This is a genomic window from Streptomyces sp. NBC_00322 (assembly GCF_036147535.1).
Taxonomy (GTDB): Bacteria; Actinomycetota; Actinomycetes; order Streptomycetales; family Streptomycetaceae; genus Streptomyces.
This window is the reverse complement of sequence record NZ_CP108019.1, coordinates 5,962,372-6,075,392: the sequence shown is the minus strand read 5'-3', so window position 1 is coordinate 6,075,392 and position 113,021 is coordinate 5,962,372. Positions and strand designations below refer to the sequence as shown.

At 69.0% G+C, this 113,021-nt stretch carries 100 protein-coding genes, 3 tRNA genes and 11 pseudogenes (2 of these 114 only partly in view); 57 read left to right on the top strand and 57 right to left on the bottom strand.

Annotated elements, in window-relative coordinates; genetic code table 11:
- Positions 1–246: the 5' portion of an MIP/aquaporin family protein gene (locus tag OG905_RS27795; protein WP_328678100.1), read on the bottom strand. It extends 528 nt beyond the left edge of the window; 246 of the gene's 774 nt are visible here — the first part of the coding sequence; it begins with the start codon at positions 244–246; the stop codon falls past the left edge of the window.
- 379 nt (positions 247–625) lie between these two features.
- The gene (locus OG905_RS27790; protein ID WP_328678098.1) at positions 626–1,402 is read right to left on the bottom strand and encodes an IclR family transcriptional regulator; all 777 of its coding nucleotides are present in this window, start codon (positions 1,400–1,402) and stop codon (positions 626–628) included.
- A gap of 60 nt (positions 1,403–1,462) precedes the next feature.
- On the opposite strand from OG905_RS27790, the gene dhaM reads away from it, so the two are divergent.
- The 3 genes from dhaM (at position 1,463) to OG905_RS27775 (ending at position 2,700) form a co-directional block, all read left to right on the top strand.
- Positions 1,463–1,855, top strand: a complete 393-nt coding sequence (dhaM, locus tag OG905_RS27785; RefSeq protein WP_328678097.1) for a dihydroxyacetone kinase phosphoryl donor subunit DhaM — start codon at positions 1,463–1,465, stop codon at positions 1,853–1,855.
- A complete protein-coding gene (locus tag OG905_RS27780) occupies positions 1,839–2,135 on the top strand; it encodes an HPr family phosphocarrier protein (RefSeq protein WP_328678095.1) in 297 nt (98 codons plus the stop codon). Before dhaM ends, OG905_RS27780 begins: the two co-directional genes overlap by 17 nt.
- 76 nt (positions 2,136–2,211) lie before the next feature.
- Positions 2,212–2,700 (top strand): ATP-binding protein, encoded by a 489-nt coding sequence (locus OG905_RS27775; RefSeq protein ID WP_328678093.1) that lies wholly within the window; start codon positions 2,212–2,214, stop codon positions 2,698–2,700.
- Positions 2,701–2,862: 162 nt separating this feature from the next.
- Here the strand turns inward: OG905_RS27775 and OG905_RS27770 are convergent, their stop codons facing one another.
- Together OG905_RS27770 and OG905_RS27765 are read right to left on the bottom strand one after the other, a co-directional pair.
- Entirely contained in the window at positions 2,863–3,057 is a 195-nt protein-coding gene (locus OG905_RS27770) for a hypothetical protein (protein WP_328678091.1), read from the bottom strand.
- Positions 3,058–3,092: 35 nt separating this feature from the next.
- On the bottom strand, positions 3,093–4,163 hold the full coding sequence (locus OG905_RS27765; protein ID WP_328678089.1) for a cation diffusion facilitator family transporter: 1,071 nt from the start codon (positions 4,161–4,163) through the stop codon (positions 3,093–3,095).
- Between the two features lie 63 nt (positions 4,164–4,226).
- On the opposite strand from OG905_RS27765, the gene OG905_RS27760 reads away from it, so the two are divergent.
- Entirely contained in the window at positions 4,227–4,586 is a 360-nt protein-coding gene (locus OG905_RS27760; RefSeq protein ID WP_328678087.1) for an ArsR/SmtB family transcription factor, read from the top strand.
- A 13-nt stretch (positions 4,587–4,599) separates the two neighbouring features.
- Here the strand turns inward: OG905_RS27760 and OG905_RS27755 are convergent, their stop codons facing one another.
- Positions 4,600–4,770, bottom strand: coding sequence for a hypothetical protein (locus OG905_RS27755; RefSeq protein ID WP_328678085.1), 171 nt, complete (start codon positions 4,768–4,770; stop codon positions 4,600–4,602).
- Between the two features lie 14 nt (positions 4,771–4,784).
- Entirely contained in the window at positions 4,785–5,447 is a 663-nt protein-coding gene (locus OG905_RS27750; RefSeq protein ID WP_328678084.1) for a class I SAM-dependent methyltransferase, read from the bottom strand.
- Positions 5,448–5,534: 87 nt separating this feature from the next.
- On the opposite strand from OG905_RS27750, the gene OG905_RS27745 reads away from it, so the two are divergent.
- Together OG905_RS27745 and OG905_RS27740 are read left to right on the top strand one after the other, a co-directional pair.
- The gene (locus OG905_RS27745; RefSeq protein ID WP_328678083.1) at positions 5,535–6,179 is read left to right on the top strand and encodes a TetR/AcrR family transcriptional regulator; all 645 of its coding nucleotides are present in this window, start codon (positions 5,535–5,537) and stop codon (positions 6,177–6,179) included.
- A 16-nt stretch (positions 6,180–6,195) separates the two neighbouring features.
- Positions 6,196–6,778 (top strand): annotated as a pseudogene (locus OG905_RS27740) (HAD-IC family P-type ATPase); the annotation flags it as partial.
- Positions 6,779–7,169: 391 nt separating this feature from the next.
- Here the strand turns inward: OG905_RS27740 and OG905_RS27735 are convergent.
- Complete coding sequence (locus tag OG905_RS27735) at positions 7,170–7,526, bottom strand: PRC-barrel domain-containing protein (protein WP_328678082.1); 357 nt, start codon at positions 7,524–7,526, stop codon at positions 7,170–7,172.
- 981 nt (positions 7,527–8,507) lie between these two features.
- Here OG905_RS27735 and OG905_RS27730 point away from each other — a divergent pair.
- The 5 genes from OG905_RS27730 (at position 8,508) to OG905_RS27710 (ending at position 11,744) form a co-directional block, all read left to right on the top strand.
- On the top strand, positions 8,508–8,684 hold the full coding sequence (locus OG905_RS27730; RefSeq protein ID WP_328678081.1) for a hydrophobic protein: 177 nt from the start codon (positions 8,508–8,510) through the stop codon (positions 8,682–8,684).
- 110 nt (positions 8,685–8,794) lie between these two features.
- Positions 8,795–8,968 carry a CsbD family protein gene (locus tag OG905_RS27725; RefSeq protein ID WP_175256302.1) on the top strand — a complete coding sequence of 58 codons (174 nt, stop codon included), beginning with the start codon at positions 8,795–8,797 and terminating at the stop codon, positions 8,966–8,968.
- Positions 8,969–9,814: 846 nt separating this feature from the next.
- Complete coding sequence (locus OG905_RS27720; RefSeq protein ID WP_328678076.1) at positions 9,815–9,997, top strand: hypothetical protein; 183 nt, start codon at positions 9,815–9,817, stop codon at positions 9,995–9,997.
- Between the two features lie 546 nt (positions 9,998–10,543).
- Positions 10,544–10,969 (top strand): STAS domain-containing protein, encoded by a 426-nt coding sequence (locus OG905_RS27715; RefSeq protein ID WP_328678074.1) that lies wholly within the window; start codon positions 10,544–10,546, stop codon positions 10,967–10,969.
- Complete coding sequence (locus OG905_RS27710; RefSeq protein ID WP_328678073.1) at positions 10,959–11,744, top strand: phosphatase PAP2 family protein; 786 nt, start codon at positions 10,959–10,961, stop codon at positions 11,742–11,744. Before OG905_RS27715 ends, OG905_RS27710 begins: the two co-directional genes overlap by 11 nt.
- On the opposite strand, the gene OG905_RS27705 is transcribed toward OG905_RS27710, so the two are convergent.
- The gene (locus OG905_RS27705; protein ID WP_328678071.1) at positions 11,678–11,947 is read right to left on the bottom strand and encodes a hypothetical protein; all 270 of its coding nucleotides are present in this window, start codon (positions 11,945–11,947) and stop codon (positions 11,678–11,680) included. The genes OG905_RS27710 and OG905_RS27705 overlap by 67 nt on opposite strands.
- A 946-nt stretch (positions 11,948–12,893) precedes the next feature.
- Between OG905_RS27705 and OG905_RS27700 the strand changes: the two genes are divergently transcribed.
- The 3 genes from OG905_RS27700 to OG905_RS27690 all read left to right on the top strand — a co-directional run bounded on the left by OG905_RS27700 (position 12,894) and on the right by OG905_RS27690 (position 15,353).
- Positions 12,894–13,793 carry a SigB/SigF/SigG family RNA polymerase sigma factor gene (locus tag OG905_RS27700; protein WP_443044000.1) on the top strand — a complete coding sequence of 300 codons (900 nt, stop codon included), beginning with the start codon at positions 12,894–12,896 and terminating at the stop codon, positions 13,791–13,793.
- Positions 13,794–13,914: 121 nt separating this feature from the next.
- Complete coding sequence (locus OG905_RS27695) at positions 13,915–14,619, top strand: GAF and ANTAR domain-containing protein (protein WP_328678069.1); 705 nt, start codon at positions 13,915–13,917, stop codon at positions 14,617–14,619.
- Between the two features lie 5 nt (positions 14,620–14,624).
- Positions 14,625–15,353, top strand: coding sequence for a GAF and ANTAR domain-containing protein (locus OG905_RS27690; RefSeq protein WP_328678067.1), 729 nt, complete (start codon positions 14,625–14,627; stop codon positions 15,351–15,353).
- Positions 15,354–15,690: 337 nt separating this feature from the next.
- On the opposite strand, the gene OG905_RS27685 is transcribed toward OG905_RS27690, so the two are convergent.
- Complete coding sequence (locus OG905_RS27685; protein WP_328678064.1) at positions 15,691–16,098, bottom strand: PIN domain nuclease; 408 nt, start codon at positions 16,096–16,098, stop codon at positions 15,691–15,693.
- Positions 16,095–16,328 (bottom strand): type II toxin-antitoxin system VapB family antitoxin, encoded by a 234-nt coding sequence (locus tag OG905_RS27680; protein ID WP_175331083.1) that lies wholly within the window; start codon positions 16,326–16,328, stop codon positions 16,095–16,097. Before OG905_RS27680 ends, OG905_RS27685 begins: the two co-directional genes overlap by 4 nt.
- 433 nt (positions 16,329–16,761) lie before the next feature.
- On the opposite strand from OG905_RS27680, the gene OG905_RS27675 reads away from it, so the two are divergent.
- Entirely contained in the window at positions 16,762–18,288 is a 1,527-nt protein-coding gene (locus OG905_RS27675; protein WP_328678058.1) for an SDR family oxidoreductase, read from the top strand.
- Positions 18,289–18,929: 641 nt separating this feature from the next.
- Here OG905_RS27675 and OG905_RS27670 read toward each other — a convergent pair.
- On the bottom strand, positions 18,930–21,674 hold the full coding sequence (locus OG905_RS27670) for a heavy metal translocating P-type ATPase (RefSeq protein ID WP_328678056.1): 2,745 nt from the start codon (positions 21,672–21,674) through the stop codon (positions 18,930–18,932).
- A gap of 201 nt (positions 21,675–21,875) precedes the next feature.
- Here OG905_RS27670 and OG905_RS27665 point away from each other — a divergent pair, with 201 nt between their 5' ends.
- The 7 genes and pseudogenes from OG905_RS27665 to pspAB form a co-directional block, all read left to right on the top strand.
- Positions 21,876–22,142, top strand: coding sequence for an SHOCT domain-containing protein (locus OG905_RS27665; protein ID WP_328678054.1), 267 nt, complete (start codon positions 21,876–21,878; stop codon positions 22,140–22,142).
- A 26-nt stretch (positions 22,143–22,168) separates the two neighbouring features.
- Entirely contained in the window at positions 22,169–22,411 is a 243-nt protein-coding gene (locus tag OG905_RS27660) for a DUF2933 domain-containing protein (protein ID WP_328678052.1), read from the top strand.
- A 29-nt stretch (positions 22,412–22,440) separates the two neighbouring features.
- A complete protein-coding gene (locus OG905_RS27655) occupies positions 22,441–22,800 on the top strand; it encodes a hypothetical protein (RefSeq protein ID WP_328678050.1) in 360 nt (119 codons plus the stop codon).
- Positions 22,797–23,573: pseudogene (locus OG905_RS27650) on the top strand (PspA/IM30 family protein). Before OG905_RS27655 ends, OG905_RS27650 begins: the two are co-directional and overlap by 4 nt.
- Positions 23,570–23,848, top strand: a complete 279-nt coding sequence (gene pspAA, locus OG905_RS27645; RefSeq protein WP_328678049.1) for a PspA-associated protein PspAA — start codon at positions 23,570–23,572, stop codon at positions 23,846–23,848. The pseudogene OG905_RS27650 and the gene pspAA overlap by 4 nt, the downstream one beginning before the upstream one ends.
- Before the next feature lie 5 nt (positions 23,849–23,853).
- Positions 23,854–24,777: a zinc metalloprotease HtpX gene (gene htpX, locus OG905_RS27640; RefSeq protein ID WP_328678048.1), complete on the top strand. Its 924-nt coding sequence runs from the start codon at positions 23,854–23,856 to the stop codon at positions 24,775–24,777.
- Positions 24,778–24,785: 8 nt separating this feature from the next.
- Positions 24,786–25,166: pseudogene (pspAB, locus tag OG905_RS27635) on the top strand (PspA-associated protein PspAB); the annotation flags it as partial.
- A gap of 71 nt (positions 25,167–25,237) precedes the next feature.
- On the opposite strand, the gene OG905_RS27630 reads toward pspAB, so the two are convergent.
- Entirely contained in the window at positions 25,238–26,158 is a 921-nt protein-coding gene (locus tag OG905_RS27630; RefSeq protein WP_328678047.1) for a LysR family transcriptional regulator, read from the bottom strand.
- A gap of 103 nt (positions 26,159–26,261) precedes the next feature.
- Between OG905_RS27630 and OG905_RS27625 the strand changes: the two genes are divergently transcribed.
- The 4 genes from OG905_RS27625 to OG905_RS27610 all read left to right on the top strand — a co-directional run bounded on the left by OG905_RS27625 (position 26,262) and on the right by OG905_RS27610 (position 29,148).
- The gene (locus OG905_RS27625; protein WP_328678044.1) at positions 26,262–27,302 is read left to right on the top strand and encodes a DMT family transporter; all 1,041 of its coding nucleotides are present in this window, start codon (positions 26,262–26,264) and stop codon (positions 27,300–27,302) included.
- The gene (locus OG905_RS27620) at positions 27,299–27,523 is read left to right on the top strand and encodes a cyclase family protein (RefSeq protein WP_328678043.1); all 225 of its coding nucleotides are present in this window, start codon (positions 27,299–27,301) and stop codon (positions 27,521–27,523) included. Before OG905_RS27625 ends, OG905_RS27620 begins: the two co-directional genes overlap by 4 nt.
- Positions 27,524–27,550: 27 nt before the next feature.
- Positions 27,551–27,772, top strand: coding sequence for a hypothetical protein (locus OG905_RS27615; protein ID WP_328678042.1), 222 nt, complete (start codon positions 27,551–27,553; stop codon positions 27,770–27,772).
- A 332-nt stretch (positions 27,773–28,104) separates the two neighbouring features.
- Positions 28,105–29,148: a PP2C family protein-serine/threonine phosphatase gene (locus OG905_RS27610; RefSeq protein ID WP_328678040.1), complete on the top strand. Its 1,044-nt coding sequence runs from the start codon at positions 28,105–28,107 to the stop codon at positions 29,146–29,148.
- Between the two features lie 204 nt (positions 29,149–29,352).
- Here OG905_RS27610 and OG905_RS27605 read toward each other — a convergent pair whose 3' ends face one another.
- Positions 29,353–32,877 carry a SpoIIE family protein phosphatase gene (locus OG905_RS27605; RefSeq protein ID WP_328678037.1) on the bottom strand — a complete coding sequence of 1,175 codons (3,525 nt, stop codon included), beginning with the start codon at positions 32,875–32,877 and terminating at the stop codon, positions 29,353–29,355.
- 209 nt (positions 32,878–33,086) lie between these two features.
- Here OG905_RS27605 and OG905_RS27600 point away from each other — a divergent pair.
- A pseudogene (locus OG905_RS27600) lies at positions 33,087–33,215 on the top strand (IS5 family transposase); the annotation flags it as partial.
- A gap of 392 nt (positions 33,216–33,607) precedes the next feature.
- Here OG905_RS27600 and OG905_RS27595 read toward each other — a convergent pair.
- The gene (locus tag OG905_RS27595; RefSeq protein WP_328678034.1) at positions 33,608–34,627 is read right to left on the bottom strand and encodes a hypothetical protein; all 1,020 of its coding nucleotides are present in this window, start codon (positions 34,625–34,627) and stop codon (positions 33,608–33,610) included.
- A 99-nt stretch (positions 34,628–34,726) separates the two neighbouring features.
- Between OG905_RS27595 and OG905_RS27590 the strand changes: the two are divergent.
- Positions 34,727–35,068: pseudogene (locus tag OG905_RS27590) on the top strand (DDE-type integrase/transposase/recombinase); the annotation flags it as partial.
- Between the two features lie 279 nt (positions 35,069–35,347).
- Here OG905_RS27590 and OG905_RS27585 read toward each other — a convergent pair.
- Positions 35,348–35,713: a transposase gene (locus OG905_RS27585; RefSeq protein WP_328678032.1), complete on the bottom strand. Its 366-nt coding sequence runs from the start codon at positions 35,711–35,713 to the stop codon at positions 35,348–35,350.
- 43 nt (positions 35,714–35,756) lie between these two features.
- The gene (locus OG905_RS27580; RefSeq protein ID WP_089014494.1) at positions 35,757–36,341 is read right to left on the bottom strand and encodes a DinB family protein; all 585 of its coding nucleotides are present in this window, start codon (positions 36,339–36,341) and stop codon (positions 35,757–35,759) included.
- Between the two features lie 5 nt (positions 36,342–36,346).
- On the opposite strand from OG905_RS27580, the gene OG905_RS27575 reads away from it, so the two are divergent.
- Positions 36,347–36,475 carry a hypothetical protein gene (locus OG905_RS27575; RefSeq protein ID WP_257548903.1) on the top strand — a complete coding sequence of 43 codons (129 nt, stop codon included), beginning with the start codon at positions 36,347–36,349 and terminating at the stop codon, positions 36,473–36,475.
- A gap of 9 nt (positions 36,476–36,484) precedes the next feature.
- On the opposite strand, the gene OG905_RS27570 is transcribed toward OG905_RS27575, so the two are convergent.
- The 3 genes from OG905_RS27570 to OG905_RS27560 form a co-directional block, all read right to left on the bottom strand.
- Positions 36,485–37,090, bottom strand: a complete 606-nt coding sequence (locus OG905_RS27570) for a dihydrofolate reductase family protein (RefSeq protein ID WP_328678005.1) — start codon at positions 37,088–37,090, stop codon at positions 36,485–36,487.
- Positions 37,091–37,251: 161 nt separating this feature from the next.
- On the bottom strand, positions 37,252–37,929 hold the full coding sequence (locus OG905_RS27565; RefSeq protein ID WP_328678002.1) for a DsbA family protein: 678 nt from the start codon (positions 37,927–37,929) through the stop codon (positions 37,252–37,254).
- Between the two features lie 568 nt (positions 37,930–38,497).
- The gene (locus OG905_RS27560) at positions 38,498–38,692 is read right to left on the bottom strand and encodes a DUF1918 domain-containing protein (protein WP_328678000.1); all 195 of its coding nucleotides are present in this window, start codon (positions 38,690–38,692) and stop codon (positions 38,498–38,500) included.
- Positions 38,693–39,245: 553 nt separating this feature from the next.
- Between OG905_RS27560 and OG905_RS27555 the strand changes: the two genes are divergently transcribed.
- The gene (locus OG905_RS27555; RefSeq protein ID WP_328677998.1) at positions 39,246–39,809 is read left to right on the top strand and encodes a dihydrofolate reductase family protein; all 564 of its coding nucleotides are present in this window, start codon (positions 39,246–39,248) and stop codon (positions 39,807–39,809) included.
- Between the two features lie 134 nt (positions 39,810–39,943).
- Here OG905_RS27555 and OG905_RS39210 read toward each other — a convergent pair whose 3' ends face one another.
- The 3 genes and pseudogenes from OG905_RS39210 to OG905_RS39205 form a co-directional block, all read right to left on the bottom strand.
- On the bottom strand, positions 39,944–40,675 hold the full coding sequence (locus tag OG905_RS39210; RefSeq protein ID WP_443043999.1) for a hypothetical protein: 732 nt from the start codon (positions 40,673–40,675) through the stop codon (positions 39,944–39,946).
- A 20-nt stretch (positions 40,676–40,695) separates the two neighbouring features.
- Positions 40,696–40,917: a hypothetical protein gene (locus OG905_RS27545; RefSeq protein ID WP_328677995.1), complete on the bottom strand. Its 222-nt coding sequence runs from the start codon at positions 40,915–40,917 to the stop codon at positions 40,696–40,698.
- 3 nt (positions 40,918–40,920) lie between these two features.
- Positions 40,921–40,980, bottom strand: a pseudogene (locus tag OG905_RS39205) (hypothetical protein); the annotation flags it as partial.
- A 75-nt stretch (positions 40,981–41,055) separates the two neighbouring features.
- Here OG905_RS39205 and OG905_RS27540 point away from each other — a divergent pair.
- Positions 41,056–41,532 (top strand): annotated as a pseudogene (locus OG905_RS27540) (Tn3 family transposase); the annotation flags it as partial.
- A gap of 189 nt (positions 41,533–41,721) precedes the next feature.
- On the opposite strand, the gene OG905_RS27535 reads toward OG905_RS27540, so the two are convergent.
- The gene (locus tag OG905_RS27535; protein ID WP_328677993.1) at positions 41,722–42,300 is read right to left on the bottom strand and encodes a TetR/AcrR family transcriptional regulator; all 579 of its coding nucleotides are present in this window, start codon (positions 42,298–42,300) and stop codon (positions 41,722–41,724) included.
- A gap of 92 nt (positions 42,301–42,392) precedes the next feature.
- Between OG905_RS27535 and OG905_RS27530 the strand changes: the two genes are divergently transcribed.
- From OG905_RS27530 to OG905_RS39200, 3 genes are all read left to right on the top strand, one after another.
- On the top strand, positions 42,393–42,839 hold the full coding sequence (locus OG905_RS27530) for a DUF1772 domain-containing protein (RefSeq protein WP_328677991.1): 447 nt from the start codon (positions 42,393–42,395) through the stop codon (positions 42,837–42,839).
- Between the two features lie 325 nt (positions 42,840–43,164).
- Complete coding sequence (locus OG905_RS27525) at positions 43,165–43,590, top strand: DUF4267 domain-containing protein (protein ID WP_328677989.1); 426 nt, start codon at positions 43,165–43,167, stop codon at positions 43,588–43,590.
- 280 nt (positions 43,591–43,870) lie between these two features.
- Positions 43,871–44,224, top strand: coding sequence for a zinc finger domain-containing protein (locus OG905_RS39200; RefSeq protein ID WP_443043998.1), 354 nt, complete (start codon positions 43,871–43,873; stop codon positions 44,222–44,224).
- Positions 44,225–44,351: 127 nt separating this feature from the next.
- Here the strand turns inward: OG905_RS39200 and OG905_RS27520 are convergent, their stop codons facing one another.
- The gene (locus OG905_RS27520) at positions 44,352–44,654 is read right to left on the bottom strand and encodes a helix-turn-helix domain-containing protein (protein WP_328677987.1); all 303 of its coding nucleotides are present in this window, start codon (positions 44,652–44,654) and stop codon (positions 44,352–44,354) included.
- A 66-nt stretch (positions 44,655–44,720) separates the two neighbouring features.
- Between OG905_RS27520 and map the strand changes: the two genes are divergently transcribed.
- On the top strand, positions 44,721–45,503 hold the full coding sequence (gene map / locus OG905_RS27515) for a type I methionyl aminopeptidase (protein WP_328677985.1): 783 nt from the start codon (positions 44,721–44,723) through the stop codon (positions 45,501–45,503).
- Positions 45,504–45,653: 150 nt separating this feature from the next.
- Here map and OG905_RS27510 read toward each other — a convergent pair.
- A pseudogene (locus OG905_RS27510) lies at positions 45,654–46,257 on the bottom strand (MFS transporter); the annotation flags it as partial.
- On the opposite strand from OG905_RS27510, the pseudogene OG905_RS27505 reads away from it, so the two are divergent.
- A pseudogene (locus OG905_RS27505) lies at positions 46,258–46,485 on the top strand (hypothetical protein); the annotation flags it as partial. It abuts the pseudogene before it with no gap.
- Positions 46,486–46,964: 479 nt separating this feature from the next.
- Here OG905_RS27505 and OG905_RS27500 read toward each other — a convergent pair.
- From OG905_RS27500 to OG905_RS27485, 4 genes are all read right to left on the bottom strand, one after another.
- Positions 46,965–47,933 carry a hypothetical protein gene (locus OG905_RS27500; RefSeq protein ID WP_328677983.1) on the bottom strand — a complete coding sequence of 323 codons (969 nt, stop codon included), beginning with the start codon at positions 47,931–47,933 and terminating at the stop codon, positions 46,965–46,967.
- Positions 47,930–48,814, bottom strand: coding sequence for an ABC transporter ATP-binding protein (locus tag OG905_RS27495; protein ID WP_328677981.1), 885 nt, complete (start codon positions 48,812–48,814; stop codon positions 47,930–47,932). The genes OG905_RS27500 and OG905_RS27495 overlap by 4 nt, the downstream gene beginning before the upstream one ends.
- Entirely contained in the window at positions 48,811–49,233 is a 423-nt protein-coding gene (locus tag OG905_RS27490) for a GntR family transcriptional regulator (protein WP_328677980.1), read from the bottom strand. The genes OG905_RS27495 and OG905_RS27490 overlap by 4 nt, the downstream gene beginning before the upstream one ends.
- 259 nt (positions 49,234–49,492) lie before the next feature.
- Positions 49,493–49,981 (bottom strand): hypothetical protein, encoded by a 489-nt coding sequence (locus tag OG905_RS27485; protein WP_328677979.1) that lies wholly within the window; start codon positions 49,979–49,981, stop codon positions 49,493–49,495.
- 1,106 nt (positions 49,982–51,087) lie between these two features.
- On the opposite strand from OG905_RS27485, the gene OG905_RS27480 reads away from it, so the two are divergent.
- A complete protein-coding gene (locus tag OG905_RS27480) occupies positions 51,088–52,674 on the top strand; it encodes an oxidoreductase (RefSeq protein ID WP_328677978.1) in 1,587 nt (528 codons plus the stop codon).
- 134 nt (positions 52,675–52,808) lie between these two features.
- Here OG905_RS27480 and OG905_RS27475 read toward each other — a convergent pair whose 3' ends face one another.
- On the bottom strand, positions 52,809–53,729 hold the full coding sequence (locus tag OG905_RS27475; protein ID WP_328677977.1) for an MBL fold metallo-hydrolase: 921 nt from the start codon (positions 53,727–53,729) through the stop codon (positions 52,809–52,811).
- A 201-nt stretch (positions 53,730–53,930) separates the two neighbouring features.
- Between OG905_RS27475 and OG905_RS27470 the strand changes: the two genes are divergently transcribed.
- The gene (locus OG905_RS27470; protein WP_328677976.1) at positions 53,931–54,668 is read left to right on the top strand and encodes a hypothetical protein; all 738 of its coding nucleotides are present in this window, start codon (positions 53,931–53,933) and stop codon (positions 54,666–54,668) included.
- A 180-nt stretch (positions 54,669–54,848) separates the two neighbouring features.
- Here the strand turns inward: OG905_RS27470 and OG905_RS27465 are convergent, their stop codons facing one another.
- From OG905_RS27465 to OG905_RS27455, 3 genes are read right to left on the bottom strand one after another with little or no spacing between them, the layout of a single operon-like run.
- Complete coding sequence (locus OG905_RS27465; RefSeq protein ID WP_328677974.1) at positions 54,849–55,082, bottom strand: helix-turn-helix domain-containing protein; 234 nt, start codon at positions 55,080–55,082, stop codon at positions 54,849–54,851.
- Entirely contained in the window at positions 55,082–55,576 is a 495-nt protein-coding gene (locus tag OG905_RS27460; RefSeq protein WP_328677972.1) for a DUF2975 domain-containing protein, read from the bottom strand. Before OG905_RS27460 ends, OG905_RS27465 begins: the two co-directional genes overlap by 1 nt.
- Before the next feature lie 13 nt (positions 55,577–55,589).
- A complete protein-coding gene (locus tag OG905_RS27455; protein ID WP_328677970.1) occupies positions 55,590–56,927 on the bottom strand; it encodes an MFS transporter in 1,338 nt (445 codons plus the stop codon).
- 122 nt (positions 56,928–57,049) lie between these two features.
- Between OG905_RS27455 and OG905_RS27450 the strand changes: the two are divergent.
- Positions 57,050–57,259, top strand: a pseudogene (locus OG905_RS27450) (FAD-dependent oxidoreductase); the annotation flags it as partial.
- 342 nt (positions 57,260–57,601) lie between these two features.
- Here OG905_RS27450 and OG905_RS27445 read toward each other — a convergent pair.
- Genes OG905_RS27445 through OG905_RS27435 form a run of 3 tightly spaced genes read right to left on the bottom strand, consistent with a single transcriptional unit; the run spans position 57,602 to position 65,981 of the window.
- Positions 57,602–58,114 (bottom strand): hypothetical protein, encoded by a 513-nt coding sequence (locus tag OG905_RS27445; RefSeq protein WP_328677969.1) that lies wholly within the window; start codon positions 58,112–58,114, stop codon positions 57,602–57,604.
- The gene (locus OG905_RS27440) at positions 58,090–58,953 is read right to left on the bottom strand and encodes a hypothetical protein (protein WP_328677967.1); all 864 of its coding nucleotides are present in this window, start codon (positions 58,951–58,953) and stop codon (positions 58,090–58,092) included. Before OG905_RS27440 ends, OG905_RS27445 begins: the two co-directional genes overlap by 25 nt.
- Complete coding sequence (locus OG905_RS27435; RefSeq protein WP_328677965.1) at positions 58,950–65,981, bottom strand: polymorphic toxin-type HINT domain-containing protein; 7,032 nt, start codon at positions 65,979–65,981, stop codon at positions 58,950–58,952. Before OG905_RS27435 ends, OG905_RS27440 begins: the two co-directional genes overlap by 4 nt.
- A gap of 374 nt (positions 65,982–66,355) precedes the next feature.
- Here OG905_RS27435 and OG905_RS27430 point away from each other — a divergent pair, with 374 nt between their 5' ends.
- Both OG905_RS27430 and OG905_RS27425 read left to right on the top strand, forming a co-directional pair.
- On the top strand, positions 66,356–69,613 hold the full coding sequence (locus OG905_RS27430; RefSeq protein ID WP_328677963.1) for a hypothetical protein: 3,258 nt from the start codon (positions 66,356–66,358) through the stop codon (positions 69,611–69,613).
- Between the two features lie 319 nt (positions 69,614–69,932).
- Complete coding sequence (locus OG905_RS27425; RefSeq protein ID WP_328677961.1) at positions 69,933–71,573, top strand: FG-GAP repeat domain-containing protein; 1,641 nt, start codon at positions 69,933–69,935, stop codon at positions 71,571–71,573.
- Between the two features lie 746 nt (positions 71,574–72,319).
- Here the strand turns inward: OG905_RS27425 and OG905_RS27420 are convergent.
- The 3 genes from OG905_RS27420 to OG905_RS27410 all read right to left on the bottom strand — a co-directional run bounded on the left by OG905_RS27420 (position 72,320) and on the right by OG905_RS27410 (position 72,733).
- Positions 72,320–72,393, bottom strand: a tRNA-Ile gene (locus OG905_RS27420).
- Between the two features lie 189 nt (positions 72,394–72,582).
- Positions 72,583–72,655 (bottom strand) — tRNA-Asn (locus OG905_RS27415).
- 5 nt (positions 72,656–72,660) lie between these two features.
- Positions 72,661–72,733, bottom strand: a tRNA-Asn gene (locus OG905_RS27410).
- A 173-nt stretch (positions 72,734–72,906) separates the two neighbouring features.
- Here OG905_RS27410 and OG905_RS27405 point away from each other — a divergent pair.
- The 4 genes from OG905_RS27405 to OG905_RS27390 all read left to right on the top strand — a co-directional run bounded on the left by OG905_RS27405 (position 72,907) and on the right by OG905_RS27390 (position 78,432).
- Positions 72,907–73,206: a YtxH domain-containing protein gene (locus OG905_RS27405; protein WP_328677959.1), complete on the top strand. Its 300-nt coding sequence runs from the start codon at positions 72,907–72,909 to the stop codon at positions 73,204–73,206.
- Positions 73,207–73,242: 36 nt separating this feature from the next.
- On the top strand, positions 73,243–74,688 hold the full coding sequence (locus OG905_RS27400) for an FGGY family carbohydrate kinase (protein WP_328677958.1): 1,446 nt from the start codon (positions 73,243–73,245) through the stop codon (positions 74,686–74,688).
- Between the two features lie 91 nt (positions 74,689–74,779).
- Positions 74,780–76,513, top strand: a complete 1,734-nt coding sequence (locus OG905_RS27395) for an ABC transporter ATP-binding protein (protein ID WP_328677955.1) — start codon at positions 74,780–74,782, stop codon at positions 76,511–76,513.
- Entirely contained in the window at positions 76,510–78,432 is a 1,923-nt protein-coding gene (locus tag OG905_RS27390) for an ABC transporter ATP-binding protein (RefSeq protein WP_328677953.1), read from the top strand. The genes OG905_RS27395 and OG905_RS27390 overlap by 4 nt, the downstream gene beginning before the upstream one ends.
- A gap of 140 nt (positions 78,433–78,572) precedes the next feature.
- On the opposite strand, the pseudogene OG905_RS27385 reads toward OG905_RS27390, so the two are convergent.
- The 5 genes and pseudogenes from OG905_RS27385 to OG905_RS27365 all read right to left on the bottom strand — a co-directional run.
- Positions 78,573–79,754 (bottom strand): annotated as a pseudogene (locus OG905_RS27385) (RNA polymerase sigma factor); the annotation flags it as partial.
- A gap of 178 nt (positions 79,755–79,932) precedes the next feature.
- Entirely contained in the window at positions 79,933–81,837 is a 1,905-nt protein-coding gene (gene dnaG, locus OG905_RS27380) for a DNA primase (protein WP_328677952.1), read from the bottom strand.
- 35 nt (positions 81,838–81,872) lie between these two features.
- Positions 81,873–83,135, bottom strand: coding sequence for an NAD(P)/FAD-dependent oxidoreductase (locus OG905_RS27375; protein WP_328677951.1), 1,263 nt, complete (start codon positions 83,133–83,135; stop codon positions 81,873–81,875).
- 129 nt (positions 83,136–83,264) lie between these two features.
- A complete protein-coding gene (locus OG905_RS27370) occupies positions 83,265–84,596 on the bottom strand; it encodes a deoxyguanosinetriphosphate triphosphohydrolase (RefSeq protein WP_328677949.1) in 1,332 nt (443 codons plus the stop codon).
- A gap of 46 nt (positions 84,597–84,642) precedes the next feature.
- On the bottom strand, positions 84,643–85,542 hold the full coding sequence (locus tag OG905_RS27365) for a sirohydrochlorin chelatase (protein ID WP_328682644.1): 900 nt from the start codon (positions 85,540–85,542) through the stop codon (positions 84,643–84,645).
- Positions 85,543–85,889: 347 nt separating this feature from the next.
- On the opposite strand from OG905_RS27365, the gene OG905_RS27360 reads away from it, so the two are divergent.
- The 3 genes from OG905_RS27360 (at position 85,890) to OG905_RS27350 (ending at position 89,471) form a co-directional block, all read left to right on the top strand.
- Positions 85,890–86,504: a SanA/YdcF family protein gene (locus OG905_RS27360; RefSeq protein ID WP_443044088.1), complete on the top strand. Its 615-nt coding sequence runs from the start codon at positions 85,890–85,892 to the stop codon at positions 86,502–86,504.
- Between the two features lie 112 nt (positions 86,505–86,616).
- Complete coding sequence (locus OG905_RS27355; protein ID WP_328677947.1) at positions 86,617–87,198, top strand: TIGR03086 family metal-binding protein; 582 nt, start codon at positions 86,617–86,619, stop codon at positions 87,196–87,198.
- 110 nt (positions 87,199–87,308) lie between these two features.
- Positions 87,309–89,471, top strand: coding sequence for a molybdopterin oxidoreductase family protein (locus OG905_RS27350; RefSeq protein ID WP_328677946.1), 2,163 nt, complete (start codon positions 87,309–87,311; stop codon positions 89,469–89,471).
- 66 nt (positions 89,472–89,537) lie between these two features.
- On the opposite strand, the gene OG905_RS27345 is transcribed toward OG905_RS27350, so the two are convergent.
- From OG905_RS27345 to OG905_RS27335, 3 genes are all read right to left on the bottom strand, one after another.
- Positions 89,538–89,993, bottom strand: a complete 456-nt coding sequence (locus OG905_RS27345; protein WP_328677945.1) for a gamma-glutamylcyclotransferase family protein — start codon at positions 89,991–89,993, stop codon at positions 89,538–89,540.
- Complete coding sequence (gene cutA / locus OG905_RS27340; RefSeq protein ID WP_324984809.1) at positions 89,990–90,322, bottom strand: divalent-cation tolerance protein CutA; 333 nt, start codon at positions 90,320–90,322, stop codon at positions 89,990–89,992. Before cutA ends, OG905_RS27345 begins: the two co-directional genes overlap by 4 nt.
- 81 nt (positions 90,323–90,403) lie before the next feature.
- Complete coding sequence (locus OG905_RS27335) at positions 90,404–91,009, bottom strand: NADPH-dependent FMN reductase (RefSeq protein ID WP_328677944.1); 606 nt, start codon at positions 91,007–91,009, stop codon at positions 90,404–90,406.
- A gap of 174 nt (positions 91,010–91,183) precedes the next feature.
- On the opposite strand from OG905_RS27335, the gene OG905_RS27330 reads away from it, so the two are divergent.
- From OG905_RS27330 to OG905_RS27320, 3 genes are all read left to right on the top strand, one after another.
- Positions 91,184–91,783, top strand: coding sequence for a Uma2 family endonuclease (locus tag OG905_RS27330; RefSeq protein WP_328677943.1), 600 nt, complete (start codon positions 91,184–91,186; stop codon positions 91,781–91,783).
- Between the two features lie 225 nt (positions 91,784–92,008).
- Positions 92,009–92,515 carry a hypothetical protein gene (locus tag OG905_RS27325; protein ID WP_328677942.1) on the top strand — a complete coding sequence of 169 codons (507 nt, stop codon included), beginning with the start codon at positions 92,009–92,011 and terminating at the stop codon, positions 92,513–92,515.
- Positions 92,516–92,607: 92 nt separating this feature from the next.
- A complete protein-coding gene (locus OG905_RS27320) occupies positions 92,608–93,249 on the top strand; it encodes a class F sortase (protein WP_328677941.1) in 642 nt (213 codons plus the stop codon).
- Between the two features lie 24 nt (positions 93,250–93,273).
- Here the strand turns inward: OG905_RS27320 and OG905_RS27315 are convergent, their stop codons facing one another.
- Together OG905_RS27315 and OG905_RS27310 are read right to left on the bottom strand one after the other, a co-directional pair.
- Complete coding sequence (locus tag OG905_RS27315; protein WP_328677940.1) at positions 93,274–94,059, bottom strand: sulfite exporter TauE/SafE family protein; 786 nt, start codon at positions 94,057–94,059, stop codon at positions 93,274–93,276.
- Positions 94,060–94,143: 84 nt separating this feature from the next.
- Positions 94,144–94,947: a putative protein N(5)-glutamine methyltransferase gene (locus tag OG905_RS27310; RefSeq protein ID WP_328677939.1), complete on the bottom strand. Its 804-nt coding sequence runs from the start codon at positions 94,945–94,947 to the stop codon at positions 94,144–94,146.
- A 462-nt stretch (positions 94,948–95,409) separates the two neighbouring features.
- Here OG905_RS27310 and OG905_RS27305 point away from each other — a divergent pair, with 462 nt between their 5' ends.
- The 5 genes from OG905_RS27305 to OG905_RS27285 all read left to right on the top strand — a co-directional run bounded on the left by OG905_RS27305 (position 95,410) and on the right by OG905_RS27285 (position 101,943).
- Entirely contained in the window at positions 95,410–96,588 is a 1,179-nt protein-coding gene (locus OG905_RS27305; protein WP_328677938.1) for an NAD(P)/FAD-dependent oxidoreductase, read from the top strand.
- A 10-nt stretch (positions 96,589–96,598) separates the two neighbouring features.
- Positions 96,599–99,187 (top strand): nitrite reductase large subunit NirB, encoded by a 2,589-nt coding sequence (nirB, locus tag OG905_RS27300; RefSeq protein ID WP_328677937.1) that lies wholly within the window; start codon positions 96,599–96,601, stop codon positions 99,185–99,187.
- Complete coding sequence (nirD, locus tag OG905_RS27295) at positions 99,184–99,534, top strand: nitrite reductase small subunit NirD (RefSeq protein ID WP_328677936.1); 351 nt, start codon at positions 99,184–99,186, stop codon at positions 99,532–99,534. The genes nirB and nirD overlap by 4 nt, the downstream gene beginning before the upstream one ends.
- Before the next feature lie 137 nt (positions 99,535–99,671).
- Positions 99,672–100,607, top strand: coding sequence for an oxidoreductase (locus OG905_RS27290; protein ID WP_328677935.1), 936 nt, complete (start codon positions 99,672–99,674; stop codon positions 100,605–100,607).
- Between the two features lie 175 nt (positions 100,608–100,782).
- Positions 100,783–101,943, top strand: a complete 1,161-nt coding sequence (locus OG905_RS27285; protein WP_328682643.1) for an alkaline phosphatase PhoX — start codon at positions 100,783–100,785, stop codon at positions 101,941–101,943.
- A 25-nt stretch (positions 101,944–101,968) separates the two neighbouring features.
- Here OG905_RS27285 and OG905_RS27280 read toward each other — a convergent pair whose 3' ends face one another.
- The 7 genes from OG905_RS27280 to OG905_RS27250 form a co-directional block, all read right to left on the bottom strand.
- Positions 101,969–102,961, bottom strand: coding sequence for an ArsR/SmtB family transcription factor (locus OG905_RS27280; protein ID WP_328677934.1), 993 nt, complete (start codon positions 102,959–102,961; stop codon positions 101,969–101,971).
- 513 nt (positions 102,962–103,474) lie between these two features.
- Entirely contained in the window at positions 103,475–106,183 is a 2,709-nt protein-coding gene (ppdK, locus tag OG905_RS27275) for a pyruvate, phosphate dikinase (protein ID WP_328677933.1), read from the bottom strand.
- A gap of 395 nt (positions 106,184–106,578) precedes the next feature.
- Positions 106,579–107,253: an HAD family hydrolase gene (locus tag OG905_RS27270; protein WP_328677932.1), complete on the bottom strand. Its 675-nt coding sequence runs from the start codon at positions 107,251–107,253 to the stop codon at positions 106,579–106,581.
- On the bottom strand, positions 107,250–108,347 hold the full coding sequence (locus OG905_RS27265; protein ID WP_328677931.1) for an ABC transporter ATP-binding protein: 1,098 nt from the start codon (positions 108,345–108,347) through the stop codon (positions 107,250–107,252). The genes OG905_RS27270 and OG905_RS27265 overlap by 4 nt, the downstream gene beginning before the upstream one ends.
- A gap of 2 nt (positions 108,348–108,349) precedes the next feature.
- Positions 108,350–109,246, bottom strand: a complete 897-nt coding sequence (locus OG905_RS27260) for an ABC transporter permease (protein ID WP_328677930.1) — start codon at positions 109,244–109,246, stop codon at positions 108,350–108,352.
- A complete protein-coding gene (locus OG905_RS27255; protein WP_328677929.1) occupies positions 109,234–110,130 on the bottom strand; it encodes an ABC transporter permease in 897 nt (298 codons plus the stop codon). Before OG905_RS27255 ends, OG905_RS27260 begins: the two co-directional genes overlap by 13 nt.
- Entirely contained in the window at positions 110,130–111,275 is a 1,146-nt protein-coding gene (locus tag OG905_RS27250; RefSeq protein ID WP_328677928.1) for an ABC transporter substrate-binding protein, read from the bottom strand. The genes OG905_RS27255 and OG905_RS27250 overlap by 1 nt, the downstream gene beginning before the upstream one ends.
- Positions 111,276–111,530: 255 nt before the next feature.
- Between OG905_RS27250 and OG905_RS27245 the strand changes: the two genes are divergently transcribed.
- A complete protein-coding gene (locus tag OG905_RS27245; RefSeq protein WP_328677927.1) occupies positions 111,531–112,295 on the top strand; it encodes a GntR family transcriptional regulator in 765 nt (254 codons plus the stop codon).
- Between the two features lie 54 nt (positions 112,296–112,349).
- Here OG905_RS27245 and dusB read toward each other — a convergent pair whose 3' ends face one another.
- Positions 112,350–113,021, bottom strand: partial view of a tRNA dihydrouridine synthase DusB gene (gene dusB, locus OG905_RS27240; RefSeq protein ID WP_328677926.1) — the 3' portion only. The gene runs 501 nt beyond the window's last position; the window shows 672 of its 1,173 coding nt (coding positions 502–1,173); the start codon falls outside the window, past its right edge; it ends in the stop codon at positions 112,350–112,352.

Genomic DNA, 113,021 nt, shown 5'->3' with positions numbered 1-113,021 from the left:
CGTGACGGCCAGCGCCAGGGTGATGGCCGGGTTGATCTGGCAGCCGGAGACATGGCCGATCGCATAGACCATCGCGATCACGGCGGTGGCGAAGGCCAGCGAGATCATTCCCAGCTGCGCCATGGTGAACGGGGCGTCGCCGCCGACGATGAGTGTTGCGGGGACCGAACCGACGCCGATGAACACCAGCACCGCGGTGCCCAGCATCTCGGCAACAAGCTTCTGTGAGTAAGAGTTTTCTTCCATTGATGGCGCCCAGTGCCGAGCGGCAGCGTGGGCGTCTCACCTCCTCCGCGTGAGCGGGCTGTGAAGGGAGGGGGCCGCCAGGTGGTCAGGGTCGGGCAACCTGGCGGCCGGCTCAGGGGAACCGGATAACCAGCGGAATCCGGTCACGCGTTCACTATTGATGAACGTTGTTCCGGAAGTTAAGCCCACGTTTCACGCCTGTCAAGAGGTTCGGCAACCATCGGGCACCGCAGACACGGAGAAGGCCCCACGGCGACGCGCCGAGGGGCCTGGGCGGAGGGGCAGGTGGCGGAACAGCGGACGTCGCCGCCGAGCCGCAGGTGGATGCGGAGTGTGCAGGTCAGGTGCCCGCGAGGCTGATGGGTGTGGATCGTGCCAGTCAGGCGCCTGCGAGGCGGGCGGCGCCCCTCGGGGCGCCGAGGTCGCGCGAAAGATTGCGGGCGGTCTCCCGGACCGCGACCGCGAGCTCCTGACGTGCCGGTTCGGCCAGCAGCCGCTCGACGGGGCCGACAATGCCAATGGCACCCACCACCTCGCCCGAGCGGTCGAAGACAGGCGACGCGATCCCCGCGTCCCCGATGGCGGACTCCTGATCCTCGATCGCGTACCCCGTCCGGAGAACCTCCTTCAGCTGGCCGGCCAGCTCCTCCGGATCGGTGACGCTGGCGCCGGTGAGCACCGCCGGCTCACCCGCGAGCAGCCGCTCCCGCTCGGACGCCGGGGCGAACGCCACGATGGCCTTGCCAAGGGCGCAGGTGCTCCACGGGATGCTGGCACCCACCTCGAGGATCTGCACGGCACCCTCCGGCCGGAAGGCGTGGTGCACCACCAGCACGTGGTCACCGGTGAGCACGGCCACCCACACCGCCTCGTTCGCCCGGGTGGCCAGCTGGTCCGCCCAGGTCAGCGAGCGGGTCCGCAGCTCCTGGGTGTCCAGATAGGCGTTGCCCAACTGCACCAGGTCCGGGCCCAGCTGGTACTTCGAGCTGTCCCGGTCCTGCACCACCAGCCCCTCGCCCTCCAGCGTGCGCAGCAACGCATGGACGGTCGGCTTGGCCACGCCCAGCCGGTCGGCCAGCTCGGTCACACCCAGCCGGGGCCCGGTGGACGCGAGCTCCCGCAAGATCTGCACCGCACGCTGCACCGCTTGCACCATCGAAAAATCCCCATCGTTCAGTATTGATGAACAGCGTTCTGAGATATAGCGTGGTTGTTCATGAGCAACCCTGTCGGCATCGTACTCGTGTCCCACAGCTCCGAGCTCGCCTCAGGCCTTCGCCTGCTGGTGGAGCAGATCGGCTCCGACACAGTCCCCCTCGCCACCGCCGGAGGAACCGACGACGGCCGGATCGGCACCAGCTACGACCTCGTTCTCGCCGCGATCCGGAAAGCCGATCGCGGGGGTGGCGTCGTCGTCATCCCCGACCTCGGCAGTTCCGTCCTGACCGCCCGCACCGTTCTGGAAGACCATCCCCGCTCCGACGTCACGATCGTCGACGCGCCCTTCGTCGAGGGAGCCGTCGCAGCCGTGGTCACCGCCGCATCCGGCGCCGACCTGAAGACCGTCGCCAACGCCGCCAAGGAGGCTCGCAATGTCCCCAAGCTCTGAGTCCAACGCCACGACCACGACCACGGTGAACCACGAAATCGCCGTCGTCCTGCCGGCCAACCTGCACGCCCGCCCCGCAGGCCAACTCGCCCGCGCCGCAGCCGAGTACACCAGCGCAATGCAGCTGGAGCACGGCGGCCGCACCGTCAACCCGACCGGAGTCCTCGCCGTCATGGGCCTGGGTGCCACCGCCGGAAGCACCGTGACCGTCCGCGCCGAAGGCCCCGACGCAGACCAGGCCGTCACGGCGCTGGCCGACATCCTCGCCGCCGCCGAATAACCCGGCCACGCGCCACCGCACCGAACGAGCCGCCGCTTCCGAGATGAGAAGCCGAGACAAGTGGAGGTGGTCGAAGATGACCACTCCGGCCACGACCACGTTTGACACCAGCGTGGCGCCGCACCCGCGGACCGAGCACATCCTCCCGCTGCCGCACATCCCGGAGACCGTCTCCGCCGTGCGCCACCGCGCACGCACGGTCCTGGCCCGCTGGGCCCTCCCCACGGAGACAGCAGACGACGCCATCCTGGTGATCTCGGAGCTGATCACCAACGCGATTGCCCACGCACTGCCCCCAGCAGTACTGCGGCTGTCGATGCCCGAGGTCGGCGGCCGTCACGCCCTCCGTATCGAGGTCACAGACGCTGGGCCGCCACCCCGACCGCGCCGATCGCCCGAGAGCCCGCCCCCTGCGGACCATGACGAACACGGACGCGGTACCGGCATCGTGGCGGCCCTTTCCATGCGACACGGCATTTCCCGCCACCTCCAAAGGATGACCCGATGGGCGGAGCTCCGCGTGGCGTCCGGCCACACTGGCAGTGCTGCCACTGCAAGCCTTTGAGGAACGTCCCTGCGGGGCACAGGAACGGCCGGACCTGCGAAGAAGCACCTGGCGATGACCATGATCACGGTGGCCACGATCCACGACGACGGGCCGGCTTCCTGGGAGTAACCCGAGTTACGCAGGCCGGGCTGCGATCCGTTGGCGGGCGGAGTCCCAGACTCACTCGAACTCGTCGGAGGTCAGCTGTTCGGGATCGTGCATGGCTGCCCCAGCATGGAGCACCGCCGCACAGCGTGGCTCAGGGGTGCCGGATTCCAGCCGGCCCTCCCCGCCAGCCAGTGCCGCCGGATTGCTCGTCGCCACGGTCGACGGAACACTCACCGCCCTGATGAACCGCGCGGCGAGGTGGCCCACGACGAGTCCTCATACTTTTGCGCCGCTGCGACCGCTCAGGCCGCGTGATGTTCCAGGACCAGATGCGGATCGGGGGCACCCGGCACTGGTGCCGGATCGGCGTGGACCAGAGCTGCAGTCAGTTTCGGTACGGCGTGCAGCAGGGCGTGCTCGGCGCCGACGGCCACCTGGTGCGCCTCGCGTACGTTCAACTCACCGTCCACGACCACGGCGACCTCGGCACGCAGCCGGTGCCCGATCCAGCGCAGCCGCAGTTCGCTCACCTCTCGTACGCCCGGCACACCTTCCAGCGCATGCTCGGCGGCATCGACGAGGGCCGGGTCGACCGCGTCCATGATCCGGCAGAAGACCTCCCGGCACGCGTCACGCAGCACCAGCAGGATCGCGGCAGTGATGGCCAGGCCCACGATCGGGTCGGCGAGCTGCCAGCCGATCGCCGCGCCGCCCGCCCCCAACAGGACGGCGAGGGAGGTGAATCCGTCGGTCCGAGCGTGCAGTCCGTCGGCCACCAGAGCGGCCGAGCCGATCTCACGGCCGACGCGGATGCGGTAGCGGGCCACCCATTCATTTCCGATGAAGCCGATCACCGCGGCTGCGGCGACGGCGGGCAGGTAGCTGATCTCCTGCGGGTTCAGCAGCCGGTCGATCGCGGTCCAGGCGGCAAAGGCGGCGGAGGCTGCGACGGTCAGCACGATGACGATGCCGGCCAGGTCCTCGGCACGGCCGTAGCCGTAGGTGAAACGCCGGTTGGCAGCGCGGCGTCCCAGCACGAAGGCGACGCCGAGCGGCAACGCGGTCAGGGCGTCGGCGGCGTTGTGGACGGTGTCGCCCAGCAGCGCCACCGAACCGGACAGCACCACGACGACCGCCTGCACCACCGCCGTCACGCCCAGCACGGCCAGCGATGTCCAGAGGGCTCGCATGCCCTTGGCCGAGGACTCCAAGGCGCTGTCGACCTTGTCTGCGGACTCGTGCGAGTGCGGCTTCACCAGATGGCCGGCCTGGTGCCGCCACCGCGCCAGGCGACTGTCGCCATGGCCATGGGCATGCTGATGTCCGTGGTCGTGGTGCTCGTGCGGGTGGGTGTGTCCGTGCTGGTCGCTCACCAAACGGCCTTCCGACGAGGGGCAGAGGTGGACACGGGCGTGCCTCAACCTCATTATGTACGTATGAGCGCACGCATGCACCTATCACCTGCGCACGGTTCGCACCCGCAAGATCCTGGCGCCGAGCAATTCGCCCGCGCTGCCGAGGTCCTGGGCCTTCTCGCCGACCGCACGCGCCTCGCGCTGCTGCACACCCTCGGCAAAGGCGAGGCGGACGTCACCACACTCACGGCCGCCTGCGACGCCGCCCGCCCGGCGGTCAGCCAGCACCTGGCCAAGCTCCGCCTCGCAGGCCTGGTCGATGCCCGCAAGGACGGCCGCCGTGTCGTTTACGCCCTGACCGACAACCACCTGGCCCGCCTGGTCGGCGAGGCACTCGGCCACGCCGACCACGACGTGTCCGGCAGCCGGCGCCACGACTGACGGGGAGCGCGCCCTACCGAGACCTGCTCCGCGCCAGCCACCGCCGTCCCGCCAGAGCAGCGGCGAGATGCACCACAAGACCAACGGCGACCATCGCCAGCCCAACCCGCGAGCTGATCCACAGGTGCACCGCGACACCCGCCACCAGCAGCAGCGCGAAGGCGATCCGCAGAGTGCGGTTCATGTGCAGCATCCGGTTCACCGCACAATTTCCGGCCGGGTGGCCTGTACGTAGCGCAGGTGCGGCCTCACATCGCCGCGCGCCCGCACCTCGAAGCCGGCGCCGGCGGCGAGTCCGTCGAGGAGATCCACCGGGTTGTGCTCCATCGCCGGGCCGGTCAGCACGCCGATCAGGTGGCGGCCCAGCCGACTGCGCGGCGGCCGGAAGTCGGCGAGCAGCAGTCGCCCGCCGGGGCGCAGTACCCGGAACATCTCGCGCAGCGCGGCGGGCCGCACGTCGGCCGGGATGTGATGGATCGCCAGGCTGGTGACCACCACGTCGAAGGAGGCGTCCGGCACCTCGAGCGCCTCGGCGACCCCGGTCTCGTACGAGCAGGCACTGCCGCCGGCTTTGCTCCGCGCGTAGCCGACGACGGTGGGCGAGGGATCGATGCCCACCGTGCTGCCGCCGGGTGCCACCGCCGCGGCGACCAGCCGGGTCAGGTAGCCGGTGCCGCAGCCCACGTCGAGCACCTTGTCCCCCGGGCGGGCACCGCTGAGTTCGACCAGGCGAGAGAACGCGCGGTGCCGCCGCCCGCCGAAGAAGACCGCCGTGAACACCTCGTAGGCGCGGGCCGGGCCGATTGTCTCTCCCCGTGTGATGGTCTGCGGATCGCCGTGCAGGAGTCGTCCGAGGGCCATCGCCCCTCCTTAACTTAGTCGCGACTAAGAACGCCGCTAGCTTAGTCGTGACTAAGTTAAGTACGCAAGGGGGGTTACGATTCCCCCGTGACCGATTCAAGATCCACCACCCGGAAAGGTGCGCCGCGCGTCCGACTCCCCTCCGCACAGCGCAGGGAGTCGATCCTGACCGCAGCCACCGAGGTGTTCGCCGAATCCGGGTACCGGCGCGGCAAGGTCTCCGAGGTCGCCGCCCGGCTCGGGGTGAGCGAACCGGTGGTCTTTCAGAACTTCGGCTCGAAGGCGGCGCTGTTCGCCGCCGTCCTGGACGGGGCCGTCACCCAGGTCCGCGATGCCCTCAACAACGCGGTCGGCCACGGCACACGTGTGTCCGAACTCCTGGCAGCATTCCTGGCCCCGGACCACATGGACCGCTTCCACACGCCAGGATCGCTCGGCTTCCTCTTCGCCGACGCCTCCTCGCTCACCGCCGAGCCTGGCGTCGATGACACGGCCCGCCACGCACTCCAGGAGCTGGCGGAGGCTTTCGCGAACCTGCTCCGCATCGGACAGCGCGACGGCGACATCCGCCCCGACCTGGACCCGACGGCCGGCGCATGGTGGCTCATGTCCATGCTGTCCGCACGCACCTTCCGCGCCGCCGTCATCCCCGACCAGGTCGCGCTGGAAGCCCGGCTCACCGCCATGACACTCAACGCGCTGACCACACGGGAGCGGTCCGCCGAACCGTAGGCCGCCGCGCGGCCCGGCCCGCGACGCGGCCGAAGCCGAGGGCCGCACGGTGGTCTTCGTCGCCTGGGATGGACAGGTCCGCGGTGCGCTGGTGGTCTCCGACACCCGTCAAGGCGACCAGTGCCGAGGCGGTCGCCGACCTCAATCAGCTCGGGCTCACCCCCGTCCTGCTGACCGGCGACAGCACGGCGGCGGCCCGCGCGGTCGCTGCTCAGGTCGGTATCGATCAGGTCATCGCCGAAGTCCACCCCGAGGACAAGGTCGCCGAAGTCCAGCGGCTGCAGCAGGAGGGCCGAGTGGAGGCGATGGTCGGCGACGGCGTCAACGACCCAGCCGCCCTAGCCCAAGCCGACCTCGGTCTGGCGATGGGCACCGGCACCGACGCGGCGATCGCCACCTCCGACCTCACCCTGGTACAGGGCGACTTGCGAGCCGCGGCCGACGCGATCCAGCTGGCACGCCGCACCCTTCGTACGATCAAGGCCACCGCGCTGCCGCTGGCCACCCTCGGAATGCCCAAACCGATGATCACCGGAGCCGCCATGGCTTCCTCGTCCGTCTTCGTCGTCTCCAACAGCCTGCGGCTGCGCCGCTTCCAGCCCCTACACCGCTGGCAGGGGGCGGAGCTTCTGACACGGGTCCGCGCGCGCGACGTAGATGGCCTCGAGCACGCCGATTGCCGCACGTCGGCACGACCACCCTCCCGCTGCCGGCGCAGGAGGCGTGCGGCCACCCGGCGGCACTCGGCGAGGTCGGCGCTCGGCGGACAGCGTGGTGAGCCTGCGCGTCAGCGGGCCGGGCGTCGGCGTGAACGCAATGCCGAGCGAATAGCGAGGTACGCCATACCGGCCACGAGGAGCAGTACGCCGATGGAAAGCAGATAGAGCATGCCCTCGACGGCCACACCGATGATGCCCAGCACTATGGCCACGACGAGCACGACAAGGAACAGCACCATGACGCGGATGCCTCCTTCTTAGGAGCGGGCGCTCAGCGCCGGGCGAGTTGGCGCTCGCCGCCGGTGCCCGGCTGGTAGGTCAGGCCGTAGTGCTTGAAGATCGCTTCCTCTTCCTCGGCCGGCAGGACGTCGTCCGTGCCGATCGAGGGGCACGCCTTCACCAGCGCCTTGTCATGGGCGACCTTGACGTAGCCGGGTCCGATAGTCGCGTCGTCCAGCGGTACGAAGACGAGGCGGTGCCGGGTGGGCAGACCGGTCTGAACGGTCGCCATGGCCGGCTCGTCGGTGCTGGTGTCCACATAGATCGCTTCCAGCATGCCGATCTTGTGTCCGTCGCGGTCAATGACGTCGTAACCGCGCCACTCGCGGATATCGCCCACGTGGATCATCTTGGATCCCTCCCGGAGGCCCGACCGCTCGGGGCTGGCTCGCCGACCGTTGGTCGCGCCTCGCCCCGGGCCTGTGGCCTCAGCACTTCTCAGTGTGCCCCCATCCGCTACCCGAAACCAGCGCGCACCCCGTGACTGCTCCTGGGCGGCGCACCGGTCCAGCCGGTGCACCCGGCGCCGGGCAGACCGGGATGGGCTTCCCTGCGCTCCCGACCGTCGGATTGACCTCTGCGCGGCCTCCCCAGCCAAGTGGAAAGCCCAAGGACGACGGGGAAGAAACCGACCCTCTGTGCACGAGCTCCTCGGAGCGGAACAGGTCATGGCATCCGGGGGCTGGGGACTCTCCGGCCAGACTAGTCCTGCGTGTATGACGCAAGTCAGCCCTGCCGGGCGTCAGATGGCCGCCTGACGCCTGTTCAGGGAGAGCCTCGGCGACTAGCTTTTGTGGTGCGGCCCGGGCCCCCGGCAGCGTCGAGAAGTTACCGCGCTCCCTCGTGGGCGCACCTTGCGCATCGATGCCGGAACCTGCCTCGTCACGAGCGTGGCCGTCCCGCAGTCGCCGTCGCTACGCGATCCTGGCGCAGCCTCGATGCGCCACCGTGCGGGCCGCTTCCGCTGCCCGCCGCGCCGCACGTATCCGACAACTGGCGGTACACATGTACGCGCTGATCGTTCCGGCTTCGGTCCCCTTCGTCCTGCTCGGCACCGTGATGGGCCTGTCCTGGTGGGAGGACCACGTCCTGCCACCGGCCGAGGAGCCGGCGGAAGCCCCGAGGCTCCCTTCACACCCGAGGCCCCAAACCCCACTTCGCAACTCCGCAGTAACACTGGTCCGTTGACAGGGCTCGCCGACCGGCGTTGACTGACACCGACGGCGTAGGGCTGTGGTGCTCCGGATTCCCCGGGCAAAGCCTTCACCTTCGCTTCGCCCAGCCCCCGCGAACGCAGGACATGTCCCTGTGACCGCGTGGAGGCGCAGCCATGCTGCTCTGGATTCTTCTCCTTCTGCTGATCCTGGCTCTGTTCGGGTTCGGCTTCACCATGCAGATCCTCTGGTACGTCGCGGTAGTACTGCTGGTCGTCTGGATCGCCGGGTTCGCCATGCGCGGCCGCGGTCGCAGTCGCGGCAGGCGCCGATACGGCCGAAGCCGCGGGTAATCCGTACCAGGCCGCCGCCCACCCGCGGAATGGCGAGTACGTCAGTCACACGCGGGAGCCCCCAGACGGGTACGCGGCAGCCTCACCCCATAGACGAGTAGAGGACAGTCATGAGCTTCGAACAGAAGATCAGGAACAAGGCACAGGAACTCAAGGGCTGGATCACGGAAGGCATTGGCCGAGCCACCCGCAACACGCGGCTGAAGAGGCAAGGGAAGACCGACCGAGTCGTCGGCAACCTGAAGCAGTCCGGCGCCAAGGCCAAGGACGCCTTCAGGCGCTGACCACCACCGCCCCGGGTGGTGGTCACGTCGCTCCCCATCCGGCAGGCACCGATGCGGGGCACGAACGACCAGCAGAGCGACGCGAGCGGCGTCGGCGGACCGACAGCGCCTTCGACGAAATCGCCACCCACCTCACCCAGGCACCGCCGAACGGTGGCGCGTCCTGCGAGCGAGCTGGCAGGGCCAGGACACCAAAGCGGACAGAGGAACTGCGACTCGCACTACGGCAAATACCGGGAGATCACCGAGCGGCTGCTGCGCATGTGAGTGGTCGACGCGACGCAGAACTCCCTGGTCCTACTGGTCCGTTGATAGCAGACGTTGCCCAGCCTTGAATGACGACGATGCAGGCTACGACGCTTCGGACTCTCCGGGCGAAGTCCTCGTCGTCCCGTTCGCCGGGACCCCGCGGAACACTGGAAATTTCCCGCACCTGGAGGCCCAGCCATGCTGTTATGGATTCTTCTTCTCCTGCTGATTCTGCTCGGGTTCGGCATCCCGCTGCTGATCCTGTGGTACGCCGCGGTCCTGCTCCTGGCCATCTGGATCCTCAGCTTCGCCGTCCGAGGCGGTAGCCGATCCGCCCACGGCCACCAGTGGAAGCCGACGTCAGGAGGCTCGTCCGGGCCAGGTCAGCGGACCGGCAGCGGGAAGCGCAGGATGCGCCCGCACATCGAGTCGGCACGGTCGTTTAGGCCTCCAGCGTTGCCGAGCCAGGCTCGGACTCGTCTGCACCACCGGTCCAGGATTCGCACGACTGCTTGACCCTTAGCAGGGAAGACGACCAATCGCGGCGCAGCCACCGGAATCACGTGTGGTTCGCCGTCCAATGGCAGGAGAAGTCAGATGCTGGCATTCGCGGCGGCCGTGCTCTTCGTCATCGCCTTCATCATTCACGTCACCGAGACGTCGACCGAGGTGATCTTCAGCCCGACGAGCCTCATGCTTGTCGGGCTTGCCCTCCTCGCTGTGCACTCGGGCGGCGTGGGGTCTGGATGGTCCCCCAGGGGCCGCGGACGTCGACGCTGAGCGAGGTTACGACTTCAAGACTCGCTATCCCTTCCACCCCCGCGATCACATTCCCGCGGACCTCTGCGCGATGTCGGTGACGCTCCCGTCATGCGAAGCCACCTCCTCGGATGTTCCGCAGTCTGCCGTGCCCGGGCGACCGTCGTCGGCCGCACTTCGTGCCGGGTGTCCAAGTACCGTGCAGTGCAACGGATATGCACACCCGCACCTCGTCTTGGCACCGTCCAGGCTCTGAGAATGGGCGGCTTCAGGCCGCTCTCTTGGACCGGCTGAGGACTATGCTGCTGTGTGGACGTCCTAGCCCCCGGCGGCCCGTGGTTGCTCAACACAGATGGCTGCGGGGAGCGGATCTTCCGTCCGCTCACCCGGCGCATCCTTTGGAGGGAACTGGGTGGGTCCCCTGTCCTGGTGCACAGGCTGTTGGACCGGCCCTCGCTCTGCCTCCGCCGAAAGCATGTCCCCACCGGGAGCGCGTCACGAGGAGCCGGGAGTCCGGCTCCGCCGCAGCCGCTGTCGGGCCCGGATGGTCTTCTGAACCGAGGCGTTATGCCCATTCCGCAGCTGAACGTCTACCGGCACGACAGAGGGAGCCGGGCGCTGCTCACCCTGGCCGGTGAGATCGACATCGACACTGCCCCACTGGTGCGCGCATCGCTGGAGGAGTGCCTGCGCGACGGCATCGGCACCATCGACGTCGACCTCACGACTGTCACCTTCTGCGACTGCAGCGGCCTTAACGCTTTCCTCCACGCGTCGCATCAGACCGCCACAGCCGGTGGGTCCCTCCAACTGCACTACCCTCTGCCACCGGTGGCTCGGCTCTTGGATCTCACCGACTGCGGGTTCCTGCTCCTCGGCCACCCGACCGGATGCCTGCCGGCTTCTCTCCGGGGCGGACTCGGCCCGACTGCTCCAGCCCCGCCGCAGCTGCTTGCTCCCCTCGCGCCGGCCCTCTCGGGCGGTGTGCTGTGATGGCCTGGTCCCGGCAGAGGCCACACTTCCACGCGCGGCTCCTCGAACGCGTCGCCTCGGCCCACCCCATGCTGCTGTGGCCGGCCGGGGCGGCCGCCATGGGCCTGTCCGGCAATCGCAGCGCACGTCGCGCCGCCCTGCGCGGCACCGGCTCAGCGGTCCTCGCCTCCACCGGTTTCTCCGACAGCCCATCACCAGGGCGTTCCCGTCGAGGCATGCGGCCTCCGCCGCGGCGTTCGCTACCGCCGTCACCCTGGAGTCGCCCTGGTTGGGAGCTGCCCTCGTTCCCATCGCCGCAGGAGTCGCCGCCTCCCGCGCTCACACCGATGGGCACTCCCCCGGTGAAGTACTCGCCGGTGTAGCGGTCGGCGTCGGCATCGCGGCAGCTACCTGCCGCTGGTGGCCATTACACCTGGACGAGCCCGCCGAGACTGCCAGGCCAGACGTCTGCAGCGCACGTTGCACCGCCACGGGAACGGCTCGCCGTCCGAGACGACAACCATGGCCGCGGCTACGTTCCCTGAGCTTGAGGTTGCAGTGCTGCGATACGTCCACCAGCAGGCCCCAGGCCCTCGCACCGGAACACGGAGCCAGGACTATCACTACGCCGGACGCCTATTCGATCGCCCTGCGACTGGCCATGCCCGACGCAACGCAGTTCCTCGACCCCATCGGGCGCGGGCCCACTCCCCCACGCGGTCTCGGCCGTCAGGGACCATGTTCGCCGTCCCGGCGGTCCTGGCGATTCCAGCGGCCCCGGCGCTGTCGGCTGTAGCGGCGGTCCCAGCGGTCCTGACGATCCCGGAAGTCCCGGTACTCGCCGTAGTCAGAATCGCCGCCACGGCCCCCGCGTCCGTACCCACCGCGGCCGTAGTGAACGACCCCGAAGATCAGCACAGCAGCCGCCACCCACCAGAGGGGATTGAGGAAGCCGAGGCCGACCAGGGCCAGAAAGAGAATGAGAAACAAGGCAGACACTGCGGCCTCCCGCGGCGGAACACGTCATCACTGCCGGGGACCGGGGCCTCACTGAACAGGGTAGTCCTGTCGAAGGGTTGCGGATAGCGCCCCCATCGATTTGTACTGCCTTGCGTAGACGCCTACTTGAGGCCCGCTCAGGCGATGCGGTCAGGTCTGGCGGTGCCCCTTTTGCGGCCCCCGCACGACACGGCTGCACCGATCTTGCTGCGACGAGAGAACAGTCGCGAACGTCAACACGCACAACGCTCACTCAGCGTTGAGGACCTGGCTGGTTGAACCAGGCCGGGAGGATGGGTGTATGCATGGAGGGCTGGGCGGAGATCCGTCGGCTCTAGCGGGCCGAGGAACTGCCGATCCAGGCGATCACGAGGAAGTTGGGGATCTCGCGGCGGGCGGTGTCCCCCGACGGGCCGGAGTGACAGGGGACGCTCACGCCGCGTTCCGTACGCATCATCCGTCTCCACGGGGTTCGACGGGCTTGGTATGAGCGCCAGAACGGCAGCATGTACATCCGGTTCGGGCAGTACCCGGCCCTCTTGTCGCCCGCGGTGGCCCCTTTGATCGCCCAGCAGGCCATGCCCCGCGGCTTCTGCCTCTGCCGTTGATCTTTGAGCGCCTAGCCATCCTGTGCGTCGAGGGTCTAGCTTGGAATTCAAGCCCGAGCCCCCGGCGATCCTGACCATCTAGCCGCATCGGGGTGCAGACATGGCGCACGGCACGCGGGATCACGCCACCGCGAATGTTGCCCGGTCTGGTGTCCGCGGACTCCCCAACGGCCGCTCCAAAAGGCCCATTTGCCCACTGGCACTCTCGCATTGCGGACTGCGGCTCGCAGGCATCCGCGACAACCATGGAGGCGAGGCTGAGCAACTGCTGCGCCACGCGTCGCGCGCCCCTCGTTTGACGGAGGCCCCCTGCAGTACCCAACGGCAAAGGCAGTGACGTGACCAGCTTCACGCAGTCGACAGGAACGTCCGTACCGCTGACCGCAACAAGTTCCTCGACTCAGGCTCCTTCGTTCACCAGGTCGCTGCCACGGATCGAGGACGTGGCAAAGATCGCACCGCGTGATGCACGGGCGCTGTCGAAGCTGTTCTTCGATCAGCTTCAGTTTCTGGAAGAAGGCACACCCGACTACCAGTACGCCCGCAACACACTCATCGAGATGAACCAGACCCTGGTCCGGTTCGCCGCCAGCCGGTTCCGTAACCGCGGCAGTGGCGAGATGGACGACATCGTCCAGGTGGGCACCATCGGACTGATCAAAGCGATCGACCGGTTCGACCTGTCACGCGGCGTCGAATTCGCCTCCTTTGCCATCCCTTGCATCGTGGGGGAGATCAAGCGGTACTTCCGTGACACCACTTGGGCCGTACATGTTCCGCGTCGACTGCAGGAACTGCGTATCGATCTGGCCAGGGCCAAGGAGGAACTCGAGAGCGACCTCGGCCGCGAGCCCACCGTCAGGGAACTCGCCGCGCAGTTACAGCTAAGCGTGGGAGAGATCATCGACGGGCTGGTCGCCGCCAATGGCTACACCGCCGACTCCCTCGACCCGCCCCGCGATACAAGCAACGGTCTCGTCCACCAGCGCAGTCGCACGTACGTGGACACCGTCGGGGGCTGCGACCCTGCCATCGAACTGGTGGAAGACTTCCACGCCCTCGCCTCCCTGCTGGCCCACCTCGGCGAACGCGATCGCCGCATCATCCAACTGCGCTTCGGCCAGGAAATGACCCAGTCCGAGATCGGCCACGAACTCGGCTGCTCACAAATGCACATCTCGCGCCTGCTCACCCGCATTCTGGCTCAGCTCCGCACTGGCATGCTCACCGACCACTAGGCGATGGGGGCGTCGGCCACTCGGGGGAAGGGGGCAAGCCCCTGACCGCTTCAGCAAGGACATCGGTACGGCGCTGGCCCCAAGGAGCAGAGGAGGGTGGCCACCAGTGATCAGTTCCGCAATGACGGAGATCCTGCGGCTCCTGTATGCAGAGGCCAGGCCTCAGCTCTCCGATGATTGCGTCGGCGTCCTTGGGATGGATCATCTGGCGCTATCTCTGTCCGTCGCGGGTCACGCCACGGAGCAGTTGTGGTCTTCCGGAAAGACAAGCTCGCTCTTCGAAGACCTGCAGTTCACACTGGGCGAAGGACCGGGCCCGGACGCCGTCCGCACGGGCCTGCTCGTTCTGGCTCACGACGTTCACGCGGTGTGGGCCGGCAGATGGCCCAGTTTGCTCCCCGCCATGGCGCACCTGCCGATCGAGGCCATGTTCTGCCTTCCCTTGTCCCTCGGCGGCATCACCGTCGGGGTCCTGACCGCTCTGCGCTCCACCCCGGGGCCCATGACCGGACAGGAGATGGATGACGCCCTGGGCCTGACGGCGGCACTCACACTTCAGTTCCTCGGGGGTGACGGCGTACAGCTCGATTCCTGGGTCGATGAGCAGCCCAACGGCGAACTGCACCGCGCAGTCGTTCACCAAGCGACCGGCATGCTCAGTGTCCAGCTCAACACTTCACTCGGCCAGGCGCTGCTGCGGCTTCGCGCCTATGCCTACAGCCACGACAGGTCCATCATCGACATTGCCGAGGACATCGTGTCTCGACGCCTTCGTCTGGACGCCGACAGACCAGAATCCGATGCATCAGACGAGACGAGGGGATGACTTCCATGTCCCGCGAACAGCAAGTGTCAGCGGTCTTCGTGCAAGTTGCGGACTCACTGATCGATGACTTCGACCTCATCGAGTTCCTTGAGCAGCTGTGCGCACACTGCGTCACCCTGCTCGATGTCTCGGCCGCCGGCATCCTTCTGGCCAACGAGAAGGACACCATGCAGACCATCGCGGCCTCCGACGAGGCAACACACCTGCTGGAACTCTTCGCTCTCCAGCACAACCAAGGCCCCTGCCTGGAGTGCTACCGAAGCGGCACGGCACGCACCAATATGGATCTGAACAGCCCCACCGCCACCAGCGCCTGGCCCGCCTTCGCCGCTCGCGCACGCCGGAGCGGCCTCCGCACCAGCCACGTCTTCCCGCTCCGCCTGCGCAACCGCGCAGTAGGGGCGTTGAACGTGTTCCACACCAGCTTGCAACCACTGAGCCCGCAAGACGCCTCCCTCGCCCAGGCTCTCGCCGACGTCGCCACCATCGCCATCCTGCAACAACGCGACCTTGACCAAGAACAAGCAGAAAAGGCCCAGCTACAACGCGCCCTGACCACACGCATTCTCATCGAACAAGCAAAAGGCATCCTCGCCGAACGCTGGAACACCAACCCAGACACCGCCTTCACCACCCTGCGCACCTACGCCCGCGCCCACCAGCTACGCATCTCGGACTGCGCACGCCAAATCATCGACCAAACCCTCAACACCAACGACATCCCACACCCGTAAAAACCGAGAAGCCGCTCGGCATGGCCGGCCACTTTGGCCAAGCCTCCCTCGCCCCGCACAGCAACGGGGCATCGGAGACCGCCCCGCCGTCCGTGGCGGCGGTCCTGACGCCGACGCGAGGATGCGGACGAGTCGGTTTCTCGCAGGACGGCACCCTGGCGAGGGACGCAGGCCGCGTTACGGGCCTGTTCCTGTGTGCTTTCGCGCGTTCGGGCAGCGAATTGGTCGTGACTGAACAAGAGTCGGTGGTGGCAAGCACACGGGGGCCACCACCACTGGCCAACAGCGCAGTGCGCCTCTGCGACAACTTGCAACTGTCGGCTGAAACGTATCGCGGTCAGGCGCGGACGTCCCTCTGCTGTACTTCCTTGAGGACCACCGCCACAGTGACGAAGTCATTGTCCACGTGGAGCACGGTGTGACCGTGGTGGACCGCTGTCGCGCAGACCAGGAGGTCGATGGCTCCCGCGGCCCGGTGTTGTCCGCGTTGCGTGAGCTTGTACTGGGCGGTGTCGACCCAGCGCCACGCGTTCTTCGGGACCGGCGAGAGCTGGCAAAGAGCATCCAACTCCCCGGCCAACTCGTCGCGATGAGCCGGGCTGGTGGCCGAGTACAGGAACTCGGTGCGCGTGGGCTCGCAGATACGGAACACCCCGGCGGCGACGTGCCCCTCCCAGGAACGCAGCGCCCCAGGGGTACGGAACAGGTGCCACAACGCAGAGGTATCAACGAGATAGGTGATCACTCAAAGGCCGCCCGCCGCGCGCGCTTAGCAGCGTCGTAAGCGGCTGCGGCCTCCTCGAACTCGCCGCGCTCGCCCCGCTCAGCCAACTTCTCCGCGGCCTCAAGCCTCCTGATACGGGCCACATAGTCCCGCAGAGCCGCGTTGACGGTCTCCTTCTTCGTGGTCACACCCATCAGGCGCATCGCCTCAGCCAGCGCCTCGTCATCAAGGTCGATCTGGGTAACGGACATATCACCACCCCACCCGAGAGTCCACGATGTACATACCCATGATACATCACCAACATTCACCGCGAGAGCCCGCGCGACGAGATGCGGCACGAAGCCGGATCAGCGAGCCCACCCAGGGCCTCAAGCCCCCGATTTCCCACCGCGCGCGACGGCGCCCACCCTGATCACTTTCCGGGTCGCCCGCGACTCATCGACCATAAGCATCATTTCGGACACGTCGCGTCCACTGCGTGCCCACTGGATCTTGGTCCGGGGGAAAGCGAGGGCGCCTCGCGGGCGCAGGGCCGCATTCCGGAGACCCTCCGCTCAGCCGACACGTCCCGGTCCCGAGCGCCTACGGAGGGCGGCAGCACATCCGCTGCTGCCTCATGAGCGAAATCCGTCGACAGGGGCGAGAGTGGCATTGACGTACCCCTGCGGATCGGAGGCTTCCATGAGCAGCCGGGACACGCGAAGCCTGCACTGTCTGGTGACAGGCGCGACGGGGTATATCGGAGGCCGGCTGGTTCCCGAATTGCTGGACGCCGGTTACCGCGTACGGTGCATGGCCCGGTCTCCGGACAAGCTGCGCGACCATCCGTGGGCAGGGCACGCCGAGGCGGTTCGCGGGGATGTGACCGATCCTGATTCGGTCGGGTCCGCTCTGCGCGGTATCGATGTCGCCTACTACCTCGTGCATGCCCTGCGGGCCGGAGACGATTTTGAGGAGACCGACCGCAAGGCAGCCCAGGTGTTTGCCGAGCGGGCTCGCGCTGCGGGCGTACGGCGCATCGTCTACCTGGGCGGGCTGACCCCGGCCGATGTGCCGGAAAGTGAACTGTCGCCCCATCTGCGGTCCCGCGCCGAGGTCGGCGAGATCTTCCTTCGCTCGGCTGTGCCGGCGACCGTGCTCCGCGCCGCTGTCATCATCGGCTCCGGTTCGGCGTCCTTCGAGATGCTGCGCTACCTCACCGAGCGGCTGCCGGTCATGGTCACCCCGAGCTGGGTCAGCACCCGCATCCAGCCGATCGGTGTCCGGGACGTGCTGCGGTATCTGGTGGGTAGTGCACGGATGCCCGACGAGGTGAACCGCGCGTTCGACCTCGGCGGGCCCGACATCATGACATACGAGCAGATGATGCAGCGGTACGCGGTAGTGGCCCGCCTGCCCCACCGCTTCATCCTGCGTGTACCGATGCTGACGCCCCGTCTCTCCGGCCTATGGGTCGGCCTGATTACTCCCGTTCCCCCCTCCCTCGCCCGGCCGCTGGTCGAGTCGCTGCGGCACGAGGTCATCTGCCGCGAGCACGAGATCGCCCGGTACGTACCCGATCCGCCTGGTGCACCGATCGGCTTCGACCAGGCGCTCACCCTGGCCCTTCAGCGCGTACGCGACGCTCAGGTCGCCACCCGCTGGTCCTCCGCCTCGCTGCCCGGCGCTCCGAGCGATCCACTGCCCTCGGACCCGGACTGGGCCGGAGGCAGTCTCTACGTCGACCGACGCGCGCTCGCTGTCGACGCCTCACCGAACGCACTGTGGCAGGTCATCGAGGGGATCGGCGGTGACAACGGCTGGTACTCCTTCCCGCTCGCCTGGGCCGTACGAGGCTGGCTCGACCGGCTGGTCGGAGGCACCGGACTCCGCCGTGGCCGCCGGGACGCGGCACGGCTCCGGGTCGGGGACTCGCTGGACTTCTGGCGCGTGGAGGAGATCGAACCGGGCGCACTGCTGCGGTTGCGTGCAGAGATGCGCCTGCCGGGGCTCGCCTGGCTGGAGATGAACTGCGACCAGGACGAACAAGGCCGGGCACGCTACCGGCAGCGGGCGCTGTTCCACCCGCACGGTCTGCTCGGGCATGTCTACTGGTGGAGCGTGTCGCCGTTCCATGCGGTCGTGTTCGGCGGTATGGCCCGCAACATCGCGCAGGCCGCAATCCAAGCGGACGCCGCTCATGACGGCCACGGCGCGAATCCGGGCTGAGGCCGTGCGTCCGAGCCCAGCACGTGCGGGTGGACGAAGGGGATCACGCCGCCATCCCGGCCAAGGATGAGAGGGGCGAGCTGTGCCGGGACCTGCGACATGACGACTCCGGCGAATGCCGGCTGCTGCCCCTGCCAACCGTGAGTGATGTTTCCCCAGTTCATGACACTTGGGCATGGCCTTCCGCTGATGCTGTGCTTCGTGGTGAGTTGTACGCGTGCCTGACGTGCCTGACCATGCGCACCCCTCCGACGCTGCTGAGGATGCGCAATTCGGCCTTCCATGAGTCCTGATTGCCTTGATCACCGCCGGTCACTGCGGGCATCCGCGCGGCACCTGGTCCAACTGCGACTCCAGCGTGGCGGAAGGCCGATCCGTACTCGAGGACGTCAGCTACAACATCCTGCTCAAGAAGAGGGAGCGAATCTCGGGCTGTGGATGACGTACTCCTCGAAGCCCGGAGCGTTGCTCGCCATAACAGGCGATCCGCGTGTAGCGGGCAGGGTCGAGCGGATGGTGGACCACGCCTCCGCTGATCAGGCCGACGCCGACGAAGTAGCCGAGGTAGGGGACACAGTGACGCATGGGACGTCGAGCGGGCGGAACGGTGGCGCTCCGCTGGGCGCGGTGGTCAGTGGGGTTCAATCTCCGTGCGCTCCGCCGGGTGCCGGTGCACGGTAGTGGTCGGGGTTGCTGTCGTAGGCGGCTGCGCATTGCGGAGAGCAGAAGTAGAGGCTGCCGGTGGCAGTGTCGCGCCGCTCGGCGGCGGCTGCCGGGTCAAGGCGCATGCCGCACACCGGGTCGACCACCGCGGTGTGGTCGCTGCGCTCGTCATTGCCTGCGGCTTCGGGCTCGGGCTCGGTCCGGTCGGCGGCGGATTCGGCCCGGGGCTCTACGGGGACCGCTTCGGCCGTCGGCAGCGGGGCGGTGTGCCAGCGGCGCAGGCGGCCGGAGTTGGTGACCACGGACAGGGAGGACAGCGCCATCGCGGCCGCGGCGATGATCGGGCTGAGCCGCAGACCGAGCCACGGGTACAGGGCGCCGGCTGCGAGGGGGATGCCCACGGCGTTGTAGACCAGGGCGAAGAAGAGGTTCTGCCGGATGTTGCGCATGGTGGCGCGGGAGAGCCGGATGGCGGTGACCGCACCGGTCAGGGAGCCGGAGATGAGGGTGATGTCGGCGGCTTCGATGGCGACGTCGGTGCCGGTCCCGATGGCCAGCCCGACATCGGCGGCGGCGAGGGCGGGGGCGTCGTTGATGCCGTCGCCGACCATGCCCACGGTGCGGCCCTCACCCTGCAGGCGGCGGATCTCGTCGGCCTTGTGCTGGGGAAGCACTTCGGCCAGCACCCGGCCCACGCCGACCTGTTGGGCGATGGCGGCGGCCGTGCGGGTGTTGTCGCCGGTGAGGATGACCACGTCGATGCCGAGCCGGCGCAGGGCGGCAATGGCCTGGGCGGAGTCGTCCTTGACGGTGTCGGCCACGGCCAGCACCCCGGCCGCCCGGCCGTCGACGGCGGCGAGTACGGGCGTCTTGCCCTGCGCGGACAGCTCGGCCGCGACCGGTGCGAGGGCGCTGGTGTCGATGCCCACGTCCGAGAGCAGGCGGGCGGTGCCGACCAGCACGGCGTGGCCGTCGACGGTGGCCTGTACGCCCTTGCCGGTGACCGAGTCGAAACTGCTCGCAGCGGGCACGGTGAGCTTCCGCTCCCGGGCGCCGGTGCCGATTGCTCCTGCCAGTGGGTGCTCACTGTCGGCCTCGGCAGCCGCCACCAGTGTCAGCAGTTGGGACTCCTCGAAGCCGTCAGCCGCGTGAACATCGGTCAGGACAGGCTTTCCCGCGGTGACGGTGCCGGTCTTGTCCAGGACGACGGTGTCGAGTTTGTGGGCGGTCTCCAGGGCTTCGGCGGAGCGGATGAGGATGCCCGCCTGGGCGCCCTTGCCGGTGCCGACCATGATGGACAGCGGGGTGGCCAGGCCCAGTGCGCAGGGGCAGGCGATGATCAGCACGGCGACCGCGGATACCAGGGCGAGTGTGAGCGCCGGGGCCGGACCGACCGTGTACCAGAGCGCGAAGGTGGCGATGGCGATGGCGATGACGGCGGGCACGAAATAGGCGGAGACCGCGTCGGCCAGCCGCTGGATCGGCGCCTTGGACGCCTGGGCCTGCTGCACCAGCCGGATGATCTGGGCCAGCATCGTGTCGGTGCCGACCTTGCTCGCGCGTACCCGCAAGGAACCGGTGGTGTTGACGGTGGCGCCGATGATCGTGTCGCCCGCCCGTTTGGTGGCGGGCATCGGTTCGCCGGTGACCATGGACTCGTCCACCGCCGAGGACCCGGACAGCACCCGGGAGTCGACGGGGATCTTTTCCCCGGGCCGGATCACGATCTCGTCGCCCACGACGACGTCTTCCACGGGGACTTCGGCCTCGGTTCCGTCGCGTATGACCCGGGCGGTACGGGCCTGAAGGCCCAGCAGCGCGCGGATGGCCTCGCCGGTTCCGGCCTTGGCGCGCGCCTCGAGGAGACGTCCGAGCAGGATCAGGGTGAGGATCACCCCGACCGCCTCGAAGTACACCTCGCGCACGTCCTCGGGCAGTAGGGAGGGCGTGAGGGTGACCAGCAGGCTGTAGCCGTATGCAGCCGAAGTGCCCAGCGTGATCAGGGAGTTCATTTCCGCGCCGCGGTGGCGCAGGGTCAGCCAGCCGATGCGGTGGATCGGCCACCCCGTGTAGAACATCACCGGAGTGACCAGAGCCAGCTGGAACCAGTGGTTGAGCATCCAGCCTGGGACCCAGTCGGCGCCGAAGAGTTCATGCGCCATCACGGCGAAGAGCACTGGCGCGGTCAGCACCGCGCCGAGGGCCACCCGGCGGGTCAGGTCATTGATCTCCGCGCGCCGCTCGGCGGCCTCTGCTGCCTCGGCCTCGGCCGATGCGGCATCACTGCCCGGCGCCCCGGACGCAGCAGCAACCCGGACCTCGCGGCCGTTCGAAGGGCCTTCCTCACTGCCCGGTTCGACGAGCAGCGTGCCGTGGATCATGTTCATCCCGCAGGCGAAACCGAACGAGCCGGCCTCCGCCGGATGCACCCGCACGGTGGTACGCGCATACGCCGGCAGCCCGGCACTCACCCGCAGATCAGGGAAGACCACCCGGTTGGTGCACTCACCGCTCTCCTGCCGGTCGAAGACCAGCTCCACCGGAATCCCCTGCCGGACCTTGATGACATCGGGGCTGTAGCCGCCGCGCACCGTCACCTCGACCCGCTGCACCCCGCCCTCCAGCCGCGCGGTACGGGCACGGCGCGGCCCGAAGAAGAACCACCCCAGACCGGCGATCAGCACGACGGCGGAGATCACCACGACCACATCGGTGACGCCCATGGAGGACCGTCCTCTCTGCACAGTGACACTCTCAGCGTCGCTCTCGGCCGCCCCTATCAGGCAGAGGCCGAACGGCCCGGTGCCCAGGACCGGGCGGCCCTGTGCATGCGACCCGGGCGGGGGCGACTGTGGCAATGACAGAGAACGGTTGGACGGCGGGTCCCGTGCCCGCAGCCCCCGAGCCCGAGGAAGTGACTCGCGATGATGTTCTGGTACGACCACGACGTCAGCGGCTGGGGCTGGTTCGCCATGTCTGCCAGCATGATCCTTTTCTGGGCTCTGATCATCACCGCCGCCGTCCTGCTCTTCCGCGCGGTGAACCGTGCCCCCGAGCACACCCACATGCACGCCGGGCCCTCGCCCGAGCAGCTGCTTGCCGAGCGGTTCGCCCGCGGCGACATCGACGAAGAGGAGTACCAGCGGCGTCTTGCGGCCCTGCGCTCCTCCGGTCCGCTCACCAACCACTGACGCCTGCCCACGGAGGAGGACCGGCCATGCGGAACAACCGGAATTACGGCCTGTACGCGATTGCGGCCGCCATCGCACTCGTGGGCGCACTGGCGCTCGGTGTGCCCCTGGGCACCCTCGCCTTACTTCTCATCGCGCTCGCCTGCCCGCTGATGATGTTCTTCATGATGCGCGGCATGCACGGCAGCGATGACATGCAAGGGCGCAGACGTGGCCACGACGACGTACCCAAGGACCGCAACCCACTCGACCACAAGCCCTTCCGCTGAGACAGACGGCGACGGCAGGGGACGTAGGCATGGACATGGAAGTGCTGGCCTGGACCCTGATCGCCCTGGGAGCCCTGACCACCGCCGCCTGCGCCGTCCATCTCACCCGGAGCCGTCGGCGCGACGCATCCGGACTGGCCAGCTCGATCCACCGCACCGCCCCCGTCCTTCTCGCGGCGGGGCTGCTTCCTTCTCCCGCGCTCATCGCCGGCGACCTGCCCGCCGCAGCCTGGGGCCTGTGGGGCGCCGTCACCATTGCTGCTGCCCTGGTCTACTCCGCCGCTGACACCTTGCGCGACGGCCTCGGCCCGCAGGCGGCCTCCCGAGCCCGACCGTCCACGGGTCGCGCACCACGATCAAGCCGACTGAAAGGAAGGCGGTCGCCATGACCAGCATTACTCACCGCATCGCCGCCCTGTTCCGGATCAAGGCGAACAGGGCACTGGACAAGGCTGAGGACCCGCGCGAGGTCCTGGACTACTCCTACGAGCAGCAGCTCCAGATGCTGCAGAAGGTGCGGCGCGGCGTCGCCGATGTGGCGACCAGCCGCAAGCGCGTCGAGCTGCAGGTGACCCAGTTGCAGCAGTCCACGGGGAAGCTGCAGGGCCAAGCCGAGCAGGCGCTCGCCGTGGGGCGGGAGGACCTGGCCCGTGAGGCGCTCACCCGCCGCACGGCCGTGGCCTCCCAGATCAGCGACATGCAGACCCAGCAGGCGTCGCTGAAGGACCAGGAGGAGAAGCTCACCCTGGCCGCCCAGCGCCTTCAGGCGAAGGTGGATGCGTTCCGCACCCGTAAGGAGACGATCAAGGCCACGTACACCGCGGCCGAGGCACAGACCCGTATCACCGAGGCCGTCACCGGCATCGGTGAGGAGATGGGCGATGTCGGCCTGGCTATGCAGCGTGCCCAGGACAAGACCGAGCAGATGCAGGCACGCGCGGGTGCGCTGGACGAGCTGATCGCCTCTGGCGCGCTGGAGGACGCCACCCTTCCGGCCGGGCGTGACGACATCCAGGCCGAGCTGGAGGCCGTCACCGCGGGCTAGGACGTGGAGGCGGAGCTGGCCCGGATGAAGGCCCAGCTTCCGGCAGCTTCCGCCCCGCCGGCGGTGGAGGGCGCAGAACTCCCGAAGGACCGGCCGGACCAGAAGGAGACGTCATGATCATGCGGATTCTCGGCGAGGGCCAGTACGAGATCGCCGACAAGCACCTGACCCGGCTCAACGAGCTGGACTCTGCCCTCCAGGCAGCCGCGGACGCGGGCGACGAGGCGGCGTTCACCGCCGCCCTGTCGGCCCTGCTGGACGCGGTGCGCAGCCGCGGCACGCCGCTGCCGGACGACAGGATCACGCCCTCCGACCTGGTGCTGCCCGACGGGGACACCAGTCTGCGGCAGGTGCGCGAACTGCTCTCCGGCGAAGGCCTGATCCCGGGGTGATGGAGATGCGCAGCCGTTTCGAGCCCGACCGGCAGCTGAACGCCCGCATGGTGGTCACTATGTTCCTGCTCGGGCTGGTGTACGTGGCGTTCGTCGCCGCACTGATCGTGCTGCTCAAGTCCGTCGTCCTGGTGGTCGTCATCGCCGGGGGGCTGCTGGTTGCGCAGTTCTGGTTCTCGGACCGGATCGCTCTTTACGCGATGCACGGCCGCCTCGTCACCGCCGAGGAACAGCCCCGGCTGCACGGGGTCATCGACCGGCTGTGCGCCACCGCGGACATGCCCAAACCCCGGGTGGCCATCTCCGAGATGGACCTGCCCAACGCGTTCGCCACCGGCCGCAACGCCGACCACGCCGTCGTCTGCGTCACCACCGGACTGCTGCGCCGCCTGGAGACCGAGGAACTCGAGGGCGTCCTCGCCCACGAGCTCTCCCACGTCGCACACCGCGACGTCGCGGTGATCACCATCGCCTCGTTCCTGGGCGTGATCGCCGGACTCATCGTCCGCTTCGCCTTCTACTCCCAGCTGTTCGGCGGACGCAACCGCGACCAGAACACCGCCGCCCTGCTCGCGATCGTCATGGCGGTCTCCGCCCTCGTCTACGCCATCAGCTTCCTGCTCATCCGGGCGCTGTCCCGCTACCGCGAACTGGCCGCCGACCGCGCCGCGGCCATGCTCACCGGGAAACCCTCCGTCCTGGCCTCGGCGCTGACCAAAGTCAGCGGCGACATCGCCCGCATCCCCACCCAGGACTTGCGCACCGCCCAGGCGTTCAACGCGTTCTTCTTCACCCCCGCCCTCGGACCCGGCACCGCGGTGGCCAACATGTTCTCCACCCACCCCAGCCTGGAACGCCGCATCGAGGCGCTCGCGGAGATCTCCGCGCAGCTGGGCGAGGCAGGCGGGAAACCGCTCGACGAGGCATGACGAGACCCGTGGCATTCCTGGACGTCCTGCTCGGCCGGACCAAGCCGGTCAAGCCTGACCTGGACCAGCTCTTCGGCCTGCCATCGGCAGCGATCACCCTCCAGGCCGCGATCGGCTTCACCCCGACCGGCCAGGGGGCGGTGTGCTTCGCCGCCATCGAAGGCGGGGCATTCGCCCAAGTCCAGCAGGAGGTACGAGCCCTCCTGGACGCGGACTCCGAACGGGCCAGCGTACCGGTGGAGTTCAGCCGCGACGCGTACGGATACTCGTGGCTGCTCTCCCGCCGCGACCCCCGCGACCTGCCCGCCCTGGTCAACGACCTGCACGCGGTGAACACCGCCCTGCAGGACAGCGGCTTCGGCTCGCAGCTCCTGTGCTCCCTGGCCGCCGTACCCACCGCGCACGGCGCGCACGGCGCCTGACCCCCTTACGCCCCCGCCCGCCGACCCGCAGTCCGCGGTCATTCCGACCGGGGCTCATCGGGCGGGTCGGCGGTGGCGGCCGCGTCCCGCAGCGCGTCCAACAGGCCGAGCAGGGCCGGCTGTTCGAGGGCGGTCTCCCGGGCGGCGGCCGAGATCACCCGGACCGGCTCGGGGTTGCGGACCGGGCGCACGACGACCCCGGGGTGCTGGTTGCGCAGCCCGAGCCGCGGCATCAGACCGACGCCGAGACCGGCCGCGACGAAGCCCTGCGCGGTGGCGTAGTCCTCACTCTGGATGACGAAGTCGGGGCTGAAGCCGGCCGCCGCGCAGGAGTCGATGACGGGTTCGAGGCACGGGCCGGGGGGCTCGCTGCCGACCCACTGCTCACCGGACAACTCGTGCAGGTCGATCACCTCCTTGCCGGCGAGCGGATGGCCGAGGGGCAGTACGGCCGCGTACGGGTCGTCGAGGAGGTGGACGAGCCGGAAGCCGTCGCCTGTGCGGTCCTGCGCCTGGACCACCACGGCCAGATCGGCCCGGCCCCGCGCCACCTCCTGGAACGGGTCCTCCGGGTCGGTGAGTTCGAGGTCGACGCGGACGCCGGGGTGCTCGGCGCGCAGTCTGGCCATGGCGGGCGCCACCAGCGTGGAGCCGGCCGTCGCGAAGTAGCGGACCGACAGCCGGCCGGTGCGTCCGGCGCGGAGGTCGGCGAGCGCGGTCTCCGCCTGGGCGACCGCCGAGCCGATCAGCGCCGCGTGCTCGGTGAGCAGCAGCCCGGCCGCCGTGGGGCGCACCCCGCGGCCGACCCGCTCGAGCAGCGCCGTACCGGCCTGTTTCTCCAGCGCCGCCACCTGCTGGCTGACGGCGGACGGGGTGTAGCCCAAGTGGGCCGCGGCGGCGGTGACCGTGCCGCTGGTGACCACCGCGCGCAGGACCTGCAGTCGCCTCACATCAAGCATGTAGCTCAGCTTAACAGTATGAGTAGAACCATTTGCTTGTCCTCAAAACGTAACTGAGGCACCTTCAGGACAGGGACGAGAAAACGAGAATGAGGGAAACGCCATGAGCGACAACAGCGGTACTCGGGGTCTGTGGGGTGGATTGCGGGTGGCCGTGCTCGCCCTGCTGTGGGGCTCGACCTTCCTCTGGACCGAGCTGGCGCTGCGCGGGCTCTCCCCGCTCCAGGTCACGCTCGCGCGCTGTGTCCTCGGTGCGCTCGTCCTCGTCGTCGCCTGCTGTACGACGGGGCACCGGCTGCCGAGGGGCGTCGCCGCCTGGCGGCACATCGTCGTAGCGGCCTTCTTCTGCAACGCCCTGCCGTTCGCCCTGTTCAGCATCGGCCAGCAGACCGTCGACTCCGGCCTCGCGGGCGTCCTGAACGCCACGACCCCGCTCTGGTCGATCGCCCTCGCTCTCGCCCTCGGCTCGGAGCGCGGGCTGCGGCCCGTACGGCTGGCGGGTCTTCTGCTCGGCTTCACCGGCACGATCGTCATCTTCGCCCCCTGGCAGACGACCGGGGCCACCGGCTGGGGCGCCCTCGCGATCCTGGGCGCCGCCGCCAGCTACGCCGTCGCGTTCACGTACATGGGCCGCACCCTGGTCCGCAGGGGCACGCCCACGATCTCGCTCTCCGCCGCCCAGCTCGTCGCCGCGAGCGGACTGACCGCCCTCGCCGTGCCGATCGGCGGCCTGGAGTCGATCGACCCCGGCCCGACGGTCCTGGTCGCGGCCGTCGTCCTCAGCGTCTTCTGCACCGCGATCACCTTCCACCTCACCTACCGGATCATCAACGACGAGGGCGCGACCAACGCCGCCGTGGTCGGCTATCTGCTGCCGGTGGTGTCCGTGCTGCTGGGGGCGGTCGTCCTGGGCGAGGACCTGAGCGTTCGGGTGGTGCTGGGGATGGCCGTGGTGCTGGTGGGTGTGGGGATGACCCGGAGGCAGGGGGCGGCTGCGGAAGCTGTGGCTGCTGCCGGAGAACCGGCCGTCGAGGAGTCGGCCGCCCTCGGGCTCGCCCCGGACCTCCGCCCGGTCGACGCCGAGCCCACCCCGGAAGACCGCCCGGCCGAGGCCCCGCGCCTCCTTCTGGAGAAGACCCGGTGACCTTGGGCGCGCCCGAGCCCCGGCTGTGGTCGGCGTACCGCGAGCTGACCGAGAAGGCGGTCTTCACGGACCTCACCCATGCCTTCCGGCCGGGGCAGCCGCTCGCCGCCCGGGTCGAGCGCGACCCTGACAGCACGCCCACCCTGGACGACGTGGCGTCGTGGGAGCAGCGCAACGGCCCTGTCCCGTCCGGTTCGTTCGTCGCCCTGCGTACCGGCTAGAGCTGACGCTGGCCGGACCCGGTGGCGATGGCCAACCGCGACGAGGCGGGGGTCAGCCGCACACCGGGGTGGTCGGCCGAAGTCCTGCGGTATCTGTTCGAGGAGGCGGGGTGTCACCGCGTCGGCAACGAGCGGTCCTACACCGACCCGGGGCTCGCCGCCTCCGCCGGCGACTACGGCCTCGATGCGTACGTCATGCTCGTTGGAGCGGTCTGCAACCCGCTCACGTTCTGTTTTTGCCGAGCGTAGAAAGCCTCTTCGTCACGTGGCGTTGAGCGGCGCGGATGCGGCGGGGGGTGATCCTTGAGGAGCTTCGGGTTCATCTCTATAAAGAGGACCGGCGGAGGGTGGTCGCACACGACTCTGTGGCCTGACGGGACCGTGGGTGAGGAGTCGGGCGGCTTCCTGCGGACCGATTCGCCAAGAAGCGCATCGGTCCGCAGGAAGCCCAGCCGCTCGGACCTCGGAGTGCATAAGGCCTACTTCGCCCCGATATGATGCATTTTGTGATCACGCCCGGGCGGCTGCGGCGCCGTCGTCCTCCCTACGGCGGCCGGTGGGAAGCTGCCCAGCTGTCACCGGTGATCCTTACCATCCTCATCGCCGGCCTGGCGTTCTCCACACCGAGGGGGATCGCCATCAGCCGCCTCCTGCCCGCCGCACCCGCCCTCGCCGCCGCGATGTGGCCTGTGCTCCCCACGATCCTGCTGGGGACGTTCTGCCTGCTGGTCATGATCGGCCTCAGCTTCGTCTACACCGACCTGGGGACGCCATACACGGTGGCTGCGATCGTCGCGGTCACCTTGGCGGCCGCATACGCAAGCCACGTCCGACTCCAGCGGGAGGAGACACTCTTCCACGTCCGACTCGTCGCCGACACAGCCCAGAAGGTGCTGCTACGCCCCCTGCCGCACCTCGTCGCGGACATCGAGATCGAGTCGCTGTATCTGGCGGCCCAAGAGCAGGCCCGGATCGGCGGGGACTTCTATGAGGCGGCCGACACACCGTACGGGGTCCGGCTGCTCATCGGCGACGTACGCGGCAAGGGCCTGCCCGCGGTCGGAGCGGCCGCGGCGGTGATCGGCAGCTTCAGGGAGGCCGCGTACGACGAGCCAGACCTGAGGGGCATCATCCATCGCCTGGAGACCAGCATCACCCGCCACAGCGCCGCGTTCCCCGCCCAAGACCTGCCGGAGCACTTTGCCACCGCTCTTCTCGCCGAGATCCCGCACGGCAACGGCCGCGTCAGACTCCTCAACTGCGGGCACCCCCCGCCGCTGCTCGTGCACGGCGGGGAGATCCGCGTCCTGGAGCCCACCGCCCCCTCGCCGCCCCTCAACCTCGCGACGCTCATCGGAGACCGCTACTGCGTCGACACCGTCGCCTTCGCCCCGGGCGACCAGCTGCTGCTCTACACCGACGGCGTAACGGAGACCCGGGACCGCACCGGCGAGTTCTTCCCCCTGCCGGACTGGATGCGGCGGGAAGGCTCGGCGCCGCCCCGCGAACTGCTCGACCGGCTTCACCGGGACCTGCTCCACTACAGCGGCGGAATGCTCGACGACGACATCGCGGCCCTCGCCGTGCGGTGCCCGAACACCCGGGCCCAGGAGCACCCCGCATAGGTGGCTGGAAGTTCCACCACCGCAGCAGATCCTTCACCCGACCGAGAGAGAAGGAAGCCATCTGCTCGGCGTAGCGCAGGCGGGACCGTAGAGCCTCCACCTGCCCGGTGATCTCCTGATCGGCGGCCTTGAATACATCGAGACGGATCTCGCCCCGGGCGTACGGGCCGGCGGGATCCGTCCGCCGCCTCTCCAACACCTTGATCAATGCGGGTCGCCGGTTCGACGTGATGGTTCGGCGGTGGCGGCGAGCAGGGCGGTGTCGTCGTCGACCCGATCGGGGGTGTTCAGCAGCTCCAGAGCCCGTTCGGTGATCTGCTGGGGGTCGGTGCGGGCGGCGGCGGGCAGCGCGCCGCAGGTCTGGCGCAGGGCCGCCAGGCGTTCGTCCAGGGACAGCGCCCGGTTTTCCACCAGGCCGTCGGTGTACAGCAGCAGGCTGGTGCCGGGCGGGAACGCCACCTCGCGGTCGACTGGGGTGCTGCCCAGTCCCAGCGGCAGCGCCGGGGGCAGCTCCAGGTAGGCGGTGTCGGCGGCTACCAGCAGGGGCGGCAGGTGCCCGCTGGCGGCGTAGCGCAGGCGGTGGCGGTGTGGGTTGTAGACCGCGTACAGGCAGGTGGCGAAGCGTTCGGTGGCGAGCGACTGCAGGTAGGTGTCCAGCCTGGCCAGCACCTGGGCCGGGCCGGCGCCCTCCATCGCGAGGCTGTGCAGGGCGGAGCGGAGTTGGCCCATCACGATGGCGGCTTCCACGTCGTGGCCCATGACGTCGCCGATGGCCAGCCCCACGGCACCGTCGGGCAGTGCGAGCACGTCGTACCAGTCGCCGCCGACCTCGGCGCCGCGGTTGCTGGCCCGGTAGTGGGTGGCCAGGCGTACCCCGGGCACCTGGGGCACGCGGTGGGGCAGCAGGGCGCGCTGCAGGGTCAGGGCGAGGCGGCGCTCGTTGTGGTATCGGGTGGAGTTGTCGTAGGCCAGGGCCAGGCGGTGGGCGAGGTTCTCCAGATACTTGTGTTCGACCGCGGAGTAGTCGGTGTGCCGGACCAGTACCAGGGCCCCCAGTGTCTGGTCGTGGGCGTGCAGCGGCAGGGCCAGCACGGCGGCGGGCGCCGGGTGCGGGCTGGCTGGGGCTGGGGCGGTGCCGTTGATCGCGTGGGTGGCGGCGGCGGCCAGGGCCTCGCGGGCAAGAAGGGGGGTGCCGGCGATGTATGCCGGGGGCGACTGCGTCGGGGCGGGTGCCGCGGCGGTGAGGTGGATGCTGATCTGGTCGGCGAAGTCGGGCAACAGGATCTGGCCGGCAGTCTGCAGTACCTGGTCCGGGTCGAGGGTGGCGGACAGCCGCAGGCCCGCGTCGGCCAGGGAGGCCAGCACGGCCAGCTGGGCGCGGGTCTCGGTCAGGACCTGTTCGCGCAGCCGGGACAGTTCCAACCCAGTGCGGACGCGCGCCAGCAGCTGGCGCGCGGAGAAGGGTTTGGCCAGGTAGTCGTCGGCGCCGGCGTCCCGGCCCTGCACGGATTCCTCCTCGCCGGCACGGGCGGTGAGCAAGACGATGGGCAGGCGGGCGGTGCGCGGGTCGGCGCGCAGCGCCCGGACCAGCTCGAAGCCGTCCATGCGGGGCATCATCACGTCGCTGAGCACCAGCTCCACCGGCTGCACCAGGGCCATCTCCAGGGCGGCCCGGCCGTCGGCGGCGAGCAGCACGTCGTAGTCGGGCTGCAGGAGCTGGGTGAGGTAGGCGCGCATGTCGGCGTTGTCGTCGACGACCAGCAGGCGGGCCCGGTGGGGGCGGTCGGTTTCGTGCGGGCCGGGGCCGTGGGAGGCATCGTGGGTCGAGGGAGCGTGCGGGGTGCGTGCCGCGGGGGTGGCCGCGGCGGGGACGGGGTCGGCCGCCAGCCAGCCCAGCGCCTCGTCCACGTAGGCCGCGGCGCGGCCGGGCCGGCCGCCTCCGCCTTCCCTGGGGGTTTCCCCGAGGGATTCGGCACCGGCCGCGGGCGGGTCCGGGCGGAGCCGGTGGGCGGCGGCGAAGGGGAGGTCCATGGTGACGGTGGTGCCCTGGCCGAGCCGACTGTCCACGCCGACGGTGCCGCCGTGCGCTTCCACCAGGTCCTTCACCAGGACCAGGCCAAGGCCGCTGCCCTCGTGGGAGCGGGAGCGGGCGCCGCGGACCCGGTGGAAGCGCTCGAACAGGCGCGGCAACTCGTCCGCGGGGATGCCGATGCCGGTGTCGGTCACGGTCAGCCGGGCCCGGTCGCCGGCCGCGGCCACCTGCACCCGGGCGCCGCCGGTGAAGGTGAACTTCAGGGCGTTGCTGAGCAGGTTGAGGATGATCTTCTCCCACATCTCCCGGTCCAGGGACACCGGCTTGGGCAGCGGCGGGCAGTCCACCTCCAGCGTCAGCCCGGCCGCCTCGAAGGCGGAGCGGAACACCCCGGCCAGCTCGGCCGTGGCACCGGCGAGGTCGACCGGCTCGAGGGCCGGGCGCATCTGCCCGGCCTCGGCCCTGGCGACGTCCAGGAGGGTGTTGACCTGCTTCAGCAGGCGCAGGGCGCCGCGCTCGGCCAGCTCCAGCTGCTCGCGCCGCTCGGGCCGGTCCTCGTCGGCCAGGGCCTGCTGAAGCGGGCCGAGGAGCAGGGTGAGCGGGGTGCGGAACTCGTGGCTGACGTTGGCGAAGAAGGTGGTCTTGGCCCGGTCCAGCTCGGCCAGCGCCTCCGCCCGTCGGCGCTGCTCGTCGTGGGCGAGCGCGGCCGTCAGCGCCCCGGCCACGGCGGCGGCGAGCACCTCCAAAAAGTCCCGGTACGCCCCGGCCGGCGGGAAGCAGGGGTTGACGCCCACCACCAGGACGCCCCCCACCTGGCCCGCGCAGTCCAGCGGCAGGGCCAGCGCCTGCTCGACTGGGAGCCGGGGGGCCGCGGCGTGCTGCCCGGCCGTGTTGCCGCCGGTGAGCGCGGCGGCCGGCAGCGTGGCAGGGGCACCGTCGGCGAACACCTGCGCCAGCCGGGCCGCGACCTCCGACCCGTCGGCCGCACTCAGCGAGACGGCCTCGGGCGTCGGCCGGACCCCGGCGGAGGCCGCCGACCGCAGCATCCCCGGCTCGGAGGCCAGGTACAGGCTCAGGAACGGGATCTCCTCGGGATAGGAGCCCAGCACCTCCGCGACGACGCGGGCGACCTCGCCCGGGGTGAGCAGCCCGGCGGTGCGGGCGCCGGTCTCACTCAGCAGGCGCAGCCGACGCTCGCCCAGTACCCGGCCGGTGGTCTCGGTGATGATCTGCAGCACGCCGCCGACGGTGCCGTCGTCCAGCAGTACGGGCTGGAAGGCGGAGTCGAAGTAGCACTGTTCTGGGTAGCCGTGGCGCTCCATGATGAGCGGCTCATCGGGGATCAGCAGGGACTTGCGGGTGTCGGTCACATAGTGAAAGTGGGAGCTCACGGGGTGGACCCAGACCTCGGGGAACACCTCCTTATAGGGCCTGCCGAGCGCCCAGGGGTGTTTGGCGCCGACAATGGGTGAGGAGCCCAGGTTGTACAGCGTGGCGAATTCGGCGCCCCAGTACAGAGCCATGCCGTGCTCAGAGGTGAGCATGAGGCGCAGGGTGTCCACCAGGGGCCCCGGCCAGGACTCGGGGGGCCCGAGCGGCGTCGCCGCCCACTCGATCCGGGCCAGAAGCTCGCCGAACGCGCCGGCCTCGGCGAACATCCGGGCCGCCGCGGTGCGCGGGTCATCGGGCCGGGTCATCGAGAAATCTTCCTCCTGGCGCCTATGTGATCCGCCCGCGCCCTCCCAAGGCTGCCGACGGCCACTCGCTGCGAACCTTCCGGGCAGATCGGACGCCGGATCCGACGGTTCTGGCTACGCTCCTGCCAGAATTGCAAGGTTAAAATAATAAAAACTGTGATTTGCCCAGCAGTCTACGCTGGCAGTCCCTGTGGGCGGCCGACACTGTGGGCTCCGACAGTGTCGGCCGGGACGGCGGGAAGAAGGTGGCGGGCCGCAAAGGGCAGGTCGTGGACTGCCTGGGCTTGCTGCTGGCGGCGCTGGTCACGGCCGCGAGCGTCCAGGACCGGGATGCCGCGATGCTGCTGTTGCAGCGACTGCGTGAACTCCCGCGCAGGATCGCCCTGGTGTGGGCCCGACGGCGGATACTCCGACTCGTCGACTGGGGTCCGCACCCGGCTCCGCCTCGCGCTCATGGGCCGCTTGCCAGAGCCAACCTTGAAGTCGAACCCAAGGCCGTCGTCTCCGGGCGGCCCGGGGAATGCCTTCCGGCGATTGCTGGATACCCAGCTGGTCTCGTCCACGTCGGCGGAGTAGCGCCCGCGGAGCCATTGGTACGCATACCACTCCCCCATGTACCCGATGGCTTCGCGCTGGGCTGGCGACAGCCCAGCGTCGGCGGCGCCTCTCCGCCTTGCGATGCACGGCACCAGACGCCGCTCCCTGATCCAGCCAGATCCAAAGGAAACGCCTAGCAGTAACCCGCGTGCAGAAAGCCGCGCCGGCCTGGTGTCCCCAGGTCCAGCGGGATGGCGAGATGGCTCGGCAGGGCAGTGAAGGGGGCGTTCGGCAGGATGAACTCGCGGCCGGTGTACCGCTCCCGCACGCTCTGCCGGTCGGCAGGCCGACACACGAACGGATTGGCGTACGTGTTGTACCCCAGCCCCACACCGGTGTTGAGGAATCCGGCGTCCTGGCACTGGAACAGCGCGCCCCGCAGCGCCGAGGCGTCCCGGTGGCCCCGGTAGCGCGTCTGGAAGTTCGCGAAGCACGTCCGGGAGTCGCCGCCGTCGTACGGGGACGGGCCGGCAGCCGCCAGCGCGCCGAGGAAGGAGCGGTCGCAGCCGATCTCCGCCGAGGGAGCCTGACCCGCGAGCAGTGCGTCGCGGCGGCAGCCGGTGACCTCCTCGAACGTCCCGACGACATCCTCGCCCCGGTCCAGCCGGGAGTACGCGACGACCAGGTCGCGCTGGGCCGCGAGCGGGTACGCCCCCGTCGTACCGAACTCCTCGTCGAGCAGCCGGAACCAGGTCTCGAAGGCCGGCACCAGCGCACGGACGCCGGACGGCAGCGTGTAGACCTCCAGATCGGTCGGCGTCGACCAGTCGTCCAGTCCCGGGTAGCCGACGTAGGACAGGACCCCGATGCCGACCTTGGCCGGCTGGTCGCCGTACCGCGCGCGCAGCTTCAGGTACTGCTCCAGGTTGGTGCTGGAGCCGGCCCATGCATAGCGGAAGCCGCTCGGGTAGAGGGAGGTCTGGCCCCGGTCGTGCGTGGTCCCGAAGAGGGACGGCGCCACGCACCGGACCTCGCGCGCTTCCCACGCGGCCCGGTACGCGGCCGGTGTGGAGACGCAGTCGGCGGCGGGGACGCTCGCACCGTCGCGGGAGAGCGGGAACGCGCTCGGTACGCCCGCCAGCAGGAGCAGTCCCGCCACGAGGACGGCCAGCAACCGGGCGCGCGACCCGACGGATTGTTGTCGGTGATTCATGGGGCTCAGTCTCGAAACGGGCTCGCGGCCCCGCCAGCCCACTGCTCCACCCGGCCCAGCGGGGCCGTTTCCCACGGTCCGTCGCACGGGCGGAAGAACAACATCCCCGACGGCGGCGGCCACCGGGTCATGGACCGCCGCAGCGCGACGGACAACAAACTCGCCACCACCGACCAGCGCAGGAGCTGCCATCCGGTCATCGGCTACAGCTACATCCACTCCGCTGTCGACGACCACTCCCGCCTGGCCTACAGCGAGATCCTGGCCGTCGAACGCCAGCACACCGCCATCGCCTTCTGGCAGCGCGCTCAGGCGTTCTTCACCTCATGCGGGATCACCGTCGAACGGGTCCTGACCGACAACAGCTCCTGCCACAAGTCCGGCCTCTGGCACGAAACGCTCGCGGCGGCCGGGATCACCCACAAGCGAACCCGGCCCTACCACCTTGCTCGACGAATAGGCGAGTTCGGCCGGAATGATGCGTTTGTTGGGCAGGGCTGGGTCCCGTCGCGCCTGCGGCGGGCTTGGCCCGGATCGGCCAGCTCCAGGCCCAGGCAGTACTTCCAGTCCAGACGGCAGGCTCGGCCTCAGTGGCCTGCCGGTCGGTGAGATTCCCGTCAACGCCGCACCAGCGCCAGCTGAGCGGGCAACAGACCCCGCCGTCCCGAGCAACAGGAGCTGCACTACGCTCCAAAGCCGTGAGCAGCGGATTCAGCGGCGTTATTGCTTGCGGCTCTCAATCACGCTTTGCAACTGGCTGCGTCGAGGGGCCGTTGGGTGGCCACCGAGCGGCCGAGGAAGGCGCTGTGTGTCCAGCACCGCCCGGTGCAGCCGACGCCACGGGCCGGCCTCGGTCCATACGGTGAAGCGGCGATGCGCGGTGGCGGGCGACGTGCCGAACGTCGGCGGCAGGTGCCGCCAGGCACAGCCGCCGGTCAGCGCGTACACCACTGCCGTGAACACGGCCCGCTCGTCACACGGAGCGGTCCCACCACCTTGCGGACGAGCAGCGAAGGACGGCAGCAACGGGGCGGCCAGCTCCCAGAGTTCATCAGGAACCAGACGCTTCGATAGATCAGCACCCACGACCGGCATCATGGTGAACGAACATCAAGTCACGTGAGAACCTCTAAGCCTTGATTGGTGCGGCCGACCTGGCGGCCTGCTCGATCTTCGCGCAGTAGGCTGCACGGGCTTCCTCGTCGATCTGCTTCTCGTGTTCGGCGCGCAACCCGGTCCGGCCGTCGAGGCCCTCGCGCAGGATATCGGCATGCCCGGCATGCCGGATGGACTCGCCGAGGACATGGACCATGATGGCGAACAGGTTCGTGTCGGCATAAGGCTCCGGCCACCACGGCACGTGGCCGGGGGCGTCGAGGGGAAGCTCGTTGATCGTCGCGTCCGAGTGTTCCCACGTGCGCCGGTAGAACCCGATGATCTGATCGCGGGTCTCGTCCTCGGTCGCCCACAGATCGCTGCCGTTGGAGTCCTGCCACCGGGGCAGCGGTTCCGGGGAAGGGCGGTCGAAGACCTCGCCGAAGTACCTGGCCTCGACGGTGGCCACGTGTTTGACCAGGCCGAGGAGGTTGGTCCCGGTCGCTGTCAAAGGTCGGCGGGCGTCGTATTCGGACAAGCCGTCGAGTTTCCAGAGCAGCGCCTTGCGGTCCCGCCGCAGTCTCCCGTGCAGGTTGTCTTTCGCGAATTCATCGATCATGCGGCATGAGCCTGCCATGGGCTGCTCGTGGTCTCAAGATCCCGTACGTGGTCCGCAACGACTGGCAGAGCCGAGGACTGGCCATGGCCGCCGCCCTGACCTGCTACAAGAAGCTCGCGAAACTTGCCACGTGAGACACCCTCTTAGTAGCTGTCGTAGCTGGGCTTACCGTTCGGCTGGTAGACGCCGACGATGGTGCCGCCCTTCGTCGTCGAGACGCTGACCGGCTCCAGCGCAGTGGGGATCGCTCCGTCGGCGAACAGCCGCTTGCCGGTACCGATGATCACCGGATGGATGGTCAGCCGGTACTCGTCGACGAGGCCGTGCTGCATGAGGGTCTGGGCGAGGTCGCCGCTGCCGACGACGTTGATGTTGCCGCCGTCGGACGCCTTCAGCTTGCGTACGGCATCGACGATGTCGCCCTCCAGCAGCGTGGAGTTCTGCCACTCGACGGACGTCAGGGTCCGAGACGCCACGTACTTGTGCATGCTGTTCATCCGATTGGTGAACGGGTTGTCGGGATCGGCGGTCGGCCAGTACGACGCGAAGATCTCGTACGTCTTGCGGCCGAGCAGCATCGCGTCGGAGTGCTCGTACCAACCGGCGATGGCCGTGCCGACCTCGTCGTCGGCCACCGGTTTCTGCCAGCCGCCGTGCTCGAAGCCGCTCTCAGCGTCCTCGTCCGGACCGCCCGGCGCCTGCATGACGCCGTCCAGCGTCAGGAACGTGCAAACGATGATCTTGCGCATGGTGCGCTCCCTTCGTCGACGGGTAGACGGCACAACCGCCGGAAACTCATCGGCGGAACTCCCGCGGCGCAGCACTAGGGCCGTCGTTTGGAGCAGCCCGGCTGTGAGGTGCGGTACCTCTTGGCCACCCCGCGCCGCCGGGATGATCCAAACGACAGGCCCTAGCCCGCGGACTCCTTGATGTAGCGGGTGAGGTAGCCCTCGCCGAACAGGATCATGCCTGCCTGCAACTCCGGCAGCGGTACGCCGTCGATCACCATGGTCGGCGTACCGTCGGCTATGGAGTTCTGGAAGACGCGCTCGGAGGCGTCGACGAACGCCTGGTATTTCATCGTCCTGACCGCAGAGTCGAAGTCAGTGCCGCGCAGGCCTTCAACACGGGACGCCAGTTTGAGGAGGACTTCGTCTGTGAAGCCGTCGACCGCCTCTTCGGGCTGATTCGCGTAGAGAACCTGGTGGTACTCGACGAACTTGCCCTCTTCCAGCGCGGCGCGCAGCGCGTTCACGGCCTTCTTCGAGCCGTTGCCGCCCAGCTTGCCGTCGAGGAAGGAGGCGAGCGTGTAGCGGACTTGCACCGTCCCCGACAGGGTCAGCTTTTGCAGTTCGGGCCCGGCGCCCGTCGTCTCGAACTCCTCGCAGGCGGGACAGCGAGGATCCTCGTAGAGCCGGACGGTGCGGTGCGCGGCCGCATCGCCGACGACGATACTCGTCCCGTCCGCGGCCAGCGACTCCGGCATGTCAGCGACATCCGCATGGCCCGTACGTGTCCCACACGCTGCGACGGACAGCCCGAGGGCAACTGCGACCACCGCGCCCCCAAAGCGCCGCTTGACCAGCATGTATGACCCTCCCCAGTAGTGAACGGCCGGGACTCTACGCTGCGGCCTGCTGGGACGGACCACCCGCCCTCGGCAGCGGGCGGGACCGGTCGCAGTGGAGTCCGTACCGAGGCGGTCCTGACACACGGTGGCCCTCAGGGTCAACGGCCGGGTTCTGTCACACAGCGTGTGCGATCCACAGAAGAGAGCCAGAATCCGCTTTTCGTGAACCGAGCCAACTGATCTTGTGCCGCGCTTTGCTGAGGTGGGCAGCCGACGGAAACCAAGGAGTATCCGGAGCAGACGCGGCGCTGGTAGCCAGCTCACGGGCGTATAGCGCCACGACCGAACACGATGCTTCACTCGCCGCGCTCGGCTCGCGCCGCTCGTACGCTCGCCTCCAGAGCGGCCATGAGATCCACTGCCGGCACCTTCTGCGCTGGCGACTCGGCCAACTCTCCGCCGCTCGCCTTTGCCGCTGCGCCTAGCGGAACTGCAGGTCGTGGTCCTGCGCTCAATCACAGTTCGCCACTCTGCTCAGTTGAGTGACTATGTAGCGCGCCTTATGGAACCTTCCTGCTGTCTCAGGTCAGGTCCCGGCCTTGCGGTGGTCGACCACAGAGTCTGGACCGGGGCTCATGATCGACTCGTGTCCGTTCTCTGCGCGCACACGGTAGGGCGGCGTTCCGTCGGGCCCCAGCACCTCGATGATCTCCACGACATGGTCCTCCTTGCCGACGACACGGCCGTGCATCACGAGGCGGTCACCCTTGCTTGCATGCATAGCCAACTCCTCTTCGCGTGCAGGCCCCGCCTCCACAGGCGCGCCAAGTCCGGCGTTGGGGCCAGCAGTGCATTACCCAGTCAGTGAACGCCAGTACCGCTCGCACTGGCCGCCTACGACCGAATGGTCGATGAGGCGCCGGACAGCGGGTCTCGGCACCAACTACGCCACGCAGATCGGCGTCGGCAGGTCAGAAGATCGATAGGGACGTGAGGCCAACTAAAGCTGACCGTCACAACTCCCAGCGTGTCTCCCCATGCGTGTCATGCGTCGAGGAGTTGGCAGGGTTTGATCTTGGTATTGCTGGGCTCAGTACGTGGATGTTTAGCCTCCGGTTAGTGAGATTTTCTCCGTACGGGGTATCTGCAACAGCGCAGATCACAGCGGTGGCGGCGGGCTCGTCTCGTCCCCGCCGGTACGTCGGAGGTTTCCTTTCCGTACGGAGCATCTGCTTGGCGTGGTGGTCAACTGGCCCTCGGTGTGGCCTGACTGATGAGTTTTGCGCGCCGTGCTGGTCTGTACGCCGAATACCGACTCACGGGAGGCTGACGCCATGCGGAAACTGACCTTCGGCATGAACATGAGCCTGGACGGCTACATCGCCGCGCCCGGCGACGACCTCGGCTGGAGCGTGCCGAGCGACGAGCTGTTCCAGTGGTGGTCCGACCGGGTGGACGCGACGGGCCTGGCGCTGTACGGGCGCAAGCTGTGGGAGACGATGAGCTCCCACTGGCCGACCGCCGACAAGCAGCCGGGTGCCACACCGGCGGCGATCGAATTCGCCGGCCGCTGGCGGGACATGCCGAAGGTGGTGTTCTCCTCTACGACCAGCACGGTCGACTGGAACACCCGTCTGGCCACCGGCGACGCGGTCACCGAGATCACCAGGCTCAAGGCCGACGACGGCGGCCCCATGGACATCGGCGGTGCCACACTCGCCGCGGCGGCCATGCGGGCCGGGCTGATCGACGAGTACGCGATCGTCACCCATCCGGTCCTGGTGGGCGGCGGCACGCCGTTCTTCACAGCCCTGGACAACTGGGTGAACCTGAGCCTGGTGGAGACCCGGACGTTTCCCGACGGCGTGATGCTGATCAGGTACGAGACCAGGCGCTGAGTGCCCGACGGCGGATCAGCGCGGGCTTCGGGCCACCCAAGGATCTCGTGGCGCTGTGTTCCGAGGCGATCGTGACGTCCCTGCCGGATCGATCCTGTTCTTCACCGCAGACGATCCGTCCGGATAGGGATCCCCTAACGGACGACCGGACCGGTGGTTACTGGCTCTCCCGGCTGGTGAGGTACGCCTGTCGCGGCGTCCGGTCGTCGAGTGCCTGGTGGGGGCGGAGGGTGTTGTAGGTGTGGCGGAACTGGTTGATCTCGACGGCGAGGGCATTGCCGTCGCCGATGATCGCGCGGTTCGTAGTTCAGGGTGTCGAAGAACCGTTCGACTACGCCGTTGGTCTGCGGGCTCCTCACCCTGGTACGGACGTGTCGGAGCAGCGGGTCGTCGCCGGTGAACGCGTCGGCGAAGGTGCCGTCGCGGAAGCATGGGCCGTTGTCGGTGACCACCGCGATCGGCGCCGCCGTCTGACCAATGACGTAGTCGTCGGCGTCGACGACGTCCATCTCGCCGCGGTCGGCGCGGAGGTCGTCGAGGTCGAGGACCCGTTCCGCCTCGACGAAGGCGCGGCGCAGGCAGGCAAGCGCGTCGGCGCCGCCGGACGGCAGCAGCAGCCCGCGGCGGCGCAGCGCCCGTTCCACGGTCGAGGTGGACACCTCGCAGCCGTCGGCGCGCATCATCGCGGCGATCTTGCGGTGCCCCCAGGCCGGCCAGTCCGCTGCGTACTTGGCTGCGGTCGCCTCGACCGCGTCGGCCTTCGGCGCCGGCCATGGGTCTTTGGCTGGGTCGCCGGCGCGGTGCCGGGCGAGCCGCCGCCAGTAGGTGCGTTCCGGGATCCCGGCCAGTGCTGCGAACCTCGACACCGACACGTGATGTGTCGCGCTTAGGGCCTCGAGGTCGGCGAAGGGACGGAGTCGATGTACTCCGAGCCCTTCCGCCAGATCCGCAGCTGCACCGTCGCCTCCGCCAGGGCGAGCTTGAGCTCTTTGCACTCGGTGATGCGGAGCCGCCGCTCTGTCTGCGACTGACCGCCGTCCGGGCCGGGTAGCGACCGGTCCATGCCTGCCTTGCCCGCGTCGACGAACCGGTCCCGCCAGTTCCCCACCGTCGCCGAGGAGACACCATGTCGCCGCGCCGCCTCGGCCAGCGAGAGCTCGCCTTTCAACACCGCAACGCGACCTGGATCTGCTCATCCACGGACACCTGCCGGGACGGCTTCTGCGATCTGCTCACCTTCGTGACCGGTCAACCTCTCGCCGAGTACGGGCGGATCGCCAAGACGCTGCACCTGCTCCGGGTCGTCGACCCGGTCGACGACACCTACCGCCGACAGATGAACCGGCAGCTCACTGTCCAGGAGTCCCGTCACAAGCTCGCCCGCGACATCTACCATGGCAGGCGCGGACAGATCATGCAGGCGTACAGGACGGGGCAGGAGGACCAACTCGAGGCGCTCGGCCTGGTCCTCAATGCCGCCACGCTCTGGACGACCCGCTACCTCGACGCCGCCGTCGACCACCTGCGGGCCCTGCCGCCCGAGGAGCGGGAGCATGACGTCTTGGACGAGGACGTGGCCCGGGTCTCCCCGCTGAAGCACGCCAACCTCAACTGTCTGTGCCGCTACAGCTTCGCCGCCCGCCCGCCACGCGAGGGCCTGCGCCCACTGAGTGACCCGGCGACCGTCCATCTCGACGAGGACGACGAGGGCACCGGCGAATGACGCGGCGTTAGGGCGAGTATCGGTTCGCGATCAATGGGCATCGCAGCTTCCGGGGCGGGTGCCCGCCTGGGGTACGGGGCCCGGCGATCTGCGGCTGCGCCGTGCGGACGCAAGTGACCGGACGCGTTGCCGCAGGCAGGCAGCGGCGGGGGCCCGAGGGCCCGGCTGCGTGCCCGCCGGGACGGTGTGTCAGAGCACGGCGAGCCGGTCCACCAGCAGCTCCACCCTCTGTGCGGCGTCCTCCGGCAGCAGCCGTCCCGTCCGGGTCAGGGTCGCCAGGCCGTGCAGGGACGCCCAGAACACCTCGGTGAACAGCCCCGGGTGGACGCCGTCCCCGGCCACTTCGCCCAGGCTCTCCATCAGCGCGGCGAAGGCGTCCTTCAGCGGCTCCGGGGTGTCCTCCTGCGCGTACGCCAGGCCGCCGTCGAGCTGGAACAAGGCGTCGTAGACCGCCGGGTTGCGCTCGGCGAAGTCGAGGTAGGCGCGGGCGAGGGCGGTGACCCGCTCGCGCGGGCTGTTCGCGCTGGAGGTCGCGGCCCGTACCGCGACGGCCATCTCGGCGGCGCCCTGGAGGGCGACGGCGCCGATGATCTCCCGTTTGCCGCGGAAGTGGCTGTAGAGGACGGGCTGGCTGTATTCGATGCGCTCGGCGAGCCGGCGGGTGGTGACCGCGTCCCAGCCCTGCTGCTCGGCGAGTTCGCGGGCCGTCGCCACGATGAGGCGCTCGCGGACCGCCCGTTCGCGTGCCTTGCGTTCCTGTACCGACATAACTCGAATCCTAGCACCGCTAGACAAGCAAGCGGCAGTAGTACTAGCGTTGCCCACATCGGCTAGCAGTGCTAGATCCCGGGAGGGGCAACATGCTCAGCGCACTCGAGGTAATCACCATCGTGACCGTCGGCCTGATGGTGGGGGTGGAGTTCTCCGTCGCCTTCGTCATGAACCCGATCTTCAACGCCCTCCCGGAGGACAGTAACCAGCTGGCCCACTCCCACGGGGGCCGGATGCTCGGCGCCGTGATGCCGTTCTGGTACATCGGCTCACTCGTCCTCGTCGCGGTCTGGGCTGTCGCGGGATGGCACCACCACGGCACCGGCCTCGTCGTCACCGCCGGCGCGCTGCTGATCGTCAGCGTGATCATGTCGATCCTGCTGCTCGTCCCGATCAACAACCGGGGCAAGACGTGGACCCCGGAGAACCGGCCCGAGGACTGGAAGGAGCAGATGAACCGCTGGGACCGCTTCCACTACGTCCGCGTCGCCGTCATCATCAGCGCCTTCACCCTGCTGGTCGCCGCCCTCGTCTGATACCAAAGCCGCCCCGACATGCACTGGTTCGCCCCTGTATGTCGACAGCTTTCGCCCCGTCGGGGTGAGCCCGACAGGGCTTCGGATTTCTGACCCCGCGGGCCGCCCCCGCGCCGGTGGCGCACAATCCCCACTCCCCGGGCGGCAGGTGGCCACCGGAATCCCGACATTCGGGAATGCAGCTGCCGCTCAGATCCCACAACGGCGATCCCGACAAGCTACGCCCCTCGATCAGCCGCGTCCGCGCGGCCTGATCAGGCCCCACACGACTCAGCAAGCTCCACGAAGCTCACCAAGCTGGCGAAGACTCGCAAGGAGAAGAACAATGTCGCTGAAGAAGATCAACACCGTCCTGGCCGCCGCCTTCATCCTCTTCATCCTCTGGTTCGGGACGGAGTTCATCCTGAGCCCGGAGACGACGGCGCCGGGCTTCGGCCTGCCGAGCTGGCCGTCCGGCGACGGCGACGGCTTCCTGATCATCAAGGGAATCCGCGACGTCGTCTTGGCCCTGGTCCTGGGCATCCTGCTGGTGACGGCCCACCGCCGGGCGCTGGGCTGGGTGCTGCTGGTGGAGGCCCTCGCCGCGTACGGCGACATGACCACCGTGCTGGCCCACCACGGCTCCGTGGCCACCGCGCTCGGCGTCCACTGCCTGACCGCGACACTGATGGTGGTCAACGGCCTGCTGATAATGCGCGAGACCCGCAAGGTCGCGGCCGCTCCGGCAACGCCCGCCCCGCAGCCCGCCTAACGCCACCTTGACGCGTGTCGGTATGCGCCTGTCAGCGCCTGCCGGGAAAGGCGAGGCGCACGATCGTCTTCCAGTGGGCGGCGGCCTGGTCCCGTTTCTCCGGGATGGCGCAGCGCGGCCCCCTGCCCCGATTCTCATAAACGGTCCCTTGCCCGAGCAAGATCACTTAAGGGCTCGGCAGCCCCTGCTGGACCCTCGATCGGTTCGCACAACTCGTTCTCACTCAAACGCGGGTCACACCCCCCCCCTCTGAGACTTGATTCTGCGAAGACCCGGGCCCATGACGGACCCTCAAGGCCCCTCCCCGTCCGACGTGGACGACGTCGAGCCCCACCCGTGCCCGCGGTGCGCGGCCGAACCGGGCTCGCCGTGCCGCTCGCGCGGCGGCGCGGACGCCGGCAGCTACCACACCGGCCGGTTCACGAAGGTGCCCCGACTTTCGGCTACGGGCGCCGACCCCGGACGACCGAGGCTCGGGGCAGCCGTGGCGGCCCGGCACCCCGCCCCCGGCAGGCCCAGCGGGCACTCGACGATGCGGCCAGCGGCGACTCCACCCTCGTGGCCTCCCGACTCAGCACCTCCTCGACGCGGCCCGCCCGGATCGGACATCGGAGGGCGCAATGTCTTCCGCTGACTGGAGGACCCTCGCGGCGTCTGGGTGAGTGCACCGACGGTGGCCAGCGTTGGGGTTTGCCCGTGCCCGCCGAACCGGCGGTGTCAGCCGTCGGCGCGCGCCTCCAACGCAGCTGCGGGATTGAGACTTACGAGGTCAACTGCTCACGTGCGTTGTGACCAGAGTTGATCGGTCTAACGCCACGTTCGGGCTGGCTGATCTCGGCCCACACCGCATCGAGGGAGAGGCAGAGGACATCGGCGATCGCCGCGATGGTCGGGAAGGCAGGGGTAGCCACGCGGCCCGACTCGATCTTCCGGAGGGTCTCCGGTGAGACACGTGCGTCGAGCGCGGTATCGAGCATCGAGCGTTCTCCCCTGACCCGACGCAGAAGGGCGCCGAGGCGCTGTCCGCGTTCGACCTCTGCAGGAGTGAGCGGAAACCTGACCATGGCTCCGATTCTAATACCGGTATAGTTTGGCCGGTATAGTTATTGGTTGCGCGAGAAGGGCGCCGCATGATCGAGATCCTGAACCACACCCTCCTGGCCCGAGCAAAACACACAGGCGCCCTGGTCGCTGACATCCTGCAGACGCTGAAGAGCCGTAGCTCGATCGGCACGAACCTTCTGGACATCGACCGGTGGGCCGAGACCATGATCGTCGAGGCTGGCGCGCAGTCCTGCTACGTCGACTACGAGCCATCCTTCGGACGCGGCCCGTTCGGCCACTACATCTGCACGGCCGTCAACGACGCCGTGCTCCACGGACGGCCGTACGACTACACGCTTGCCGACGGCGATCTGCTGACACTCGACCTCGCCGTCTCCAAAGGCGGAGTCGCTGCAGACGCTGCCATCAGTTTCATCGTGGGCGACGCCAAGCCCCCGGAGAGCGTCGCGATGATCAGTGCAACCGAACGCGCGCTGGCCGCAGGGATCGCCGCTGCCGGGCCCGGGGCTCGCATCGGCGACATCTCCCATGCCATCGGCACGGTCCTCGGCGAGGCGGGGTACCCGATCAACACTGAGTTCGGAGGTCATGGCATCGGCTCAACTATGCACCAGGACCCGCACGTTGCGAACACCGGACGGCCTGGCCGTGGATACAAACTGCGCCCTGGGCTGCTGCTGGCCCTGGAACCGTGGATCATGGCGGACACCGCTGAACTCGTCACTGATGCCGACGGGTGGACGCTCCGAAGTGCGACAGGCTGCCGCACAGCACACAGTGAGCACACGATCGCTATCACCAACGACGGAGCCGAAATCCTCACCTTGCCGAAGCTAGCGCAGCCGTGAGGTCGGAGCCCCCGTGTTCCTCTTGTCCAAGCACTGCATCGCGAAATCATTGGTGAAATGAATGGTTCTCTGGAGGAAGCACCGGCTGAGGCTGATTGCAGTCGCGGATGACGAGGCCGGGCCGCGGTTGTGTCGTGGGTTCGGTGGTCCGCCGTCTCCGCCGAGCCGCCGAACCTCCAGCGGCAGGGCGAGATAGACCTGGAACTGCATGACGTAGAAGCCGATCATGGCTACCGAGAACAGCAGGAACGGCCGGTTGGCTACGATGCCGCGCCACTGGGACAGCACGCTCTCCCACTGGCCGGTTCCCTTGGTGTCCTGCGCGTCGTTGCCGCGACGGGCAGGCAGGGCACGGATCTGAACGATGCTCAGCAGAGCGAAGATGCCGGCCGCAACCAGGCAGGTGACGCGGAAGTCGACGCCGGTCAGCACCATGCCCACCAGCGGGCCCAGCAGGATGCCCGCCTGGTAGAAGACGTTGAACAGCGCGAACGCTTCGACTCGGCGCTCCCCGGCGTCCGCCGCCAGGTAGGCGCGGGAGGCCGGATTGAACAGGGCCCCGGCCAAGCCTGTCGCGGCCGACGCTGCGAGCAGGGCGGGTACGGAGTCGACGAGCCCAAGGGTCGCGAAGCCGACGATGCGCAGCACAAGCCCCGCGATGATCATCGGCTTGTAGCCGAGCCGGTCGGCCATTGTTCCGCCGACCAGGAACATGCTGGCTGAAGTTGTGTACGCCGAGGATGAGCCCGACGAGCGCGGCGACTTGCGAGCCGCAGCCGACGCGATTCGGCTGGCTCGCCGCACCCGTCGTACGATCAGGGCCAACCTGTTCTGGGCATTCGCCTACAACGTAGCTGCGCTGCCACTGGCCGCCCTCGGAATGCTCAACCCGATGATCGCCGGAGCCGCCGTGGCTTCCTCGTCCGTCTTCGTCGTCTCCAACAGCCTGCGGCTGCGCCGCTTCCAGCCCCTGCACCACTGATCCGGCGAGCGGCCACGGACGCCCGTCTTCGCGGCAACGTCCCGGAATCCTTTGCGCGACATCCGGGCAGCTTCGACCCTTCTGAGCCGTTGTCAATTCGGGCTGTTGCCTGTAGGCCTCCAGCCAATCGCCGGGGCAACCCCGCGATGAGAGTCTGCCACCAAGATCTGAGCGATAGAGGGGTGGCGCGTCAGCGACGGCCAGCCGGACCGTTTTCAGTTCGGGCCGTTTCCGTTCGGGCCGCTTCAGGCCCAGCCCTCTCGTCTGCTCCCTCTTGCGTACCGATGCGGAGGCAAGTAGCCCGGCGAAGACGATCTTGCTCTCCGGCACCTCAAGACGCCCACACAGCACCCCGCCGGAACACACCAAGAACGGGCAGGCGCACGAGACGGGGTCGCGGCTCCACCACCGACGCCCCGCGTCCCCTGTACGTCCCCTCGATCACCGTTTGCTCCCTGGGCGCGGGTGTTGCGCGAATGTCAGGCGTGGCGGCGGCGCAGCACCGCGAACGCCGCGACGGTCAGCACCACGGTGAGGGCGAGGACGATACCGGTCTCGACGAGCTGGATGGGCCAGAAGTGCGAGGAGGGGTGGAAGACGGCGTACCACTCTCGGACCTCGCCCCCCGCCCGGCACTCGGCCCGTGCCCGGCCGGCAGGGCCCCAGCACATCAGGTCCTGGATGCGCCGGTCCGTGGAAGTCACCACGCCGTTGTCCAGCTGCCAGACGCTCCTCGCGACCTCGGGGCGGGGGCCGCTCGAGGCCAGGTCCACGCGCGGCCACAGCTGGTCCCGCCAGCGGTCGCAGAGCCACATCACGAGCCCGGTGACGGCGAGGGCGAGACCTCCGGCGGGCAGGGCGCGCCGCAGCAGTACCCCTGCCAGCGCCCCGGCGGCCAGGGCGAGCAGACAGTAGGCGAGGCCCGCCGGGCCGAGTGCCAGGAAAACGTCGTTCATGTACCACTCGTCACCGACTGCCGTCGCGCCGGCGTGCCGGGCCCAGCGGTACAGCAGGGACAGCACTGCCATGCCGGTGGTGATCAGTAGGGCGGGGAGCAGGAGTTTCGCGGCGAGCCAGCGCGCCGGGGTGACGGACTGGGTCCAGGACAGGGCAGCGGTGCCGCGCTCCAGCTCGCGGCCGATTAGAACACCGCCCGCGTACACGGCGACGGCGAACGGCAGCCAGGCGATCATCGTGGCGGCCAGGCTCATGTTGCCGCTGTACTCGAAGACGGCGGTGCCGGTGAAGTCCTGGCAGGGCGGCAGGTCCGTGTCGGATGATCCACAGGGTCCGGTTGCCTGTGCAGCCTCCAGGCCCACGGCGCGCAGCAACAGCAGGCAGGCGGCACCGGCGGCGAGGAAGCCGGCTGCGACCAGCAGCGCGCTGCGGTGCAGACGCAGGACCGCCCAGGTCAGGCTGCGAGGGGTGAGGGCACTGAGGGCATTCATGCTGCTTCCACCTCCGCGCTCGGGGTGAGCAGTGCCGGGGCTCCGGGGCTGCGGAGGTGGGCCATGAGCAGTTCCTCCAGGGATGGCTCCGTCGTCTGCCACCTCTCGTGCAGGGTGCCCTCCGGCCGTACCAGCGCGGTGAGCTGACGTCCTGTCGTGCGGGATTCAACGACCGTGTGCGGGGTGAGGTCGGCGACCGGGCCTGTGAGCAGGGTGTGGGCGTAGAGCAGGTCCTCCGTCTCACCGGCGAGGCGGATGCAGCCGTCGTCGATGAGGAGGACGTAGTCGCAGGTCGTCTCCAGCTCGGTGAGGATGTGCGAGGAGATCACGACGGTGGTTCCCTGCTCGGCTGCCTCGGCCAGCAGGATGCCCATCAGTTGGTGGCGGGCGAGAGGGTCGAGGTCCGCCATCGGCTCGTCCAGCAGCATCAGTTCGGGGCGCTTGCCAAGAGCGAGCGCGAGGGCGACGCGGGTGCGCTGGCCGCCCGAGAGGGATCGGACGCGGGTGCCGGGGTCCAGATTGCCGTCCGCGATGACACGTTCGGCGACTGCCGTGTCCCAGCGGCCCGGATTGAGCTCATGGCCAAGGCGCAGCGTGGCGCCGATGGTCAGCTGCGGGTAGAGCGGCTTGTCCTGGGCGACGTACGCGAACTTCTCGCGTACGGACGCGGGGTCGGCGCCGAGGACGCGCAGTACGCCTTCGCTGGGGCGCTGCAGCCCGGCCGCGAGCGCGAGGAAGGTCGACTTGCCGGCACCGTTGGGGCCGACCAGGGCGCAGACCCGTCCGGTGGGCACGCGGAACGAACAGTCGCGCAGGGCGGGGTTGCGCCACCTGCCGTAAGCCTTGACGAGGCCTCTTGCCTCTATGGCTGCTGCTGTCATGCGCCTTCCCCCTTGTCGTGCGCTGGGCTGTCATGCCCTGCCCTGTCGTGCTTGTCGACCACAGAGCTGAAGAGCGCGGTGATGTCGTCCTGCTCCAGTCCGACTGTGCGGGCCCGTGCCACCCACTGGGTGAGCTCGTCGCGAAGGGTTGCCCGGTCCGCCTGCCCACCGCCGCCAAGCCTGCCCGTGATGAAGGTGCCGAGCCCGCGGCGGGCTTCGACCAGGCCCTCGCGTTCCAGTTCGCGGTAGGCCTTGAGCACGGTGTTCGGGTTGATCGCGGTGGCTTCGACGACCTCGCGGGCCGTGGGCAGGCGGTCGCCAGGTTCCAGCAGGCCCAGGCGGAGTGCCTGTTTGGTCTGCTGGACGATCTGGAGATAGGTGGCGACGCCGCTGCGCCGGTCGATACGGAACTCGACCACGTGCTGCACCCACCTTTCACTAATTGAGTAGTGGAATGGTGATGTAAGAGGAGGGGCGGCGTCAAGCGCCCACCCATCCCTGCACATTCGCCAGTTGCCAGCACTGCGTGCGGCACACCGCACATCCACCTCATGTGGGCGAAGCCCGCCCCCCATACGCGCATCGCGGCCTTGCTCTGCCTCGCCCGACGCCGGGCCGACGTCCTCTTCGCAATGCGCCGCGACGGCACCTTCTACAACCCGCAGCCACCAGCAGGGGTCACCTGACCAGCGGCTCCGCCAACAGGACCACCTGATCGGTCTCAACATCGAACCCGAGTACTGGATGACTGTGCTCGCCGCCCTCGGAATCCATCAGCACCGGCTTGCCCAGCCGCCGCCCGATCGCCCTCAGGAAGCCGCAGAACACGTCGAGTCGCTCCTGGCCCTGGAGTTCCCGCAGATCAACATCGAAGTCGATCTCCTCCACCGACGCGAAGCGGAAGATCGCCAACACATCCGGAGTCGGCCAGACCCGCAGCTGCGGGCACCCGGCGTCAGCCGGGCGGGACAGCACTGCCTCCGCCCGAGGCACCGGAAGCACCGCCTCGCCTTCGGAGTACTGGCACTTCCAGGCACTCGCGCCGACGAGATCGAGGACCGCCTGCCAGTCCTCCACCGAGGTCCAAGGAACGAGCACGTCCGGCAGCGACCCCATCAGGTCAGGGTCGAAGAAGCACTTGACGTCATCCCACAGCAGATCAGCCACCCCGCCATCCTGCCCCCACACCCTCACGACGCAGACCCGATTTCCTTGACCAAACACATAGGGGCCCCCGAGCCTGCCGTCGCCCGCCAGGCAGATTGCCGAGCGGACGGTCAGCAGAGTCGGCGGCTTCCTGGTGGCCGGACAGCGCGTCCAGCTCGGCCGCAGCTATGCCCGGCAGGTGGCGGCCACACTGCCGCTCACCTCCTCGACGTGTCACAGCACCGAGAGCCGATGCCGGGCGCCTTCCAAGCTCGCGTTCAGTCATGCAGGTCTCCTAGATACGAGAGACCCACCTGTCAATAACGTCCGTCAGTTTTAGACCGCTGGCCACCCCAGCTGGCGCCCACACAGGGCCGTTTCAGTAAGGGCTATTCCTCGAGGGCGGCAGACGGCCGATTCGGGCGCAACCACCGCGCCGACAGACGGGCGCATATCGGGCGCAGGTTGTCCCCTGCCATGTCCCCTGGCGCGCACCGGCCGCCAAAAAGTCAGGACGCGACCAGATACAGCCAAAGCGTGACCCGACAAAACCGCAGGTCAGACGGGCTCTCCACGCGTAGTACTGAGTGGGGCGGGTGGGACTCGAACCCACGGCCGACGGATTATGAGTCCTTTGGGGATCTTGGCGGCCCTTGTCGATCTACGTCAGTCCACGACCTTTTCGCAGGCCAGATGGGGCGAGCCGTGCCGGTGCTGCTTCGTCTTTGTCGGTCTGTTCCTGTCCTTGTGTCCTGACCGCGTCCTGACCGCGTCCCAGTTGGCCAGGATCGAAAGGCATCAAGAGTGGTCGCGCCTCGTAAAGGGGACTCGAACCTCCGCGCAGCGGATTGCCCTTCCAACGCGCGGAGGCTCCGCCCCTTGGCGTCGGGGAGGAGCCTCTGTGGCCGTTGCCGCAGGCCGGACGTCTGTGAATAGCCCATCGTCGACGGCGGGCTCCACCAGGGTGAGCTATCCGGCATATTGATAGGGCTCGTTGAAATTGGTTCTGTCCGCAGTTCGTGAAGGGTCCTGCCTCGCACCGGCAAGCCCCTGGCTGCCTCGTCCGAGTTGGCAGGGCTTCGCCGGGTCTTGTCCTGGGCCGACCCGCACCGGGAAGATCGTCGATCATGCGTATCGACGAACTCAACGCTGTTGAACGTCAGTTGTGGAACACCTTCGCCCAGGGCGGCGCCGTCGACGTCCGCGACGGCTCGTCAGCGGCGGAACCCGGAGTACGGGCCGAGGTCATAACGGCGCTGCTGCTGGGTGCCAGCAGCGATCCCGCCCCGGGTGACCGCCCGGCAATGCGCCTGACCGGTGCCTGCATCACGGGCAGGCTGAATCTGCGATTCGCCGAGATTCCCGTGCCGATCGTCCTGGACGAGTGCCGCTTCGACGAAGTGCCCTCGCTCCAGGGCGCCAGGATCCGCGAGCTGACCCTCACCGGTTGCGCCCTGCCAGGTCTCGCCGCCGACACCGCCCAGATCGACGGCCGGCTAGTCCTGACCCGCTGCCACCTGACCGGACCCCTCGTACTCACCCGCGCCCAAATCCACAGCGACCTGGACCTCCGCAACACCGTGATCACCGCGCCCGGGGCCGAGGCGATATCCGCAGCCCGCCTCATCGCGGGCGGCGACGTGCTGTGCACACACATGGCCGTCCAGGGAGCCTTCCGCCTCTCCGGCGCCGCCATCTCCGGCGAGTTCGACCTGGAGGGCGCTTCCCTGAGCAACCCGGGCGGCCACGCCCTGGACGCCTACCACGCCCAGATCACGGAGGGCTTCACCTTCCACCCGGGCTTCAGCGCCGAGGGACGGATCATCCTCTCCGGTGCAACGGTCTCGGCGGCCATCGGCTTCTGCGGCGCCCGGCTGAACAACGCCGGCGACGTCGCGCTGGAGGCCGTCGACGTCAGCGTGGCCCGCAACTTCGACCTCGGCCAGGGCCTCACCGTCGACGGCGGCATCAAGCTCGACGGCAGCCGCATCGGTACGCAGCTCAGCTTCCGCGACGCCACGCTGAGGAACCCCGGCGGCATCGCCCTGTCCCTACGGCTGGCCCAGGCCCGGGAGACCGATCTGCGCACCCAGCAGCCGATCGACGGCATCGTCGACGCAAGCAACGCCCAGCTGGGCACCCTGTACGACACCCCGGACACCTGGCCCGGCGACCTCCGGCTGGCCGAGACCACCTACGACGCCCTCGCCTCCCCCCTGGCAGCCACCGAACGGCTCGACTGGCTCCGGCGCAGCACCGACGGCTACCTCCCGCAGCCGTACGAGCAGCTCGCAGCCGCCTACCGACGGCTCGGACACGAGGACGAAGCACGCACGGTGCTCCTCGCCAAGCAACGCCATCGCCGTGCCATGCTCCCCCTTCATACCCGCGTCTGGGGTTACATCCAGGACGCAACCGTCGGCTACGGCTACCGGCCACTCCGCGCCGGCCTCTGGCTCATGGCTCTGCTCGCCTGCGGCGCCCTCTTCTTCGGAGCGCATCCCCCCGCGCCCCTCGAAGCGGAGAAGGCGCCGCCCTTCAACGCCGTCTTCTACACCCTCGACCTGCTCGTCCCGATTACCGCCTTCGGACAGGAAGCTGCCTTCGCACCACGAGACACTGGGCAATGGCTCGCCTACGCGCTGACCGCTGCCGGGTGGATCCTGGCTACGACCGTCGCCGCCGGCATCTCACGTGCGATCAGCCGCCAGTAGCGAACCAGACGGCCCACGAAGTGACTTCGGCATTCACGGAACTGCAGACAGGACCCTTTCCAGTGGCTCGTCTCGCGTCGTTGGCGGGGTGATCGACATGCTGTGCCGATTCCAGGGGGTTTACGTGGCCCAGTTCAGGCGAGACCGGTGAGGGGGGCGCTGGGTTGCCAGGAGACGGGCAGGACGACGTCGACGCCGTCATGGCGGGCCAGGGGCAGCAGTCGGCTCATGGTGGTGTCGAGGTCGTCGAGCAGGTAGGGCATGGGGCGCAGTGGCCGGTCCAGGCCGGAGAAGAAGTCGTCCCAGTGCACCAGGATGACCCGCCTGGCCCCGGTCGCGGCCACGACCTCGTCCCAGTAGGTGTGAAGGAACTCGGCGGGCTGCTTGCCCAGCATGCCCACGCCCAGGTAGATGACGTCGGCGTGGTGACCGCGCAGCGCGCCGGGCCGGTAGTTGGCGCTGGCTTGCAGCAGCATGCGGCCACGGGGGTGGGTGACGAGCACGGAGTAGGTGGTGCCGGTCTTCCAGGCACCGGCGCGGGCCGACGGGAGCAAGGGTTGGTCGACTGTCCCGGGGTAGTGGTCGCCCGCGCTGTGCACGGAGTCCAGGAAGGTCAGCGTGAAGCTGCCGTACGTGGCGGTGTCACCGTCGCCGACCACCCGCAGGGACGACTCGGGGACCCCCAAGCCGCGCCCGATGTTGGCGGTCGACTCCGACCCGACCAGTTCGGCGCCGGTCTCCAGCGCCCACACCGGTGCGTCGAGGGCGTGGTCGTAGTGGGAATGCGTGCAGACCACAGCGGCGAGGGTGTCCACCCGCAGCCGCTCGATGGCGGCACGGACCAGTACGGGGTCCGGTGCGATCTTGCCCATGCCCACTCGCAGCATCCCCGGGCGGGTGACGAACCCGTCGCTGAGCACGGAGGTCTGCCCGTCCGACAGCAGCACTGAGCTAGTGCCCAGGAAGTGGGCGCTCAGCCCCTCACGATGAGCTGCAGGGCGCTGCTGGTAGGGCAGGTAAGGCCGCAGACTCGGGCGACCGATCGGCACCTTCATAGGGGCATCCTCGGACCCCAGAGACAGGAGTGCTACCTCTGATGAGGATCTCTGAAAAGGGGGTGCTGCTCTTCACTCCGCAGGCGGTTGTCGCAGGCGACAGCGCCGGGGCTGCGTACCCCACGGCCGGTCCGGCACGGTGCACTTTAGGGTTCTGGCATGCCTTTCTCTGCTGCTCCGAAGCAATCCACGTCTGGGGGTGTGTTCTCGTCGCTGCCGCGACAGCGCACACGACGGCGGCGGCTCGCCACGGCTACCGCAGCCGGTCTCGTCGTGATCGCCGGCGGCATGTGGCTTCTGTTGGGTACCGGGCCTGAACCAGGCAACCACGCGCCCGCAGCCATATGCGCCCTCGACAGCACAATCCTGCGCGCCGACGTGGACGCGGACGGACAACTGGACGAGATCCACGACCAAGACCGCGACGGCACCAGCTCAGTGGTCTTCCGGAGAGACGATCACCGGACCACGGTCAGCGTCGGCGATGCCCGCGGGTTCTGGCAGAAGCTGCGAGGCGTACCAGAGGAGGACATGGAAACGCGGGGAACCTTCGGCGACTTCGATGGCGACGGCTACCTCGATCTGGCCCTCTTCTACAGTCAGCGCGACGAGGGCGACGCTCCGCGGGACAACATGGTGGTGCATGAGGTGCACTACGGGCCTCTCGCCCGCGACCTGAGCAGTGACCGGACCGGCACCATCCGTATGAAGCACTCGACGTTCGTGTACGGGGTACGGGCCACCGACACCAATCACGACGGCCGCGCCGAGCTCCAGGTCTTCCAGTCAGGCGGGGATGGCGCCGTTTCCCGCTATATCGGTCGGCAGGACGGCGGCGGGGTCTCTGTGAGCCGTGAGGAGACCGACTTCTACGGGGTGTCGGACTGGCCCGACCTCAAGCTTGGCTGGCTCGACTTCGGTGCCTGCGCAGATCGCTAGTGCTCCCGTGTGCGGGACTGCCTTAATGGGGAGCTTCAGCGAGCAAGTCTGTCCCACCCCTTCCGCGCTGGCCTGCGACGAGTTGCCACAGCGGAGGGGCCGCCCGATAGCCAGCCAGGTCCAGGGACGGGGCGCTGAGGAACGGCCCACTCCCCGGTGGACCCCGCTGGGGATGACTGGCTAGGCCGGCTCGGCGTGGTCGTGAGTGATCAGGTCTCCCGGCTGGCACTGGAGGACATCGCAGATCCTCGACAGGGTCGAGAAGCGGATGGCCTTGGCCCGCCCGTTCTTGAGCACGGACAGGTTGACGACGGTGATGCCCACCTGTGCGGACAGTTCGGTGAGCGTCATGCCGCGCTGGGCGAGGAGCCGGTCGAGGTGGATCCGGATCGCGTGGAGTTCCTCTTCGGGCATCAGATGGTCCCTTCGAGGTCCTCTCGCATGCGCACGCCCTCGCGCATGATCTTCCCCATGATCACTGCGGCGAGGCCAGCGAGCACGAGCGCCTGCGGCCCGGAGACCGTCGGACCAGAACCCACGATGGGCGCCATGCTCCCGACGAGCCAGGACTGCGACCAGCCGACGACGAGGCCGGCCAGCGGCGTGCCCACGGTGACGAACCAGCCGAGTAGAGAGAGCCGTTGCGCCACCGTGTCGGTGAACGGCCCTTGCAGCAGGACGGCCTTCAGTAGCCGGGAGAAGAGCAGCAGCGCGAGGGAACCGAAGAGCAGCCAGGGCAGTTCTCCCCCGAGGTCGGCGGCGCGCTGCCCCACGGAGGGACTGTCCTGGCAGAGGCGCGTGGCACTGCTGGACGCCTCCACGCCCTTGCCCATCGGCAAATGGTCCGGCGCCAGTGATGCATTGCGCCAGAAGTCCGTCTGCACGCAGACCGCCCCGTCGTCGAGCATGTGCGTGACCCCCTTACCGATGAAGGCGAGCCCGCAGAGCACCGCCAGTGCAAAGGTGACCGAGGCCAGGGTCCTCGTGAGTCGCGTGTTCACCGCATACCTTCCTATCGATTTTCGATATGCCCAACATTAGAGGAGCATATCGATATTCGACAAGTTCATGGTCGCCGATGAGGCCGCCCGGGCAGGACTGGGAGGTCGGCTTCCACCTGGGATCGGCCGATTTCAACGTTCGGGCCTCTCCACGAGCGGGCGGCCCCGGCCTCAGTTGAGTGGGGAACGCAAGGAGTCCGGAGAGGCGGCCGTAATGGGTGGTACCCCAGCGGTCGGTGACGGCGGTGGCCTGAAGCAGGGTCATGTTGCCGCGGACCGTCCCCGCCGCGATCGAGAAGGTGACCAGCAGGGCGTACGGGCCCGGCGTGAGCGCCAAGGCGGCGGTCGTGACGCTGCCGAGGGCCACCAGGGCGGTGGTCCGCATGGTCACTCCGGTGTGGCGGGCGAGCGTGGCGTACAGGGTTTGGCCGAGGGTCTGTCCTGCGCCGCCGAGTCCGAGGGCCCAGGCGGCCTGGGTGGTGGTGTAGCCGCGTTCGAGCAGGAGGGGGACGAGGGCAACGACGACGGCGTACATGGCGAAGGCGGAGAGAGTGAGGGATGCGGCGAGCATCCAGAACGGTCGGCTGCGTGTAACGGATGCCGCACTGGAGTCGGTATGCGCGGTGGCGGGTGGAGGCGCCTTGGGCCAGGGGGTGTTCAGTGCGATCGCGTGCGCAGGCACTGTGACGACGGCGAGGATCCCGCCGAGCACCAGGTAAGTGGCGCGCCAGGAGAGGTGGTTGGCGAGCGCGGCGGTCAGAGGGGCGAAGACAGTAGAGGCAAGACCGCCGGCGAGGGTGACGATGGTCAGGGCGCGGACGTGGTCCGGTGCCCACCAGCGGGTCAATGCCGCGAAGGCGGGCAGGTAGAAGGTGGACGCCATCGCAAGGCCGGCGAGCAGCCACCCCGCTGCGAACACCGTCAGGTTGGGGGCGGTGGCGATGACGAGAATGCTGAGGGCGCCGAGTATCGAGCCGGACGTCATGACGGTGCGTGGGCCTTGGTGGTCGAGGACTCGGCCGATGCGGATCCCGGCGAGCGCGGAGATGAGCAGGGCGGCGGAGAACGCCGCGGTCGTGGCGCCCGTCGGCCAGCCGGTGTCGGCGGTGATCTGCGGGTTCAGGACGGGGAAGGCGTAGTAGAGGATGCCCCAGCTGGTGACCTGCGTCAGGCACAGGGCGGGGAGGGCGGCGCGGGGCCGCGACCGGTCCCCTGTTCCGGTCGCGGCCCCGCGGTTGCCGGCGTTGAGGTCGGTCACGAGCCGCAGCATCCGCCGGACGAGGCCGCGGCGGGCTCGGTAGCCGCGGCGGTGCCGATCTGTACCAGGGCGGGCGCGGGGGCACCGCCGCCACCGGACGTCCCGCTGGTGTCGGGGGTGTTGAAGAGGACCTGCCCTATCTCACCGGTCTCGGCGCGCTGGACGACCCCGGGCACCCCCGCCACCGCGACGGCCTCTCCCCGGTGCACCCGGGTCTGGCGTTCGTCGGGCTTGAGTGGCAGCGCAGCCTGTCCTCCAACTCCCTGCGCGGCGTGGGCCGGGACGCCGCCCGCGTCGCCCGCCGCCTTTCCGCCCACCTGGCCCGCCGCTAGCCGCACGGCCCCCTCCCCGGAATAGTTCGACGTGTGTCAACATAGACGTATGTCGAATGCCAAGGTGCTGCCGCTGCTGGAGCCCGACGAGGTCGTGGCGCCGGCGTCGCTGCCACCGTCTACGCCCACGTCCGACTCCGCCTCCAACGCGACGCCATCGACCTCCTCGGCCGCGCCCTCCGCGCTCCCGCCGAAACCGGCAACCGGCCCGACGACGGCAACGAACCGCCACTCTGCGCAGCCCCCGTCCGCTGACGTTGCCGTCAACTACTGCCGTCACCAGCCCCTGAAGCCCCGGCAGGCACAGCCTGGCGGGGCTTCAGATTTGCGTATGCAGGTGAGCTACTGACCCCCGATGGACTCGCGGAACCGCCGCACCTGAGAGGTGGTCGTAGACCACTCAGAAACTCTTCTTCCGTCCTCGTCAACCAAACTCCGAGCTTCCACATAACACCAAGGCTCTTGCGGATTGAACTGTTCTTCGAGGTCATCCAGGAAGATGATCGAGTTTTGCACGTAGACATCTCCCCTTTCCCGGTAAATAGGCCAGCAGAAGATGAAGTTAACGGTCTCCGGGTCCGTGATCGAGGAGATGAGGCACGAGGTCGAATACTTACTCGCCTCAAGCTCCCTCAGGGCTCTCTCCCAACTTCGAGAGTAGTCACCCACCGTCCAGAAGCTCAGGTCCATCGGGAACGATTCCGAGGAACCCCCGACTGTAACCCTACCGGCGGCCTCGGAAGCCGACGAGACGCCACCCTCCGAGGCGGGATCACCGATCACTTCGATCGCGAATCGGTTATTCCTTGAGATAGCCCCCGCCTCGCCCCTCACCCCTCGCCAGGGCTCTCCCATGCCGCTCTGACTACGCCGTCTGAATCCGGCACCACGGCGCACCACCCAACCAAGACCACATCCGCCAGCATGAACGACAATCCCCTGTCCGTTACTTCGGCGAGACTATCGGCCCCCCCTGGGTGGGCGCGGTAAATGAGCTGGCCAGGCGTGAGCGGGGCTTCGAACGCAGTGAAATCTTCGTCCAATAGCCCCGCGTCGAGCCGCAGGTCCGGGTTTGCGACAACGCAGAGGAGCGAGCGAGGCCGTACAGCCTGTGCCACCTCCGCTACATTTCCCGCAGTCACCCGGAACCATCGGCAGCCGTAAGCACCGTGCGCCCAGCGCTCACACAAGAGCACTAGCCCATCGGCCGCCGCTCGAACCGAGCTCCAAAACTCGTCATCCACGACGTCATCGACAAGTCTTGGCTCCTCCTCAGGATCCGGTTCCGAGGCGCGCCACTCAAGAGACAGGTTGTCGCCAGCGAGCCCGGTAAGCGAATTGGCTACCGCTGGATCCATTGAGAGATGGATCGCCCCATCCCATCCCGACTCGACGCGAAGCCGCCCCGGTGTGATCAGTCGGCAGTACGGTCCGAACCCAGCCGCCATCCGCTCAGCGAGATCTATCGCCTCCGCCGGGTTGGCCTGCATCCCGTTGCGGAGCCTCCAGTACCGATCAGGGAGCGGTTGGCTGACCAGCAACTCACTGACCTCAAGACGGTCAGCTCCGCATTCCTCGATCACCACGTTGAGCAACCTCCGCAAATCCACCGCGTAGGCACTCCAGGCCGACGCCTCTGCCAGGGAGGCTCGTACATGCTGGTCGCTCGGGCTGACGACAAGCTCGGCTGTCATTTGGCTAGCCACTTGAGACCCAACACCTCTCCTGTCGGGGATACATCCAGCCCATACGTTCCGTCCCGAGCCGAATCCTTCGTCGACTGGAAAGGATTACGGAAGCTGGCACCCTTGAATACCGCCTGCTTGTTATGCCCGGTCCGATCGTAGGTGATATACCGAGGTTGACCACCTCCAGCCTTCTTGTTCTCCCAAATCGGGGCCCCGCCTGCAGACTTCACTTTGGTCTTCGTGTACCCCAAGAAATTCGCAACATCGTCAGACTGTGCACGCGTGAGCGAGTTGCAGTTGCTGTTGTGAACGAGTACCGGTGTCTTACCCGCCAGCACATAGTACGTGTGGAGGTCTTCAACTGTGAGGTTGTACGTGCGCGCGTGCTTGGTGAACGCGCGGTTGTTCGTCACGGTGACGGTGGTGCCATCATCAGTGAGGAGTGTCGCGCTCGGCTGGAGTTGACCGGCTTCGACCCATCGCTTCTCGGAGGGGGACCAGAAGGGGTGCTCATGCGTGGCGATGAGCTTCTGGGGTCCGTCATCGGTCGCGATGGTCAGTTCGTTGAAGTACTTGTCGTCTTCGGTGCGAATCAGGCGTGAGACCTTGCGGCTGCCGGACTTTCCCGTCTCAGGGTCCGTCGCGAGGACTTCGTCTCCGACCTCGATGTCTTCAATGTCCTTCGTGGAACCATCAGCCATGAGAACGTCAGTGCCGGCGAGGAAACACTTGCAGCCAGAGAGGAGCCTTCTCAGCGCCGCCGTGTCGCCGGGCGCAGCCCGATCACTCTCGGCTTCGAGTCTGCTGTACAGGCCGCTCAGTTTGCTGCGGAATGTAGCCAGGGTTGCGCCAGAACCGAGCGATCCTCCCGCGGCGACCTCGATCTCGCCAGCTACGGCATCCACCGCAGCGCCGACACATGCCTCGGCTGCCAGAGCACAGCCGCCGATAACGGTGATGGCGACTCCGACCCATGGCTGCTTAGCGTCGAGCAGGCCAACTTCCGTCGCCGCACGACAGAATGCGCGAGCCTCATCAGCATTACTTCCTTGGCAGGTACCCACTGCCCAGGTGTGGAGCGCGTCCTGGTAGGTGTTCCAAGGTGTCAGATGTCCCCGAGCAGCCAGCTCCTTCGGAGTGGGGATCGGTACACCCCCGATGGTGGGCTTTCCCTGTGAGGGCGGAGCTCCCGGCGGGGCAGAGCTGCCACCGCCCTTGACGGGAGTGCTGGTGTCTACGTTCCCGTCGTGGTCATAGCAGGAGTAGTGCGTGCAGCCGGGGCCATTGTCAGGCGTCCAGGCCGTGTCGGGGTTGCCGGCGCTGCAACCGTCGCAAAACAGACCGCTGGGGTCGGAGGAGGTAACCGGGGTGTTGTTGGCGTACGAGTACCCCTGCATCTGCTGAGGATTCGTCAGATCCATTACGGGATCAACGCTGATGAAACGGCCGGTCGCTGGATCGTAGTCGCGGGCGCCGATGTGGGTGAAGCCGGTGATGGTGTCAATGTCGCCGCCGACGAACCCCTTTTTGCTGGGCCAGGAGAAGGGCGCGGTGCCGCGGGGCGCTCCATACGGCATGGTCTTGCGCCGGTTGACGGCGAGCGTGGTGGCGGTGACGGAGAGGGTGTTCGTGCCGCGGTGGTCGGCAACCAGGAGGCGGACCTTGCCGTCGCTGCTGGTGCGGATGGCCGAGCCGCCGGGCACGGAGTAGTAGCGGGTGCCGGCCAGGGCGCCGGTGGACTTGGTGAGGACGAGCTCCTGGCCGCCGGGCAGATACAGAGTGGTGGCGGTCGGTTCCCGCTTGAGGATGCGCGTGCCCTCGGCGTCATAGAGGAACTTGGTGGTCGCCCCGGAGATGGTGGAAGTGGCGAGCTTGCCTTCCTCATTCCAGGTGACGTCCTGGACGGCACCGGTCGCAGGGGTCTTCTTTGTGAGGTTGCCGGTGGCGTCGTACTGATAGGTGTCCGCCCCCGTGGCGCCGCCCGTGGCCGTGACGGTGCGGACGGCGTGCGGCTGTGCGGCGCCGGCGGTGGTGGGGTAGGCGTAGCTGCGAGTGGTGTCGGCGGGGACGGGGCCGGCTTTGTGCTGGGTTTCGGTGGCGCGGTCGCCGGAGCCGGTGAAGGTCCAGCTGGTCCAGTAGGGGTCTACGGTGCCGAGGGCCGGAGTGCCGGTTCCGTTGACCGGCTTGGTGGTGCAGGCATCCGCGGTGCTCCAGGCCTCGGACAGGCGGCGGGACCAGTCATAGGCGAAGCACTGGTCGTCGGCGATGGTGCCGTCGTTCTGGTCGTCGCGGATCCGGGTGAGGTTGCCGACCGTGTCGTAGGTGTACTTGATATTCGACAGGGTCTGGGGGCCGGTGGTCTCTCGGTCGACGATCGAGGTGGCGAGGCGGCGGGTGACGGTGTCGTAGCCGAGGGTCTGGATGACGCGGGTGCCGAGGTTGCCGAGGGAGGCTTGGGCGAGTTCCCCGAACGGGGTGTAGCTGGCGCCGCGCAGGTAGACCTGGGACAGGGTGCCGTCGACGATGCCGAGTTGGTCCTGGGCGCCGTAGTGATTGGTGACGGTTTCGGCGGGCAGCGCGGTGGTGGCATTGGTGTTGCCGGTGCTGTAGGCGGCGGTGGCGGGCAGTCCGCTGACCGGGGTGTCGGTGGCGGCAATGGTGTAGGTGCCGGCGAGCTTTTCCTCACCGGTCACCGAAGGCACCGTCACCGTCGTGCCAGTGGCCCGGCCTGCAGAGTCGTAGCCGGTCACAGCGGTCTTGTAGGCGGCTGCCGGGGTGACGGAGTTGTCGTAGCGGGTGGAGGAGGCGGGAAGGCCTTTGCCGCCGGTGGCGGTGTCGTAGGTCCACTCAGCGAGCTTGGTGCCGGTGACCGATCCGATGCGCAGACTGGTCTTGCGGCCGAGAGTGTCGTAGGTGGTCGCCAGGGTGGCGAGGTGAGCATCCGGGGTGGCGACGCGGGCATCCGTGGTGGTTTGGAGGCGGCCGTCGGCACCGTAGCCCATGCTGCTGGCGCCCTTGTCGGGGTCGGTGGTGGCGGTCTGCCGGCCACGCAGATCGTAGGTGTAAGTCCACGAGTTGCGGGTGGACGCGTCGGTGACCTTCTCGAGATTGCCGGCCCGGTCGTAGGCGTAGGTGGTCTTCTCGTACTGGCTGTCGGCTGCGCCGATGAGCGGGTTGCGGTCCTTGTACTGGCGTCCCTCAATAGCGCGGCCGCGGATGTCGTCGATGGCGAGGGTCGCGGTGCCGCCGACGGGTGGGACGGTGGAGGTCCAGTTGTCGCCGTAGGCGAAGGTAGTGCGCCAGTTCTCCACGTTCAGCGACAGTGTGACCGCGGCCGTGGGGCGGCCCCGGCCGTCGTACTCGGTGACGTTCGACTGAGGGATCTGGTTGGGCGTGACCGTGAGCAACGCGGTCGATACGGCCTGGTCGTTGTAGAAGGGGGCATCGGACTGGAAGGCGCGGCCATGGGTGTCGTAGAAGGTGCTGGCGACGGACCGGCCGGTGGTGCCGATCGCATCCATCTGAGTCTGGCGCTCGCGCAGCAGCGAGTCATAGATCGCGACGCTGGTACCCCAGGTGCCATTCTCGTACAGGTTTTTCGTCGTCACCGTGGACGGTGCGGTGGGGGAGATGTTGTACGCAAAGGTGGCATTGGGGTTCGCGGTGGTGGCGCGGCCTGCGCTCCAGACCTTTGTGAGGCGGCCGAGAGCGTCGTATTCACCGGAGGCTGCACGCTGGTTGGGGTCAGTGACCTTCAAGGTGAGCCCACGAAGCCCGTCCAGGGCGGTGGTGGTGCTGTGTTCCTTGATGTTGGTGACCGTGACAGTAGTGGGCTGGGCACCGGCGGCAGGGGTGTAGGCCGTGGTGACGGGCTGACCGTCCTGACCCGCAGCGGAGACTATTCGCCCGTACTGGTCGTACGCGGTTTCAGTGGTGGTCTCCCACACCAACTGGTTGTTGATGTCCAGCTTGGATGCCTGCTCGGTCTTCGTCACGTTGGCCTGCCCCGGGTTGGGAGCGACGCCAGGTGCCTGTTCGTCGTAGAAGGTGCGCGAGGATCCGGTGATGGCGGGGTTGAGGTAGCCGAGCGTGCAGGGCGCCTGAGCGACCGTGGTGACCTGAGAGGGATAGGAGATCAGCCAGTTGGTGGTGTCAGGGGTGACGTAGGACGTGCGGGTGCACTTCGGTTTCACGCCGCGGGCGATATCGCCGTCGTCGCCCTCGGCGGTCAATAGACCGTAGACCGGGTCATAGTCGCGGGTGGTGGTCAGGCTGCGCCAGGTCGTGCCGTCGTCCAGCAGCGTTGCGGCGGCCTCGGTGACCGTACCCGCATGGCGAGCGACGGCGTCGGGCAGCACGGGGCCGGGGGTGCCGGGTTTGTCGGGATCAGTAATGCCGGTGATGTTCTGGGTGGCGGTCGGGTCGGACTCCCACGGGGTGTAGGTGGTTTTGGCGACCACCTTGCCGCCAGTCCCGTCCTTGTCGTAGGTGCGGGTCTGCGCGGGTCGGCCGGCGAAGTCGTCGCGGTCGGTGATGCCGTTGATCTTGGCCACGGGCCTGGGGCTGCCGTCGGCGAGCGTGTCACCGGACATGCCGAGGAAGTAGCTGGTCTCGGTCTTGGTGCGGTTGGTGGCGCCGGTCAGGGTGCGGACGGTGCCGTAGCCGCGGAAGACGCTCCAGCTCCGGTGCTTGTCAACGTTGAACTCGGACGTGTCGCGGCGCCAGTTCGGGCCGTTGGCGTACTCGTATGTGGTGGTCTTCGACTCTGAGCCGGTGCCGGCCGTGGTGTCGTCCTCGATCACCTGGGTGACCAGGTACTTGTGGAACCAGTCCTTGACCGGGTCGACCGCGCCGTCCGGGGTCCACCAGGACGGGTAGCAGCGTTTGGTGTTCTGGTCCGGAGAGGACGGCAGAGTGCTGGAAGTGCAGTCTGTGGGGCTGTAGTTGACGAGGGTCTCGCCGCCGGTCTCGCTGGTGACCCGGGTGATGCGGTATTTGTTCAGCGGCGGCCGTCCCTCGGCCGAGTCCACCCGGTTCGGCATCGGCGTACCGCCGAAGGTGGTCTTTGGCAACGTCAGGTCCGCGAGGGTGCCGGCCTTGCCAGTGTGCTGGATCGACTCCAGCCACAACGCCGGCTTTGAAACGTCACCCGTGGCCGGGAAGGACTGGGCCAGCGTCCAAGTATCGACCGGCTGCATAGTGCTGCCCTGCAGGGCGAAGGTGTTGATGTCGGTCAGCCGCTTCCGGGACCAGAACGACGGCGACGCCTTCAAGCACTGCTTACCGGCGGTGCAGTCCAAGTCGACCGGGACGTCCGGCCAGCTGGCGGCATGGCTCTCATCGAAGGTGCCGCAGTTTGCAAGGCACCGCTCCGCCACTCCGAACGTCACCCGGCCCGCCGGATTGACCGTCGCAGGAACGGCACCGGCGCGCAGGCCATAGTCGATGCGGCTCAAGTACCCACCACGGATGTATGAGACCGGGTCGTCGACCTTCAGGTTCTGCGCGTAGTAACCGGTCTCCTTGGAGTAGTACAAGGCCATGGCGTTGTGGTGCGGGTCAACGACGTAGTCGAGGTTCCAGCGCCAGCCCTGCGTTGCCGCGGACGAGGCGAAGTCCGATCCGTGGCCGGGCTCGCCGCTGTGGTTGCCGTAGACCGGAACGGTGAAGACGGAATTCGTCTCCTCCTTGCCGCTGGTCCACCCGGGCAGGCGGTTCTTGCCGAACCAGTACTGAGTGCCATCCAGCGACGTAACTTTCCAGTACTCGTAGTCCTCGTCACCGTTGATGTCGTTCGGGGAGCTGCCGAGGATCCGCTCGACGCGTGAGCCGTCGTCTTCGGCGAGCTTCCATACGCTCTTGCCTGCATCCCACACCAGGGCAGTGGACGTGCCGTTCAGGGAGAGTGTTGCGTTCTGCGACTTCCAGCACAGATCGCCGACCTTCTCTGTGTTGTTACCGCCCTGCTTGTCGTTCTCACAACCGGCATAGGTGCGCTCGATGAACCCCTGCGAGTAGTCCCAGCCCTCACCGATCCACGACGTCTGGTTGTTCGTCGACGACGTCCGGCCGTCCACTGCAGAGGAGTTGTACGACAGCGCCACTTTCGGCTGCAGCCCGCCTGGGACGGACGGCACCCCCAGCGGCGTACTCCAGCCGAAGCCACCGGAGCTCCCGCCGGCCGACCACGACCCGGAAGGGGACAGCGAAGTGGCCTTGAACGAACCCTCCCCGCCATCCGCTGCCGCCGCGGCAGCCAGCACCGCCATGCTGCCGTTCACGGCAGCTGCGCGTGATTGCGTGGCCGTGCCCTGGCTGGCCGGGAACGCCACGGTTGCGGTGAGAGTACGGGCCTTGGTGTTGTTGTTGGTCGCCAGGGGCACACCCTTGAGGCATGCGGCCTTGCCCGGCGTGGTCAGCGCGCACGAAGGGAGCTGGACCAGGCGCAGACGGGAGGACCAGCCGGCGCCGAAGGCCGACTCGATGCTCGCGTAGTCGACCTGGACGGCGGCCGCACCGGGTGCGGTGGTGATGCTGGTCGGTTGGATCGAGAACAGCAGGCCCTGGATCCCGGCCCGTTGCGTAGCCTTTCGGTCGGCGAGCCTCACACGCACGCGGTCCGGGCTCGCGGTGCGGGTGCCGGCTCTGGTCACGGCAGAAGCAGTGGTCGGCCGGCCGATATGGACCGGCAGCGACCCCGCTTGGACCCGCTGACGGACGGCGCCCTCCTTCGCCGTGCTGCCGGGGGCGCCGGGCAGCACGACGTCCGCTTGGCCGGCGGTCGGCCACGCGGTCTTCCCCGGTGGGTGCCAGCGGTTGCGCTCAGAGGGCGAGAGCTTCGTTGAGCGGCTGACGTTCAGGTCCTTGCCCGGCACCGAAGCGGTCTTCTGCAGGGGCCGCAGCGAGAATCCTTCACCGGGGTTGGCCCACGCTGGCGCGGATAGCAGAGACAGGCTCAGAGCACCGGAGAGCAGGCCGACTGAGAGGATGGATGCACTACGAAACCGCAGCAGCGGCTGAGCAGAAAGCGGCATGCCAAAACCACGGCGAAACACGATGACAACCCCACCCCTAGACCTGCATCTTATGAAGAGCCTGTAAAGCAAAGCCGACTCATCGACCATTGCACAAGTGTTCAACCAGGCCGCGTTCGGCGGGAGTTGAGCTTCCTTACGTATGAAATCGATCAATAATGGATCTTTCTGGATCAAGGACTTGATCGGGACAGAAGCCCCCGTGAGGGATCGAAAGCGGCGTCCACCACCGGCTGAACACGCATGAGTGCAGCTAGTTGTTTGCATTGCGTTTACCCAAAGTGCAGTACTTCCAAAGAACTTGGGGAATCTGCACAGTGTGAATAATCTGCGAGTCTCAGGCACCACGCGCATGCGCTCCAGAAAGGCGCCTCATGACAGACCCGCACACGACGGACACCAGAAGAAAACGCTCCATAGCGTTTCTTCTCGCCCTCGGACTGCCGCTGACGGCCGTCACCACGCTGGCCGTTCCTACCGCGGCAGCCGCCGCCGAAAGCGCGCCGCCGAAGGCGTCCGCCTCCGAGGTGGAGGCGTTCGATGTCGCCGCAAAGACCGGGCAACGCGTGGAGATCCTCGACCGGCGGGAGGAGACCGCGGAGGTCTTCGCCAATCCCGACGGCACCACCACGCGCCGCCAGTACTCAACACCGGTGTGGTCGCGCTACGAGGGCGTGTGGAAGAAGGCCGACGCCACGATCGTCCGGCACGGCGACGGCACGATCGGCCCCGCCTCACCGTCCTTCGGCATCACTTTCTCCGGCGGCGGAACACTCCCGTTGGCGACCCTGACCAAGGGCGACAAAAAGCTCGCACTGTCATGGCCAACGGCTCTGCCCGAGCCCGCTGTTGAGAAGAACACGGCCCTCTACCGGTCCGTGCTGCCCGGGGTCGACCTGAAGGTCATCGCGGAAGTCGACGGGTTCGCCGAGCACCTCATCGTCAACACACCTGAGGCAGCGGCCAATCCGGGCCTGAAGAGCATCAAACTGGGCATCACGGCCGACGGAGTCACCATCGACGACGACGCCTCCGACAACCTGATCGCCAAGGACGCCGCCGGTACCATCATCTTCAGCGCGCCCACGCCCAAGATGTGGGAGCAGCCCCCTGCGGAGGCTGCTCCCGCAGTAGCCAAGGCCAAGGTCTCGGCAAGTGCCGCGGAGACATCCGGGGAGGCCGAGCCGCCGCAGACTGCGCCGGTGGGGGCCGACATCACCGGCGGCACCCTGACTTTGACCCCGGACCCGGCCCTGCTGGCTTCAGCGGATCAGTTCCCGCTGGTAATCGACCCGCCGTTCACCGGCGGGTACCGTGAGAAGTGGGCGGTGGTGTATTCCGACACGCCCAGCGACGCTTACCCGAACGGATCCGGCTGGCACTCCGGCACCCCCACCGACGAGCCGCGGGTCGGCTACAACGGGACCGGAACCACACGGTCCTTCTTTGCCATGAACACCAACGGCCTGGAGCAGGCCGACATCCTCGACGCCACCTTCGCCGTCGTCGAGACGCACTCCTGGGGATGCTCCGCCTCCGAGGCCGGACCCACCGAACTGTGGGCCACCGACAGCATCACCACCACCCCTACCTGGAACAACAACGGCTCACTGTGGGCCTACAAGCTCGATGCGGACTCCTTCGCCCACGGCAACCCGACCTACTGCCCCGGCGACCAGGGTCACGACTTCAAAAGCACTGCCCTCACCGACTACGTCCGAAAGGCCGCCGACAACAGCTGGGGCACCCTCACCTTCGGTCTGCGGGCGGCGTCCGGCTACGAGAGCAACGTCAACAGCTTCAAGCGATTCAGGAATAGCCCGGCCCTGGAGGTGACCTACAACTACAAGCCGACGCTCTCTGCCGCCGCCGCCTTCGAGGGCGGCTGGAGTCCGGGTGGCGACGGCAATAAGCCGGTGCCGTGCGGCGACGTCATCGGCAACAGCGGACTGGCGCTGACAGCCAAGCTCTCCGACAAGGACGGCGGGACCATCACGCCGCAGTTCTCTGTCACCAACGCCAGCGGCGCTGCAGTGCCGGTGACCAATGGCGCCGCAGTGGCAAGTGGACGCACCGCCACCGGCACCGTTGCCGCGAAGAACCTTCCCAGCGGAGCGTACAAGTGGAAGGTACGCGCCAAGGACGGAGAAGGCACCTATAGCGCGTACACCACTGACTGCGCCTTCACCGTTGACCAGCAAGGCCCAATCGAGCCCGTCACGGTGACAACCGCAAACGGCACACCGGCTACCGACGCGACCTACCCGGCGCGCTCCGCATCGCAACTGACCGTCTACAACTCCGCCAACGACGTTGCCGGCTTCTGCTGGGCCATGGACCACTTCATCTCCGTCTCGAGCACACGCTGCTCCAACGGCACCTGGGTTCCCGTAGGCCCCGACAAACACACCGCCACTATCAACGCCATACCCACCGGCTATCCCAACAGCACCCTGTACGTCGTGGCCTTCGACCAAGCCGACAACCACTCCCCGCTCGACGGAGGAGCAGACGCGGTCACACTCAAGACCACCAAATCACCCTTCGTCTACGGTCCCGGGCAAGACCCAGGCAAGGGACTCGCCCGCGAGGACCGGCACGGCGACCTCACAGGAGACGGCCACAGCGACTTCGTCGCCACCGCCGACGACGGACGGCTGCTCCTGTACGCCGGAGACGGCACCGGCCAGGTAGCCACCGCCAGCAAGGTTGGGACCGCAGGCTGGAGCGGCGCACTCATCGCCCACGGCGGCGACTTCGCCAACTTCACCAGCCCCACACAGGCACCGGACGGGTACGAGGACTTCCTCGTCCGGCTCAGCGACGGCAAGCTCTACCTCTACCCCGGCAACGGCCGCGGCGAGCCCTGGGTATGGACCCGCCAGGAACTCGAGCACGCGGCCCTCAACAGCGGCCAGGACTGGACCCGTACGCGACAGATCATCACGCCCGGCGACATCGACAAGAACGAGACCGAAGGCCATGCCGGCGGCCGGGACATGATCACCATTGAGTGCACCACCGACGGATGCGCCGACGGGCAGCTGTGGCTCTACACCGGCAACACGGTCAGCGACGGCACCGCCAATCAGGCTGAGCCGTTCGACCTGATCAACCGGGTCAAGATCGGCACCAGCGGCTGGAAGGACTACACCAACCTTGCTGTCGGCGACCAGAACGGCGACGGCGTCAAGGACATCGTCGCCCGGGACCCGGCCACCGACAAGCTGTACCTCTACCCGGGCCAGGTGACGAATGGAGCGTTCTCTCTGGGCAGTCGCACCGAGTACGGATCCGGCTACTGGCGACCCGCGACCCGCCCGCACCTCACCTCACCCGGCAACGTCCAAGGCACGGTGAGCACTGCCACCTACACCGACCCGGACACTGGGGAACCTGTCACCTACCGCCAGTTCCAGCCCACGGCGGGCGAAGCCTATGGCGACCTGTGGGCCACCACCCCAGCCGACCCGAACTTCAGCGTCGGATACCTCGACGCTGCGGGGACCTGGAAAACCACCACCTGCGCCACTGGCTGCCTCCTGTTCTACCCCGGCGGGCCCACCACCCACCGACAACCCCGCCTGGCCGGCACCAGCAACTGGGACACCACCATCACCGGCATCTTCTAGGCCTGCGACGCGACACAGAAACTGCGGTCCTACTCCGAGACCGCTCAGGAATCGGACAGGACCTCTGAACGGGCGGTGAGGCACCCTGCCTCGCCGCCCCTCCTGGGTCCACGTCCGCAACCGGTCATCCTTTTCCAGGCACCAGCGAAGCGCCCACGCACAGCGGCCATTGCCCCTCAGTGTCCCGCCGGGACGCGTGCTCCCATCGTCACCTGCTGCGGCAGCATGTCTGCCGTCAACCTTCGTCACGAGGACATCCATGCGAACACGTCGTAGCCGCGTCGCGGCCATAGCAGCATCGTTCGGCACTCTCACTGCCGTGACGATCGGCACAGTCCTACCTGCCTCCGCTCAGGACTCCTACCGCTTCGAGATCCGGGACGTCGTCCTGCAACCCGGCGTCGTCTGGAAGGCCACTCCCCTGGCCACACAGGGCCAGGCGGACGGCACCATGGTCTACGCGTTCGCCACCAAACCGCTCACCGGCCCCGCCGGTGACGGGGCAGGGCTGCCTGAGGGACTCACCTTCGACGCGCCGGCGGACAGCGGATGCAAGCCCGCCGCCGGAGCAACCGCCGTATACCTGTGCCGTATTGTCGGCTCAGGCTTGTACAGCGGCCCAGCGGTCAACATCGCTGCCGATACTCCGGACCAGACCACGGGCTACTACGGCGCCGTTTACGCTCCAGTCGGCGCCGACCTGACTGAGGCGGTCCACGCGGCGCAGACCGCCGCCGCCACCCCCGCGGACAGCACCCACGGCGCAGCGACCTTCGCCATCAAGACCGCCGAACACGTCGCTCAGAACACGCTCACCTTCGATAGCCCCGACATCGCCGCCGGCACCGCCACCCCTCAGACCCTCCACGTCCACGCCGTCGACGCCGGCCAACTGCAGCTGTACTTCAGGCAGTCGCCAGGGCAGATCAGCTGGGGCGGCCACGACGTCGACATCCGCGTCACCTCCGTCACCTCTGGCGACACCGCCCAGTGCACCCACCGAGACGAGTCGCTCAGCGAGGGCATCGTCCTCATCACCTGCAACCTCACCCCCGGCGACAGCGACATCACCTACACCCTCACCACCGCGCCCGGCACCGAAAGCTGGAACATCACCGCGCTGTCCCGCTACCGCGTCTACAGCTACGGCAGTGACTACCGCACGGCTCAGTCGAACTTCGCCGTCCAGGGGGTGCCCGTGCGCGAGCGGTACCGGCTGCTCGGCCGCGACACCTCAGGCCGCCTCTTCCAGTACCTCGGCACCGGCAACGCCGCCACCCCCTTCCAAACGCGCTCCCTGATCGGCAGCGGGTGGCAGACCTACAACGCGCTCACCAAGCTCTCCCCGCTGGCTCTGGAAAAGAGCCAGGGTGACCTTGTCGCCCGCGACCACAACGGCGTCCTGTGGCACTACCGCGGTGTGCCCGGCGGCCCGTTCGCGTCCCGAGTACGCGTGGGCGCGGGCTGGAAGATCTACCCTCTCCTCACCGGTGCCGGTGACCTCACTACTGACGGCAAGCCAGATCTCCTCGCTCGCGACACCAGCGGAGTCCTTTGGCTCTACCGCGGCACCACCAGCCCCACCGCCCCGCTCGCCCCACGGACCCGGATCGGAAGCGGTTGGAACACCTACTCCATCCTCACCGGAACCGGCGACTTCACCGGCGACACCAAGCCCGACCTCCTCGCCCGGGACAAGGCCGGCCAGCTGTGGCTATACCGCGGCACGGGCAGCCCCACCGCCCCGTTCGCTCCACGCACCAGGATCGGCAGCGGCTGGAACACCTACAGCCAACTTGCCGCCACAGGCGACCTCACCGCCGACGGCAGGCCCGACATCGTTGCCCGCGATACCAGCGGAGTCCTGTGGCTCTACCGCGGCACCACCAGCCCCACCGCCCCGCTCGCCCCACGCACCAAGATCGGCAGCGGCTGGAACACCTACAACCACCTCATCTGAATCGATCCAGACCAACACGTCTGCAGCGAGGCAACTCGCTTCCCGCATGACAGCCGTCGACGAGACCGCAGCAGCTCTCGCCGGCTCCGCCCATACGGGCGGAGCCGGCCTGCCAGAAGTTTGCCGCGTCCCGTCGATGTGGGGCGCAGACCTGAATCGATCTCCTGGTGATTGCGTGCCGGGGGAAAGACCACCGTGCTCACCCAGCCACTGTGCGCCAAGGAGTTCGCGTCGGAGATGTCGCCCCTTACCCTCGCGGGCTGCCGCCACCGTGTTCTCCAGCGCGGCCCGTCCTTCGGGCCAGCCGCGCGTCTGCAGGCCTACGCGGATTGACTCAGAGCCGCTCAGCGGGGATGGCTTCAAGTCGCTTGCGCAACTACCGCCTCGTCCACGCCCGACGCCGGAGCGGGCTCAGCCAGCAGGAGGTAGGCGACTTGGCCGACGGCGAAATGGATCGGGGCGGCCTTTGTGCCGGCCTCACGCGTTGGACGCCGATCAGTTTGTCCTGCGATCTTGAACGGCCAGCGATTCCTCGCGTCCACACAGCGTCCACACATCACGTCGTACGGGGCTCGGGAGCAGGCCGGACCCGGCGGAACCGGTGCCTTCACAGCAGGTCACGCGCGCCTCCCTTGTCGAGGACATGTCGGAGACCGAAGCCCTGAGCAGCGGATTTTCCCCGTTGAGGCAGCGTCCTCGGCCCTGACCTGCGAGCAATCGCTTCCGCAGGTCAGAGCATTTTAGGGTGGGGCGGGTGGGACTCGAACCCACGGCCGACGGATTATGAGTCCGCTGCTCTAACCGGCTGAGCTACCGCCCCTAACGGCGCGTCGCGCACAAATGTGCGCGCCGTCTGCCGCAGCATAGCCGCTCATACGATCTCCTGCCTCGGATGGTCGGCAAGGCACAATCATGAGGACTGTGCTGCCCCCTGCCCGGTTCCAGAAGTCGTCGAACTCGCAGATGACACACGAAAAAGGACCCCCAAGGGGTCCTCTTCCGGTATCCGCTCCCCCGACTGGACTCGAACCAGTAACCCTCCGGTTAACAGCCGAATGCTCTGCCAATTGAGCTACAGGGGATCGCGCTCCCCCGACTGGACTCGAACCAGTAACCTGCCGGTTAACAGCCGGCTGCTCTGCCAATTGAGCTACAGGGGATTGCTGCGTATGCACCGGACGTACCTACCCCGGGCGTCCCGGGGGGCGTGTGCCCGCTGCGACACATACATTAGCGCAAGCAGGGGGGTGCTCCGCCAATCGGTATGGCCCCGGGTGATCACGGGCCACGACGGGTAGGCGGCCTGCACCGACGCAAGGGAAGGGTGGCAGCCATGCGGTACAAGCTGACGTTCGTCGCCGGACTGGCCCTCGGTTACGTGATCGGCACACGGGCCGGGCGCGAGCGCTACGAACAGCTGAAGAAGTCCGTGCGCCAGTTCTCCCAGAATCCCGCGGTGCGCAATGCCGTGGAGTCCGCCGCGCAGAACGGACGCCAGGTGACGGGCAAGGCCTTCCACGCGGTGAGCGACAAGGTCGGGGACCGGGTGCCCGACTCGGTGGCCGAGCGGGTGCGGTCCCTCCGGGAGCGGACCGCGAACGGCGAGGACGACTGGGGAAGCAGCAACACGTGACGCCGACACTCCTCATGTGCGGCAGAATCTTGTGTCATGGGGATAGTCGCCGGCTTGGACAGTTCGTCTGCATTCACGCGCATCGTCGTCTGTGACGCGGACACGGGTGCTGTGCTGCGCCAGGGGTACGCACCGCACCCCGCCGAGGCGAAAGCCACCGAGATCGATCCGCAGGCCTGGCTGCTCTCGCTCGGCGACGCGGCGGCCGGCGGGCTGCTCGAAGGCGTGCAGGCCATCGGCGTCTCCGCCCAGCAGCACGGACTGGTGCCGCTGGACGCGCAGGGCAATCTCGTACGCCCCGCGCTGCTCGGCAACGACAAGCGGGCGCAGGTCGCCGCGGCGGATCTGATCGACGCGCTCGGCGGGCGGCAGGCCTGGGCCGAGGCCGTCGGCTCGGTACCGCAGGCCGCGCAGCCGGTGTCGAAGCTGCGCTGGATGGCACGCGCAGAGCCCGATACGGCGCGGCGCGTCGCGGCTGTCATGCAGCCGCACGACTGGCTGGTGTGGCAGCTGCTGGGCCGTCCGGGCCGCAGGACCACGGACCGCGGCGGCGCTTCCGGTACCGGTTTCTGGTCGGCGGGCACCGGCTCCTACCGGACCGATCTGGTCGAGCTGGCGCTCGGGCACCAGGTCGCGCTGCCCGAGGTGCTCGGCCCGGCCGAGGCCGCGGGGACGACGCCCGAGGGGCTGCTGATCTCCGCCGGGACCGGCGAGACGATGGCGGCGGCGTTCGGGCTCGGCGTCGGGATCGGCGACGCGGTGGTGTCGCTGGGGGCCTCGGGTTCGGTGATGACCGTGCACCACGAGGCGCTGGCTGATCCGAGCGGGATGATTACGTCGTTCGCCGACGCGACCGGGATGCACCTGCCGGTGGTGCACACGCTCAATGCCGTACGGGCACTGCGCGGTACGGCCGAACTGCTGGGGCTCGGCGAGCTCCAGGAGCTGTCCGCGCTGGCGATGAAGTCGACGCCCGGTTCGTCGGGGCTTGTGCTGCTGCCGTATCTGGAGGGCGAGCGCACTCCGCAACTGCCGCACACCGCGGGGACGCTGAGCGGCCTGCGCCGCGAGTCGATGAAGCCCGAGCATCTGGCGCGGGCCGCCTTCGAGGGCATGCTCTGCTCGCTCGCGGACGCCCTGGATGTGCTGCGCGGGCGCGGGGTCGAGGTGCGCAGGGTCTTTCTGCTGGGTGCGGCGGCCGAGCTGCCCGCCGTGCAGGCCGCGGCGCCCGCGATCTTCGGGGCGCAGGTCGTCGTACCGCAGCCCGCCGACTACGCGGCGCTCGGCGCGGCCCGGCAGGCGGCCTGGGCGCTCGGGGTCTCGCAGGGCACGCTGTCGCCGGCCGCTCCCCCGGCCTGGCAGGGCGCGGCCGCCCAGATTTTCGAGCCCGGCGACGAGCTGGCGGTGGGTCAGGCGGTACGCCGGCAGTACGGCGCGACGCGGGAACAGATCCACCCCGGGGCGTTCAACCCGACATCTTGACCCCGCCTTGAATAAACCCTTGGGGTTCCGCGGGTGGAGTGTCGCAAGATGGGGGTGACTCCCACATCTTGCCGACTCCGAGAGACAGCGTGTGCTGATACGACTACTGCGGACGCATTTGGGTCCGTACAGACAACCGATCACCCTCCTTGTGGTGCTGCAGCTGCTGCAGACCAGCGCCACCCTTTATCTGCCGACCCTGAACGCCGACATCATTGACAACGGTGTTGTGAGGGGGGACACGGGCTACATCCTGCGGCTCGGCGCGCTCATGATCGCGGTGAGCATCGTCCAGGTGCTCTGCAACATCGGAGCTGTCTATATCGGCGCGCAGACCGCCGCCGCGCTCGGGCGTGACGTCCGGGCCGCTGTCTTCGACCGGGTGCAGAGCTTCTCCGCGCGGGAGGTCGGCCGCTTCGGGGCACCCTCTCTGATCACCCGTACGACCAATGACGTCCAGCAGGTGCAGATGCTGGTCCTGATGGCGTTCACGCTGATGGTGTCGGCGCCGATCATGTGCGTCGGCGGCATCATCATGGCGCTGGGCCAGGATGTGCCGCTGTCGGCGGTCCTGCTCGCGGTGGTGCCGGTGCTGGGTATCGCCGTCTCGCTGATCGTCAAGAAGATGCGCCCGCTGTTCCGGACCATGCAGGAGCGTCTGGACACGGTGAACCGGGTGCTGCGGGAGCAGATCACCGGCAACCGCGTCATCCGCGCCTTCGTACGCGACGAGTACGAGGCCGGGCGCTTCCGCGGCGCCAACAACGAGCTGACCGATGTGTCCCTGTCCACCGGCCGGCTGATGGCGCTGATGTTCCCGACCGTGATGACGGTCGTGAACGTGTCGTCCATCGCCGTCGTCTGGTTCGGCGCACACCGGGTCGACAGCGGCGCGATCCAGATCGGCGCCCTGACCGCGTTCCTCGCGTATCTGATGCAGATCGTGATGGCCGTGATGATGGCCACCTTCATGTTCATGATGGTGCCGCGCGCCGAGGTCTGTGCCGAGCGGATCGAGGAGGTGCTGGACACTCGCTCGAGTGTGATCCCGCCGATCAAGGCCGTACGGGAGCTGCGCAGTCACGGGCATCTGGAGGTGCGGGACGTGGAGTTCCGCTATCCGGGTGCCGAGGAGTCGGTGCTGCGCGATGTCACCCTGCTGGCGCGGCCCGGCGAGACCACCGCGATCATCGGGTCGACGGGCAGCGGAAAGTCGACGCTGCTCGGGCTCGTACCGCGGCTGTTCGACGCGACGGACGGGGAGGTGCTCGTCGACGGCGTGGATGTGCGTGACCTCGATCCGGCGCTGATGGCGAAGACGGTGGGGCTCGTGCCCCAGAGGCCGTATCTCTTCTCCGGGACCGTTGCCACCAATCTGCGCTACGGGAAGCCCGACGCGAGTGACGAGGAACTGTGGCAGGCGCTGGAAGTGGCGCAGGCGGCCGACTTCGTACGAGAACTCGAAGGCGGGCTGAACGCGCCGATAGCGCAGGGCGGCACCAATGTCTCCGGCGGCCAGCGCCAGCGCCTCGCGATCGCGCGGACCCTGGTGCAGCGTCCGGAGATCTACCTCTTCGACGACTCCTTCTCGGCCCTGGACTACGCCACGGACGCGGCGCTGCGAGGCGCGCTCGCCCGGGAGACCTCCGAGGCGACGGTCGTGATAGTCGCGCAGCGGGTGTCCACCATCCGTGACGCCGACCGCATCGTGGTCCTGGACGAGGGGCAGGTCGTGGGGACCGGAAGCCATCACGAGCTGATGGAGAGCAATGAGACCTACCGAGAGATCGTGCTCTCGCAGCTGACGGAGGCTGAGGCCGCATGAGCGGGCCGGGCGGACGGATGATGATGGGCCCCGTCGAGCGGTCCATGGACTTCAAGGGTTCGGGCAAACGGCTGCTGCGGCAGCTCGCGCCGGAGCGTATGACGCTGTGGGTGATGCTCGCGGCGGCTGTGCTGAGCGTCGCGTTCAACGTGGTCGGCCCGTGGATTCTGGGCCGGGCGACCGACCTGGTCTTCGCCGGGGTCGTCGGCCGTGAGATGGACGCGGGGACCAGCAAGGAACAGGCGATCGACGGCCTGCGCGACAAGGGCCAGGGCGGGCTCGCGGACCTGCTGTCCGGCGTGGACTTCACGCCCGGCGACGGCATCGACTTCACCGCCGTCGGCCATGTGCTGCTGACGGCGCTCGCGGTGTACGTGGCCGCCGGTCTGCTGATGCTGGTGGCGACCCGGCTGTCGATCCGGGTGATCAACCGGACCCTGTACCGGATGCGCGAGGACGTACAGGCGAAGCTGTCGCGGCTGCCGCTGTCGTACTTCGACCGGGCCAAGCGCGGCGAGGTGCTCAGCCGGGCGACGAACGACATCGACAACATCTCGCAGACCCTGCAACAGACGATGGGCCAGCTGATCAACTCGCTGCTGACCATCGTTGGCGTGCTGGCGATGATGTGCTGGATCTCGCCGCTGCTCGCGCTGGTGGCACTGGTGACGGTGCCGGTGTCGGTCGTCGTCGCGACGAGGGTCGGCAAGCGGTCGCAGCCGCACTTCGTGCAGCAGTGGAAGACCACGGGCAAGCTCAACGCCCATATCGAGGAGATGTACACCGGTCATGCGCTGGTGAAGGTCTTCGGGCGGCAGGACGAGTCCGCCAGGGACTTCGCCGAGCAGAACGAGGCGCTGTACGAGGCGGGATTCAAGGCGCAGTTCAACAGCGGGGTCATGCAGCCGCTGATGTTCTTCGTCTCGAACCTCAACTATGTGCTGGTGGCCGTGGTCGGCGGGCTGCGGGTCGCCTCCGGCGCGCTGTCGATCGGCGACGTGCAGGCGTTCATCCAGTACTCCCGGCAGTTCTCGATGCCGCTGACGCAGGTCGCCTCGATGGCGAACCTCGTGCAGTCGGGCGTCGCGTCCGCCGAGCGGATCTTCGAACTCCTCGACGCGGAGGAGCAGGAGGCGGACGCGCCGTCCGCCGAGCGGCCCGAACACCCGCAGGGCCGGGTTTCCCTGGAGAAGGTCGCCTTCCGCTACGACCCGGACAAGCCGCTCATCGAGGATCTGTCGCTGAGCGTGGAGCCGGGTCACACGGTCGCGATCGTCGGCCCGACGGGCGCGGGCAAGACGACCCTGGTGAACCTGCTGATGCGGTTCTACGAGGTCACCGGCGGCCGGATCAGCCTCGACGGGGTCGACGTCGCCAAGATGTCCCGCGAGGAACTGCGGTCCCAGATTGGGATGGTGCTCCAGGACACATGGCTGTTCGGCGGCACGATCGCGGACAATATCGCGTACGGAGCCTCCCGTGAGGTGACCCGCGAGGAGATCGAGGAGGCGGCGCGCGCCGCGCACGCCGACCGGTTCATCCGTACGCTGCCCGACGGCTACGACACCGTGATCGACGACGAGGGCTCGGGCGTGAGCGCGGGCGAGAAGCAGCTGATCACCATCGCTCGGGCGTTCCTGTCCGACCCGGTGATCCTGGTGCTCGACGAGGCGACCAGCTCGGTGGACACCCGTACGGAGGTGCTCATCCAGAAGGCGATGGCGCGTCTCGCCCACGGCCGCACGAGCTTCGTCATCGCGCACCGGCTCTCCACGATCAGGGACGCGGACGTGATCCTGGTGATGGAGAGCGGGGCGATCGTCGAACAGGGCACGCATGAGGAGCTGTTGGCGGCGCAGGGGGCGTATGCGCGGCTGTACGCGGCGCAGTTCGCCCAGGCGGTGGTGGAGGTGGAGTAGGGGGGCGGGGGTGCGGGGGCGCCTGCGGCGGGCTTCACCCCACCCCGCCCCGTCCCGAACTGGGGCTCCGCCCCACGTATGCGACCTTCGGCCGCACGTCCTCAAACGCCGGACGGGCTGGATGTGCGGCCCCGCGCCCCTCAGTCCAGGTAGCCCCGCAGCTGGTCCGCGAACGCGTGGTCCCGGAGTTTGTTGAGCGTCTTGGACTCGATCTGGCGGATGCGCTCCCGCGTCACGCCGAAGATCCGGCCGATCTCCTCGAGCGTCCGCGGCCTCCCGTCCACCAGCCCGTACCGCAGCTGCACGACCTTCCGCTCGCGTTCGCCGAGCGTGGAGAGCACCGCCTCCAGGTGCTCCCGCAGCAGCAGGAAGGCCGCCGACTCGACGGGAGACGCCGCGTCGCCGTCCTCGATGAGGTCGCCGAGTGCCACGTCGTCCTCCTCGCCCACCGGTGCGTGCAGCGAGACCGGCTCCTGGGCGAGCCGCAGCACCTCGCTGATCCGCTCGGGCGACAGGTCCAGCTGGACGGCCACCTCTTCGGAGGTGGGTTCGTAGCCACGTTCCTGGAGCATCCGGCGCTGGACCCGGACGACCCGGTTGATCAGTTCGACGACGTGGACCGGGACCCTGATGGTGCGTGCCTGGTCCGCGAGGGCCCGGGACATGGCCTGGCGGATCCACCAGGTCGCGTACGTCGAGAACTTGTAGCCGCGGGCGTAGTCGAACTTCTCCACCGCCCTGATCAGGCCCAGGTTTCCCTCCTGGACGAGATCGAGCATGGTCAGTCCGCGGCCGACGTACCGCTTGGCGACGGAGACGACGAGCCGCAGGTTGGCCTCGATCAGCCGGCGCTTGGCCATCCGGCCCATGACGACCAACTTGTCGAGGTCGACGGCCAGTTGGGAGTCGTCGATGTCGGGGGTGTTGGCGAGCCTCTCCTCGGCGAACAGACCGGCTTCGACGCGGCGCGCCAGCTCCACCTCCTCGACGGCCGTGAGCAGCGGAATCCTGCCGATCTCCCGCAGATACTGCCGGAACAGGTCGGAGGAGGGCCCGCCGCTGTCGACGCGGCCGGCCCGGGGCTCCGGAGGCTCGGGCACATCCACTGTTTCCTCGACGACGGTCTCCGGGGCCGCTTGGGGCACGGCCTCGGGGTGATGTACGGCCCGGCTCTGCGCGGGGACCTGCGCGGAAACGGCCGCGACAGCATCGGTCTCGGTCAGGGTCTGGGTCTGCACGGGGGCGACCTCCAGGTGATCGCTGCCGGGTCGGGGGTGTGCGGCAGCGGGACGTGGGCGGCCGGGCCGCTTTCCGTCCCGTACACGATGAGCGGATCCGCGGGAGTGAGAGGCCCACCGTGGGTGGACCGGCCGCGCTCCGAGGACTCAGGCACCGCACCCCAGTGTGGGGTACGACACACAGCCGCCACGAGGGGCTTGCGAGCACTTTTTGAGTCCCGTGCGTGACCGGGCGGTTACCGGAGGAGGGGCTGCCAGGGCTCTAGAGGGCGTCCGCGCCCTGGTTGCGCAGGGACTGGGCGTACTGCTGGAGGACCCAGAGTTCGTTCTGCACGGCCGTGTGGTGCTCGGGGTCGGCGTGCTGGCCGAGGCGGGCGAGGGTGCCCTGGACCTCGCGGATGCGGCGGTCGACCGCCCGCAGGCGGACCTGGACGAGCTGGACTCCGGCGTAGCTCTCGTCGACCACCCGCGCATGGACGGCTTCGACGGCGAGCTCGGTGACCAGGGCGCGCACCGTGTCGTTCGGGGCGGTGTCGCGGACGCGGGCGAGGTAGTCGGGGGTGTCCTCGGTGCCCGGTTCGGCTCCGCCGGCCTCGGCGATGGTCTGGCGGACGGCGGCATAGGGCGGGGCGGTGAACTCGTCGATGCCGTACGCGTCGAAGGCCGGGGAGACCAGGGCCGGGTGCTGGAGCGCGAGCTTGAGCAGTTCGCGCTCGGTGCGGTGGGCGGGGCTGCGGAGGTTCAGCGCGGGGCCCGCAGGGGTCCGCGGGGCGCTCTGGGTCTCGTACGGCTGGGGGGTGCGGGACTGGGTCGCCGGGCCGCGTCCGCCGCGGTCGCGGGCCCAGCGCGCGAGTTGAGCGACCCGCTTGACCACGAACTGGGTGTCGAGGATGCCGAGGATGCCGGCGAGCTGCACCGCCGACTCGTGCTGGATGGCGATGTTCTTGATGCCCGCGACGATCGGCGCGGCCTCGTCGAGCGCGGCGGCGCGGCCCGCGGGCGTCTCCAGATTGTGGCGCTGGACGCTGTGACGGATCGCGAACTCGAAGAGCGGCGTGCGCGTTTCGACCAATTTCTGGACCGCGTCGTCGCCCTCGGCGAGGCGCAGCTCGCAGGGGTCCATGCCGCCCGGAGTGATCGCGATCGAGGTCTCGGCGGCGAACTTCTGGTCGTCCTCGAAGGCCCGCAGCGCCGCCTTCTGGCCGGCCGCGTCGCCGTCGAAGGTGAAGATCACCTCCGCGGTGGCGTTGTCCATCAGCAGCCGGCGCAGGATCTTGATGTGGTCGCCGCCGAAGGCGGTTCCGCAGGTGGCGATCGCGGTGGTGACCCCGGCCAGATGGCAGGCCATGACGTCGGTGTAGCCCTCGACGACCACGGCCCGGCTGGTCTTGGCGATCTCCTTCTTCGCGAGATCGATGCCGTAGAGCATCTGCGACTTCTTGTAGATGCCCGTCTCGGGGGTGTTGAGGTACTTCGGCCCGTTGTCGCTCTCGTACAGCTTGCGCGCTCCGAAGCCGACGACATCGCCCGAGATGTCGCGGATCGGCCACATCAGCCGCCCGCGGAAACGGTCGATGGGCCCTCGGCGGCCGTCCTGGGAGAGGCCGGAGAGGATCAGCTCCTTGTCACTGAACCCCTTGCCGCGCAGAAAGCGGGTGAGGTGGTCCCAGCCCTGCGGGCTGTAGCCCACGCTGAAGTGCTGGGCCGCGGCCTGGTCGAAGCCGCGCTCGGCGAGGAACTTACGGCCCGTCTCGGCCTCGGGGCCGTTCTCCAGCTGCTCGATGTAGAACTGCGCGGCGGCCTTGTGCGCCTCGACCAGACGGATGCGCTCGCCCCGCTGGTGGGTCGGGTTGTACCCGCCCTCCTCGTAGCGCAGGGTGATGCCCGCCGTCGCGGCGAGGCGCTCGACCGTCTCGGAGAAGGAGAGATGGTCGATCTTCATCACGAAGGCGATGGTGTCGCCGCCTTCCTGGCAGCCGAAGCAGTGGAAGAGACCCTTGCTCGGGCTGACCTGGAAGGAGGGGGACTTCTCGTCGTGGAAGGGGCAGAGCCCCTTCAGATTGCCGCCGCCCGCGTTGCGCAGCTGGAGGTACTCCGAAACGACGGCGTCGATCGGGACCGCGTCCCGGACCGCCTTCACGTCGTCATCGTTGATCCTGCCTGCCACACGCGGAAGTCTACGGTGGCGCGGTGACACTCCTGTCAGCTGTTGAGGGAAGTGAGCGGTACGGAAGGGTCGGCGAGGGCGTCCGGGTCCACCGGAGCACCGGAGCGGATCAGCTGCTGGATGGGGTCGGTGACGTCCCACACGTTCACGTTCATCCCGGCGATCACCCGGTGGTCCTTCGTCCAGAAGGCGATGAACTGCCGCTTCCCCGCGTCGCCCCGCAGCACCACCGCGTCGTACGAACCGGGCGGCGCCCAGCCCGAATACTCCAGGCCGAGGTCGTACTGGTCGGAGAAGAAGTACGGGATGCGGTCGTAGGAGACCTCCTTGCCGAGCATCGCGCGCGCTGCCGCCGGACCGCCGTTGAGGGCGTTCGCCCAGTGCTCGACGCGCAGCCGGGACCCCAGGAGCGGGTGGTGGGCAGCCGCGACGTCGCCCGCCGCGTAGATGTCGGGGTCGGAGGTGCGCAGGCTCGCGTCGACGGCGACGCCCCCGCCGTGCCCACGGTCCGCCATCGCGAGACCGGCCGTCTCGGCCAGAGCGGTGCGCGGCGCGGCCCCGATCGCCGCGAGGACGGCGTGCGCGGGGTGCTCGTCGCCGTCGTCGGTACGGGCCGCGAGCACCATGCCGTCCTGCCCGGTGATCTCGGTGAGACGGGCGCCGAAGTGGAAGCGGACGCCGTGCTCCCGGTGGAGCTCGGTGAACATCTGGCCCAGCTCGGGGCCGATGACCCGCTGCAGCGGGGTTGCCTCCGGTTCGACGATCATGACCTCGGCGCCGTAGCCACGGGCGGCCGAGGCGACCTCCAGGCCGATCCAGCCCGCGCCCGCGATGAGCAACTGGCCGTTGTCGCGGCCGAGCGCGGTGAGCGCCCGGCGCAGCCGGTCGGCGTGGGCGAGGCGGCGCAGATGGTGGACGCCGGCCAGCTCGGTGCCGGGAATGTCGAGCCTGCGCGGCTCGGCGCCGGTGGCCAGCAGCAGCTTGTCGTAGTGCAGGACGGTGCCCTCGCCCAGCCGTACGGTCTTGGCGTCACGGTCGATGGCGACAACGGTCTGGCCCAGGTGCAGTTCGACATCGGCCTGCGCGTACCAGGCGGGTTCATGGACGAAGACGCTGTCGCGTTCCTCCTTGCCCGACAGATAGCCCTTGGAGAGCGGCGGGCGTTCGTAGGGGTGGTCGCGTTCGTCACCGATGAGGATCACTCGTCCGGTGAACCCTTCGGCGCGGAGGGTCTCGGCGGCCTTGGCTCCGGCCAGCCCACCGCCGACGATGACGAATGTCCGATGTGCATCGACCACTTGATGCCTCCTCTTTGCTTCTACGCTGCCAAGCCTTCAGCGAGCGTCCCGCACGGAGCGTTATGGCGGAAGAGGGAGTGACCCCTGGGCGTGTCATCGTGGACCCGCCCAGGCGGCTCTCCCGGCTGCTCAGCGGCGTGTCGTGAGTTGGGCGTGCAGGGTGCGGGCCGAGGCGTCCGTGAGCGAGGCCAGCTGGTCGACGATCACCCGCTTGCGCGCGCGGTCGTCGGGTGCGGCGTCGAACAAGGCGCGGAACTGCGGGTCGAGACTCTCGGGTGCGCGGGCCGTGAGCGCCTCGGCCAGTTCCGCCAGCACGATGCGCTGGTCGGCGCGGAGTGCCTCCTGTTCGGCGCGCTGCATCACATAGCGGTCGGCGACGGCCTTGAGTACTGCGCATTCGTTGCGAGTGGCGGGCGGGACGACCAGTTCGGCGGCGTACCGGGTGAGCCGGCCCGAGCCGTACGCCTCACGGGTCGCACCCTCCGCGGCCAGGCAGAACCGGCCGATGAGCTGGCTCGTGGCGTCCTTGAGCCGGGCCTGCGCGACCGCGGATCCGTCGTAGTGGTGCGGCCACCACTCCTGGTCGACGAGCCGGTCCAGGGCCTCGGCCAGCTCCTGCGGATCGGTGTCCTCGGGGACGTACCGGCCGATCGCGACCCGGAAGATGTCGCTGCGCTCGGGTTCGGCGAGCAGGAGGTTGGGGTCGACATGGCCGGCGTGCAGTCCGTCCTCGAAGTCGTGCACCGAATACGCCACGTCGTCGGACCAGTCCATGACCTGGGCCTCGAAGCACTTCCCGTACGCGGGCGCTCCCTCGCGGGCCCATTCGAAGACCGGCAGGTCGTCCTCGTAGACGCCGAACTTCATCGAGTCGGGGTCGGTGGGGTGTCCGCCCCGCGGCCAGGGGTATTTGGTGGCGGCGTCCAGGGCGGCGCGGGTGAGATTGAGGCCGACGCTGACGAGATCGCCGTACGCGTCGTGGACGAAGCGCTTGGGCTCGATACGGGTCAGCAGGCGCAGTGACTGGGCGTTGCCCTCGAAGCCGCCGCAGTCCTTGGCGAAGTCGTTGAGCGCCTGTTCACCGTTGTGCCCGAAGGGCGGGTGGCCCATGTCGTGGGCGAGGCAGGAGGCCTCGACGAGATCGGGGTCGCAGCCGAGTGCGGCGCCGAGTTCGCGTCCGACCTGGGCGCACTCCAGGGAGTGGGTGAGTCGGGTGCGTGGGCTGGCGTCCCAGGCCTGATTGCGCGTGCCGGGCGTCACCACCTGGGTCTTCCCGGCGAGCCTGCGCAGCGCGGAGGAGTGCAGCACGCGCGCGCGGTCGCGTTGGAAGGCGGTGCGGCCGGGGCGCTTGTCCGGTTCGGGGGCGAAGCGGTCGGTGGCTGCCTCGTCGTACGCGTCGTGTCCGTTGGGTCCGGGGGGTCCGTCGGGTCCTGATGAGGTGGTGCTGGTGGTGCCTGCCATGCACCGAAGGTAACCGGAGCGGGTCGCGGACGGGCGACCGAGCGGGTTACGCGGTGGCGAGTTCGCGCCGCGAAGTGGCGTACGTCGGGGTGCTCAGGGCCTCGTCGTAGCGCTGTAGCAGCAGCCGGGCCAGGGCCGGGTGCGCGCCGAGCGGGGCGGCGGCGATCCAGGGCGTCGCGTCGGCACTGGCGGTGGCGAACTGGCCGGGGCAGGCGAAGTAGGAGGCGACGGCGATGCGGTGGCGGCCGCGTGCGGTGAGCGCGCGGACGGCCGCGGGCACGGTCGGCGCGACGGCCGAGGCGTACGCGGGAACGACCGGCACTCCGCCGAGGCGCTCGCTGAGCAGGTCCGCCGTGCGGCGGGTGTCCGACGCGGAGTCGGGGTCGCGCGATCCGGCGGCGGCCAGGACCACTCCGGCGCTGCGGCTGGTGCCGTCCTCGGGCCGCCAGCCCGCGTCCGCGAGGCGGGAGCAGAGCGCCTCGACGAGGAGGGGGTGCGGGCCGAGCGGGGCGGCGATACGGATGTCCGCGGCCGGCAGCGCCGCGGCGGCCTTCGGCAGATCGTGCTTGACATGGTGGCCGCGGCCGAGCAGCAGAGGGACGAGGACGGCCCGGGTGCCCTGCGCACGCCGCTCGGCGTGCAGCGCGGCGAGGGTGTCGGGCAGCAGCGGCTCGTTCAGCTCGATGTGGCCGAGGCGGACGTCGAGACTGGGGCGCAGCTCACGGACCAGATCGAGGAGCGCGGTGGCGGTGCGCAGGGCGCGCGGGTCGCGGCTGCCGTGGGCGACGGCGACGAGGGTGGGCCGTTCGGTCGGTGGCATACGCCTGCGGGTTCCGTTCCGTGTGACGTGGCTGAGTTGGGTGCCCAGCTGGTCAGTGATGCGCGAGAGCAGCTGCGCGGTGGTGTCCAGGGGCGTCGTGTCGAGCGGCCCGGCGCTGAGAGGCATGGCGCCGAGTGGGTTTGCGTCGAGGGGCAGGGACTCGCGAGGGTGTGCCGACTCCGTCATGAACTGATCCTGACGTGCCGAGATTGCGGGGTCGTTGCGTGAGGGTGACGGGTGTTTTCCACGGGCTCACCGATTGCCCGGCGGCGTTGTCAGACCCCTCACCCACTGTGATCGACATCGGAGCCCGAGCGTCGGGCGGCGTGGCTGCCGGCCGCCTGGTCGGCACCGGACCGAAGCGATCCGGACCGAACCGATCCGGCCCGAACAGCGTCTGACCAGGTGTGAAGCGACCAAGACTCAGATTGCCCCGCACCCGGCGCGCCCAGCGGCGGATCGTGCAGACGGTCATGCTCGGGTGCGTGTTCGCGCTCGCGCCCGCGACCTGGATGCATGCCGTCGCCGACAGCCGGGTCCGCACCGTCGCGGAGGTCCCCGCGCAGGATGTCGCCGTCGTCTTCGGGGCCGGGCTGTGGAAGGGCCGTCCCACGCCCTATCTCGCGCACCGTCTGGACGCCGCCGCCGAGCTGTACCGGGCGGGCAAGGTCAAGGTCGTACTGGTCACTGGCGACAACAGCCGCGTGGAGTACGACGAGCCGGACGCGATGCGCGCGTATCTCACCGCCCGCGGCGTGCCGGACAAGCAGATCGTCAGCGACTACGCCGGGTTCGACACCTGGGACTCCTGCGTACGCGCCAAGAAGATCTTCGGGGTCGACCGAGCGGTTCTGGTGACCCAGGGCTTCCACATCCGGCGGGCCGTCGCGCTCTGCCGGGCCGCCGGGGTCGAGTCGTACGGCGTCGGGGTCGCCGAGCCGCATGATGCGACCTGGCTGTACGGCGGGACGCGCGAGATGTTCGCGGCGGGCAAGGCGGCCCTGGACGCCGCGTTCACGCCGGATCCGCGGTTCCTGGGGGCCCGGGAACCGGGTGTGAAGCAGGCGCTGGCCGCGGCGGCGAAGTGACGCCCTCGACGACGCTTGCGATGACACCCCCGGCGAACCCCGCGATGACACGCGCCTACGCATGCGTGCCGCAGACTCGCGTCGGCATCCGCGGCGCGCGACAGTGAGGCGTATGGAAAACGACGTAGCCACCCTGCTCAGCCGTCACGCCGAAGCACTCGCGTTCTTCACGGACCGCGTGCACGCCGTACGGGCCGATCAGTGGGACGATCCGACGCCCTGCACCGAGTGGTCCGTACGCGATCTCGTCAACCATCTCACCGCGGAACAATTGTGGGTGCCCGCCCTGGTGACCGACGGGCTGGGCGCCGGGGACGTGGGCGACGCCTACGACGGGGACGTCCTCGGCAGAAAGCCGAAGACCAGCTGGGACACCGCCGCACGCGCCGCGCGCAAGGCCTTCGCGGCGCCGGGCGCGCTCGAGCGGACCGTACAGCTGTCGTACGGGGAGGCACCCGCGGTCGCGTACTGCGCACAGATGGTCATGGACGCCGTCGTGCACGCCTGGGATCTGTCGCGGGCGATCGGCGCGCCGGAGCGGCTGCCGGACGCGCTGGTCCTCTTCGCGCTCGACGAGGTCACGCCGTACGCCGCGGAGCTGGCGAAGTCAGGTCTCTTCGCGCCTCCGATCGAGCCACCGCCGGGCGACAGCCACCAGACCAGGCTGCTGGCGCTGCTCGGCCGCCGCGCGTGAGGAGCGTCGCCCGTGCCTCACGGGGTGGCGGGGCGCAGGCGGAGCCCGTCGTACCCCGACCGTAATCCGGGGCGCCCGCCCACGTAACACGGGCGACCCAACCTGGGCGTATGCCCGACGCCACCGCCACGACCGCCCTGACCGCCCCCATCACGCCGACCCACTGTCCCTACTGCGCCCTGCAGTGCGGCATGAGCCTGCGCGGCGAGGCGGAAGCGGTCGAGATCGTGGAACGGCCGGACTTCCCCGTGAACCGGGGCGCCCTGTGCGGCAAGGGCCGCACCGCGCCCGCGCTGCTCTCCTCCCGGGTGCGCCTGACCGAGCCCCTGGTCCGTCGCCCCGCCACAGGCAGGCTCGAGCCGGCCACCTGGGAGGAGGCCCTGCGCACGGTCGCGGCGGGACTGCGGCGTACGCGGACGGTGTACGGCCCCGACGCGGTCGGCGTCTTCGGCGGCGGGGGGCTCACCAATGAGAAGGCGTACACCCTCGGGAAGTTCGCGCGGGTCGTGCTCGGCACCTCGCAGATCGACTACAACGGGCGTTTTTGCATGTCGTCGGCCGCCGCCGCGCATCAGCGGGCGTTCGGTCTGGACCGCGGGCTGCCGTTCCCGCTGGAGGACATTCCGCGCACCGGGTGCGTGATCCTGGTCGGCTCGAACCTCGCCGAGACGATGCCGCCGGCGCTGCGCTATCTGACCGAACTGCGGGAGAACGGCGGCACGTTGATCGTCGTCGACCCGCGCCGTACGCGGACGGCGGAGCAGGCCGATCTGCACCTCGCGCCCCGGCCCGGGACGGATCTGGCGCTCGCGCTGGGGCTGCTGCATGTGGCGGTGGCGGAGGGGCGTACGGACGAGGATTTCATCGCGGAGCGTACGAGCGGCTGGGAGGAGGCCAGGGCGGCGGCGATGGCGCACTGGCCCGAGCTGGTCGAGCGGATCACGGGCGTGGGTGTTCCCCAACTGCGGGACGCCGTACGGATGTTCTGCGACGCCGAGTCCGGGATGGTGCTGACGGCGCGCGGGCCCGAGCAGCAGTCCAAGGGCACGGACACGGTCAGCGCCTGGATCAACCTGTGTCTGGCGACGGGCCGGGCGGGGCGGCCGCTGTCCGGCTACGGCTGCCTGACGGGCCAGGGCAACGGGCAGGGCGGCCGCGAACACGGCCAGAAGGCCGACCAGTTGCCGGGCTATCGCAAACTGGACGACCCCGCGGCGCGGGCCCATGTCGCCCGGGTATGGGGTGTGGAGCCCGACACACTCCCGGGCCCGGGGCGCAGTGCGTACGAACTCCTCGACGCGCTCGGCGGGGACATCAAGTCGCTGCTGCTGATGGGCTCGAACCCGGTGGTGTCGGCGCCGCGCGCCGGGCATGTGGAGGAGCGGCTGCGCTCGCTGGACTTCCTCGCGGTCGCGGACGTGGTGCTGTCCGAGACGGCGGCGCTGGCGGACGTGGTGCTGCCGGTCACCCAGTGGGCGGAGGAGTCGGGCACGACGACCAACCTGGAGGGCCGGGTCCTGCTGCGCCGCCGTGCGGTCTCGCCACCGCCGGGAGTACGGAGCGACCTGGAGGTCCTGGGCGGCCTGGCGTCCCTGCTGGGCCATGAGAAGGGCTTCCCGTCGTCCCCGGAGGAGGTCTTCGAGGAACTGCGCAGGGCGTCGGCGGGCGGCCCGGCGGACTACTCGGGCATCACGTACCGGAGGATCGCGGAGGAGAATGGGGTCTTCTGGCCCTGCCCGGCACAGGACGCGGCCCCGGATACCGGCCCGCACCCCGGTAGCCGGCCCGCCGGTAGCCCGCACCCCGGTACGCCGCGCCTCTTCCTCGATCGGTTCGCAACGGACGACGGGCGCGCCCGGTTCATCGCCGTCGCGCATCGTGCCGCCGCCGAGGAGACCGACGAGGCGTATCCCGTCCTGCTCACCACCGGCCGCGTCGTCTCGCAGTATCAGTCCGGGGCGCAGACCCGGCGGGTCGACGAGCTCAACGCCGCCGCCCCGGGGCCCTTCGTCGAGCTGCACCCGCTGCTCGCCGAACGGCTGGGGGCCGTCGAGGGCGAGCCACTCGCCGTCGTGTCCCGGCGCGGGCGGGCCGTCGGGCCCGCGCGGATCACCACCGGGATACGGGACGACACCGTCTTCATGCCGTTCCACTGGCCCGGCGAGGGCCGGGTCAACTCGGTGACGAATCCGGCGCTCGACCCGACCTCGCGGATGCCCGAGTTCAAGGTGTGCGCGGTCCGGGTGGAGCGGGTCGCGGCCGGGGAGCTGTAGGGCCAGGGCGTGTTTGAGAAGTAGCGCCGTCCGCCCGCGGGGCAGGCGAAACTTCTCAAACACGCCCTAGCCGGGCAGGCGGCCCGTCCAGTCGCCGCCCGGGATCGGCGTGCCCGTCGCCCGCAGTATCCGGGCCTCGCCCGGCGCCGCGACGTACACCCAGGCCCGTACGGCCGTGCCGTCCGGGCGCCGGACCTCGCGGGCCACCCGCTCGTACAGATTGCGCGGGTGGCCCGGCGCGACGCACTCCTCCAGCCGGTCGAGTACGGCGAGCAGTTCCCCGTACTCCCCCGGCGCCGCCGTCACCACCGCGCCCGCGACCGTGCCCCCACCGGGTTCGAGCAGGGCGTAGGGATAGCCGGGGCCTTCGTACAGCACCGCGTCCGCGAGCACCGCGGGCTCCTCGGCGGCGGTGCGGCCGTGCAGAAACAGATCGTGGTTTCTCTCGCCCGGACGCAGCGTGCCGTAGACGAAGAACGGAAGCTCCTCCCCGGAGCCCTCCCCGAAGCCCGGTCCTCTCACGGCGCCACGGTCTCCGCGTCAATCCACGCGAGATACGCCGCGCCGCCGCCCACCACCGGCGTCGCGATGATCTCCGGCGTCTCGTAGTCGTGTGCCGCGATCAGATGCGCCTCCAGCGCCGGATAGCAGGCCTCGGTCGTCTTGAAGAGGACCTGCCACTCCTCCGCGGTCTCGATGGCGTTCTTCCAGCGGAAGACGGAGGTGACGGGCGCGGAGATCTGCGCGCACGCCGCCAGCCTCGCCTCCACCACGCCCCGCGCGAGCCGCTCGGCCTTCTCAGCGCTGTCGGTCGTGGTCAGTACGGTGAGTACGGTCAGTGCCTGGGCCACCGACTATCTCCTTCGGGTCCAAGGGCCACTCGGTCAGACCACCGTACGCACGGCTGACACACACCGTCCCGGCAGCCCCTTTCACGCTTGTCCGTACGGGTGCGCCGACTTGGCCGTGCGCAGCGCGTTCCCCCACCACGCAAGCTGGTCGAGCATCGCCTTGGCCGCCGCATCGCAGGCCGCGGGGTCCTTGTGCCGTCCCTCGCCGTCGAAGTGCGTGGCCGCGTTGTGGAAGGAGACCGTGTCCCGGACGGTGACGGCGTGCATCTCGGCGAAGACCTGACGCAGTTGCTCGACGGCGCGCAGGCCCCCGGAGATTCCGCCGTACGAGACGAAGCCGACGGGTTTGGCCTGCCACTGGGCGAAGTGCCAGTCGATCAGGCTCTTGAGTGCGGCGGGGAAGGAGTGGTTGTACTCGGGAGTGAGGACGACAAAGGCATCGGCGGCGGACAGCTTTGGCGAGACCTTCGCGAGCGCGGCCCGCGCGGCCGGGCCGGGCTGGTAGGAGAGAGCGGTCGGCAGGTCCAAGTCGGCGAGATCGATCAGGTCGGCGGCGAAGTCGTCGCGCCCGGCGGTGCGGGAGAGAAACCAGTCGGCGATGACGGGGCCGAAGCGGCCTTCGCGGTTGCTGGAGAGGATGACGGCAAGCCTGAGAGGTGCGCCGTTTTCGGGCGTTGTGAGGTCCATGCCGAGGAGACTCGTACGTCAAGGTTGGTTGAGGTCAAGCGGATCCCAGGGTCACGTTGGGTTAACTCGAACGGGTGAGCCCCTGCCGTAGCCCGGTCGTCGCGGCAGCGCGTCACTACCGTTGGAGCTCTCACAGCCCTGCGTACGAGCACTCGGAGGACTACCGTGACGACCATGATGGAACGGCCGACACCGATAGACGCACCGTGTTCCGGAGACTTCGAGAGCCTGCTCCGGACCGTGGAGGAACTGGACACACCTGACGGCTACAAGGCCGAGCTCATCCGGGGGAAGATCGTCGTGTCGCCGTGGTCCAAGCTTCGCTACAAGAAGCCGATGAAACTGCTCCGTCGACAGCTCGAAGCCCATGCCCCCGACGGGCACGACGCGGACACGGCTCCGTTTCTCTTCAGCTTCTCTCATTCCGAGCGCGCCTTCGGACCCGATCTCCACGTCGCCGACGAAGCCGCGTTCGATGCCGACGGCCGCCACGCCGACGGAGAAGCGCTGTCCCTCGTCGCCGAACTCACGTCGGTCTCCACCAAGGACGCCGACTGGCAGGACAAGCTGGAGGCGTACGGCAGGCAGGTGCCGGTGTATTTGATCCTCGACATGCAGGCCGAGGAGATCGCCGCGTTCTGGGACCCCTCCCCGCAGGGGTACCGGTCCCGCACCACGGTGTCCTTCGGAAAGCCGCTGCACGTACCCGCGCCGTTCGACTTCGACCTCGACACCACCGGCTTCGCCGCGGAGTCCGCCGAGCCCGCCGAATAACCCCCGCACCGGGCCTCGCCGCGCGCGGCGTCACCCGTTCAGCGCGTCCGGCATCTGATTGCCCATCACCCGCGATGACCTGCGGCAACGCATCCTGTCCAGCGCGACACGCCGAGCCGGACACACAAATCTGATTCCCCATCAGCAGGCGGGCGCGACGGGCTGCGCCTTACCTCTGAGAGAAGAACGAGCACCTCGCACCACCGCGCTTCTCGGAGGATCACCATGCGCACCACCGCCCGCCTGCTGGCCAGTACCGCGCTGGCGGCCGCCGCGATAGGACTCGGCGTCCACCCGGCGTACGCCTGGGACTTCGGCACGCTGGAGGTCTTCCCGTCCATCGCCAACCCGGGCGCCGTCATCACCGTGAGCACCACCGCCTGCGGCCCCGGCGGCCATGGTGTCGGCGACGCGCGCGCTCTGGGCGCCGGCGAGTTCCGTCTGGCGCCCGGGACGCACAAGGAGGTCGCGGTCGGTCAGTTCACGATTCCCGGGCACACCCATGCGGGGACCTACGCCATCACGGTGAGCTGCAAGAACGGCCGACAGGCCTCGGGCGACGTGACCGTAGAGCACCACGGCTGGCCGAGTGGTCATGTGAACACCGGCGTCGGAGGCAGCGTGGGCCCCGACACCACCAAGATCGCGGCGGGCGCGGCCATTCTGGCCGCGGCCGCCGTCGGCGGGACCGTGCTCCTGCGCCGCCGGGCGAGCGGCGCGCAGGGCAGCTGACGGAGCGGTTTCCACCGTTCCGGTACCGCCGTGTCCCCGCTCCCGGCAGGCCCCGAGCCTGCCGGGAGCGGGCGAGATGTTCCGGAGGACCGATGAGCGCCACGGGCAGGGGCAAGGGCTGGGCCATAGCCGTCGCCGTCTGCGCCGGCGTGTGGCTGGTCCAGAACGGCTCCATTGATGTGGCCCCGCCGGTCCCCTCCGCCGCGGAGGCCTTCGCGGCCGGTCCCGACTACCACACGGACGCAGCCGCCGACCCGCTGCCGCCGTCCGTGCCCGTACGCCTTCGCATACCCGAGATACGCGTCGACGCCCCGGTCATGCCGCTGGGCCTCGCCAGGGACGGCAGCCTGGAGGTGCCGCCCGCCGCCGACCGCAACCTCGCAGGCTGGTGGCGGGACGGCACCACCCCGGGCGCCAAGGGCACCGCGATCGTCGCCGGACACGTCGACAACGCACGCGGTCGGTCGGTCTTCTACAGCCTGGGCGCGCTGAAGAAGGGCCACCGGATCGAGGTGACCCGCACGGACGGCCGCACGGCGGTCTTCACGATCGACGCGATCGAGGTGTACGACGCGGGCTCGTTCCCCGACGAGAAGGTGTACGGGCCCAAGGACCGGGCCGAGCTGAGGGTGATCACCTGCGGGGGCGGCTTCACCGAGAAGACCGGCTACAAGGGCAATGTGGTGGCCTTCGCGCATCTCATCGGGGTGCGCGAGCCGAAGACGAAGGTCTAGGCCGTCCACCGGAAGAACGGCGGCTCAGGCCGTCCACTGGTCGAAGGCGAGCTTCGCGACCAGCGAGAAGACCACGACGAGCAGCACTCCGCGGACGAACTCGCTGCCCTTGCGCAGTGCCATCCGCGCGCCGAGCATGCCGCCCGCCAGGTTGAACACCGCCATCACCGCGGCCAGTTGCCACATCACCGTGCCCTGGTAGGCGAACATCGCCAGGGCCCCGCCGTTCGTGCAGATATTGACGATCTTGGCGGTGGCGGACGCGGTCACCAGGTCGAGATGGAGTACGGCGGTGAGCGCGAGCACCAGGAAGGTGCCGGTGCCGGGCCCGACGAGCCCGTCGTAGAAGCCGATCCCGCCGCCGACGAGCACGATCGCGGCGATCGTACGGGTGCGGGTGACGGTCCGCCGCTCGGCGTCGGTGGCGGTGCCGAAGGCGGGGCGCAGCATCACAAAGGCGGCGACGCCGAGCAGTACCACCATGATCACGGGCCTCAGTACGTCGCTGCTGATCCCGGCCGCGAAGAACGCGCCGCCCATCGAGCCCGCGAGCGCGGCGAGCCCGATCCCTACCGCGGTCTTGACCTCTACGGGGGCCTTGCGCACATAGGTGATCGCGGCGCCCGACGTGCCGACGATGGCCACGGCCTTGTTGGTGCCGAGGATCTGCGCGGTCTGCACATGGGGCAGGCCGAGCAGCATGGCGGGCAGAAGCAACAGCCCGCCACCGCCGACCACCGCGTCGATCCAGCCGGCCGCAGCGGCGGCGAGGCAGAGGAAGACGAGCGTGGTCAGCGATATGTCGGGCATGCCCGCGACCCTACGGACGTGATGCGTGTGGCGTCCATCGATCCCGGGAGAGTTGAGCGACGTCTGAGGTTCCGGGGGCGCCGATCAAGCCGACGGCCCGGTGGGCCTCGATCCGATCACCACCGTGGCGTACAACTCCTCGGAAACAGCCACCGTCGGGATCAGCCCGCTGCCGCTGAAGGCCTCAACGGCGAGGGGCGCCTGACGCTCGCTCGTCTCCACCAGCAGACAACCGCCCGGCGCCAGCCACCGCGGCGCATCGGCCGCGACCCGCCGCAGGACGTCGAGCCCGTCCGCGCCGCCGTCGAGCGCGACCAGCGGCTCGTGTTCGCGGGCCTCCGAGGGCAGCAGTCCCACCTCTTCGGTCGGTACGTAGGGCACGTTGGCGGCCAGCACATCGATACGGCCCCGCAGCGCGGCGGGCAGTGCCCCGAACAGGTCGCCCTCGTACACCCGGCCGCCGGCGGCCCCGACATTGCGCCGGGCGCACCGCACCGCGACGGGGTCGACGTCGGCCGCGTACAACTCGACCTGCCCCAGCGCCGCGGCCAGCGCGACACCCACCGCGGCGGATCCGCAGCACAGGTCGACGACGACGGCCCCGGGGCGGGCGAGGGCCACGGCCTGGCGGACGAGGAATTCGGTACGGCGGCGCGGTACGAAGACCTGGGGGTCCACGGCCACTCGCAGACCGCAGAACTCGGCCCAGCCGAGGACATGTTCAAGGGGCAGTCCGGCAATGCGCCGGTCCACCATGGAGGCGAGATCGGACGGCGTCGGTGCGGTGGAGAGGATCAGTTCCGCCTCGTCCTCGGCGAAGACGCAGCCGGCGGCGCGAAGCCGGGTCACGATGGCGGAAGGAGTCAGAGATGACGGTGAAACCGGCATGGGAGCCTTTCGGGAAACCGAAGGGCGCGCTCGGGAGGGGCGGTCACCTATGCGGGAGGGACCGCGGGTCCCTGAGATGAGAGCACCCGGACTGCGACAGCGGTAATGGGTCTCACCTCCTTGGTAGGTCCACGTCGTGTGGAGACGGCAACCTTACCGCCTGCGGCGGGCTCGTTCCCCTACCCGCCCCTTCCCGAACTGGGGCTCCGCCCCAGACCCCGTACGCGCTTCGCGCGTGTCCTCAAACGCCGGACGGGCTGAATGCGTGGCCCAGCCGCACATTCAGCCCCGTGGGGGTCCCCCCGGACGAAGTCTGGGGGAGTTTGAGGCGCGGGGGGTCCCGGGCAGCGCCCCCGGTACCCCAACCCCTCACACCCCCCACCCCGCCGCGCTGAGCGCAGCGTTCCCCCCGGGAAACAGCCCCGCACCTGCGAGGTAACACCGACCCCGCACGCTGCGGGTATGGCATCTGGAACCGTGGTGATCGGCAGCGGGACGGCAGGCGCGCGGCTCGCGCGGCAGCTCGTCGCCGTCGGCGCGCCCGTCACCGTGATCGGTGAGGAGCCGCACGCCCCGTACAACCGCCTGCTGCTCGCGGAAGTGCTGGCGGGGCGCTACGCCCCGGAGGTGATCGCCCTGCCCGCCGTACCGGTGCGCCAGGGCGTGCGGGCAAGTGCCATCGACCGGGAGCGCCGGCTGGTGCTCTGCGAGGACGGGACTCCGGTGCCGTACGACCGGCTGGTCCTCGCGACCGGCTCGAACCCCGTGCTGCCCGCGCTGCGCGGGATCACCCAGGGGCTCCCGGACGGCGTGCATCCGTTCCGTACGCTCGATGACTGCGCGGCCCTGTCCGCCGCTGTACGTCCCGGGATCCGGGCCGTCGTCGTCGGCGGCGGGCTGCTCGGTGTCTCCGCGGCGCGGGCGCTGGCCGAGCGCGGCGCGAAGGTCGTGCTGGCCCAGCAGGGCGAGCACCTCATGGAGCGCCAACTGGACGTTTCCGCCTCGCAGTTGGTCCGCGCGCACCTCGAAGCGATGGGCGTCGAGGTCCACACCGAGTGCCGGGTGCGCGGACTGCGCGGCACGGATGTCGAGCTCGCCGACGGATATGTCCTGGACGCGGAGCTCGTCGTCCTCGCCTGCGGGGTCCGCCCGCGGACCAAGCTCGCCCAGGACGCCGGGCTCGACGTCGGCAAGGGCATCGTCGTCGACGACGAGCTGCGCACCTCCGACCCGTACATCCACGCCGTCGGCGACTGTGCCGAGCACGAGGGACGGGTGTACGGACTCGCGGGTCCGGCCCTCGAACAGGCCGATGTGCTGGCCTGCCTGCTCACCGGGAAGCCCGCCCGCTACACGGGCACCCGCGCACTGACCCGGCTGACCCTGAGCGGTCCCGGCGCACTCGATCTCGCCGCGTTCGGCGACCCGACCCCGCGCCCCGGGGACGACGTCGTCCAGCTCGCCGACGCCACCCGCGGCGCCTATCGCAAGGTCGTCGTCCGCGGGGACCGGCTCGTCGGCGGGGTGCTGCTCGGCGATCTCGCCGCGGTCGGCGCGCTCGCCCGGGCCTGGGAGGGCGACGAGGCCCTGCCGGAGACGGTCCCCCTGCTCCACCTGCTCACCAATGATGGAGGCCTCTGACATGCCCGCTATGACCACCCCCACGACTCCCACGATCGTGGTCGTCGGCCATGGCATGGTCGGCCAGCGATTCCTGGAGGCACTCACCGAGCGCGGCGTGGCCGGGCGGGCGCGGATCGTCGTGCTGTGCGAGGAGCCTCGCGCCGCCTACGACCGGGTTCAGCTGACCTCGTACTTCTCCGGCCGTACGCCCGACGAACTCTCCCTCGTCGAGGGCGACTTCATAGAGCGGCACGGTATCGAGCTGCATCTGGACGACCCGGCCGAGACGATCGACAGGGACGCGCGCACGGTCACCTCGCGCGCCGGTCGCACCTTCACGTACGACACGCTCGTCCTTGCCACCGGCTCGTACCCCTTCGTGCCGCCGGTGCCGAACAAGGACGCCGAGGGCTGTTTCGTCTACCGCACGATCGAGGATCTGCTGGCGATCGAGGAGTACGCCAAGACGGCCCGCACGGGCGCGGTCGTCGGCGGCGGACTGCTCGGTCTGGAGGCGGCCGGCGCGCTCAAGGGACTCGGGCTCAAGACGCACATCGTGGAGTTCGCACCCCGGCTGATGCCGGTACAGGTCGACGACGGCGGCGGCGCCGCGCTGCTGCGCACCATCGAGCGCATGGGGCTGACCGTCCACACGGGCACCGGCACACAGGAGATCACCGTCGACGAGGCGGGCGCCGTGAACGGCATGGCCCTGTCGGACGGTTCGGTCCTGGACACCGATCTCGTCGTCTTCTCGGCGGGTGTGCGGCCCCGGGACCAGCTCGGCCGTGATGCGGGTCTCGCGATCGGCGAGCGCGGCGGCATCGTGGTCGACGAGCAGTGCCGTACCTCCGACCCCGCCGTGTTCGCGATCGGCGAGTGCGCGCTGGCGTCGGACGGCCGGGTGTACGGACTGGTCGCGCCCGGCTACGAGATGGCCGAGACGGCGGCGGCCACGATCACCGAGGAAGCCCGCAGCTTCACCGGCGCCGACATGTCCACCAAGCTCAAGCTCCTCGGCGTGGACGTGGCCTCCTTCGGCGACGCGCACGGCGCGGCGGACGGCTGCCTGGACGTCGTGTACTCCGACTCCCGCTCCGGGGTCTACAAGAAGCTGGTGATCGGCAGCGAGGGCGAGCTCCTCGGCGGCGTACTGGTCGGCGACGCCGACGCGTACGGCATGCTGCGCCCGCTCACCGGCTCCGTCCCGCCGGTAGCGCCCGAGCAGCTCGTGATGCCCGCGGGGATCGGCGCCCCGGCGGCGCTCGGCCCCTCCGCGCTGCCCGACGACGCGGTCATCTGCTCCTGCCACAACGTCACCAAGGGCACCATCCGCGGCGCGGTCACCGAGCACTCCTGCACCACCGTGCCCGAGGTGAAGAAGTGCACCAAGGCCGGGACGGGCTGCGGCAGTTGCGTCAAGGTGCTCGGCCAGCTGGTCAACGCCGAGCTGGAGGCATCGGGCGTCGAGGTCGACAAGGGCCTGTGCGGCTGCTTCGGGCAGAGCCGCCAGGAGCTGTACGAGATCGTGCACACGCTGCGCCTCACCTCGTACCAGGAGATCCTGGACCGGCATGGCCGGGAGGCGGCCCGCGGCGGCAACGGCTGCGAGATCTGCAAGCCGGCCGTCGCCTCGATCATCGCCTCGCTGGCCCCGACGATCGGCGCGGGCGGCTATGTGCTGGACGGCGAGCAGGCCGCACTCCAGGACACCAACGACCACTTCCTCGCCAATATGCAGAAGAACGGCTCGTACTCGATCGTGCCGCGCATCCCCGGCGGTGAGATCACCCCCGAGAAGCTGATCGTGATCGGCGAGGTGGCCCGCGACTACGGCCTCTACACGAAGATCACGGGCGGCCAGCGGATCGACATGTTCGGCGCCCGGGTGGACCAGCTGCCGCAGATCTGGGCCCGGCTGGTCGACGCGGGCTTCGAGTCGGGGCATGCGTACGGCAAGGCGCTGCGCACCGTGAAGTCCTGTGTGGGGCAGACCTGGTGCCGCTACGGCGTACAGGACTCGGTCAAGATGGCCATCGACCTGGAGCTGCGCTACCGGGGCCTGCGCTCCCCGCACAAGCTCAAGTCCGCGGTCTCCGGCTGCCAGCGCGAGTGCGCGGAGGCGCAGAGCAAGGACTTCGGCGTCATCGCCACGGCCAACGGCTGGAATCTGTACGTGGGCGGCAATGGCGGCGCGACTCCGCGCCACGCCGATCTGCTCGCCCAGGATCTCTCCGACGCCGAACTGGTCCGGCTGATCGACCGGTTCCTGATGTTCTACATCCGTACCGCGGACCGTCTTGAGCGCACCTCGACCTGGCTGGAGCGGATCGAGGGCGGCCTCGATCACGTACGGGACGTGGTGGTCCATGACGCGCTGGGCATCTGCGCCGAGCTGGAGTCACTGATGGCGGACCATGTCGCGAACTACCGCGACGAGTGGTCCGAGACCATCAACGACCCGGAGAGGCTGCGCCGTTTCGTCTCCTTCGTCAACGCGCCCGACATCCCGGACCCGACGGTGAAGTTCGTGCCCGAGCGCGACCAGGTCAAGCCTGATCTGCCGCTGCTGTCCATCCGTCCGCTGGAAGCCCTGGAAGGTACTGCCGCCCGATGACGATCGCCCCCGAGAAGACGCAAACGCAGGTCCGACTCCGTGTGGGCCAGGAGTGGTTCGCACTGTGCGCGCTGTCCCTGCTGACGCCGGGCCGCGGTGTCGCGGCTCTCCTGCCCGACGGCACCCAGGCGGCGGTGTTCGTGGACCGCGAGGGCGCGCTCTACGCCATCGACAACCGGGACCCCTTCACCGGCGCCCAGGTCCTCTCACGCGGCCTGCTCGGCTCGGCGGCCGCCGGCCCCTTCGTCGCGTCGCCGCTGCTCAAGCAGCGCTTCGACCTGCGGACGGGCCGCTGTCTGGACGACGATGCGGTGTCGGTGACGGCGTACGAGGTGCGCGTGGGGTGAGCCATGCCCGCTGCCTTGCCTGACATCCGCTGACGCGGGAGGGGCAGCCGGATCAGATCTGGGCGCCGACTGTGGCTCCCGGGCCCGTTCGTTCATAGGCTGAACTCAACCCAGTTTCCCTATTGAGGAGTTCAGCCATGTCGGGCTGGAACGCGAGCGACATACCGGACCAGGACGGGCGCACCGCCGTCGTCACCGGGGCCAACAGCGGCATCGGACTCATCACGGCACGGGAGCTGGCCCGCCGCGGCGCGCGGGTGATTCTCGCCTGCCGCAGCGAGGCACGCGGCAAGGAGGCCGAGGCTCACATCGCGGGCCGGGTGCCGGGCGCGAACGTGGAGTTCAGCCCGCTGGATCTGGCGGACCTCTCCTCGGTACGGGAGTTCGCGGCCCGCTACCCGTACGACAGCCTCGATCTGCTCATCAACAACGCGGGCGTGATGGCCCTTCCGTACGGGAAGACGGCCGACGGCTTCGAGAGGCAGTTCGGCGTCAACCACCTCGGGCACTTCGCGCTGACCGGACTGCTGCTGCCGAAGCTGCTGAAGGCGCCGGGTGCGCGGGTGGTGAGCGTGTCCAGCTTCATGCACGCCATGGCAGGCGTCGACATGGGCGATCTCAACAGCGAGCGCCGCTACAGCCCGTGGACCGCCTACTCCCGCACCAAGACGGCGAACCTGCTCTTCGTGCACGAGCTGGCCAGGCGGCTCGCGGCGGCAGGCTCCGGGATCGTCGCTGCCGCCGCCCACCCCGGCTACTCGAACACCAACCTGCAGACCGCGGGGGCGCGGATGGAGGGCAAGAAGGCGAAGGAGCAGTTCATGGCTGTCGGCAACCGGCTCTTCGCGCAGTCCGCCGAGTCGGGCGCGCTGCCGACGCTGTACGCGGCCACCGCGCCCGGTGTGCGGCCCGACTCCTTCACCGGGCCGCGGCTGCTCGGCTGGCGCGGTGCGCCCGCGCCGTCGTGGCGGCTCAAGTGGTCGAAGAACGACGCGACGGGTGAGCGGCTGTGGGTCGCCTCCGAGCAGCTCACCGGTGTGACGTACGAGGGCCTCGCGTCCCTCACGTCCTGAGACCGCGTCCGGCGGCGGAGCCGTGGCGATCACGGTCAGGGCTCGGTGACTGGACCGCTCTACGTCACCATGTGTTGACGTGCTGTCAATTCAGCACTCCTAGGTTCCGGTAGCGCGCTACCCCGGGTCGTCGGCCGACGTCCCGGGGCGGTCACCACCCTCACCTGGAGTGACAGTGGAACGTCGCAATTTCCTGCGCGGAGCGGTCATCGGCACATCCGCCGCCGCCTTCGGCGGCACGCTGATGCGGGGCGCCGCCTACGCGGCTCCCGCCCAGCCGGGCCCCGGTCCCTACGGGGCTCTCGGCGCGGCGGACGCCAACGGCATCCAGCTGCCCAGCGGGTTCAGCAGCAGGGTGATCGCCCGGTCCGGCCAGCGGGTCGGCTCGACCTCGTACACCTGGCACAACGCCCCCGACGGCGGCGCCTGTTTCACCGACGGCTCGGGCTGGATCTATGTCTCCAACTCGGAAATCAACCCCTCGGGCGGCGCGAGCGCGGTCAGGTTCTCCTCGGCCGGCGCGATCACCGGTGCCTACAGAATCCTCTCCGACACCCGCCAGAACTGCGCCGGCGGCAAGACACCGTGGAACACCTGGCTCTCGTGCGAGGAGGTCAGCCTCGGATACGTCTACGAGACCGACCCGTACGGCGTGAACGCCGCCGTGCGCCGCTCCGCGATGGGCAGGTTCAAGCACGAGGCCGCTGCCGCCGACCCGGTGCGCAAGGTCGTCTACCTGACCGAGGACGAGTCCAACGGCTGCCTGTACCGGTTCATCCCCACCACCTGGGGCAACCTCGCCTCCGGCACCCTCCAGGTGCTCGTCGCGGGCTCCGGCACCTCCGGCTCCTTCAGCTGGCAGAACGTGCCCGACCCGGACGGCTCGCCGACCACGACCCGTACCCAGGTCTCCGGCGCCAAGCACTTCAACGGCGGCGAGGGCTGCCACTACGCCAATGACACCGTCTGGTTCACCACCAAGGGCGACAACCGGGTCTGGCAGCTCAACCTCGCGAGCAGCACCTACGAGCTGGCCTACGACGACTCGCTGGTGGTCGGCGGCGGCGCCCCGCTGACCGGCGTGGACAACGTCACCGGCTCGTCCTCCGGCGATCTCTTCGTGGCCGAGGACGGCGGCAACATGGAGATCTGCGTCATCACGCCCGACGACGTGGTGGCGGTGTTCCTGCGGATCAACGGCCAGTCCTCGTCCGAGATCACCGGACCGGCCTTCTCCCCCGACGGCACGCGGCTGTACTTCTCCAGCCAGCGCGGTACGAGCGGCTCCTCGTCGGACGGCATCACGTACGAGGTGACGGGCCCCTTCCGGGCCTAGGGCCTGTCGTCTGGATCAGGCCGGATCAGCCCGCGGCCTCCGCTGTGGCGCCGCCCCTGAGAAGGGCGGCGCCCAGCGGGGTGACCGTGTGCAGGACGGCATTGCCGTGGCGCAGTGTCACCACCAGGCCCGCCTCGCGCAGGACCGCCGCGTGCTGGCTGGCGGAGGCGAGCGACACCCCTGCCCTGCGGGCGAGTTCACTTGTCGTACAGCCGTAGCGGATCGCCTGCAGGACGACCGAGCGGGTGTGGCCGACGAGCTTGCCGAGCGAGGGGTCGCCCGACTCGCCGAAGGCCGGCGCGCAGCTGTGGGCGGCGGGGTAGACGAGCACCGGCGGGAGCCCGGTGTCGCGGTATACCACCGGGGTGCCGCGGCAGAAGAACGACGGCTGGAGCAGCAACCCCCTCCCGTCCAGATGCAGTTCGCGCTCCGCGGGATAGTCGGCCTCCAGAACCGGCGCCCGCCAGCGCAGCACCGGCGGCAGTGAGGCGAGCAGTTCTCCGGCGCCGCCGTCCAGCAGCGCGCGGCCGCGCACCGCGCGGTCCGCCTCGACCGTCGCCTGGATGTGCGGCCAGTACGGTTCGATGGCGGCCCGGTGGTAGCTGCGCAGCGCGCCGACGAGACCGGCGAGCGCCTCGGGTCTGCCCTCGGCGAGGGCGGAGAGCCGGCCCGGCAGCACGGGCGTGGTGGCCCGTCCCGCGGCCGCCAGGGCGAGTTCGGAGTGCAGCCGGGCGGGCGGGGTGGCCCGCAGGGCTTCCAGGCCCGCCTCCAGCCCGCCGGCGCCCTCGGGGGGCGTCAGAAAGTCGGGGAAATAGCCCCGCGGCGGAACCAGCGCGGCCAGCAGGCGTGTTTCACCACTCAGCCGGACCCGGGTTTCCGCACGCCATTCGCCGAACATCAGCGCGCGCCGGCGCTCCCTCAATCGATGAAAGCTAAGAATCGTTTCCCACAGAACATCCGGTCTGGCCGCCATCCGAACTCTGGCTAGGTCATCCCCAGTGAAATGGATACGCAGCACTGAACCCCCACTTGTTGCATCCGCAATCGCCCCCACCACTGAGTATGCATGCAATCACAGGACGTTACCACGGTGTTTCAGCCACAGTTGAAACGCCTCGCGAGGGTTGGGTGCCAACCGAAAGGCTGTACGACGTCGGGCAGGAAATCTTCTGTCTCCGATGGACGCAGCGAAGACCGTGGGGGGCTTTGCGCGTCCGGCGGCGGGCGACAGAGGGTTGCGGCTCCCTGTCCGGCACGGGTAATGGGGCGCGGCCTGTGGATGGGGATCCACAGGCCGCGCTCCGCCCGTTGTTTGCGCAGTAAATGGCAAAAATTCGATTCATGGTAACGGTCCGGAATTCAACATGGACTTTCCGGCAAGCGTGAAATAAGCGGAAGAGGCGGACGCCCCGCACAGGCGCCCGCCTCTTCCGCTTCTGTGTTCCGGAGCCGCCACCGGGTCGGTGAGGGTGAGGGTTACCGATCTCCCGGGGGCCGAGGCCCCCAGCAGACCGGTGACGGCTCCGGCGTCCTATCGGGAGTCGCTGCCCTTCGACTCGGCCGCCGCGCGGCCGGCCTCCAGGCGCGCCACCGGGATCCGGAAGGGCGAGCAGGACACGTAGTCGAGGCCCACCTCGTGGAAGAAGTGCACCGACTCCGGGTCGCCGCCGTGCTCACCGCACACGCCCAGCTTCAGGTCGGGGCGGGTGGCGCGACCGGCCTCGACGGCGCTGCGTACGAGCGAGCCGACGCCGTCCCTGTCGATCGTCTCGAACGGGGAGACCCCGAAGATGCCCTTCTCCAGGTACGCGGTGAAGAAGCTCGCCTCGACGTCGTCGCGGGAGAAGCCCCACACCGTCTGGGTGAGGTCGTTCGTGCCGAAGGAGAAGAACTGCGCGGCCTCGGCGATCTGACCGGCGGTCAGAGCGGCGCGCGGCAGCTCGATCATCGTGCCGATGGTCAGTTTGAGGTTGGTGCCGGTGGCGGCCTCCACCTCGGCGATGACCTGGTCGGCCTCCTCGCGGACGATCTCCAACTCCTGGACGGTGCCCACGAGCGGGATCATGATCTCCGGGCGAGGGTCGCCCTTGGCGTTCTTGCGCTCGGCCGCGGCCTCGGCGATCGCCCGTACCTGCATGGCGAAGAGACCGGGGATGACCAGGCCGAGGCGTACCCCGCGCAGGCCCAGCATCGGGTTCTGCTCGTGCAGCTTGTGCACGGCCTGCAGCAGCCGCAGGTCGTTCTCGTTGGCGTCCTTGCGGGACTCGGCGAGGGCGACGCGTACCGACAGCTCGGTGATGTCCGGTAGGAACTCGTGCAGCGGCGGGTCCAGCAGCCGCACGGTGACGGGCAGTCCGTCCATCGCCTCGAAGAGCTCGACGAAGTCCTTCTTCTGCAGCGGCAGCAGGGCACCCAGCGCCTGCTCGCGCTCGTCGTCCGTGTCGGCGAGGATCAGCCGCTCGACCATCTCGCGGCGCTCGCCGAGGAACATGTGCTCGGTGCGGCACAGGCCGATGCCCTGCGCGCCGAAGCGCCGTGCGCGCAGCGCGTCCTCGGCGTTGTCGGCGTTGGCCCGTACGCGAAGACGGCGCACGCGGTCCGCGTAGGCCATGATCCGGTGCACGGCGGCGACCAGCTCGTCGGCGTCGTCGGCGCCCGCGTGCATCCGGCCCTCGAAGTACTCGACGACCGGGGAGGGCACGACCGGCACCTCACCGAGGTAGACCTTGCCGGTGGAGCCGTCGATGGAGACGACGTCGCCCTCCTCGACGAGGGTGCCGTTGACCGTCATCCGGCGGCGCTTGGTGTCGACCTCGAGGTCCTCGGCGCCGCAGACACAGGTCTTGCCCATACCGCGTGCGACGACGGCGGCGTGCGAGGTCTTGCCACCACGGCTGGTCAGAATGCCCTCGGCGGCGATCATTCCGTCGAGGTCGTCGGGGTTGGTCTCGCGGCGGATCAGGATGACCTTCTCGCCGGAGCGCGACCACTTGACCGCGGTGTACGAGTCGAAGACGGCCTTGCCGACGGCCGCACCCGGGGAGGCGGCGATACCGCGGCCGAGCAGGTCCGCCTTCGCGTCCTCGTCGAAGCGCGGGAACATCAGCTGGGCGAGCTGCGCGCCGTTGACGCGCTGCAGCGCCTCGGCCTCGTCGATCAGGCCCTGGTCCACGAGCTGGGTGGCGATACGGAAGGCCGCGCCCGCGGTCCGCTTGCCGACCCGGGTCTGCAGCATCCACAGCTGGCCGCGCTCGATGGTGAACTCGATGTCGCACAGGTCCTTGTAGTGCGTTTCGAGGGTCTCCATGATCTGCATCAGCTGGTCGTACGACTTCTTGTCGATCGTCTCCAGCTCGGCGAGCGGCACGGTGTTGCGGATACCCGCGACGACGTCCTCGCCCTGCGCGTTCTGCAGGTAGTCGCCGTAGACGCCCTGGTGGCCGCTGGCGGGGTCACGGGTGAAGGCGACGCCGGTGCCCGAGTCGGGGCCGAGGTTGCCGAAGACCATGGAGCAGATGTTGACGGCCGTGCCGAGGTCGCCGGGGATGCGCTCCTGGCGGCGGTAGAGCTTGGCGCGGTCGGTGTTCCAGGACTCGAAGACCGAGCGGATCGCGAGATCCATCTGCTCGCGCGGGTCCTGCGGGAAGTCCCGGCCGGCCTCGCGGGCGACGGTCTTCTTGAACTGCTTGACCAGCTTCTTGAGGTCGGCGGCGTCGAGGTCGGTGTCGACGGTGACCTTCTTGGCGGCCTTGGCCTCGTCGAGCGCTTCCTCGAAGAGTTCGCCGTCGACGCCGAGGACGGTCTTGCCGAACATCTGGATCAGGCGGCGGTAGGAGTCCCAGGCGAAGCGCTCGTCACCGGACTGCTTGGCGAGCCCGACCACCGACGCGTCGGAGAGGCCGATGTTGAGGACGGTGTCCATCATGCCCGGCATGGAGAACTTCGCGCCCGAACGTACGGATACGAGAAGGGGGTTGTCGGCCTGGCCGAGCTTCTTGCCCATCGACTGCTCGAGGGCGTCGAGATGGGCGCTCACCTCGTCGCGCAGCGCCGAGGGCTCCTGGCCGCTCTCGAGGTAGACCTTGCACGCCTCGGTGGTGATCGTGAAGCCCGGAGGGACAGGCAACCCGAGGTTGGTCATCTCAGCGAGGTTCGCGCCCTTGCCGCCAAGCAGGTCCTTGAGGTCCCTGTTCCCCTCGGTGAAGTCGTAGACGAACTTCTGATCTTTATTTTCCGACACGGGTCTCGACTCCTCGAGGACTCGGTGGCTGCCCTGACGGCGAGGAACATACCCAGATCGAAGGCGCCTGGGTACGTCCACTTGCCCGTCATGCGGCTGTAACCACACGTCCGCCACCAGATCGAAAGTAACTGGCGAGTAGAAAACCTTTCACCCTCCGAAGAGGGCTTGACTCAAAACAGACCTTCGCCGCTCGAATGAGCACCCAATGCTGCGGTTGAGTTCAAGACTTGAACATCCGAAGGGTGGCACTCCGTGCCACCCTTCGGGAGGTGGATCCATTCAGAATCGCTCATCTGAGCGTACCCCTTATCAGGGGTGGCGAGAATCACGCGGCCGAAGAGCCTTCCGTCCCATCATCCGGACCCCTGTCCCGGGCCGCAACACACCGGCTCTCAGGACGAAACACACCGGCTGAGCAGCGCAAGATCCACGTCCTCCAGGCTCTCGGCGAAGACCCGTCCCCGGGACGCGGGTACCGGCAGCAACGACGGCACCACCAGCACCGGGCATCCCGCGGCCTGCGCGGACGCACTTCCGTCCGGAGAGTCCTCCACGGCCACACAGGCCCCGGGAGCAGCACCGAAACGCTCGGCGGCCGCCCGGTACGGATCGGGATGCGGCTTGGTCCGTACGGTGTCGTCGGCCGAGATCGTGAAGGAAAACGGCACATCGGCCAGCGCGCCCGCGACCACCGAGTCGACGACGATCCGGGGCGACGCGCTCACAAGAGCAAACGGCACCCGACGCTGCTCCAGTTCGGCCAGCAAGCGCCGTACGCCGGGCCGCAGCGGGGCCCCGGCCTCCACCCGCCCGTGGAAACCGGTGGTCAGCGCCGCCGCCACCGCGGTGGCACTCAGGGCCATCCGGTCCGGGTCATCACCTCCTGCGACCCGTATCAGATGAGCGGCCGTGTCCTCCACGGCGCGGCCGACGACCTCGGGAGCGTCCGCGTCCGTCAGCCGGTGGCCGAGCGAGGCGGCGACCTCCTCGGTCGCCTCCCACCACAGCACCTCGGTGTCGACGAGCGTGCCGTCCATGTCGAAGAGGACGGCGGCAGGCAGGTTCACCGCGCCGCCGGGACGACGAGGACGGGCCGCTGCGCCAGACCGACCGCAGCACGTACGCCGGGAGTCAGCGCTCCCGCGTCCCGCGAGGGCAGATCGGCCTTGACCGAGCTGCCGTCCGGCAGGTCGAGCAGCACCCTGGTGACCGAGCCGAGGAAGGATGCCGAGACGACGGTGGCCTCGCCCCGCGGGTCGGCCGCGACGGTGACGTTCTCGGGGCGTACGAGCACCTCGACCTCGGTCGTCTGCGGTGCGTCCCCGTCCACGGGCAGCCTGCCGCCCGCCGCCTCGACGAGTCCGTCGTCCGCCATCCGGCCGGGCAGCCGGTTCATGGTCCCGACGAACTCGGCCACGAACGCGGTCGCGGGCCGCTCGTACAACTCGGCGGGGGCCGCGCACTGCTCGAGCTTTCCGGCGTTCAGGACGGCGACCCGGTCCGCCATGGACAGGGCCTCCTCCTGGTCGTGCGTCACGAAGATCGTGGTGATGCCCAGGGAGAGCTGCAGGCGCCGGATCTCCTCGCGCAGGCTCAGGCGCACCTTGGCGTCCAGCGCGGACAGCGGCTCGTCCAGCAGCAGCACGCGCGGCTCAAGCGCCAGGGCGCGGGCCAGGGCGACGCGCTGCTGCTGGCCGCCGGACATCTGGTGGGGGTAGCGGTCGCCGTGCTCGGGCAGGCCGACGAGGGCGAGGAGTTCGGCTGCGCGGGCGTTGCGCGTGGCGGCGGGCACCTTGCGTACGCGCAGGCCGAAGGCGACGTTGTCGCGGGCGCTGAGGTTGGGGAAGAGGCTGTACGACTGGAAGACCATGCCCGCGTCCCGGCGGTTTGCCGGAACCCGCGTGATGTCCTCGCCGTCGACCAGGACCTCGCCCGCGTCGGGGTGTTCGAAGCCCGCGACGACACGCAGGGCGGTGGTCTTTCCGCAGCCCGAGGGGCCGAGCAGGGCGATCAGTTCGCCCGGCTCGACGGTCAGGTCGAGCCCGTCGAGGGCGACCGTGGAGCCGAAGGCCCGGCGCAGGCCGCGGAATTCGACCCGGGCGCCGGTGGTGGTGGCGGACCCCTCGGCCCGTTCCACGACGGCTGTTGCTGTTTCCGGCATGGCTAGTCCTTGCTGGTGGAAGGGGCGGCGGCTGCGGCGTTCGCGGTCCGGGTGCCGTTCCCCGCGCGGGAGAGGAGCAGCAGCAGCGCCCAGGTGATCAGAAGACTGAGGATGGAGACGGCCACAGACATCCGTGCCTGTGCGCCGGAGACGGTGACGATCCACACCGCGAAGGGCTGGAAGCCGAGCAGCGCGGCCACCGTGAACTCGCCGAGCACCAGGGCCAGGGTGAGGAAGGCGGCTCCGGCGAGCGAGGTGCGCAGATTGGGCAGGATGACCCGCAGGATGACGTGGGGCCAGCTCGCCCCGCAGTTGCGGGCCGCCTCGACCAGTGTCGGCACGTCGATCGCGCGCAGCCCCGCGTCGAGGGAGCGGTAGACGAACGGCAGAGCCAGCACCGTGTACGCGAAGACGAGGACGAGCGGGAAGTTCTCGTCCTGGACCGCGATGAACGTCTGGTAGAGCGGGGTGCGGGACAGATGGTCCGGGCCCCAGCGCAGGACCGTGCTGATTCCGGTGACCAGCGCGATCGGCGGCACCACCAGCGGCAGCATGCACACCACTTCGACGACGGGCCGCAGCCTGGGCGCTCCCAGCCGTACGGCGACCAGCGCGGGCACCGCCAGCACCAGGACGAGCGCGATGGTGGCAGCGGCAAGTCCGAGCGAGAGCAGCAGACTGTCGGTGAAGCCCTCGGCGGAGAGGATCCCGGTGTACGCCTCGAGTGAGAAGCCCTGGCCGGGGGTGTGCACGGTGAAGACGAAGGACGCGACCAGCGGCACCAGGAAGTAGAGCCCGGCGAGGCCGAGTACGAGTCCGCGCCAGACGCGCGGCCTGCGGCTCCCCTTCCGTACCGCGAGTGCGGGCAGGGTCTCGGCGGTGGGCGTCATCGCAGCCATCGGGCGCTCCGTCGCTGGAGGGGAAGGTAGACCGCCATGACGAGACCGGCGATCACGATCATGTCGAGGCTGAGGGCGAGCGCCACGTTCTCCTGGCCGACCAGCACATTGCCGGACAGCGCGTCCGCGATCTTGAGGGTGACCAGCGGTACGGAGCCGCCGACCAGAGCGGCGGCGGTGGCATGGGCGGCGAAAGCGCTGCCGAAGAGCAGGACGAATCCGCCCAGCAACGAGGGCGCGAGGACGGGCAGTCCCACCAGGCGCCAGAACTGCCCTCCGGTGGCCCCGGTGTTCTGCGCGGCCTCGCGCCACTGGGGACGCAGTCCGTCCAGCGCCGGGATGATCACGAGCACCATCAGCGGGGTCAGGAAGTAGAGGTAGACGACGGCGAGTCCGGTGAAGGAGTAGAGGTTCCAGCCGAGGCTCTCCAGGTCCGCGAGCTGGGTGACCACACCGGAGATGCCCGCGGTCGCGATGAACGCGAACGCCAGGGGCACACCGCCGAAGTTGGCCAGTACCCCGGAGGCGGTGAGGGCGGCGCTGCGCAGCCACTGCCTGCGGGAAGTGACGATGGCCTGCGCGATGAACACGCCCGCCACCGATCCGATGACCGCGGTGAGCGCGGAGAGCTGGACGCTGCCGATGAGCGAGCCGAGATAGGGGCCCTGCAGTGAGCGCTGGAGATGCTCACCGGTCACTGAAGTGGCGCCGGTGGCCTGGTCGGTGCGGGTGACCGCGCCCTGCAGCAGGGCGGCGACGGGCAGGCCGAAGCACACGCCCGTGAAGAGGAGCAGCGGGAGCGTCGCGAGCCAGGTGCGCGGCCCGCGCCGCCGGCGGCGGATTCCGCCGGCGGGCCCGCTGGGCGACGAGGAGGGTACGGGCATCAGGAGAGGGCCTTGTCCCAGTTCTCGGCGAGGGTGGCCTTGGCCTTGTCGAGCTCGGCGGAGGCGGGGAACTTCGGTGTGCCCTCGACCTTGGGGAGCTTGGCGACGAAGCCCTTGTCCGCGCTGCCGTCTGCGGTCATGCCGGGCAGCAGTACCGGACGTGCGTAGCCCTTCAGCCAGAGGTTCTGGCCCTCGGTGCTGTAGAGGAACTCCATCCACAGGCGCGCGGCGGCGGGGTTGGGGGCCTGCTTGTTGATGGCCTGCGAGTAGTACTGCGCGTAGACGCCGTCGCTGGGGACCGAGACCTTCCAGTCGACGCCCTTGCCGCGGAACTGGTCGGCGTAACCGGCGTTCAGGTAGTCCCAGTCGATGCTGATCGGGGTCTCGCCCTTCTCGACCGTGGCCGGGGTGGACTCGACGGGGATGAAGTTGCCGCTCTTGCGCAGCTTCGCGAAGAAGTCGATGCCGGGCTGGATGTCGGCGAACGAGCCCTTGTTGGCGAGCGCGGCCGCGTACACGCCGCCGAAGGCGGAGCCGGACTTGGTCGGGTTGCCGTTCAGCGCGACCTTGCCCTTGTACTCGGGCTTGAGCAGATCGGCGAAGGTCCCCGGGCAGTTCTTGATCCGCTTGGCGTCGCAGCCAATGGAGACATAGCCGCCGTAGTCGTTGTACCAGCGGGCCTCCGGGTCCTTCTGGTCGTCGGCGATCTTGTCGAAGGCCTCGACCTTGTACGGGGCGAACAGGCCCTCGGCCGCGCCGCTGCGGGCGAAGGCGATGCCCAGGTCGAGGACGTCGGGAGCGCGCTTCTGGCCCTTGCGGGCCTTGACCGCGGCGATCTCGTCGGCGCTGGAGGCGTCCGGGTTCTCGCTGTTGACCTTGATCTTGTACTTGGCCTCGAAGGCCTTGATCAGTTCGCCGTAGTTCGCCCAGTCCGCGGGAAGGGCGATGACATTGAGCCTGCCCTCCTTCTCGGCGGCTGCGACGAGCGCCTTCATTCCGCCGAAGTCGGCGGCCGAGGCACTGGCGCCCGCCCCCACCTTGCCGCCGGCGGCAGCGCCGTCGGGTGCGGCGCCACAGGCGGTGAGGGTGGTGAGCGCGGCGGCGCCGAGCAGTGCGGCAGCGCTGAGGCCAAAGCGTCTGAACACGGTCTCTCCCAGAGACGAGGTGAATGGCACTTGTCTGAACAAGCTGGATTCAGTTCGCCCGGAGCAGCTGTCCGGATCATGAACGGGACATGGCCGTGGTGGATCGTCTTACGGAAGACCAACTCCGCGCCCTGGCCGGTCAGGGCCGGGACACCAGGAAGGAGGACAGTCGCGCTCCGGCGCGGTTAGGGTGGGCGGGAAAGCGGAACACAGCGCAACCGACTGCGCACAGTTCGGGGCACGGAGGGCGTTCGCGTGGGCACGGCGCGTTATCTGGAGATCGCTGAGGCGCTGCGGCGGTCGATTCTCGGCGGCGAGTACCCGGTCGGGGCGCAGCTCCCGTCCGAGAGCGACCTCGCCGACCGATGGTCCGCCTCCCGCGGAACGGTGCGGCAGGCGGTCGCCGTGCTGGCGTCCGAGGGCCTGATCGGCTCCCGGCAGGGTGCGCGCAGAATCGTGCTGCGCCACGAACGCCGCCACAGCTTCGCGGAGTTGAACAGCTTCGCGCAGTGGGCGCAGGGCATGGGCTACGAAGCGGCCGGCCGCATCCTGACCCGCGCCCGCCGCCCGGCCACCCCGACGGAGGCCTCCCGGCTCTCCGTACCCGCCGGTTCCCCGATTCTGTACGTGCTGCGCCTGCGGCTGCTCGACGGCGAACCGGCGATGCTGGAGCGCACGGCGTTCGCGGAGTGGGTGGCGCCGGCGGTGGAGGAACTGCCCGAGGACTGCGTCTCGATCATGAACAGCATCGCCGAACACCACGGCATAGTCGCCCACTACGGCGAGCACCTGATCGACGCGGTGGCGGCGGGCAGCGTGGACGCCCGGATGCTCCGGGTCCGCCGGGGCAGCCCGCTGCTGCGCCAACGCCATCTGACGTGCACGGCGACGGGACGGCCGATCGAGTGGACGGACGACCGCTATGTGGCGGGCAGCGTGACGTTCAGCGTGAGCAACTCCTCGGACACGGCGCCGCTTTCACGCCACGCGGGGGATCTTTCCAGCCCCGCCGGCGATTGAGGCGCTGGTTCCGGGGCGGAGCCGGCGGTCCGCCCGGGCCGACCCGGCGCACCGTCAGCCGCCGGACGTGTCCAGTTCCGCCTCCGCGCTGATCCCGGCGCAGTCGTACGGGTCCTTCAGCCACCCGTCCGGCAGGACAACCCGGTCGTTCCCCGACGTACGCCCCCGGGGCCCGTCCGCCCCCACCGGCCACGCCTGGTCCAGGTCCAGCTCACCCAGCAGCTCGTCCAGCTCCGCCAGCGAGGACGTGATCGCCAGTTTCTTGCGCATCTCGGAGCCCACCGCGAAGCCCTTCAGATACCAGGCCACGTGCTTACGGAAGTCGATCACCCCGCGCGCCTCGTCGCCGATCCACTCCCCCAGCAGCTCCGCATGCCGCCGCATGATGACCGCGACCTCCTTCAGCGTCGGCGTCGCGCGGTATCCATCAGGGGCTCCGCCCCGGGTCCCGGTACCCTCGAACGCCGCCACCAGGTCGCCGAACAGCCACGGCCGCCCCAGGCATCCGCGTCCCACGACCACACCGTCGCAGCCGGTCTCGCGCACCATCCGCAGCGCGTCGTCCGCCGACCAGATGTCGCCGTTGCCGAGGACGGGGATCTCCGGGACGTGCTCCTTCAGCCGGGCGATCGCGTCCCAGTCCGCCGTACCGCCGTAGTGCTGCGCCGCCGTGCGCCCGTGCAGCGCGATCGCCGTCACGCCCTCGTCGACGGCGATCCGGCCCGC

Coding starts and splice junctions, on each gene's coding strand:
- OG905_RS27790 (WP_328678098.1), bottom strand. CDS start 1,402: ATGGTGCAAGCGGTGCAGCGTGCGGTGCAGATCTTGCGGGAGCTCGCG.
- dhaM (WP_328678097.1), top strand. CDS start 1,463: ATGAGCAACCCTGTCGGCATCGTACTCGTGTCCCACAGCTCCGAGCTC.
- OG905_RS27780 (WP_328678095.1), top strand. CDS start 1,839: ATGTCCCCAAGCTCTGAGTCCAACGCCACGACCACGACCACGGTGAAC.
- OG905_RS27775 (WP_328678093.1), top strand. CDS start 2,212: ATGACCACTCCGGCCACGACCACGTTTGACACCAGCGTGGCGCCGCAC.
- OG905_RS27760 (WP_328678087.1), top strand. CDS start 4,227: ATGAGCGCACGCATGCACCTATCACCTGCGCACGGTTCGCACCCGCAA.
- OG905_RS27755 (WP_328678085.1), bottom strand. CDS start 4,770: ATGAACCGCACTCTGCGGATCGCCTTCGCGCTGCTGCTGGTGGCGGGT.
- OG905_RS27750 (WP_328678084.1), bottom strand. CDS start 5,447: ATGGCCCTCGGACGACTCCTGCACGGCGATCCGCAGACCATCACACGG.
- OG905_RS27735 (WP_328678082.1), bottom strand. CDS start 7,526: ATGATCCACGTGGGCGATATCCGCGAGTGGCGCGGTTACGACGTCATT.
- OG905_RS27730 (WP_328678081.1), top strand. CDS start 8,508: ATGCTGCTCTGGATTCTTCTCCTTCTGCTGATCCTGGCTCTGTTCGGG.
- OG905_RS27725 (WP_175256302.1), top strand. CDS start 8,795: ATGAGCTTCGAACAGAAGATCAGGAACAAGGCACAGGAACTCAAGGGC.
- OG905_RS27720 (WP_328678076.1), top strand. CDS start 9,815: ATGCTGGCATTCGCGGCGGCCGTGCTCTTCGTCATCGCCTTCATCATT.
- OG905_RS27715 (WP_328678074.1), top strand. CDS start 10,544: ATGCCCATTCCGCAGCTGAACGTCTACCGGCACGACAGAGGGAGCCGG.
- OG905_RS27695 (WP_328678069.1), top strand. CDS start 13,915: ATGACGGAGATCCTGCGGCTCCTGTATGCAGAGGCCAGGCCTCAGCTC.
- OG905_RS27690 (WP_328678067.1), top strand. CDS start 14,625: ATGTCCCGCGAACAGCAAGTGTCAGCGGTCTTCGTGCAAGTTGCGGAC.
- OG905_RS27680 (WP_175331083.1), bottom strand. CDS start 16,328: ATGTCCGTTACCCAGATCGACCTTGATGACGAGGCGCTGGCTGAGGCG.
- OG905_RS27675 (WP_328678058.1), top strand. CDS start 16,762: ATGAGCAGCCGGGACACGCGAAGCCTGCACTGTCTGGTGACAGGCGCG.
- OG905_RS27670 (WP_328678056.1), bottom strand. CDS start 21,674: ATGGGCGTCACCGATGTGGTCGTGGTGATCTCCGCCGTCGTGCTGATC.
- OG905_RS27665 (WP_328678054.1), top strand. CDS start 21,876: ATGATGTTCTGGTACGACCACGACGTCAGCGGCTGGGGCTGGTTCGCC.
- OG905_RS27660 (WP_328678052.1), top strand. CDS start 22,169: ATGCGGAACAACCGGAATTACGGCCTGTACGCGATTGCGGCCGCCATC.
- OG905_RS27655 (WP_328678050.1), top strand. CDS start 22,441: ATGGACATGGAAGTGCTGGCCTGGACCCTGATCGCCCTGGGAGCCCTG.
- pspAA (WP_328678049.1), top strand. CDS start 23,570: ATGATCATGCGGATTCTCGGCGAGGGCCAGTACGAGATCGCCGACAAG.
- htpX (WP_328678048.1), top strand. CDS start 23,854: ATGCGCAGCCGTTTCGAGCCCGACCGGCAGCTGAACGCCCGCATGGTG.
- OG905_RS27630 (WP_328678047.1), bottom strand. CDS start 26,158: ATGCTTGATGTGAGGCGACTGCAGGTCCTGCGCGCGGTGGTCACCAGC.
- OG905_RS27625 (WP_328678044.1), top strand. CDS start 26,262: ATGAGCGACAACAGCGGTACTCGGGGTCTGTGGGGTGGATTGCGGGTG.
- OG905_RS27615 (WP_328678042.1), top strand. CDS start 27,551: ATGGCCAACCGCGACGAGGCGGGGGTCAGCCGCACACCGGGGTGGTCG.
- OG905_RS27605 (WP_328678037.1), bottom strand. CDS start 32,877: ATGACCCGGCCCGATGACCCGCGCACCGCGGCGGCCCGGATGTTCGCC.
- OG905_RS27595 (WP_328678034.1), bottom strand. CDS start 34,627: ATGAATCACCGACAACAATCCGTCGGGTCGCGCGCCCGGTTGCTGGCC.
- OG905_RS27580 (WP_089014494.1), bottom strand. CDS start 36,341: ATGATCGATGAATTCGCGAAAGACAACCTGCACGGGAGACTGCGGCGG.
- OG905_RS27575 (WP_257548903.1), top strand. CDS start 36,347: ATGAGCCTGCCATGGGCTGCTCGTGGTCTCAAGATCCCGTACGTGGTC.
- OG905_RS27570 (WP_328678005.1), bottom strand. CDS start 37,090: ATGCGCAAGATCATCGTTTGCACGTTCCTGACGCTGGACGGCGTCATG.
- OG905_RS27565 (WP_328678002.1), bottom strand. CDS start 37,929: ATGCTGGTCAAGCGGCGCTTTGGGGGCGCGGTGGTCGCAGTTGCCCTC.
- OG905_RS27560 (WP_328678000.1), bottom strand. CDS start 38,692: ATGCATGCAAGCAAGGGTGACCGCCTCGTGATGCACGGCCGTGTCGTC.
- OG905_RS27555 (WP_328677998.1), top strand. CDS start 39,246: ATGCGGAAACTGACCTTCGGCATGAACATGAGCCTGGACGGCTACATC.
- OG905_RS27535 (WP_328677993.1), bottom strand. CDS start 42,300: ATGTCGGTACAGGAACGCAAGGCACGCGAACGGGCGGTCCGCGAGCGC.
- OG905_RS27530 (WP_328677991.1), top strand. CDS start 42,393: ATGCTCAGCGCACTCGAGGTAATCACCATCGTGACCGTCGGCCTGATG.
- OG905_RS27525 (WP_328677989.1), top strand. CDS start 43,165: ATGTCGCTGAAGAAGATCAACACCGTCCTGGCCGCCGCCTTCATCCTC.
- OG905_RS39200 (WP_443043998.1), top strand. CDS start 43,871: ATGACGGACCCTCAAGGCCCCTCCCCGTCCGACGTGGACGACGTCGAG.
- OG905_RS27520 (WP_328677987.1), bottom strand. CDS start 44,654: ATGGTCAGGTTTCCGCTCACTCCTGCAGAGGTCGAACGCGGACAGCGC.
- map (WP_328677985.1), top strand. CDS start 44,721: ATGATCGAGATCCTGAACCACACCCTCCTGGCCCGAGCAAAACACACA.
- OG905_RS27500 (WP_328677983.1), bottom strand. CDS start 47,933: ATGAATGCCCTCAGTGCCCTCACCCCTCGCAGCCTGACCTGGGCGGTC.
- OG905_RS27495 (WP_328677981.1), bottom strand. CDS start 48,814: ATGACAGCAGCAGCCATAGAGGCAAGAGGCCTCGTCAAGGCTTACGGC.
- OG905_RS27480 (WP_328677978.1), top strand. CDS start 51,088: ATGCGTATCGACGAACTCAACGCTGTTGAACGTCAGTTGTGGAACACC.
- OG905_RS27475 (WP_328677977.1), bottom strand. CDS start 53,729: ATGAAGGTGCCGATCGGTCGCCCGAGTCTGCGGCCTTACCTGCCCTAC.
- OG905_RS27465 (WP_328677974.1), bottom strand. CDS start 55,082: ATGCCCGAAGAGGAACTCCACGCGATCCGGATCCACCTCGACCGGCTC.
- OG905_RS27460 (WP_328677972.1), bottom strand. CDS start 55,576: ATGCTCGACGACGGGGCGGTCTGCGTGCAGACGGACTTCTGGCGCAAT.
- OG905_RS27445 (WP_328677969.1), bottom strand. CDS start 58,114: ATGGGAGAGCCCTGGCGAGGGGTGAGGGGCGAGGCGGGGGCTATCTCA.
- OG905_RS27440 (WP_328677967.1), bottom strand. CDS start 58,953: ATGACAGCCGAGCTTGTCGTCAGCCCGAGCGACCAGCATGTACGAGCC.
- OG905_RS27435 (WP_328677965.1), bottom strand. CDS start 65,981: ATGCCGCTTTCTGCTCAGCCGCTGCTGCGGTTTCGTAGTGCATCCATC.
- OG905_RS27430 (WP_328677963.1), top strand. CDS start 66,356: ATGACAGACCCGCACACGACGGACACCAGAAGAAAACGCTCCATAGCG.
- OG905_RS27405 (WP_328677959.1), top strand. CDS start 72,907: ATGCGGTACAAGCTGACGTTCGTCGCCGGACTGGCCCTCGGTTACGTG.
- OG905_RS27400 (WP_328677958.1), top strand. CDS start 73,243: ATGGGGATAGTCGCCGGCTTGGACAGTTCGTCTGCATTCACGCGCATC.
- OG905_RS27390 (WP_328677953.1), top strand. CDS start 76,510: ATGAGCGGGCCGGGCGGACGGATGATGATGGGCCCCGTCGAGCGGTCC.
- OG905_RS27370 (WP_328677949.1), bottom strand. CDS start 84,596: ATGGCAGGCACCACCAGCACCACCTCATCAGGACCCGACGGACCCCCC.
- OG905_RS27365 (WP_328682644.1), bottom strand. CDS start 85,542: ATGCCTCTCAGCGCCGGGCCGCTCGACACGACGCCCCTGGACACCACC.
- OG905_RS27360 (WP_443044088.1), top strand. CDS start 85,890: ATGCTCGGGTGCGTGTTCGCGCTCGCGCCCGCGACCTGGATGCATGCC.
- OG905_RS27355 (WP_328677947.1), top strand. CDS start 86,617: ATGGAAAACGACGTAGCCACCCTGCTCAGCCGTCACGCCGAAGCACTC.
- OG905_RS27350 (WP_328677946.1), top strand. CDS start 87,309: ATGCCCGACGCCACCGCCACGACCGCCCTGACCGCCCCCATCACGCCG.
- OG905_RS27335 (WP_328677944.1), bottom strand. CDS start 91,009: ATGGACCTCACAACGCCCGAAAACGGCGCACCTCTCAGGCTTGCCGTC.
- OG905_RS27330 (WP_328677943.1), top strand. CDS start 91,184: ATGATGGAACGGCCGACACCGATAGACGCACCGTGTTCCGGAGACTTC.
- OG905_RS27325 (WP_328677942.1), top strand. CDS start 92,009: ATGCGCACCACCGCCCGCCTGCTGGCCAGTACCGCGCTGGCGGCCGCC.
- OG905_RS27320 (WP_328677941.1), top strand. CDS start 92,608: ATGAGCGCCACGGGCAGGGGCAAGGGCTGGGCCATAGCCGTCGCCGTC.
- OG905_RS27315 (WP_328677940.1), bottom strand. CDS start 94,059: ATGCCCGACATATCGCTGACCACGCTCGTCTTCCTCTGCCTCGCCGCC.
- OG905_RS27310 (WP_328677939.1), bottom strand. CDS start 94,947: ATGCCGGTTTCACCGTCATCTCTGACTCCTTCCGCCATCGTGACCCGG.
- OG905_RS27305 (WP_328677938.1), top strand. CDS start 95,410: ATGGCATCTGGAACCGTGGTGATCGGCAGCGGGACGGCAGGCGCGCGG.
- nirB (WP_328677937.1), top strand. CDS start 96,599: ATGACCACCCCCACGACTCCCACGATCGTGGTCGTCGGCCATGGCATG.
- nirD (WP_328677936.1), top strand. CDS start 99,184: ATGACGATCGCCCCCGAGAAGACGCAAACGCAGGTCCGACTCCGTGTG.
- OG905_RS27290 (WP_328677935.1), top strand. CDS start 99,672: ATGTCGGGCTGGAACGCGAGCGACATACCGGACCAGGACGGGCGCACC.
- OG905_RS27265 (WP_328677931.1), bottom strand. CDS start 108,347: ATGCCGGAAACAGCAACAGCCGTCGTGGAACGGGCCGAGGGGTCCGCC.
- OG905_RS27260 (WP_328677930.1), bottom strand. CDS start 109,246: ATGGCTGCGATGACGCCCACCGCCGAGACCCTGCCCGCACTCGCGGTA.
- OG905_RS27255 (WP_328677929.1), bottom strand. CDS start 110,130: ATGCCCGTACCCTCCTCGTCGCCCAGCGGGCCCGCCGGCGGAATCCGC.